At 48.9% G+C, this 115,343-nt stretch carries 50 protein-coding genes and 7 pseudogenes (1 of these 57 cut by a window edge); 25 read left to right on the forward strand and 32 right to left on the reverse strand.

The window, feature by feature from the left end:
- The 7 genes and pseudogenes from Xsze_RS22810 to Xsze_RS14570 form a co-directional block, all read right to left on the reverse strand.
- Positions 1–789 (reverse strand): annotated as a pseudogene (locus Xsze_RS22810) (transposase); the annotation flags it as partial.
- Between the two features lie 132 nt (positions 790–921).
- Positions 922–1,971, reverse strand: coding sequence for a class I fructose-bisphosphate aldolase (fbaB, locus tag Xsze_RS14545; RefSeq protein WP_038240259.1), 1,050 nt, complete (start codon positions 1,969–1,971; stop codon positions 922–924).
- Between the two features lie 611 nt (positions 1,972–2,582).
- Positions 2,583–3,959, reverse strand: coding sequence for a prephenate-dependent tRNA uridine(34) hydroxylase TrhP (trhP, locus tag Xsze_RS14550; protein ID WP_038240261.1), 1,377 nt, complete (start codon positions 3,957–3,959; stop codon positions 2,583–2,585).
- A 268-nt stretch (positions 3,960–4,227) separates the two neighbouring features.
- Positions 4,228–7,332 carry a multidrug efflux RND transporter permease subunit MdtC gene (mdtC, locus tag Xsze_RS14555; protein WP_099138178.1) on the reverse strand — a complete coding sequence of 1,035 codons (3,105 nt, stop codon included), beginning with the start codon at positions 7,330–7,332 and terminating at the stop codon, positions 4,228–4,230.
- On the reverse strand, positions 7,329–10,493 hold the full coding sequence (locus Xsze_RS14560) for an MdtB/MuxB family multidrug efflux RND transporter permease subunit (protein WP_038240262.1): 3,165 nt from the start codon (positions 10,491–10,493) through the stop codon (positions 7,329–7,331). The genes mdtC and Xsze_RS14560 overlap by 4 nt, the downstream gene beginning before the upstream one ends.
- Complete coding sequence (locus tag Xsze_RS14565) at positions 10,493–11,743, reverse strand: MdtA/MuxA family multidrug efflux RND transporter periplasmic adaptor subunit (protein WP_038240263.1); 1,251 nt, start codon at positions 11,741–11,743, stop codon at positions 10,493–10,495. Before Xsze_RS14565 ends, Xsze_RS14560 begins: the two co-directional genes overlap by 1 nt.
- 337 nt (positions 11,744–12,080) lie before the next feature.
- Entirely contained in the window at positions 12,081–13,652 is a 1,572-nt protein-coding gene (locus Xsze_RS14570; RefSeq protein ID WP_051462474.1) for an ImcF-related family protein, read from the reverse strand.
- A gap of 769 nt (positions 13,653–14,421) precedes the next feature.
- On the opposite strand from Xsze_RS14570, the gene Xsze_RS14585 reads away from it, so the two are divergent.
- Complete coding sequence (locus Xsze_RS14585) at positions 14,422–15,339, forward strand: Rpn family recombination-promoting nuclease/putative transposase (protein ID WP_038240266.1); 918 nt, start codon at positions 14,422–14,424, stop codon at positions 15,337–15,339.
- Positions 15,340–15,445: 106 nt separating this feature from the next.
- Here the strand turns inward: Xsze_RS14585 and Xsze_RS23495 are convergent, their stop codons facing one another.
- The 3 genes and pseudogenes from Xsze_RS23495 to Xsze_RS22230 form a co-directional block, all read right to left on the reverse strand.
- Complete coding sequence (locus tag Xsze_RS23495; protein WP_456303179.1) at positions 15,446–16,240, reverse strand: DUF2345 domain-containing protein; 795 nt, start codon at positions 16,238–16,240, stop codon at positions 15,446–15,448.
- Positions 16,174–16,924 (reverse strand): annotated as a pseudogene (locus tag Xsze_RS23500) (contractile injection system protein, VgrG/Pvc8 family); the annotation flags it as partial. The pseudogene Xsze_RS23500 and the gene Xsze_RS23495, both read right to left, overlap by 67 nt.
- Complete coding sequence (locus Xsze_RS22230; RefSeq protein ID WP_038240271.1) at positions 16,914–17,153, reverse strand: hypothetical protein; 240 nt, start codon at positions 17,151–17,153, stop codon at positions 16,914–16,916. The gene Xsze_RS22230 and the pseudogene Xsze_RS23500, both read right to left, overlap by 11 nt.
- A 396-nt stretch (positions 17,154–17,549) precedes the next feature.
- On the opposite strand from Xsze_RS22230, the gene Xsze_RS14595 reads away from it, so the two are divergent.
- Positions 17,550–18,029 carry an Hcp family type VI secretion system effector gene (locus Xsze_RS14595; RefSeq protein ID WP_038240273.1) on the forward strand — a complete coding sequence of 160 codons (480 nt, stop codon included), beginning with the start codon at positions 17,550–17,552 and terminating at the stop codon, positions 18,027–18,029.
- 112 nt (positions 18,030–18,141) lie between these two features.
- Positions 18,142–18,372, forward strand: coding sequence for a hypothetical protein (locus tag Xsze_RS14600; RefSeq protein ID WP_141557204.1), 231 nt, complete (start codon positions 18,142–18,144; stop codon positions 18,370–18,372).
- 182 nt (positions 18,373–18,554) lie between these two features.
- Here the strand turns inward: Xsze_RS14600 and mgtE are convergent, their stop codons facing one another.
- The 6 genes and pseudogenes from mgtE to Xsze_RS14625 all read right to left on the reverse strand — a co-directional run.
- Entirely contained in the window at positions 18,555–20,018 is a 1,464-nt protein-coding gene (gene mgtE / locus Xsze_RS14605; RefSeq protein ID WP_038240275.1) for a magnesium transporter, read from the reverse strand.
- 139 nt (positions 20,019–20,157) lie between these two features.
- Positions 20,158–20,393: pseudogene (locus tag Xsze_RS22815) on the reverse strand (IS1 family transposase); the annotation flags it as partial.
- Between the two features lie 232 nt (positions 20,394–20,625).
- Complete coding sequence (locus Xsze_RS14610; RefSeq protein ID WP_038240278.1) at positions 20,626–22,299, reverse strand: cyclic peptide export ABC transporter; 1,674 nt, start codon at positions 22,297–22,299, stop codon at positions 20,626–20,628.
- Between the two features lie 194 nt (positions 22,300–22,493).
- Positions 22,494–43,691, reverse strand: coding sequence for a non-ribosomal peptide synthetase (locus tag Xsze_RS14615; RefSeq protein WP_099139142.1), 21,198 nt, complete (start codon positions 43,689–43,691; stop codon positions 22,494–22,496).
- Entirely contained in the window at positions 43,691–69,643 is a 25,953-nt protein-coding gene (locus Xsze_RS14620; protein ID WP_099139143.1) for a non-ribosomal peptide synthetase, read from the reverse strand. Before Xsze_RS14620 ends, Xsze_RS14615 begins: the two co-directional genes overlap by 1 nt.
- 389 nt (positions 69,644–70,032) lie before the next feature.
- Positions 70,033–70,188: pseudogene (locus tag Xsze_RS14625) on the reverse strand (IS1 family transposase); the annotation flags it as partial.
- A 341-nt stretch (positions 70,189–70,529) separates the two neighbouring features.
- Here Xsze_RS14625 and Xsze_RS14635 point away from each other — a divergent pair.
- Positions 70,530–71,540 (forward strand): linear amide C-N hydrolase, encoded by a 1,011-nt coding sequence (locus Xsze_RS14635; RefSeq protein ID WP_084616264.1) that lies wholly within the window; start codon positions 70,530–70,532, stop codon positions 71,538–71,540.
- Between the two features lie 514 nt (positions 71,541–72,054).
- On the opposite strand, the gene ppx is transcribed toward Xsze_RS14635, so the two are convergent.
- The 5 genes from ppx to purM form a co-directional block, all read right to left on the reverse strand.
- Positions 72,055–73,587 carry an exopolyphosphatase gene (gene ppx / locus Xsze_RS14645; protein ID WP_038238999.1) on the reverse strand — a complete coding sequence of 511 codons (1,533 nt, stop codon included), beginning with the start codon at positions 73,585–73,587 and terminating at the stop codon, positions 72,055–72,057.
- Between the two features lie 3 nt (positions 73,588–73,590).
- Entirely contained in the window at positions 73,591–75,660 is a 2,070-nt protein-coding gene (gene ppk1, locus Xsze_RS14650) for a polyphosphate kinase 1 (RefSeq protein WP_038238997.1), read from the reverse strand.
- 103 nt (positions 75,661–75,763) lie between these two features.
- On the reverse strand, positions 75,764–76,321 hold the full coding sequence (speG, locus tag Xsze_RS14655) for a spermidine N1-acetyltransferase (protein ID WP_038238996.1): 558 nt from the start codon (positions 76,319–76,321) through the stop codon (positions 75,764–75,766).
- Between the two features lie 606 nt (positions 76,322–76,927).
- Complete coding sequence (purN, locus tag Xsze_RS14660) at positions 76,928–77,566, reverse strand: phosphoribosylglycinamide formyltransferase (RefSeq protein WP_038238993.1); 639 nt, start codon at positions 77,564–77,566, stop codon at positions 76,928–76,930.
- Positions 77,567–77,574: 8 nt separating this feature from the next.
- Positions 77,575–78,615: a phosphoribosylformylglycinamidine cyclo-ligase gene (purM, locus tag Xsze_RS14665; RefSeq protein WP_038238991.1), complete on the reverse strand. Its 1,041-nt coding sequence runs from the start codon at positions 78,613–78,615 to the stop codon at positions 77,575–77,577.
- 227 nt (positions 78,616–78,842) lie between these two features.
- Between purM and upp the strand changes: the two genes are divergently transcribed.
- The 3 genes from upp to hda all read left to right on the forward strand — a co-directional run bounded on the left by upp (position 78,843) and on the right by hda (position 82,186).
- Entirely contained in the window at positions 78,843–79,469 is a 627-nt protein-coding gene (gene upp, locus Xsze_RS14670; protein ID WP_038238989.1) for a uracil phosphoribosyltransferase, read from the forward strand.
- Positions 79,470–79,536: 67 nt separating this feature from the next.
- Positions 79,537–80,850 (forward strand): uracil permease, encoded by a 1,314-nt coding sequence (uraA, locus tag Xsze_RS14675; protein WP_038238987.1) that lies wholly within the window; start codon positions 79,537–79,539, stop codon positions 80,848–80,850.
- A gap of 628 nt (positions 80,851–81,478) precedes the next feature.
- Complete coding sequence (hda, locus tag Xsze_RS14685) at positions 81,479–82,186, forward strand: DnaA inactivator Hda (RefSeq protein ID WP_038238982.1); 708 nt, start codon at positions 81,479–81,481, stop codon at positions 82,184–82,186.
- Between the two features lie 197 nt (positions 82,187–82,383).
- On the opposite strand, the gene arsC is transcribed toward hda, so the two are convergent.
- The gene (gene arsC / locus Xsze_RS14690; RefSeq protein WP_038238977.1) at positions 82,384–82,740 is read right to left on the reverse strand and encodes an arsenate reductase (glutaredoxin); all 357 of its coding nucleotides are present in this window, start codon (positions 82,738–82,740) and stop codon (positions 82,384–82,386) included.
- A gap of 14 nt (positions 82,741–82,754) precedes the next feature.
- Entirely contained in the window at positions 82,755–84,215 is a 1,461-nt protein-coding gene (gene bepA, locus Xsze_RS14695; protein ID WP_038238974.1) for a beta-barrel assembly-enhancing protease, read from the reverse strand.
- A 161-nt stretch (positions 84,216–84,376) separates the two neighbouring features.
- Here bepA and Xsze_RS14700 point away from each other — a divergent pair, with 161 nt between their 5' ends.
- Complete coding sequence (locus tag Xsze_RS14700) at positions 84,377–85,441, forward strand: AI-2E family transporter (RefSeq protein ID WP_038238972.1); 1,065 nt, start codon at positions 84,377–84,379, stop codon at positions 85,439–85,441.
- 98 nt (positions 85,442–85,539) lie between these two features.
- The gene (locus Xsze_RS14705) at positions 85,540–86,586 is read left to right on the forward strand and encodes an AbrB family transcriptional regulator (protein ID WP_038238969.1); all 1,047 of its coding nucleotides are present in this window, start codon (positions 85,540–85,542) and stop codon (positions 86,584–86,586) included.
- A gap of 113 nt (positions 86,587–86,699) precedes the next feature.
- Here Xsze_RS14705 and bcp read toward each other — a convergent pair whose 3' ends face one another.
- On the reverse strand, positions 86,700–87,173 hold the full coding sequence (bcp, locus tag Xsze_RS14710) for a thioredoxin-dependent thiol peroxidase (protein WP_038238966.1): 474 nt from the start codon (positions 87,171–87,173) through the stop codon (positions 86,700–86,702).
- 320 nt (positions 87,174–87,493) lie between these two features.
- On the reverse strand, positions 87,494–88,048 hold the full coding sequence (locus Xsze_RS14715; protein ID WP_038238964.1) for a glycine cleavage system transcriptional repressor: 555 nt from the start codon (positions 88,046–88,048) through the stop codon (positions 87,494–87,496).
- Positions 88,049–88,291: 243 nt separating this feature from the next.
- On the opposite strand from Xsze_RS14715, the gene dapA reads away from it, so the two are divergent.
- The 3 genes from dapA to purC all read left to right on the forward strand — a co-directional run bounded on the left by dapA (position 88,292) and on the right by purC (position 91,057).
- Complete coding sequence (gene dapA, locus Xsze_RS14720) at positions 88,292–89,191, forward strand: 4-hydroxy-tetrahydrodipicolinate synthase (protein ID WP_038238961.1); 900 nt, start codon at positions 88,292–88,294, stop codon at positions 89,189–89,191.
- Positions 89,192–89,207: 16 nt separating this feature from the next.
- A complete protein-coding gene (gene bamC / locus Xsze_RS14725; protein WP_038238959.1) occupies positions 89,208–90,254 on the forward strand; it encodes an outer membrane protein assembly factor BamC in 1,047 nt (348 codons plus the stop codon).
- A gap of 89 nt (positions 90,255–90,343) precedes the next feature.
- Entirely contained in the window at positions 90,344–91,057 is a 714-nt protein-coding gene (purC, locus tag Xsze_RS14730; RefSeq protein WP_038238957.1) for a phosphoribosylaminoimidazolesuccinocarboxamide synthase, read from the forward strand.
- Between the two features lie 79 nt (positions 91,058–91,136).
- Here the strand turns inward: purC and Xsze_RS14735 are convergent, their stop codons facing one another.
- Positions 91,137–91,490 carry a hypothetical protein gene (locus Xsze_RS14735; protein WP_038238956.1) on the reverse strand — a complete coding sequence of 118 codons (354 nt, stop codon included), beginning with the start codon at positions 91,488–91,490 and terminating at the stop codon, positions 91,137–91,139.
- Positions 91,491–91,797: 307 nt separating this feature from the next.
- On the opposite strand from Xsze_RS14735, the gene Xsze_RS14740 reads away from it, so the two are divergent.
- Both Xsze_RS14740 and Xsze_RS14745 read left to right on the forward strand, forming a co-directional pair.
- On the forward strand, positions 91,798–92,250 hold the full coding sequence (locus Xsze_RS14740) for a DUF441 domain-containing protein (protein ID WP_038238954.1): 453 nt from the start codon (positions 91,798–91,800) through the stop codon (positions 92,248–92,250).
- Between the two features lie 11 nt (positions 92,251–92,261).
- Positions 92,262–94,448, forward strand: a complete 2,187-nt coding sequence (locus Xsze_RS14745) for a tRNA(Met) cytidine acetyltransferase TmcA (protein WP_038239014.1) — start codon at positions 92,262–92,264, stop codon at positions 94,446–94,448.
- On the opposite strand, the gene Xsze_RS14750 is transcribed toward Xsze_RS14745, so the two are convergent.
- The 5 genes from Xsze_RS14750 to Xsze_RS14770 all read right to left on the reverse strand — a co-directional run bounded on the left by Xsze_RS14750 (position 94,375) and on the right by Xsze_RS14770 (position 97,719).
- Positions 94,375–94,587, reverse strand: coding sequence for a YpfN family protein (locus tag Xsze_RS14750; protein WP_071991790.1), 213 nt, complete (start codon positions 94,585–94,587; stop codon positions 94,375–94,377). The two genes, Xsze_RS14745 and Xsze_RS14750, sit on opposite strands and share 74 nt — an antisense overlap.
- Before the next feature lie 57 nt (positions 94,588–94,644).
- Positions 94,645–95,316 carry a M15 family metallopeptidase gene (locus tag Xsze_RS14755; protein WP_038238952.1) on the reverse strand — a complete coding sequence of 224 codons (672 nt, stop codon included), beginning with the start codon at positions 95,314–95,316 and terminating at the stop codon, positions 94,645–94,647.
- On the reverse strand, positions 95,313–96,440 hold the full coding sequence (gene dapE / locus Xsze_RS14760) for a succinyl-diaminopimelate desuccinylase (protein WP_038238949.1): 1,128 nt from the start codon (positions 96,438–96,440) through the stop codon (positions 95,313–95,315). Before dapE ends, Xsze_RS14755 begins: the two co-directional genes overlap by 4 nt.
- Positions 96,441–96,453: 13 nt before the next feature.
- Positions 96,454–96,849, reverse strand: coding sequence for an ArsC family reductase (locus Xsze_RS14765; RefSeq protein ID WP_038239012.1), 396 nt, complete (start codon positions 96,847–96,849; stop codon positions 96,454–96,456).
- 234 nt (positions 96,850–97,083) lie between these two features.
- Complete coding sequence (locus tag Xsze_RS14770; protein ID WP_038238947.1) at positions 97,084–97,719, reverse strand: response regulator; 636 nt, start codon at positions 97,717–97,719, stop codon at positions 97,084–97,086.
- A 545-nt stretch (positions 97,720–98,264) separates the two neighbouring features.
- Between Xsze_RS14770 and maeB the strand changes: the two genes are divergently transcribed.
- The 6 genes and pseudogenes from maeB to Xsze_RS14800 form a co-directional block, all read left to right on the forward strand.
- Positions 98,265–100,544, forward strand: a complete 2,280-nt coding sequence (gene maeB / locus Xsze_RS14775; protein WP_038238944.1) for an NADP-dependent oxaloacetate-decarboxylating malate dehydrogenase — start codon at positions 98,265–98,267, stop codon at positions 100,542–100,544.
- A gap of 151 nt (positions 100,545–100,695) precedes the next feature.
- Positions 100,696–101,616 carry a ChaN family lipoprotein gene (locus Xsze_RS14780; protein WP_038238942.1) on the forward strand — a complete coding sequence of 307 codons (921 nt, stop codon included), beginning with the start codon at positions 100,696–100,698 and terminating at the stop codon, positions 101,614–101,616.
- A gap of 113 nt (positions 101,617–101,729) precedes the next feature.
- Positions 101,730–102,533 (forward strand): energy transducer TonB, encoded by an 804-nt coding sequence (locus Xsze_RS14785; protein WP_038238940.1) that lies wholly within the window; start codon positions 101,730–101,732, stop codon positions 102,531–102,533.
- Positions 102,534–102,686: 153 nt separating this feature from the next.
- Positions 102,687–104,756 (forward strand): S9 family peptidase, encoded by a 2,070-nt coding sequence (locus tag Xsze_RS14790; protein ID WP_244431799.1) that lies wholly within the window; start codon positions 102,687–102,689, stop codon positions 104,754–104,756.
- A 120-nt stretch (positions 104,757–104,876) separates the two neighbouring features.
- Positions 104,877–107,147, forward strand: a complete 2,271-nt coding sequence (locus Xsze_RS14795) for a TonB-dependent receptor domain-containing protein (RefSeq protein ID WP_038238938.1) — start codon at positions 104,877–104,879, stop codon at positions 107,145–107,147.
- A 210-nt stretch (positions 107,148–107,357) separates the two neighbouring features.
- A pseudogene (locus tag Xsze_RS14800) lies at positions 107,358–108,008 on the forward strand (DUF1266 domain-containing protein); the annotation flags it as partial.
- Positions 108,009–108,193: 185 nt separating this feature from the next.
- Here Xsze_RS14800 and xseA read toward each other — a convergent pair.
- Complete coding sequence (xseA, locus tag Xsze_RS14805) at positions 108,194–109,555, reverse strand: exodeoxyribonuclease VII large subunit (RefSeq protein WP_038238936.1); 1,362 nt, start codon at positions 109,553–109,555, stop codon at positions 108,194–108,196.
- A gap of 173 nt (positions 109,556–109,728) precedes the next feature.
- Here xseA and guaB point away from each other — a divergent pair, with 173 nt between their 5' ends.
- The 5 genes and pseudogenes from guaB to Xsze_RS23350 all read left to right on the forward strand — a co-directional run.
- Positions 109,729–111,195: an IMP dehydrogenase gene (gene guaB, locus Xsze_RS14810; RefSeq protein ID WP_038239007.1), complete on the forward strand. Its 1,467-nt coding sequence runs from the start codon at positions 109,729–109,731 to the stop codon at positions 111,193–111,195.
- Between the two features lie 78 nt (positions 111,196–111,273).
- Positions 111,274–112,851, forward strand: coding sequence for a glutamine-hydrolyzing GMP synthase (gene guaA / locus Xsze_RS14815; protein ID WP_038238934.1), 1,578 nt, complete (start codon positions 111,274–111,276; stop codon positions 112,849–112,851).
- Positions 112,852–113,301: 450 nt separating this feature from the next.
- Positions 113,302–114,471, forward strand: a pseudogene (locus tag Xsze_RS14820) (IS701 family transposase).
- 162 nt (positions 114,472–114,633) lie between these two features.
- Positions 114,634–115,143, forward strand: a pseudogene (locus Xsze_RS14825) (tyrosine-type recombinase/integrase); the annotation flags it as partial.
- Positions 115,125–115,343: the 5' portion of a tyrosine-type recombinase/integrase gene (locus Xsze_RS23350; protein WP_051462257.1), read on the forward strand. The gene runs 21 nt beyond the window's last position; 219 of the gene's 240 nt are visible here — the first part of the coding sequence; the start codon lies at positions 115,125–115,127; its stop codon lies beyond the right edge, outside the window. The pseudogene Xsze_RS14825 and the gene Xsze_RS23350, both read left to right, overlap by 19 nt.

Genomic DNA, 115,343 nt, shown 5'->3' on the forward strand with positions numbered 1-115,343 from the left:
GGGCCAACTGACGTTTCAGACGCCCAATCAACGGCTGGCTGTCATGGACATTGCCTGCGGTGGCGTAAGTATCCATGATAATATTGGCTTTCCCGTCCACGGTACGGTGGTCGAGATAGAAAAATCCTGTCGGTTTGTTCGTCCGGTGCATAAAACCGCTTTCCGGGTCAGTCGTACTGACTTTTATCTGTTTTTGCCGTTCCTTGTGGGTTGGCGTCAACTTTTTTTTCCGGATTGAGCCCGGTCTTCACTTACGGCCTGTTCCAACTCGTCCAGATAGGCGCCCGGAAGAACAGGACGCTGGAGGCGCTCAGTTTTATGGGGATTGGCACTGGCTTTCAGATGGGTACTGTCCGTATAGAGCACCCGGCCGCCCACCAAACCGCGGCGGATAGCCTGTTCGACAATATTGTCAAAAATGGACTGGAACACCTCGGAGTGGTTGAAGCGACGTCGCCGATTTTGGCTGAGGGTAGAGGCATCAGGGACTTTTTCAGTCAACCCCAGCCGCAAAAACCAGCGGTAGGCCATATTCACCTGGATCTCCTGAACCAACCGGCGTTCACTGGGGATCCCAAATAAATAGCCCAGTAACATCATTTTAATCAGCATCACCGGATCGATAGCCGGACGGCCATTATTTTGGCAATACAACGGGGCGACTAAATCTCGGATAAATTCGAAATCAAGGGCGGCATCGACTTTGCGAACCAGATGGTTTTGGGGGACGAGGTCATCAAGTGAGAGTGTTTCGGGCGGAAACGTCTGGGGAGAGGGAACTCTTAACATGGCGGCAGCTCCGTCGGGTGAACGGAATTTGATTAAAGCAAAGTACCGGATAAAAAACCAGCACTTTGTCAATAATCTGAATAGTGGGGATATTATTATCCCCACTATTAAATATGATGGATTAAAATCTGGTTAGGCAATGGAGATGGTTTTGTCGAGATACACATCCTGAACGGAGCGGATCAATTCAACACCTTCTTTCATGGATTTTTTAAATGCCTTACGGCCAAGAATCAATCCCATTCCACCGGCTCGCTTATTGATGACAGCAGTACGGACTGAATCACTTAAATCATTATCTCCGGAAGCTCCGCCAGAGTTAATTAACCCGGCGCGTCCCATATAACAGTTAGCAAGTTGGTAGCGTACTAAATCAATGGGATGTTCTGTGATCAGGTTGCTATAAACCCGTTTATCGGTATGACCAAATCCGATGGCTGTATAGCCACCATTGGTTTCGGCCATTTTTTGTTTAACAATATCAGCACCAATTGTTACTGCCAGATGATTGGCCTGACCGGTTAAATCGGCACTGGTATGATAATCAATCCCATCCTTTTTGAAGGCTGAATTACGTAAATAAGCCCATAACACAGTCACCATGCCTAACTCATGAGCGCGTTCGAAAGCGGCTGAAATTTCTTCTATTTGCCGGCGTGATTCGGGAGAGCCGTAATAAATAGTGGCACCAACGGCAACAGCACCAAGTTCAAAGGCTTGTTCGACGCTGGCATACAACGTCTGGTCATATTGAGCAGGGTAGGTCAACGTTTCATTATGATTGAGCTTGACAAGAAATGGGATTTTATGGGCATAACGGCGAGAAACAGATGCCAGAACCCCATAGGTTGAAGCAACACAGTTACAACCCGCTTCAATGGCTAATTCAACAATATTCTTGGGATCGAAATAGAGAGGATTAGCCGCAAAAGAAGCGCTGGCTGAATGTTCAACACCTTGATCTACCGGCAAAATTGAAAGATAACCGGTACCTGCCAGACGACCATGATTCAGCAACGTTTGCATGGAGCGCAAGACAGTATTGGGACGATTATTGTCGAGCATGACTCTGTCGACAAAATCCGCTCCCGGGAGATAGAGATTTTCACGTGAGATAGTGTTGCATTGATGTTGCAATAAAAATTCTGCGTCTTTTCCTAACAAATTAGCGATATCGGTCATGATTAACTCCAATTTTCAAAAGGCGCTACTGATTGTTGTTGATATTTGGATGGATCACAAGGTGAGCAGAAAGGGAAGTGGCAGTGGATCGCTTCAGTTCATATCATGTGTATTCAAACGAACCTCATTGCGTAATGAAATGGCGTGACGAAGTCGTAAAGAATTTGTATTTAACATGATGAATAATTAATAACAGATAAATTCTATAATTGAATATATTTGACGTGTTTTAAAAAATTTTCCAACAAAATTGAAAGGTTTTAATTATATTTATTGCGAAATAATTTGCGTATCTCATAACTTGATTAATTTATATGCGGTGCGTATCAAAGAAAAGAAAGGAATTAAATTTGTTTATACTTTATGATTAGCGATGGAATCTTCAATAAATTGAATTTATTGGCTATTTCATTAAGTTGAATAATAAAATGAAGATAAAAGAAAAGGCCAGCCCAAGGGAGATTGAGCTAGCCAAGGAGGTGGTTCCTAGTCTTACAATAAAACTTTTTTAGTTCTTCATTTTTCAGCAAGGATAATACGAGAAATAAAATAATATTGATGTGATCTATTTCTAAAAAAACAGAATAATTTCTTTAAAACCTTACTTTGAATTATTTCACTGGTAATTCTTGTGGGTGAGGTTTTCGGGTATTACCTTCTTTCAAATTTCGGACAAGCAGAGCATATTCCAACTCAATTTCTTCAGGAATAGGAAGATAAACAATATGCCCATCCCCCGCTGCCGTATCTATTGTTTGGCCTTTTTTATTTACCATGGATTCTAACCTGAAGTTAATATTGCCTGATGGTGTCATAAGCTCCAGATGATCCCCAACAAGGAACTTATTTTTGACGGCAACTTCAGCCAGCCCATTCACTCGATTACCTGTTAATTCACCCACAAACTGTTGGGTTTCGGATACAGAATAGCCGTATTCGTAAGTTTGATAGGCATCATGAGTATGGCGGCGTAAAAATCCTTCGGTATAACCTCGGTGTGCCAAGCCTTCCAGCGTGGTCATCAAGGTCGGGTCGAACGGCTTCCCGGCGACGGCATCATCAATGGCACGGCGATATACTTGAGCGGTACGGGCACAATAATAGAAAGATTTTGTCCGACCTTCAATTTTCAGTGAATGAACCCCCATTCCGGTCAATTTTTCTACATGTTCAATGGCCCGCAAATCCTTTGAATTCATGATGTAAGTACCATGTTCATCTTCAAATGCGGACATATATTCACCAGGCCGTTTGGCTTCTTCGATCATGAATACTTTGTCAGTGGGGGCACCTTGGCCTAACGTAGGTTCGACGTTTTTAACCGGAATAGGATCGTGCATATGTACGACATTTCCGACAGCATCTTCTTTGCCTTCCTGCACATTATATTCCCAGCGACATGCATTTGTGCATGTACCCTGATTGGGGTCGCGTTTATTGATGTAACCAGATAACAGGCAACGGCCGGAATAAGCCATGCAAAGCGCGCCATGGACAAAAACTTCAAGTTCCATATCCGGTACTTGCTGGCGAATTTCGGTAATTTCTTCCAGCGAAAGCTCGCGGGAAAGAATGACACGGGTCAATCCCATTTGTTTCCAAAATTTGACAGTAGCCCAGTTAACCGCGTTGGCTTGAACAGAAAGGTGAATGTCTATTTCAGGAAATGCTTCGCGGACCATCATTATCAGGCCCGGATCGGACATAATCAGAGCATCAGGCCCCATTTCGACAACGGGTTTTAAATCACGGATAAATGTTTTCAGCTTTGCGTTATGTGGTGCGATGTTGACAACGACATAAAAACGCTTGCCCAATGAATGTGCTTCTTTTATGCCTTGAGCCAAGGTTTCATGGTTAAATTCATTGTTGCGGACACGCAGGCTATAGCGGGGTTGCCCGGCGTAAATGGCATCTGCGCCGTAAGCGAAAGCGTAACGCATATTTTTCAAGGAGCCGGCAGGGGAAAGTAATTCAGGAGTAAACATATTTTCAGCGTTCTCGGTCTGAGTTCAAGTCAGCCCTTATCCTCTCAGCTTTATCATTACTAAGGGTAAGGTTAAAGGGAGGGGGATTTTAGCGCTTATTTTATCATTAGCACAAATATATTCTTGCTTGCTGATCATGGAGATTGAAGGCGGCAGGGAGAAAACGCGCCAGTTCAAATGATCAAACCTCAGGGACAAACAGCCACCATCTAGTGAGAGGTGGCTGTTTTTTATCACGAAGGTCAAACGATCTATTAACTGGTCTGTATTATCTGAGTGGCGTTGTATGACATTTTGCTGTGCGGCGTTGATACCATTTTTCACGCAGACGATCAAAAAACAGATACACAACCGGTGTTGTATACAATGTTAACAATTGGCTCATAATCAGGCCGCCAACAATCGTAATGCCCAGCGGAAAACGGAGTTCGGCACCATCGCCATTATTCAGAACCAGAGGAACTGCACCGAGTATGGCAGACAGGGTTGTCATCATTATTGGGCGGAATCGTAACAAACAAGCCTGAAAAATGGCATCCTGAGCATTTATGTTACTGTTACGTTGTGCTTTAAGGGCAAAATCGACCATGATGATGGCATTTTTCTTGACAAGACCGATCAGTAGCATAATGCCAATCATCGCAATCAGGCTAAACGGAGTATTGAACAGTTCCAGTGCCAATAATGCACCGACTCCCGCAGAGGGAAGGGTAGACAGGATGGTTAACGGATGCAGGTAGCTTTCATATAGCACGCCAAGAACCAGATAAACTGTCACAATTGCCGCGAGGAGCACAATTAATTGAGAACGCTCACTTTCCTGAAAATCCTGCGCGGAGCCTGTAAAAGAGCTGCGGACTGAGGAAGGAACACTCAGCTCAGTCATTGTTTTTTCTATCGCATTCATGGCATCGGACAACGTATAGCCGGGGGCAACGTCAAAAGCAATCGTGGATGAGGCTGAAAGCCCTTGATGGTAAACCTCCAACGGAGCATTGGCGGGGCGCCATTGTGAAAAATAGGAAAGGGGAATACGTTCTCCCTTGCCATTGATGACAAACATTTTTTCTAATGCGCTGGGATCACGGGTATATTGGGGTTCGACTTCCATGACGACTTTATATTGATTCAAGGGCTGGTAAATGGTGGAAATTTGCCGCTGCCCAAAGGCGTTGTAAAGTAAACTATTTGCATCTGCAACATTAATCCCGAGACGGGCCATCACATCGCGATCATAAGTAATGGCTATTTCAGCGCCTTTGTTTTCTGAATCTGCATCAGAGTTAACATCTACCAATTGAGGCGATTTTTCCAATGCCTTTTTGATAATTGGCCCCCACTTACGCAGTTCACCAAAATCATCAGACAGTAAGCTAAATTGATAACTGCCTTTCCCCTCTCTTCCTCCGCCTCCGCCGGAAGGAAGATCCTGAATGGCGATCAGATAGAGATTGGCGCCAGATGTATTGCCGAGTTCTTTTCTTAAACGCGTAATAACCTGCTGAATATTTTCAGAGCGCTCTTTCCGTGGCTTTAAGGAAATAAACATATAGCTTGTATTGTTGCTGTCACCATCCGTAAACCCGGCAACATTGGCAACAGTCGGATCGCTATCGATTACCTGCATAAAATATTTCATTTTTTCGTGCATAGCCTGAAATGAAATACTTTGGTCAGCAACCACATAGCCCAGCATTGATCCCGTATCTTGCCGTGGGAAAAACGATTTTGGGATACTGGAATAGAGCCAGATATTCAGGGCAATAATGCCGAGTAATGTGAATAACACCCAACGAGTATGGTTGAGGACCCATTTTAGTGAACGGGCATAAATTTGCTGAATCCCTGACAGAACCTTACCAAATCCCCGTCTCTGTTTTTGTGCCCTTGCCGGGGATGATTTGAGCAAATGAGCACACATCATCGGGGTTAAGGTGAGCGACACCAATAATGAGATGCCAATTGCAGTGGCGAGAGTCACCGCAAAATCCTGGAATAATCGGGCAAGCAGTTCATCAATCAGCACGAGAGGAATAAACACCGCCACGAGCGACAGGCTCATGGCAAGTACAGTGAATCCAACTTCTCTGACTCCTTTCAGGGCGGCTTGCATGGGTTTTATTCCCGCATCCAGATGCCGGGAAATATTTTCCAGCACAACGATCGCATCATCGACCACAAAACCGGTCGCGATGGTCAATGCCATTAATGACAGATTATTTAAACTCAGGTCACATAAGTACAGGGCAGTAAAAGTACCAATCAGTGATACGGGAACAGCAACGGCAGGGATAAGGGTTGCCCGCCCTGAACGCAAAAACAGGAACACCACTAAAATGACCAAACCAACAGCGATAGCCAGTGCTTGTTCCACTTCTTGCAGGGAAGCCTTAATCCCCGGCGAGCGATCTTGTGCGATATTCAACTGCACACTGGCTGGCAGTGAGGCTTTCAGATGAGGCAATTCGTCCCGGATGCGCTGAATGGTGGCAATAATATTTGCCCCCGCTTCACGGCGAATAATAATGGCAATGGCTGATTTAGTGCTGGACATGGCAGCGGCCCGAACATCTTCGACGGAATACTTAATATTTGCCACATCCTGTAAGCGAACAGGAGCACCATTGTTATGGCGGATGATAACTGAACGATAACCGTCAACGGTTTTCAGTTCATCATTGGTTTGCAGTTGCCAACTGTGTTGATCAGAATCGACATAACCCATTGGACGCCTGACATTGGCCGCGTTGATTGCACTGCTGACATCATTAAGAGAAATGCCTTGATTGAATAAAGCATTGGGGTTGAGTTCAACGCGTATGGCCGGTAAAGATCCTCCCCTGACATTGACTTGGCTTACCCCTTCAATTTGGGAAAGTTTCTGTTCTAACCGGCTTGACGCGAGATCGTATAACTGACCTTGACTGTAATCGTTTGAAGTCAGGGTCAGCAGCATAATTGGCGCACCCGATAAATTAGCTTTGTAATACCCTGGCTTACTTGGCATCCCGGAAGGCAGCATGTTTTGTGCCGCATTGATAGCAGCCTGAACATCTCGCGCAGCACTATTGGTATCCCGGCTGAGATCAAATTGTAAGGAGATGTAAGAGCTTCCCAGAAGACTGTAGGAACTCATCACCTTTACCCCGGAAATTCTGACCAATGAACGTTCCAGAGGTGTGGTGACAGAAGAAGCCATCGTTTCTGGCGATGCTCCCGGCATAGAGGCAGAGACGGTGATTTGGGGGTAATCGACCTGCGGCAGTGGTGCCACAGGCAGGAAAATAAAACTGAGGGCACCACATAACATGATGCTGAAACTCAGCAAGATGGTGGCAACGGGGCGCTGGATAAATAAGGCGAAAAATTTCACAGCGGCTCCTGATGATTCGTTGGTGACGGATCGAGTTTTATTTCATTCGGAGGATTTTCTTGATCATTTTTGCGGAAACGGTTCGCAATTTTATCAAAAAGCAGATAAATAACAGGCGTTGTAAACAGTGTTAGAACCTGGCTCATGATTAAGCCTCCCACCATACTGACGCCTAGCGGACGTCGCAGTTCTGCACCGATGCCGGTACTGAGCATCAATGGCAATGCTCCCAACAGTGCGGCCATTGTTGTCATCAAAATCGGCCTGAAACGTAACAAGCAGGCCTGATAAATGGCTTCATAGGGAGACAGACCTTTCTCACGTTCTGCCGCCAGCGCAAAATCGATCATCATGATGGCATTTTTCTTCACAATACCAATCAAGAGAATGATCCCAATGATGGCGATAATATCCAGCTCATATCCACCAATCATTAAAGCCAGTAATGCGCCGACGCCGGCGGTAGGTAAAGTTGACAAAATGGTCACAGGATGAATAAAGCTTTCATATAACACCCCGAGCACGATATACATCGCGACAACAGCTGCCAAAATTAGCCAAAGGGTATTGCTGAGCGAACTTTGGAATGCCAGCGTTGCTCCCTGGAATTGCGTAGTAATGTCTTTTGGCATTTGAATCATGCGTTCAGCTTCAGTCACGGCTTTGACGGCTTGCTCAAGGGACGAGCCTTTGGCCACATTGAATGAAAAAGTCGCGGAAGGAAGCTGTTGCAGGTGATGGACAGACAAATTCCCCAACCGTTCTTCAACGGTGGCAATGGTATTAAACGGAACCATTTTCCCGTCGTTTCCCGTCAGATAAAGATTATTAAGCGCTTTCAAGCCTGACGAATTTTTCGTGTCTTGTTCAAGAATGACACGATACTGGTTTGACTGGGTGTAAATAGTTGAAATCAAACGCTGGCCGAAAGCGTTATACAGCGCATTGTCCACGGCAGCCATTGAGATCCCGAACCGGCTGGCCATATCTCGATTGATGTTAAGATACGCGATTAGCCCTTTATCCTGCCAATTGTGGCTGATATCCACCAGTTCCGGCTGTTGCTTCAGGGCATTTTCCAATTTAGGGAGCCAGATACCCAACTCATCAAGTGAGGTGGCTTGCAGTGTAAACTGGTATTGCGTACGGGATACTTGGGTATCTATTGTCAAATCCTGGATGGGTTGCAAATACAATTTAACATCGGGTACCTTGGCCACAAGGGCTTGCAAACGGGGAATAACGGTTTCAATGTTGCTTTCCCGTTGTCCGAACGGTTTCAGCGTAATTTGCATGCGGGCATCATTCAGTGTTGCATTGTTACCGTCGACACCGATAAACGTCGTGACATTGTCGACATCATGATCTTGCAACAACAGTGCCGTGACCTGTCGCTGTTTATCTGCCATGGCCTTGAAAGAGATGGATTGGGGCGCTTCCAGCGAACCCTGGATCAGCCCGTTGTCTTGCAGTGGGAAAAATCCTTTCGGGATCATGACATAGAGTAGGGCAGTCAGAAACATTGTGCCGAATGTAACACCAAGCGTGAGCCAAGGGTGATTCAATACGCGTTTCAGGAAAACCGCATATATCGCAATCAGCCGCTCAAAGAAACGTTCACTGGCTTTTTCAAAGCGGTTATGTTTAACATTCGCCTCGGATTTCAACATCCTCGCGCACATCATCGGTGTCAGGGTTAATGACACAACGGCTGAAATTAAAATCGCAACAGCAAGGGTGATGGCGAATTCCCGGAATAAACGGCCTACGATATCGCCCATAAACAACAGTGGAATCAATACCGCGATTAATGAAAAAGTCAGAGAGATAATGGTAAAACCGATTTCTCCGGCTCCTTTTAATGCTGCCGCCAGCGGTTTTTCTCCCCGCTCGATATAACGGGAAATATTTTCTATAACAACAATGGCATCATCCACCACAAAGCCGGTTGCGATGGTTAATGCCATCAAAGTGAGGTTATTGACAGAAAAACCACAAAAATGCATAACGGCAAATGTTCCCACCAGAGAAAGGGGAACGGCAATACTGGGAATAAATGTTGCTGCGGCATTGCGCAAAAACAGGTAAATCACCATCACGACCAGCGCAATGGCCAGCAACAGTTCAAACTGAACATCTTTGACGGAATGACGGATAGTAATTGTACGGTCAGTCAGTACATCCACTTTGACAGATTTAGGTAAACTGCTGATCAAGTTGGGCAGCATATGACGAATATTGTCTGTCGTTTCAATGACATTTGCGCCGGGCTGACGCTGTACGTTAATGACAATGGCCGGCTTTTTATTGGCCCAGGCGCCTAATTTGTCATTTTCAGCACCTTGTTCGATAGTGGCGACATCCCGCAAGCGAACCGGCGCGCCTTCTTTGTACGCCACAATGAGATTGAGGTAATCATCAATTGATCTCATTTGGTCGTTGGATGAAATGGTAATCGAGCGAGTGGGGCCATCAAAACTCCCTTTCGCTGAATTGACATTTGCTTTCATAATGGCAGAACGGATCAAATCACTGTCCAGCCCTTGAGAAGCAAGGGCTTGAGCATTGAGTTTCACGCGAACGGCAGGACGCTGCCCCCCAGCCAGCGTGACTAAACCCACACCACCAACTTGAGAAATACGCTGAGCGACACGGGTTTCAACCATATCTTGCACTTGAGTCATTGGCATGGCATCAGAAGTGACGGCCAGTGTCAAAATAGGGGGATCGGCCGGATTGACTTTGCTGTAAATTGGCGGATAAGGCAGGTCATCAGGCAATAAATTGCTGGCTGAGTTAATGGCTGCCTGTACATCCTGCTCTGCGACGTCCAGAGGTAATGAAAGCTGAAAGACCAGCGTAATGACAGAAGCCCCGCCAGAGCTCCTGGATGACATCTGTTTCAGGCCGGATATTTTTCCGAATCGCCGTTCCAGGGGAGCTGTAATCGCGGATGTCATGATATCTGGATTGCCGCCGGGATAGAGCGTGATGACCTGAATGGTCGGATAGTCCACCTGTGGCAAGGCTGAAACGGGCAGCATCCGATAACCAATAAGGCCAGCCAGTAATATTGCAATCATAAACAGCGTCGTAGCAACGGGACGCAGAATAAACAGGCGCGATGGTCCACCACTTGTTGTCGGGACATCAGATTGCATTACGGATTCCCCACGTTATCGCCTGACTGACTGTTTGATTGCGATGAGTCTTTCTGAGTATTGTTGTCAACAACGGAGTCAATTGCCATGGGTTTAACAATTTCAACTTTGGCACCTTCGGTCAAGTTATCAAGGCCGTCGGTAACGACACGTTCCCCTGCGGATAGACCGCTTTTAATGACCACCCATTGATTGTCTTGCAATCCCGGGATCACTTTATGTTTGTTGACCTGATTTTCTTTATTGACTTTCCAAACGAAGTTAGACCCGTCTCCCATTTGTAAACCTGCTGCTGGGATCACAACGACATCTTTTAATGTATCAACTTTCATTTGAACATTGATGAATTGATTAGGGAATAAGACACTGTCTTTATTACTGAATTGAGCTTTCATTTTGATTGTGCCGGTGGTGGGATCAATCTGGTTATCAATACTGGTAAGTTTGCCTTGCGCTAATTGTTGTTGATTATTGCGATCCCATGCATGAACAATGATATCGTTATGATTTTTCTGCGCCTTCAATACCGTATTGATATCATTTTCGGGTAGAGAAAATATCACATCAATCGGGTCAACTTGCGTGATGACCACAATAGGTGTTCCACCTGCGGCAGAAATGTAATTACCAATATCAATACGTTTTAATCCGACACGGCCGGAGATAGGTGCAGTAATGCGGCTGTAAATTAATTGTAGTTTTGCATCATCTATGTCGGCCTGATCGCTTTTTAAGCTGGCCTCACTTTGGCGAACCAAAGCAATTTGCTTATCCAGATCTTGTTGAGAAATAAGCTTATTGCGGGCTAATTCCTGATAGCGGATTAAATCTTGTTTGGCATTGGTTAATGTGGCCTGATCTCTGGCAAATTGCCCTTGTGCCCTTGCCAGTTTTACTTGAAGCGGACGGGGATCGATTTCTGCCAGCAAATCCCCTTTTTTGACATATTGCCCTTCATTAAAATGCAACGCCATCAATTCCCCTTGCACGAGGCTGGTAATATTGACGGTATTGGCTGCCTGCACTGTTCCCAGCCCCCCTAAATAATGAGGGACTGATTTTGTCTCAGCGGTTGCCACTTGTACGGGGATGGACATTGGGCTAGAGGCATCATGCTGTGAACCGGGAGCCTTATTTTTATCCGTTGTCACAGAGGGATAGAAGTGTTTCCAGGCAAAGAAAGCGGCCGTAATAATCACGGCCAGCGCCAACGCGAGTCGGAAAAAATAGGAACGGCTTTTATTACTCATTTGCTCGACATTCTCTCAATATTATTGTGGCGGTAATCTTTTCAGCAGGCATCTTAAGCCAAATAGATTTAAGAATATACCTGTCATCTTTCCAAGTGACTGCTTTGTTGACTCAGCTCATGGCTATCTATACTTCAGGAGAAACTAACTTGAAATCCATGGAAATATATCATCAGTGTAGCGGATGATAATGACTCAAAAATGAATAAAATATCTTGGCCTTGTCAAAAAGGTAATATTTGAGTCCGAAATTCTCTAAAGGTTCAGAGAAAGAGGAAATTATTGGATTCTGATTGTTCAGAAACGAAACCCAATTGTTTTTAATGAATTAATTTTTCTATTTATTTAAAAAAATCTGCCCCGGTAAAGAGAAATGACGGAGTTTCAATAATAGCAAAGGCCCGCTTTCCCCTTTTGTCCGTAAAATATAGACTAAACGACGTCCATCCTGTGCCTGCCATTGAACATGATGACTATATTTTTCCTGTGAATGGCGGGTTACTTTAGCCATTTCCAATAATCGGATCAATCCCCAACTCCCTGGTTTGTCGGCATAAATTCTTTCTCCGGTTTGTATATTCACCCAACTTAAGGTTGCGCCTTGTGCAGTGGTGTCATTGGGCCAAATAAATGTTTTCCAGAATGGCATCTGGTTAGCATAATCCAATGTTTGATGGTCTATTGTCAGGGTGGTTTGCATCACGCCTTCAGTTGTTCCTGCCTGCAATTCAAAATTCAGTCTGGCTTCCCCATTGGCAAATACGGTTTCAGACAATAAATTCAGCGTATCCAATGCGTTGAGAAATGCAGGATTAAAAGTTAGCTCTTGAGATTGCGTAGGATTGGGCACCCAACGGCTACCTTCCTTTTGCAATACGCCACTGAGATTGCTTTCAAGAAAGCGGGGAATATGCCCGTCATTGGCACGGATATATTGAGCCAATACAGGCAATGAAGCTTCTTTGACCGCATCTGTAAAAGGATAATGTGCGCTGAATTCCGCATTCCATTTATCGACGATGGCGGTTTTCCATTGTGCATTGACGCTTTGGGCTGTGGGAGTCAGTAATTGCTGCCATGATTGGGACATGGGAGCAACGGACAAGGCTTGCCCCAATCCCCGCCACTGTGAGCCGAGGCCCTCGGCAATGCGCTGCCCATAATCCCGGGTATTTGCCAGATCGAGAGTCCTTCCCTGCATAATCGTTTTTGCCAATAACTGAGAAGCTTCCTGCGGATTGCTGGATTGAGTGACTTGCTGGAGGTTAAGGTGTACCCGTGCTGTACGGGTCATAAAGCCTGATACGCTCAGCAGCGTGCCTTGTTGTGAGCTGGCTTGTGATTCTACCAATGACAGTATCGGGCTAAATGAAGATGCCAGTGGCGCATTTAATTCGGCATCATTGCTCTCCATCGTTAAAAGGCTGTTTTTTTGTTGCCCTGTTTTCCCCTGATAGGAGAGCGTATTCATTAATGTGAAAAGGGGAGATTGGCGGATATCTGCAATCAGGTGAAGCTGATTGACAGTTTCTGTCATATCCGAGGTTGCTTTCCAACGCATCCCATTAAGAAAAGTTCGCCATCCGGCTGCAAAATCAGTGAAGTAGCGTTGTGTCAGACGGATTTTCAGGGTTTCTGGTGAAGCATCGTCATTTGCCGTTTGACGGTGATCACTTAATACCCAATCAATTTGGTGTTTACGTTCATTGACCACTTTTTCAATGGTAGGCTGTACCGTTTCCTCCCACGTCCTGCGGGTAAACACACCCGGGACCGCACCTTCAACGTGCCAGAGCAGTGTTGCATCGGTTTCACCGACCATATCGTGCAATGTCATGTCGGCATAGTGATTCGCGACTTGTGACAAAATAGTCTGATAAGGCTCTGATTCCGTATCCCGACTGCTCATTGATTAACCCCGGTACAAGTTGTTCGATGGGTTCGGATTCACCAATCAACATCAGAATATGAATTTTTCGCTGCCAAAAAGGGCCATAAATCGCTTCAAATAGGGCAAATAATCCCGTTGCAACAATGACCAGCCCAATATAAACAAAAGTACTGGGCTTATGAATATGGACATTTCCACGATAGAACAGGTACAGAAAAAAAGAAGAACACCAGCAATAACCAAGCCAATGACAAATTTTACCCAAATAGGGGATTTGTTATTTTTCATTTAACGAACCAGATTTAATTATTTAATAGTAGTAGATGAAATAAACGTTTTTCACCAAATTTTATCCAGATAAAACTGACGCAGGAGTAATAAGAGTATAAACAGCAGGAGTGTTGATAAAACAGATGGCATGGTTAATTTGAATTTTTTGTTAATCTTTTTATGTATTCCTGCAAGAGGATTTTGTAATTTATAGCGTAAATCAAAACAATTAACTTTTGTTATTATAGAAAAGGCTATTTTGTTATTGATCATTAAAATAAAGGTAATAAAATCATCACTGTCGGAGACTCTGAATGACCATTATTTAAATAATGAACTGGAATTATTATATATTTTGATATGGATGCCTTTGTCCTTAATGTCGTAATATGCTTCATCATTTTCATAATTCGTATATTTTATCTGTAAGCTGATCAAATACTTTATATCATAGTCCTTGATGCCAACCTTTCTTGTACCGTACACTGGGCGCATGGATCATTTTGGATAAGAAAACATGAAGGATAAAAAGGTTATTCCCACCCCTCATGATGCGGCATTCAAGCGGTTTATGGCTCAGATCGAGAATGCCCGTGATTTTTTTGATATTCATTTGCCAGAAAAAATTAAAAAGTTATTTGATTTTAATACTTTAAAGTTAACTAACTCTTCATTTATTGACAACCGGCTCCGTTCAAGATTGTCTGATGTACTTTATTCGGTGAAAACGCAACAGGGCGATGGTTATATTTATGTGCTTGTTGAACACCAATCCACTCCGGATAAAATGATGGCATGGAGAATGATGTACTATGCTTTTATGGCAATGAATCAGCATCTGCAACAAGGAAATAAGGAACTGCCGTTGGTTGTCCCCATTTTATTTTACCACGGTGATACCAGTCCTTATCCTTTCCAGCAGCGCTGGACACAATGCTTTTTATTGCCGGCACTGGCGGAGGAGATATATTTCAATCCCTTTCCACTGGTTGATGTCACCGTGATTGATGATAATGAGTTAGTCAACCACCGCAAAATCGCTGTAATGGAACTGGCGATGAAGCATAAGAATTTGCGGGACAGGGTTGAAGCAGTGACCACATTATTGGCACAGGCACTTAAGTACAATTATAATAGTGACAACGATGTGGTTACTATTCTAAATTACCTGTTTATTACGATGGACTCGCCGCATTTTGAACAGATGCTCCAGCAACTAACCAAACAGGTAGGCAGCCATCAGGAGGAGATCATGAATATTGCACAGCGATTAGAGGAAAAAGGTTGGGCAAAAGGCATTCAACAAGGCATTCAACAAGGTGAAAAACAAGCATCAATCAATATTGCCCGTACGCTTTTAAAAAATGGCGTCAGTATTGAACTGATCATGGAAAGCACTGGCCTTAGTCGTGAAGAAATTCTTTCCTTACAATAAGTTGTTCCTTTCTATTTTTTGTACTCTTACCCCCCCCTTTCTAAGGTAGGTAAGAGTATTTGTTGGTGTCTTTAATTAATCCATGTTGAACAGAAGCACAACTTTGTTAGCTTTTGGGGGTAAGAATAATTTTCAGCCCCTCAATCGTTTCTGATTCAACCAGTGTTGTTTGGCCTTCACTGTTGGTTATGCCCTCAATGATGCGCCCGTCTGGCATATGCAATTCATGACTTTGATTGGCAACCGGTTTTCCCGTGAGTGGATGGTTGATGATAAACCGTTCATTAAAACTCTCTGGTGTAAATGATTGCATGGCGTTTTTCATGCTTTCTGCATCCAGTTTTTGGATGCCTCCGTTTTTCACCAGCAACGCCCCCGGTCCGCCGATTTCTACATTTCCGCCGGTGAGTTTAATAAATGCACCACCACACATTAATGTGAGTTCATCATTCGCTGAAATGACCGTTCTTTTTCCGCTGCTGATGTGAGTATCTTGTGTTGACCAAGTGGCGATGTCTCCGCCTTGTGCCTGAATATTGATATTGCCTTTGGCTGAAAATAGTCTGGCGCCCAAACGGGAGAAAAAGCTCATGATCCCGCCCGTTGCCAGTGTAAATCGTTTGGTTGCGCCAATATCAAGCTGCTTGCTGGCTGTCAGGGTCTGCATCTCTATCAATGCCTCTGCCAGCTGAGATTGGGCAGATCCCATATCCAGAACTTCCCCTTGCGCCGATGGTTGTTTATCAGCGCTGATAAACAGGCCCTTGCCTGCACGGATGGCACCCCAACTGTCACTGCGTAATTCGAAACCTTCTCCCCACTTTTCTTGATCGGGCTGGTAATACGGGCTGTCAGGGTTCTGCTGATCACCGGGCGTGACTTTAGTGGAGGTCGCCAGCACAAGGTTTCGCTGAAAAGAACGGCCGTTATTTTGACTTGTAATGCAGTCGCCCGACAGGCATTGAAACGCAGGTGCGTCAACAAAATGGGAGACTGAAATACATTGGGCAATGTTGAGGGTATTGTTGGATCTACTTGGCCGGTCATCAGCGTTGGATCGGTACTTTGGGCATATAGCAGGGTTTGGCGAGACAAGAAAACGTTCATGATCAAGCCAGGCCCAAAAGTTGGCGGTTTCCGGTTCGGGCTGAAGTTTATCACCTGTCGTTAAGTGGCGGGGTTTATAGTAGGTTACGTCACCATAGGTAATGTCTTCACCATCGCCTCTTGTCATGTCTGCCTGAGCGGAATTGAGAATATGTTGCGCAGTACGGTAGTTATAATCTTTGGTTTGAACTGAGCTTTCGACAACTTGGCGTCGCAGGGTCAGTCCCCAAATAGAATCCTGCCCGTTATCGCTCATGCCTGATGGCGTGTTGAAGGGCAAATTTTTATCAAATTCATAGCAGCGCTGCTTGTCACCAAAGTGAATGACTTCTGTTTGTGTATCGGGTTGTAAGCGGAAAGTATAGAAAATACCCACTTCTGACAATAAGCGTTCAATAAAATCACGGTCACTTTCGTTAGCCTGATTAATTTGTTCCCGTTTCGGGTAGGTATTCTTGAGGTTAAACTCAAATTCCCAGCAGAGTACGCCCAAATGCTCCCCATGAGTCCAGAATCGTATACGCTTCATTTTTGGTCAACAACATAATGTGTTGTTGATTTTGTTGTGACTCGAATTGATATTGAATTGGCCTTTCAATAGGTGTTGATGGGAAATAACAAACTCCTGGCGCATTATTCCATAATGAAAACTTCTCACCATTGGGGTTAAAGTAAGGATCATAATAATGACTATTGCTTCTTTTCATGGAGTTAACTTCCTGTTTTATGAAAAATCAAAGAACAATACCGAAATGAGTATATTTATATCAAAGAGAGTTATTATTGCACAATGAGTGTTACGGCCGTTAATTTTTGTGTGCGAAATAAAAAGAGGAATATCATAATGTACTGCGATGTCTTTGGGTTTTTATAATAAACGGAAATATTTTTATTTTATTTGAAAGTGGGTGAAATATTATTTTGATAAATAAAGAATTGTCAGTATTTTATTTTTAGAAGGAATTGCTGGTTAGTATAGTGAGTTGCCACTGTTGAGAATATGGATTTAAAAAGAAAAATACCTACCCAACTTTCAGCATTTGAAGCTATATTAGTATAGCATTATCATATGTTATGAACCTTAACCAAAACAGGAAGTTATTATGGCAAATATGATCTACTTAACGTTGAAGGGTGATAAGCAAGGGTTGATTTCACAAGGTTGTTCTTCTATTGAATCCATTGGCAATAAATATCAGATTGGTCATGAGAATGAGATATTTATATTAAAGCTGCATCATTCCATTCACAGAGAACAAAATGTCAACCATAGCCCAATTGTTTTTATAAAACCGCAAGATAAATCATCGCCATTATTGATGATGGCAATTTCAGATAATGAAACGCTGAACCTTAAATTTGATTTTTATCGTACTGCCCAATCGGGTTCACAGGAATTATATTATTCCATTGAATGCCGTGAGGCGACAATTATTGAGTTGTCCCCCAATTACCCGCATAGCGTGAACCATGCGGAAGCACAACCAGAAGAAATTGTTTCTATCAAATATAAAGACATTATTTGTCGTCATCATATGGCGGGAACTTCGGGTTATAGCGTTTGGGATGAAAGAGTATACTAAGAATTAAAGAGTTATGATAAGCATGGGAGCCTACTAAGTAGGCTCTTAGATAAATATGTAATAAGTAGTTTAGAAAGTAAGGCAACTTATTTTCTGTTGGGAGTGAGGAGTCGTGCTTGCTATAAGAAATTTAATGAAAATATTCATTACTTTCTTCTTGCTATGCGAGAGTGCATGGGCTTCAGGAGGTCATAATTATTCCATGGATTTGCAGGAATATATCGACAGTGTGGAGTATTGTCAGTATTTTTCAGGTAAATGGGATACTAATCTGTCCGATGAACACAAAAAAGAGATCGAAGATGGTGTTAATGAATATTGCACAAAAGCAATAGAATTATAGAAAATACTCAGTGAAAAATACAAAGGCGACAATAACATATTAAAAATAATGGAGGATGATATTCTTTGAATGGAGAGCATTATAATTGGCTTTCATAAAATAGATGATTTTTTTTCAGATGACTGGCGGTTGTTTAAGGAAAGAGCTTTGAATTTAAATTCTGTCAATCAAACCAAAAATCATTAAACCAAAAACAGGGTCGCCAAGCCCAGAAAAATAAAAAATCCACCGGTATCGGTAATCGCCGTAATCATCACGCTGGAACCAATTGCGGGATCTCTTCCCAGTTTCATCATAATGAATGGGATCAACACGCCCATTAATGCGGCCATCAGCAAGTTCAGGACCATCGCCATTGCCATCACACAGCCCATCGCAAGCTCACCATAAAGCAGATAGGTGATGATACCCATGATGCCACCCCAGATAATACCGTTGATAAATGCAACACCAAGCTCCCTTAATAGCAGATAAGAGAAACTGCCGGTTTGAATTTGATGAAGAGCGAGTGCGCGAACGATCATGGTAATGGTCTGGTTTCCGGTATTACCGCCAATGCCCGCCACGATAGGCATCAGGGTTGCAAGAGCGACAAGTTGGGAAATGGTGTGTTCAAACAACCCAATGACTCTTGATGCCACAAAAGCGGTACACAAATTTATGGCAAGCCATGCCCAACGGGTTTTAACTGTTTGCCCAACGGGGGCAAACACATCTTCTTCACGGCTCAGCCCTCCCATGCGGCGAATATTGGTGTCGGTTTCTTCACTTAAAGTATCGACGATATCTTCAACGGTCAGACGTCCCATCAAACGCCCGTTGCTGTCTACCACCGCAGCCGAGATTAAATCGTAACGTTCAAATGCACTGGCCGCATCTTCACCTTTTTGTTCTGGTGAGAAAGTAACGGTGTCTGTGTTCATGACGTCGGACACTAATTTATCCGGTGCATTGATTAACAAAGTGGTAAGTGAAAGTTCTCCCTGAAGACGATTTTGACGATCAATAACAAAGATCTTATCGGTTGCCTCAGGAATAGAGCCTCGTGAGCGTAAAAAACGTTGAACGGTGCTGAGAGTGACATTTCCCCGTACCGTCACAAACTCAAAATCCATCATCTGGCCGATACTGTCTTTATGGTACTGCAATACTTCACGAATGCGGTTGCGCTGGCTCGGCTCAAGATAAGTCAGTAAACGGCGAGTGGTGTCCTTGGGCAGATGTTCTGCAATGTAGGCCTGTTCATCCACATGTAATGTACCGATAGCGCGTAACAGTTCAACATCAGACATGTTTTTGATCAAGTGATCCCAGACCGGAATGGAGGCTTCGACCAAAACTTCACCGCGTTGATTAATATCAACCAGTTTCCATAACGCGAGACGTTCATCATAGGGCAGGGCTTCTAGAATGTCGGCAATATCCGCAGCATGAAGATTGAGCAAGAGCGCACTGACTTCTTCTATTTTTTCTAATAACGGGTCGTCATTGAGGGCGGATGAACTTTCGATTTGCTCCAATAATGTATCGACAAATAGCTTGTCGTTTATGAAAATCGAGAGCAGGCGTTGACGGGCATACGCCAGTTTTTGGGAATATTGATTGGCCGCCGCCGCATTATCAGGTGTAAAGACCGGTTGTAGCATGATGAACCTTTAAGGCAGAAAATACAGGGCAAAATCGGATAAACGTAATATCAGATAAACACAATATCGAATTAACGCAATAACATAACTGCGACAATATAACCCTAATGAGGTTGCGCATTCAATGCGTTGATTGATTCTAAATATAATATTCTCTTTCGATAAAAGTACCGATAATTTTGTCATGCATTTCTGGTGGTTATTTCTGGCAATTTTGAATAATCGGGTGCTTTACGCTTCAATCGCTTAATCCGATGACGTAGAGTCAGATTTTCACGCTCGATATATTATGTGAAACTTTCCGATAAAATGCATATTCGTCGGTAATGGATTGTAAGAATTGAAATTATCTGCACACCAGAAAGCTGCGTTGAATCAATGACGTCTGGCCGCTGTACAGCAGCGTTTCAATGTACCAATGATCAGTATCGCACGCAGGGTAAAACCATCCGGCTTATGTTCTATACGACCATGATCGCTATCCGTGTTTGCGTTCTGATGTAATAAGCCCCGTAAAATCTTTCGTCGACAAATGGGTGGCGTTTTACAACTATCACAGGCCACAAGTGGCTTGAAAGGTAAAACGCCTGATGAAATCCCTGTAAAGTTATTGGGCCATTACCCCTTGCTCCTTATTGACAAGGAGTCGACCACTTTCCAGCTTGATACAATGATCGGCCAAGTGAAAGAAACGATCGTCATGGGTGATAGCCAGTACGGCTTTACCGCGCGCCGCCAATTCGGGTAATAATTCCTGATAGAATACCGTCTTAAACAGCGGGTCCTGATCAGCGGCCCATTCATCGAACAGATAGAATGGTCTGTCTTCCAGATAGGCAACCACCAGAGCAAGACGTTTTCGTTGTCCCTGTGACAAATCGCGAGTTGAGAAACAGCCATTTTCAATCTTTACCTTATTATCCAAATGCAGTTTAGCGAGTAATGCATTAGCACGTGCATCCAATGTTGAATCGGTATCGCCCAAACCTATCAATGTTTCGAAGAGATGGAAATCGGAGAAAACCGCCGAGAATAGTTGACGATAGTTGGCTCTGTTGTTGTCAGTGATCACTTGTCCATCAACGGTAATTGTGCCGTTTTCTGGTGTATAGAGCCCGACCAGTAACTTGGCGAGAGTCGTTTTGCCACTGCCGTTACCGCCGATCAAAAAAGTAATTTCACCTCGTTTTAGTTTTATATCGATTGGGCCGAGTTGGAATACCTCATCTTCCTGCTCCCGGTAATAACTGTGGGTAAGGCCAGACAGGTGCAATAAAGTCGCTTCACCGAATTCATTGGCAGAAATCTGCTGTGTAAATTGGTCTTGCTCATTCAGTTCTGATAATACATTTCCGATGCGATTCAGTGATACACGTGCCGCATTCAGTGCTGGAATACTGTTTAACAAACCGTCTAAGGGCATCAACATAAACAGAAATATAATCACATAACCAGCGAGTGTCGTGACTTCAAGGCCCGGTATTACTGCCGGGGCGAATATTACCAGCCCCAAAAACACATAGAATAAAAAGAGTATCCAGCCAGCACCAAAAGCATAAACACCGAAAGCGCGGGTGCGATGCTGGCGCACTGAGTCAATTTCATGACACAGGGAGTGAGTGAAGAAAGCCTGAGTACGTGAGAAGTGTAACTTTAATTCTTTTGCGCCAGAGAATAATGCGTTGAAATGGTTGAATAGGCGATCTTGTGCTTTGCCCGCTGCGTTGAATGAGTCAATCGCCTTGGTTCCGCCGAGGCTATAACCGAGTGAACCAATGATGACTATAGCCAGCGCCAAGAAAAATACGGGCCACGACAACCAGGCCAGATAACTCAGGCAGCCCAAGACAATTGAACCCTGCATCACGATATTGGGCAGGGTGAAAAATAACAATGAGACATTGGTGGCATCGTCAGTGATGATGGATTGAGCGCGGGAGGCACCCAGTACCTCAATCTGGCGGAAGGGCGCACGGGCAACACGTTCTGAGATGAGTTCGCGCATCTTTGCCATCGTATTCTGGCTCAGTTTAGCGAAAATCACGCCACTCAGTATGCGGCAGGCAATAGCCAGCACAGCCAGAATACCGAAATACCAAGCAAGCGAGGAATAACTATCGTTAGAGGTTGTCACTGCCTTATTGATTAATGTGATCAAAGAAACGCTGGAAATGCCATTGGCAATGCTGGCAAAAACGGCAATGGCAAGTGCCCAGCGTGAACGGTACAACAGTGAGAATAAAATCTGATGGGCCGATTGTTTAATGTTCGAAGTGTTCATTTATAATCCATAAATGCTGTACGTAATCTGGCGTTAAACATAATGTATTCATCCCTTCTGGCGGGTGGCGCACTAAACCGCATCTAGTCCGGGAAAACAAATTTCCATACCATGACACCTGAAAACCAGATTGATAAAGGGTGAGAAAATGCCAGCCCCGTAAGGCTGGCTTAAGGTAACAAAATTTGGTTACTCTACTTCATAAACCAGCCCCCGAAATTAGTGCTGACATAATCCAATTTTTCCCACAGTAAAGTGGCAAGCTGATTAACTTGTGGGCTAGACAGCATAGTCATGTGATTACCAGGTGCGGTTATTGTACTTAGCTGGGTCACATGCCTGCGCCCCATTTTCTCGTGAGCTTCTGTTTCATCAATATCTCCTTCTTTGGCATTAATCAGATGAACAAGTCCCTTATAACGGGTATGTGGTGTATAACTCGTGTTCAGATTGGCTTGCATAACTTGGACAATCCCTTGCAACAGCGATGTATTCGCATCCCCTGGGAAAATGCCCGCATTCACCAGGGCTTGAAACAGGGTGCGAATTTGTTCGTCCGGTTCCTGATTTTCGAAGTCTTGGCTGGTAAACGGTAATGGCTGAGTCAGCATCATGTTGTAGATATCGATCAACTTCATCAGCGTTTCAATCCGGCCGACAGCTTTAGGAACACTATCCTGCGGATCAGGGGCACTGGTATCAACAAGTATGAGATCGGTGACCTGTTCTCCTTGCGCCTGTAGTTGCAACGCGATCTCAAAGGCTATCCAACCACCGAAGGAATGTCCCAGCAAGTGATAGGGGCCATGAGGCTGTGTCTGACGGATTGCCTGAATATAAGCGTGAGCCGAACTTTCGACGCTAATATAAGGGGGAAGATGCGCATCTATCAGGCCACGAGACTGCAAAGCGTGTACAGGTAACTTCGGTGGAAGGGACAATGCCAATCCGATAAAACCGGAAGCGTTGGCACCTGCTCCAGGAATACAGAAAAGTGGCGGAATAGACTTGTCCCCATTTTGGATGACAATATTCGGGGTGTAGGTTGTGGGCAACAAGTGCTCAGTGATCAAATCAGCCAATTGGCCGAGCAAAGGCTGTTGCATGATGGAGTTATGAGTCCCGCCAATAGAATGAAGTACGGAATTCTCTCCAACAATATTGCGCCAGCCCCGCCAAGAGTCATATTCAGCAGGTAAATTATCTGCTGTATATAGATGGATGGATAAAGATGAAGCGGGAGCAATATATTTTTGACCAAATTGTAAAATGGCTCTCTGAGTATAAATACGAAGGAGGATATCCGCTTTTGTAATACCGGTTGGTAACCATTGGTGTTCTTCACAAAAGGTGAGGAGTTTGTCCATGTCATTGAAGTCATAAAGCTTATCCAAATCATGTTTATCAATAACATCGATATGATCACGCAGATATTCAATAATCGTATTGATATCTTTCTGCGTATCATTTACAGATTTATTGGCATCAATATTATGTCCACTTTCAGTACCAATTTTGAGTCCGCTTAAATTGTAGGAATCGATCATACCAAGGTATTTGACTTCTTCACCGTGGCTAATCAGCTGCAAGGCCATCTCGTAAACAATGACACCCCCAATTGACCAACCTGCGAGATGATAGGGGCCGTGGGGTTGAACCCGACGAATGGCTTGAACATGGTAAGCGGCAAGCTCTTCAATGGAAGTCGGAGGCTTCTCTAGGGTATGGAGGCCTAGTGCCTGTAACCCATAGACAGGACGTTCCGGCGGCAGCAAAGTCGCCAGTAGTGAATAAACCAACGGGTCACCTGTGGTTTCGTGTACCAGGAATAATGGTGATAAGCTGCCTTTAGGGCTTAACGGCACAGGATTTGCGTCAAAAGGTGAACTTGGTTTGTTTGACTTGTCGTTAATCGCCAGCGCCAAATCACATAATGTTGGATGAGAGAATAAAGTAGCCAACGACACTTCCATGCCTTGCTCACTTATGCAGTTCAGCAATTGCACAGCTAACAACGAATGACCACCTGACTCAAAGAAATTGTCATGGCGTCCGACACGTTCCAGCCCCAGCAGCTCCTGCCAGATCTGCGCCAGCATGGTTTCAACCTCACCCTGAGGAGGTACATAGCCCTGTACCACAATGGCTGACTGCTCAGGGGCGGGCAGTGCCTTGCGATCGAGCTTGCCGTTCGGCGTCAGTGGGAAGGCTTCCAGCATCACAAAGGCGCTGGGCAGCATATAATCGGCCAGATGTTGCGCCAGTTGCTGACGCAGTGCAGCCGGCACGAGTTCAGTACCGGGCTGAGGGAGCAGATAAGCTACCAGACGGGTATCGCCCGGGATGTCTTCGCGGGCGATGACAACAGCGTCGCGCACTTCAGAGCACTGGGCAAGGCGTGCCTCAATTTCCCCCAGTTCAATGCGGAAACCGCGCAGCTTGACCTGAAAATCATTGCGGCCCAGATATTCAATATTGCCATCCGGCAGCCAGCGGCCGAGGTCACCGGTTTTATACAGGCGTGAGCCGGGCGTAGTGGAGAAGGGGTCAGGGATAAAACGCGCTGTGGTCAACGCTGGCTGGTTAAGGTAACCGCGGGCCACACCGGCCCCGCCGATATAAAGCTCGCCGGTCACGCCAAGGGGCACCGGCTGGCCGTGGGGATCAAGAAGATAGGCATGCAGGTCAGGCAACGGCTGACCAACCAGGCTGCCCCGTCCCCCGCTGATATCATCCCCGGTGAGTTCCCGATAGGTGGCATGGACGGTGATTTCGGTGATGCCGTACATATTGACCAGCCGGGTCTGGCTGATCGGGTTATTGGCGATCCACGGTGCCAGCGAAGGCAATTCCAGTGCCTCCCCGCCGAAGATAATGCAGCGCAGGGCGTGGGCGGTGTCATCCTGGGCCGGGATAAGCTGGCGGAATGCACTCGGTGTCTGGTTCAGCACTGTCACGCGTTCGTCACACAGCAGGGCATAGAATGCCTGTGGCGAGCGGGCACAGGCTGCGGGGACGATAACCAGCCGGCCACCGTAAGCCAGGGCCCCCCACAGTTCCCATACTGAGAAATCAAAAGCAAAAGAGTGGAACAGGGTCCAGACATCATGATGGCTGAACCGGAAATAATCCTGCGTGGCCGCTAACAGGCGGAGGATGTTGGCATGTTCCACCATCACCCCTTTGGGCTGGCCGGTGGAGCCGGAAGTGTAAATCACGTACGCCAGATGGCGTGAGGTTACTCCCCTTGCCCGGCTGTCAGGGTTGCTGTCCGGCGCTCCGTCAAGGGCGGACGGTGAGCGGGCATCAAGCACCACTGTCGGCAGGTGGCTGTCCAGCGTTTCGGCCAGCACGGACTGGGTGAGCAGGGCCACCGGGGCCGCATCACTGAGCATATAGGCCAGCCGTTCGGCCGGGTAGGCCGGATCGAGCGGCAGGTAGGCGGCTCCGGCTTTCAGAATGCCCAGCAAACCGACCACCATCTCCAGGCTGCGCTCAACGCAAATGGCGACCCGGTCATCCGGCTGTACACCCAAGGTCAGCAGGTGGTGGGCCAGCCGGTTGGCGCGGCGGTTCAGTTCACCATAACTGAGGGACTGACCTGCACACACCACGGCGATGGCATCAGGCGCCAACATGGCCTGTTGCTCAAACAGTTCATGGATCAGGGCTTCCTGCGGGAAGTCGGTTTGGGGAGCGTTGAAATCAACCAATAACTGCTGGCGTTCGGCGGCAGGCAGGATTGGCAGGCTCAAAACAAGTCGCTGGGGGTCGTTAGCCAGAGCTTCAACCAAGCCGCTGATAGCAGTAATCAGGTAGTTAGCCAGCCGGGTGGGATCAATTCCCGAGACGCTCTGAGTGACTAGGCTAAAGTCTTCCCCTAAGTCATCCACTGAGAGGGTCAATGGATAGTTTGTGCGTTCTTCTGCTGTCAGCATACGCATGCCGTTCCAAACTTTAGCATCGGCCGCCCCTGAATGACTATGGCGGTAATTAAGCAGGGCACTGAACAATGGCATGGGGGGTGTCACACCGCTACAGCGAATAGCCAGCGCCAGAGGAGCTTGTTCATGTTCCAGTAGCGCCATTAGGTCCTGGTAAGTGGCCTGTATCACTTCCAGTACACTGATGCCCGCAAGGGATATCCGTACTGGCAGGGTATTGATAAACATTCCCATTACCTGATCAGCACCGGCATAGCCTTGCAACCGGCCGAGCAGCACAGAGCCGAAGACCACGTCATCACGACCGCTGGTCTGCGCCAGCACCTGAGCCCAGGCAACATGGAACAGCACACCCGGGTTGATGCCCAGACGGCGGGCCTGACTTCGGATCGCCCGTGCCAGCGTGGTATCCAGCTTCAAATAGGTTTCGGCCACATCTTTACCATCGCCCTGCACATTAAGCAGGCCAAAAGGTGCCGTTGGTGCATCAATATCGGCGAGCCGGGCACGGAAGTAGTCTTCATGCACGGAAGCTGGCACGTTCAGTGTCTGGGCAATAAAGTTGCGATACGGCAGGGGTACAGGGAGAAGCTCTGCACGTTCTTGCAACAGCAAGTTGATTTCAGAAACGATCAGCTCCAATGTCATATGATCGCTGATCATATGATGGAAACTCAGTGCCAGCAGCCATTCATGATTAGCCGGATCATGGGCGATGTCAGCGGAGAACAACGGCGCCTGATTCAGATTCAAGCGGCGTTGATGCGGGTCAGTGTAAGCCTGCAACTGAGCCAACACGTTCCCTTCCAACACATTGTCCTTTGACGTGGGGACAAAGGTGTTCACCGGTAATGACGCCTGACGCCAAACAACTTGAACAGGCTGAGTCAGTCCCTGCCAGCAAATAGCGGTGCGCAAGATATCGTGGCGGTTGATCACCCGTTGCAAGGCACTGAGGAAAGCATCAAGGCGCTCGCGGGTATCAAAGGCCACTAGGCTGCATAACAGATAAGCATCCCCCTGTTCCTGCAACCGATGGTGGAACAGAATGCCTTCCTGCAGCGGGGCGAGAGGGTAGATATCCTGCACATTGGCCGTGCCGCCGGGAACGGTGCCGACAATGGTATCGATTTCCGCCTGAGACAGCGTCACCAACGGCAGCAGGTCAGGGGTAAGGGTAGTGCAATCTTCGGTAATGCGATTAGGCGGTACAACGAAGGCCGGTTTACCCTGATGGGCTTGTATCATCTGAGCCATCTCGGTGAGTACGGGGGTGGAGAAAACGTTACGTACATCAAGCAACCAGCCAGCATTACGCAATCGTTCAATCAGGCTGACCGCCATCAGTGAATGACCTCCCAGTTCGAAAAAGTGATCATGGCGGCTGACGCTCTCCAGCCCCAGCAAATCTTGCCAGATCAGCGCCAGCGCGGTTTCCAATGTACCTTCTGGCGCTGCATAGACACGTGTTGCTACAGCAGATTGGTCAGGGGCCGGCAGTGCCTGACGATCGAGTTTGCCGTTAGGCGTCAGCGGGAAAGTTTCCAACATCACAAAGGCGCTGGGGATCATGTATTCAGCCAGTTGCTGCGCAAGCTGTTGGCGCAGTTCAGCCGGCACCAGTTCAACGCCGGATTGCGGCTGGAGATAGGCCACCAGACGTTTTTCTCCGGGAATGTCTTCGCGGGCGATAACAACCGCTTCGCGCACTCCGGGGCATTGGGCGAGGCGTGTCTCGATTTCACCGAGCTCAATGCGGAAACCACGCAGCTTGACCTGAAAGTCGTTGCGGCCCAGGTACTCGATATTGCCATCCGGCAGCCAGCGGCCGATATCACCCGTCTTGTACAGCCGGGCATCGGGTTCTGTTGAGAATGGATCAGGTATAAATCGTTCTGCCGTCAGTGCTGGACGATCAAGATAACCGCGGGTAACACCCACCCCGCCGATATGGATTTCACCCGCCACGCCAATCGGCACAGCCTGATCCTGCGCATCCAGAATATAGATCTGAGTATTGGCGATTGGCCGGCCGATAGGGACATTGAACAAGTCGTGGGACATGACCTGATAAACCGAGGCCCATACTGTCGCCTCTGTCGGTCCATACTCGTTATAGAGAGCAATAGGTAACCCTAACTGTTCAATTCGGGTATGAAGCTCAGGCAGGCAACGTTCACCCGCTACAATGAGGGCTCGGAGGGATGCCATATCTTCTTTATTGGCGAGTTGCAACAGACTGAGAGCCAAAGAGGGCACACATAATAGGCAACTGATGGCATTCTGGTGCAGAGCCTGCAAAATGGCGGTAGGGTTGACAGTAATTTCTTGTTCTGGAAGGTATAAACTTCCTCCGCGCGTGAGTGTACCGAAGATACTGGCGAGGGAGCTGTCAAAGGCGATTGAAGACAAGAGTAAAAGCCGTTCGAAATGCGGATACGTCAATTGTCGGGCATAAGTGGATGCAATGATGTTCCTGTGTTCAACCATGACCCCTTTAGGATGTCCCGTCGAACCAGAGGTGTAGATGACATATGCCAAGTGGCGTGAGGTTAATCCCAGTGTATGAGTATCAGGATTACTCTCTGCATAAGCGCCAAAAACTGAGATGTCGAGCAGCACAGCAGGCAGGCTGCTGCCCAGCGTTTCGATCAGGGCTGATTGGGTAAGCAGAGCAACCGGCCCAGCATCGTTGAGTATGTAGGCCAGCCTTTCGGATGGGTAGGCCGGATCCAATGGCACATAAGCTGCACCAGCCTTGAGAATGCCCAGTAAGCCCACCATCATCTCCAGGCTGCGTTCAACGCAGATGGCGACGCGATCATCCGGCTGCACACCCAGGGCAATCAGGTGATGGGCCAGCCGGTTGGCGCGGCGGTTCAGCTCACCGTAGCTGAGTGTACACTCTTTAAACACCACCGCGATGGCATCCGGGGTCCGGGCCGCCTGTTGTTCGAACAGCTCGTGTATCAGGGTGGCCTGCGGGAAATCCGCCCGTGTGGCGTTGAAATCGACCAATATCTGTTGACGTTCAGCAGCAGGCAGAACCGGCAGGCTCAAAATAGATTGCCGGGATTCAGTTGCCAGTGCTTCAGTCAGGCCGCTGATGGCCGTAACCAGATAGTTGGCCACTCGAGAAGGGTCAATCCCTGAAACAGCCTGCGCCACGAGATTGAAACCTTCCCCCAAATCATCCACTGAGAGGGTCAACGGGTAATTAGTCCGCTCCTCTGTCGCCAGCAAGTGCATGCCATCCCAGATTGTATCGTCTGCATCTGGCTGACTATGGCGGTAATTGAGCAGGGCACTGAACAATGGCATCGGCGGCATCACACCACTGCAACGCTGGGCCAGCGTCAGGGGAGCCTGCTCATGTTCCAGCAGTGCCGTGAGGTTACGGTAGGTGGCCTGTACCACTTCCAGCACGCTGTGACCAGCAAGGGATACCCGCAGCGGCAGGGTATTGATAAACATTCCCATTACCTGATCAGCACCGGCATAGCCTTGCAACCGACCGAGCAGCACAGAGCCGAAGACCACATCATCACGACCGCTGGTCTGCGCCAGCACTTGTGCCCAGGCAACATGGAACAGTACACTCGGGCTGATGCCCAGACGGCGGGACTGGCTGCGGATCGCCCGGGCCAGCGTGATATCCAGCGGCAAACGGGCTTCGGCAATATCTTCTTCGTCATTCTGCCTATTCAGCAGGCCAAAAGGTGCTGTAGGCGCATCAATATCAGCAAGCTGAACGCGGAAATAGTCCTCATGCACCGAGTCCGGTACACTCAGGGTTTGGGCGATGAAGTTACGGTACGGCAGGGGATGGGATAATTCCTCTGTACGATCTTCTAACAGCAGGCGGATTTCATCGACGATAAGTGCCAGAGTCATATGATCACCGACCAGATGGTGGAAACTCAGTGCCAGCAACCATTCATGGCTGGTCGGGTCATGGGCGATGTCGGCGGCGAACAGTGGTGCCTGGCTGAGGTCAAGCCGACGCAGGCGTGGGTTGGTGTGGGCCTGCAATTGAGCCAACACGTCCCCCTCTGAAGTGGGGACAAAGGTGTTCACCGGTAATGACGCCTGGCGCCAGACCACCTGCACGGGCTGGTTCAGCCCCTGCCAGCAGATGGCGGTACGCAGGATATCATGGCGGTCGATCACCTGTTGCAGGGCGCCAAGGAAGGCATCAAGACGTGTACGGCTATCAAAGGCCACCAAATTGTTCAACAGATAGGTATCCCCTTGTTCCTGCATTCGATGGTGGAACAGAATACCTTCCTGAAGCGGTGCGAGCGGATAGATATCTTGTACATTAACCGCACCGCCGGCCACTGTCTCAACGATCGAATCGATTTCCGTCTGGGACAGCGTCACCAGCGGCAATAAGTCTGGAGTGAGGACTGTGCTATCTCCAGTAATGGGATTGGGCGGCACGACAAAGGCCGGTTTACCTTGATGTGCCTGTATCGCCTGAGCCATGTCGGTAAGCACGGGTGCGGAGAAAACACTGCGCACATCAAGTGCCTGACCTAGGCCACGTAACCGTTCAATCAGGTTGACGGCCATCAGTGAGTTACCACCGAGTTCAAAGAAGTGATCATGACGTCCGACATGCTCCAAACCCAACAACTCCTGCCAAATCTGCGCCAGCAGGATTTCCGGTTCACTGATGGGGGCCTCATAGTCACGGGCGACTACTGCTGACTGGTCAGGAGCCGGCAGTGCCTTACGGTCAAGCTTGCCATTGGGGGTGAACGGGAAGGATTCCAGTGTCACAAAGGCGCCGGGCAGCATATACTCGGCCAGATGTTGTGCCAGTTGCTGGCGCAGTTCAGCCGGCACCAGTTCAGTACCGGGCTGCGGCCGGACATAGGCCACCAGACGTTTGTCACCGGGGAGATCTTCACGGGCGATAACCACCGCTTCCTGTACTCCCGCACACCGGGCCAGGTGCGCTTCAATTTCCCCCAGTTCAATGCGGAAACCGCGCAGCTTGACCTGAAAATCGTTGCGACCCAGGTATTCGATATTGCCATCCGACAGCCAGCGGCCGATATCACCCGTCTTGTACAGCCGGGCACCGGGTTCTGTTGAGAAAGGATCAGGAATAAAACGCTCTGCCGTCAGTGTCGGGCGGTTGAGGTAACCGCGGGCCACGCCGACCCCGCCGATATGGATCTCACCAGCAACACCGAGCGGCACGGGCTGACCCTGTGTATCCAGAATATAGATTTGGGTATTGGCAATAGGCTGGCCGATAGGCGGTACTTTCCCATCTTGTGGATTGCATAGGTAGAAAGTTGTGCAGACGGTACTTTCCGTTGGGCCATAGGCATTGATCATGCGCCGTCCTGTTGCCCAGCGTTTGATCAGTGTTGGAGAGCAAATCTCGCCGCCCACAACCAAGGTCTGCAATGTCGCAGGTATGGTTTCCAATGCAGCTAATGCCGTCGGTGTCAGGAGCATATGGGTAATGGCATTTTCCTTCAGGGTATGGAACAGCTCAGGGCCCGGCAGGAGTTTTGCACGTTGGGCGAGTTGGAGGCGCGCCCCTGTCAGGAGCGCCATGAAACACTCCTGTATGCAGACATCGAAACTGAAAGAAGCAAACTGCAATAGGCGACTATCGGCTGTAATGTTAAGGGTCTTTATTTGTGCATCAACCAGATTACACAAGCTGCGATGCTCAACCATCACCCCTTTAGGCTGCCCGGTGGAGCCAGAAGTATAAATCACATAGGCCAGATGGCGTGAAGTCAGCCCCAGTGCCTGAGCATTGGGGTTTTCTTCCGATTCTTTGTCAAAGACAGGTAATTCTTGGGCGTCAAGTATGACAGTAGGCAGATTACTGCCCAGCACCCCAATCAGCGCAGACTGGGTGAGTAGCGCTACGAGAGTGGCATCTGCCAGCATATAAGCCAAGCGTTCAGCCGGATAAGCCGGGTCCAGAGGGACATAGGTGCCGCCAGATTTAAGAATAGCCAGCAGCCCCACCACCATCTCCGGACTGCGATCAACGCAGAGGGCGACCCGCTCATCCGGCTGCACGCCCAGAGCCAGCAGATGATGGGCCAATCGGTTTGCGCGGTGGTTCAGTTCGGCATAGCTCAGTGACTGACTTTCAAATGCTACGGCGATGGCATCCGGGGTACGCTTAACCTGTTGCTCAAACAGCTCATGGATCAGGGCCGTCTGTGGGAAGTCCGCTTGTGTGGCATTGAAATCTACCAATAGCTGTTGACGTTCAGCGGCAGGCAGGATCGGCAGGCTCAGAATAGATTGCTCAGGTTCAGTTGCCAGTGCTTCAACCAGTCCGCTAATCGCAGTGATCAAGTAATTTATCAACCGTAAAGGTTCAACACCCGCAACGGCCTGAGCAAGCAGGCTGAAATCTTCTCCCAAATCATCCACTGAGAGGGTGAGCGGATAATTGGTACGTATTTTTTCGTTCAATATGCGCATACCATCCCAGACCTTATTGTCTGTACCCGGCTGGCTATGGCGGTAGTTAAGCAGGGCACTGAACAATGGCATCGGTGGCTTCACGCCACTACAGCCCTGTGCCAGTGTCAGAGGTGCCTGTTCATGTTCCAGTAGCGCCATCAGATCATGGTAGGTAGCGTGCACGACTTCCCGTACACTGCGGTTAGCCAGGGATACCCGCACTGGCAGCGTATTGATAAACATCCCCATCACCTGATCGGCGCCGGCGGAGCCTTGCAGTCGGCCAAGCAGCACCGTCCCGAATACCACATCATCACAGCCGCTGGTTTGCGCCAGCATTTGAGCCCAGGCCACGTGGAACAGTACGCCAGGATTGATACCGAGGCGGCGGGCCTGCATGCGGATCGCCTGCGACAGCGAGGTATCCAGCAGAAAACGGGCTTCGGTCACATCCTCACCGTCACCCTGTATATCAAGCAGGCCGAAAGGTGTTGTCGGGGCATCGACATCAGCGAGCCGGGCGCGGAAATAATCCTCATGCACGGAGGCGGGCACGCTCAGGATTTGGGCGATAAAGTTACGGTAAGGCAGAGGGATCGGGAGAGTTTCTGTCTGTCCCTGTAACAACTGGATAATTTCGGCAATGATAAGCCCTAACGTCATATGATCACAGACGACATGATGGAGGCTCAGGGCCAACAGCCATTCATTGCTGGTTGGATCGTGGGCAATGTCGGCAGCAAACAGCGGTGCCCGGCTAAGATCGATCTGGCGTTGACGTGGATCGGTGTGCGCCTGCAATTGGGCCGGCACATTGTCTGGGCTGGCGGGGACAAATGTTGTCACTGACAGTGGTGCCTGACGCCAGACCACCTGCACGGGCTGTGTCAGTCCCTGCCAGCAAACCGCGGTACGCAGGATATCATGGCGGTTGATGACCGCTTGCAATGCCGCCGTGAAGTCGTCAAGGCGTGCCCGGGTATCGAAGGCGATGAGATGGTGCAACAGATAGGCATCACCTTGCTCCTGCAACCGGTGATGGAACAGGATACCCGCCTGCAATGGCGCCAGCGGGTAGATATCCTGCACATTGGCCGCCCCGCCTGCCACGGTTTCCACAATGGTGTCGATTTCTGCCTGAGACAACGTGACCAGTGGCAGCATTTCAGGGGTGAGCGCCGTGCTGCCGTCAGGAATGCGATTAGGCGGCACAATAAAGGCGGCTTCCCCCTGATTCGCCCGGACAGCCTGCGCCATGTCAGTGAGGACCGGCGCGGAGAAGATGCTGCGCACATCAAGCCGCCAGCCGGCATTGCGCAGTTGTTCAATCAGGCTGACTGCCATCAGTGAGTGGCCGCCGAGTTCGAAGAAGTGGTCGTGCCGGCTGATGCGGGTTCGCCCGAGCAGGTTCTGCCAAATCTGCGCCAGCGTGGTTTCCAATGTACCCTCTGGTGCTTCATAGGCACGCGTTGCCACAGCAGATTGGTCAGGCGCCGGCAGCGCCCGGCGATCCAGCTTGCCGTTCAGGGTCAGCGGGAACGTTTCCAGCATCACAAAGGCGCTGGGCAGCATGTAATCGGCCAGATGCGGCACCAGTTGCTGACGCAGGGCAGCCGGCACCAGTTCAGTACCGGGCTGCGGCCGGAGATAGGCCACCAGACGTTTGTCCCCCGGGCTGTCTTCACGGGCGATAACCACCGCTTCCTGCACCCCTGCACACCGGGTCAGGTGCACTTCAATTTCCCCCAGTTCAATGCGGAAACCGCGCAGCTTGACCTGAAAATCGTTGCGGCCGAGGTAGTCGATACTGCCGTCGGGCAGCCAGCGGCCGAGGTCACCGGTCTTGTACAGCCGGGCCTCCGGGGCGGGGGAGAAGGGGTCGGGGATAAAGCGCTCCGCTGTCAGGGCTGGTCGGTTCAGGTAACCGCGGCCCCCGCCCCCCCCGCCGATATGGATTTCACCGGCTACCCCGAGCGGCACCGGCTGACCCAGTGCATCCAGAATATAAAGTTGGGTATTGGCGATGGGGCGGCCAATCGGGACAAAGTGGCGCTTATCCCCGCGCTGGCAGGTCCAATGGGTGACATCAATCGCGGCTTCGGTCGGGCCATACAGGTTGTGCAGCTCGGCTTCGAAACGTGCGAAGAAGCGCTGTTGCAGCTCATGTGGCAGCGCTTCACCACTGCAAATCACCCGCTTGAGGGAGGCACAGGTGTGCTCCGGCGAAACCCTCTGGACAAACTGCTGCAACATGGACGGCACAAAGTGCAGGGTGGTAATACCGGCAGTCTCAATCAACCGGGCCAGATAACCGGTATCTTTATGCCCTTCGGGACGGGCCATCACCAGACGCGCCCCCCAGAGCAGCGGCCAGAAGAATTCCCAGACGGAAACATCGAAACTGAACGGGGTTTTTTGCAGGACACGGTCAGCGGGGGTCAGGCCATAGGCCGCCTGCATCCAGACCAGGCGGTTGCACAGGGCCCGGTGGCTGTTCATCACCCCTTTGGGCTGGCCGGTGGAGCCGGAGGTGTAAATCACACAGGCCAGGTGGTGTGAAGCCAGCCCCAGCGCCCGGGTGTCCGGGTTGGCGGCCGGGCCGTTATCCCAACCGGATGCGCTCCCGTCATCAAGCACCACCGTCGGCAGGGGACTGTTCAGGGCTTCCAGCAAGGCCGTCTGGGTCAGCAGGGCCACCGGCGCCGCGTCGCTGAGCATATAGGCCAGCCGTTCGGCGGGGTAAGCCGGATCAAGCGGCAGGTAGGCGGCTCCGGCTTTCAGGATACCCAGCAAGCCGACCACCATTTCCGGGCTGCGCTCGGCGCAAATAGCGATCCGGTCATCGGGTTTTACTCCCAGTGCAATCAAGTGATGGGCCAGACAATTAGCACGGTGGTTAAGTTCTTTGTAGCTGAGAGAGTGCTCTTCGAACACGACAGCAATAGTGTCAGGAGTACGTTCAGCCTGTTGTTCGAACAGCTCGTGGATCAGGGCTTCCTGCGGGAAATCCACCTGTGTGGCGTTGAAATCGACCAATATCTGTTGACGTTCAGCAGCAGGCAGAACCGGCAGGCTCAAAATAGATTGCCGGGATTCAGTTGCCAGTGCTTCAGTCAGGCCACTGATGGCCGTAACCAGATAGTTGGCCACTCGAGTGGGGTCAATCCCTGAAATAGCCTGCGCCACAAGATTGAAACCTTCCCCAAAATCATCCACCGAGAGGGTCAACGGGTAATTAGTCCGCTCCTCTGTCACCAGCAAGCGCATGCCATCCCAGGTTGTATCGTCTGCATCTGGCTGACTATGGCGGTAATTGAGCAGGGCACTGAACAATGGCATCGGCGGCATCACACCACTGCAACGCTGGGCCAGCGCCAGAGGAGCCTGCTCATGTTCCAGCAGTGTCGTGAGATTATGGTAGGTGGCCTGCACCACTTCCCGTGCACTGCGACCGGCAAGGGATACCCGCAATGGCAGTGTATTGATAAATAACCCCATTACCCGATCGGCTCCGGCTGAGCCCTGCAAGCGGCCCAGCAGCACAGTGCCGAAGACCACATCGTCACGGCCGCTGGTTTGTGCCAACACCTGTGCCCAGGCAACATGGAACAGTACACTCGGGCTAATCCCCAGGCGGCGGGCCTGATTGCGGATTGCCCGGGCCTGCGTGGTATCCAGAGGGATATTAATTTCTGATACATCCTCACCGTCGCCTTGTACATTCAGCAAACCAAAGGGGGCGGTTGGTTCATCGACATCGGCGAGCTGCGTACGGAAATAATCCTCATGCACAGAAGCCGGCACGCTCAGGGTTTGGGCGATAAAATTGCGGTATGGCAGCGAATCGGACAGTTCTCCCGCACGCCCCTGCAACAACAGGCGGATTTCGGCGATGATAAGTTCCAGTGTCATGTGATCGCCGATCAGGTGGTGGAAACCCAAAGCCAACAACCATTCATGGCTGGTCGGATCATAAGCAATATCGGCGGTAAACAGTGGTGCCTGACTGAGATCGTGCCGGCGCTGACGTGGGTTGGTGTGGGTCTGTAGCTGAGCCAGCACATTCTCTGCGGAAACGGGCACAAAGGTGTTCACTGACAGGGGGGCCTGACGCCAGACCACTTGTACGGGCTGAGTCAGTCCCTGCCAGCAGATGGCGGTACGCAGGATATCGTGGCGATCGATCACCTGTTGCAGTGCGTCAAGGAAGGCATCAAGACGTGTACGGCTGTCAAAAGCCACCAAGCTGTTCAACAGATAGGTATCCCCTTGTTCCTGCAAGCGATGGTGGAACAGAATGCCTTCCTGCAAAGGGGCAAGCGGGTAGATATCCTGCACATTGGCCACACCACCGGGAACGGTGCTGACAATAGTATCGAGTTCAGTCTGGGATAGTTTCACCATCGGTAACAGATCTGGGGTGAGGATAGTGCTATCTCCAGTAATGGGATTGGGCGGCACGACAAAGGCCGGTTTACCCTGATGGGCTTGTATCGCCAGAGCCATCTCGGATAAAATCGGTGTCGAGAAGATGCTGCGGACATCAAGCAGCCAACCAGCGCCGCGCAATCGTTCAATCAAACTGACCGCCATCAGTGAGTGCCCGCCGAGTTCAAAGAAATGATCATGACGGCCAACACGCTCCAAGCCCAACAACTCCTGCCAAATCTGCGCCAGCAGGGTTTCCAGTTCGCCCTCAGGGTCTTCATAACCACGCGTTGCCACAGCAGATTGCTCAGGGTCAGGCAGCGCCTTGCGATCGAGCTTGCCGTTCGGGGTCAGCGGGAAAGTTTCCAGCATCACAAAGGCACCGGGCAGCATATAATCGGCCAGATGCTGGGCCAGTTGCTGGCGCAGCTCAGCCGGCACCAGTTCAACGCCGGGCTGAGGCCGGAGATAGGCTACCAGACGTTTGTCACCCGGGCGGTCTTCGCGGGCGATAACCACCGCTTCCTGCACCCCCGCACACCGGGTCAGGCGCACTTCAATTTCCCCCGGTTCAATGCGGAAACCGCGCAGCTTGACCTGAAAATCGTTGCGGCCAAGGTACTCGATATTGCCATCCGGCAACCAGCGGCCGAGGTCGCCCGTCTTGTACAGCCGGGCACCCGATACACTTGAGAACGGATCGGGAATAAAACGCTCTGCCGTCAGTGCCGGGCGGTTAAGGTAGCCGCGGGTTACACCCGCACCACCAATGTGGATCTCACCGGCCACGCCAAGAGGTACCGGCTGGCCCTGAGCATCCAGGATATAAATCCGGGTGTTGGCAATGGGTTGACCAATGGGAGGCGCTTTTTCATCCCGGGCATCACAAAGATAGAGAGTTGCACAGACGGTACATTCTGTCGGCCCATAAGCATTGATCATCCGTCGCCCCGACGCCCATCGTTTGACCAACGCGGGTGGACAAGCTTCACCGGCCAAAACTAAAGTCATCAGGTCGGGCAAATCGGCATCAGGTGCTAAGGCACTGGCCGCAACAGGGGGAAGAGTCACATGGGTTATTGCTTGAGTTTGCAGAGTGTTGAGCAAAGCCTCACCGGGCAACAAGGCTTCGCGGGATGCCAACACAAGGCAGGCACCTTGACACAATGTAGTGGCAATTTCAGAGATACAGGCATCGAAGCTGAAAGAAGCAAACTGCAACAACCGGCTGTCAGCTGTGATACGGAATGCTTCAATTTGTGAATTAATCAGGTTGCGCAGACCACTATGTTCAACCATCACCCCTTTGGGCTGACCGGTGGAGCCGGAGGTGTAAATCACATATGCCAGATGTTGAGGCGTCAGTCCCCGGGCCTGAGTGTCAGGGTTATTGTCCGCACAGCTATCGCAGGCCGGGGTATCCAGCAGTACGGTAGGCAGGCTGCTGTCCAATCTCTCAGCCAGTGACGTCTGGGTCAGCAGGACCACCGGCGCCGCATCCGCCAGCATATAGGCCAGCCGTTCAGTCGGATAAGTGGGGTCGAGGGGCACATAAGCGCCGCCGGCTTTAATGGCTCCCAGCAGGCCCACCACCATTGCCGGGCTGCGTTCAGTACAGATGGCCACCCGGTCATCGGGCTGTACGCCCAGTGCAATTAAATGATGCGCCAACTGGTTGGCGCGGCGGTTCAGTTCACCATAGCTGAGTGACTGTCCTTCAAAGAGCACAGCCGTAGCATCCGGGGTACGTGCGGCTTGTTGCTCAACCAACTCATGGATCAGGGCCGCCTGCGGGAAATCACGGTCAGTGGCATTGAAGTCCACCAATAGCTGCTGGCGTTCAGCGGCGGGCACCACGTCCACCGACAGGGCCGGTGAATGGGGGGCATCCGCCAATATCGCGACCAGTTGTTCCAGTGCCCTGACCAAATAGGCATTGATCCTGTTCGGATCGACTGTGCTGACGGTCTGGGCGGATAACATAAAATCCCTGCCGTCATCATCAATCGAGATCCCCACGGGATAATTGGTGCGTTCCCGGCCGGCCAGACTGGTTATGCCAAACTGCGACAGATTGAGTGTGCTGCTGTCCTTGTCATTTACATGCCGGCAGTTGAGCAGGGCACTGAACAACGGCATATTGCCGAACCCGCTGTAGCGCTGTACCAGAGACAAGGGGGTCTGTTCATAATGCAGTAAACTGGCGCATGTGTCAGTGACCGCCTTGACAAGGGCTTCAGCACTGATGCCTTTCAGTTTCAGCCTGACCGGCAGGGTATTGATAAACATGCCCAACGCACCCGCACTGCCCGCCATGCCCGACATGCGGCCTGACAAGGTGGTGCCGAATACGATATCGTCACGCCCACTGGTGCGGGCAACGACCAACGCCCACCCTGCATGGAACAACGCCGCAGGGCTGGTGCCCAGCTTGCGGGCTGTTTCACGCAGGGCACACGATAAGCCGGCATTAAGGGATTGTCGGGCTTCTGCCGTATGTTCACTCTCTTCCTGAACGTTAATCAGGCCAAAAGGGGCCGTCACTTCATCAAGATCTGCCAGATAGTCCGGGAAAAAGGTTTCTGCGGCCTGAATATGGCTTTCCTGACGGGCATAAGCCACAAAGTTACGATAGGGCACCGATGGCGGCAAATCGGCACTTTTGCCCAGCAAGTATGCTGCCGTTTCCGCGAGAACCTGCCGCAATGAAAGGTTATCATCAATGATGTGATGGAACTGGAGCAAGACATACAGTTTGGCTGAGTGTGGGTCAGCGGCGGTTTGTAAGCGTATCAGCGGCGCCCGGGATAAATCCATATGCCCGTATGACAACCCCATGCGGGCTTGTAGAGTGGCAGCCACATCATCACCGTCCTTCAGGGACAGGCGATGGACCGGCAAAGGGGTGTGGCGGTGCACAACCTGAACCGGCTGGGACAAGCCGGCCCAGTGGACGGCGGTACGCAGGATATCATGCCGGTCGATGACCGCCTGTAATGCGGCGGTGAAGGCATCAAGGTCTGCCTGACGGTCAACACATAACAGCGACGAGATCACATAGGGATCTTTGGCCGGATTCAGCAAATAGTGGAACAGGATACCTTCCTGCAACGGGGCCAGCGGGTAGATGTCCTGTACATTGGTCACGCCGCCGGAAGTCCGGTTGACGATGGTGTCGATTTCTGCCTGAGATAACGTGACCAGCGGCAGCATTTCAGGGGTGAGCACGGTGCTGCCGTCAGGGATCTGATTGGGCGGCACAATAAAGGCCGGGGCATTCCCCGGGGATGCCTGAATCACCCGGGCCAGATCAGCCAGAACTGGTGTGGTGAATACCGTTCGGACATCCTGTTCCCAGCCCTGCTGACGCAGCCGTTCGATCACACTGACCACCAGCAGCGAGTGGCCGCCGAGTTCGAAGAAATGATCATGGCGTCCGATACGTTCCAGCCCCAGCAGATCCTGCCAGATTTGCGTCAGGGTAGTTTCCACTTCACCAATGGGCGCCTCATAACCGCGTACAGCCACAGCAGATTGCTCAGGGGCGGGCAGCGCCTTGCGATCGAGCTTGCCGTTCGGGGTCAGCGGGAAGGCTTCCAGCATCACAAAGGCGCTGGGCAGCATATAATCGGCCAGATGTTGCGCCAGTTGCTGACGCAGTGCAGCCGGCACGAGTTCAGTACCGGGCTGAGGGAGCAGATAAGCTACCAGACGGGTATCGCCCGGGATGTCTTCGCGGGCGATGACAACAGCGTCGCGCACTCCAGAGCACTGGGCAAGGCGTGCCTCAATTTCCCCCAGTTCAATGCGGAAACCGCGCAGCTTGACCTGAAAATCATTGCGGCCCAGATATTCAATATTGCCATCCGGCAGCCAGCGGCCGAGGTCACCGGTTTTATACAGGCGTGAGCCGGGCGTAGTGGAGAAGGGGTCAGGGATAAATCGTTCTGCCGTCAGGGCCGGCCGGTTAAGGTAACCGCGGGCCACACCCACCCCGCCGATATAAAGCTCGCCGGTTACGCCGAGGGGCACCGGCTGGCCGTGGGGATCAAGAAGATAGGCATGCAGGTCAGGCAACGGCTGACCAACCAGACTGCCCCGTCCCCCGCTGATATCATCCCCGGTGAGTTCCCGATAGGTGGCATGGACGGTGATCTCGGTGATGCCGTACATATTGACCAGCCGGGTCTGGCTGATCGGGTTATTGGCGATCCACGGTGCCAGCAAAGGCAATTCCAGCGCCTCCCCGCCGAAGATAATGCAGCGCAGGGCGTGGGCGGTGTCATCCTGGGCCGGGATAAGCTGGCGGAACGCACTCGGTGTCTGGTTCAGCACTGTCACGCGTTCGTCACACAACAGGGCATAGAATGCCTGTGGCGAGCGGGCACAGGCTGCGGGGACGATAACCAGCCGGCCACCGTAAGCCAGGGCCCCCCACAGTTCCCATACTGAGAAATCAAAAGCAAAAGAGTGGAACAGGGTCCAGACATCATGATGGCTGAACCGGAAATAGTCCTGCGTGGCCGCCAACAGGCGGAGGATGTTGGCATGTTCCACCATCACCCCTTTGGGCTGGCCGGTGGAGCCGGAAGTGTAAATCACGTACGCCAGATGGCGTGAGGTTATTCCCCTTGCCCGGCTGTCAGGGTTGCTGTCCGGCGCTCCGTCAAGGGCGGACGGTGAGCGGGCATCAAGCACCACTGTCGGCAGGTGGCTGTCCAGCGTTTCGGCCAGCACGGACTGGGTGAGCAGGGCCACCGGGGCCGCATCACTGAGCATATAGGCCAGCCGTTCGGCCGGGTAGGCCGGATCGAGCGGCAGGTAGGCGGCTCCGGCTTTCAGAATGCCCAGCAAACCGACCACCATCTCCGGGCTGCGCTCAACGCAAATGGCGACCCGGTCATCCGGCTGTACACCCAAGGTCAGCAGGTGGTGGGCCAGCCGGTTGGCGCGGCGGTTCAGTTCGCCATAACTGAGGGACTGACCTGCACACACCACGGCGATGGCATCAGGCGCCAACATGGCCTGTTGCTCAAACAGTTCATGGATCAGGGCTTCCTGCGGGAAGTCGGTTTGGGGAGCGTTGAAATCAACCAATAGCTGCTGGCGCTCGTCGGCAGACAGCATCGGCAGGGACGGGACAGTTTGGGTGACATCGGTGGCCATCGCCGTCAGGACCTTTTCAAGGTAGCCCGCTATGCGAACCACCGTCGCCTGATCAAACAGGTCGCTTGCATATTCCAGCCTTCCGGCTAAACCAGCGTCGGTTTCCGTCAGCGACAGCGTCAGGTCAAATTGGCTGCTGCGCTGTGGTTGCTCAACGAGGGACAGTGCCAGTCCGGGCAGTGCCAACGTTTGCGCCGGCATGTTGTTCAGCACCAGCATGACCTGAAAAATGGGGCTGTAGCTCAGGCTGCGGACTGGCTGCAAGGCTTCTACCACTTGTTCGAAAGGCAGGTCCTGATGGGCATAGGCCGCCAGTGTGCGTTCGCGAACCTGGGCCAGCAGTTCCGCCACTGTGCGGCACTGGCCGGGTTCAATGCGCAGGGCCAGCGTATTGGCGAAGAAGCCCATCAGATCTTCCAACTCCCTGCGTGTCCGGTTGGCAACAGGGGTGCCGATGACGATATCGTCCTGACCGCTGAGGCGGGCCAGCACCACCGCCCAAGCCGCGAGCAGGGTCATAAACAGGGTCGTGCCCTGACTTTGGCCCACGGCCTTGAGGGCCTTGAGGACTGCCGCACTCAGATGGAAAGATACCCGGCTGCCGGCATAACTTTGTACTGACGGGCGTGGGCGGTCAGTGGGCAATTCCAGCAAGGCGGGCGCCCCCTGTAATTGGGTATGCCAGAAATCACGCAGGGCGGTCAGGCGGTCACCCTGCAACGCGTCGCGCTGCCAGACGGCATAGTCGGCATACTGAACAGGCAGGGGCGGCAAGGCCGCTGCCTGACCCGCCCGTGCAGCCTGATAAAGCGCCGCCAGTTCGCGGACCAGGATACCGACGGACCAGCCGTCGGAAATGATATGGTGCTGGGTAAACAGCAGCATATGTTCTTCATCAGTCAGTTGCAGCAATTGACCACGGACCAGCGGGCCCTGAGTCAAATCAAAAGGTGCAAAAACCTCATATTCAGTCAGTTCAGCCACACGATTGGCCCGGGCCGTTTCGCTCAGGGCACGCAGGTCCCGGCAGGGGAGGGCAAAACCGGTGTCTGCGGGGGCAATTTGCTGGCAGGGCTGGCCGTCTACCAGCGTAAAGTGGGTACGCAGGCTCTCTTGACGGGCGATCAGGTGATTGAGCGCCGTCATGAGGGCCTGAACGTCAAGCTGACCGGAAAGCTGCAATACCATAGGCATATGGTAAGCCTGACTGGCGGCAGGATCGAACTGACTGAGGAACCACAGCCGTTGTTGAGCAAAGGACAACGGCAAAGGCAAATGGCGATCTGCTTTCCTTATAGATAGATGCGAAGCGTGATCACCGCGTTTTTTTAGTTGCTCTTTAAGCTTTTTCTCTAAAACGGCACGCTTTAGCATCTCAATATTTATATTAGCTTTGGTCATTAATTAGTATCTCCATCTAAAATCGCCATTAACTCTTCTATCGACATTGAATCGAGATCACTTTTTACTGATGCAACATCATTTCCCCATGCAGAACTTGCTTGAGTAGAGAGAATTACTTCTGCCAATTCCGATAATTTGGGGAATTGGAAAATTGAGACGATGGGTATATCGATTAAAAATTCAGTTTGTATACGTGTTATCAATTGCACGACCATGAGTGAATGACCACCTATCTCAAAGAAGTGATCATGTCGGCCTACACGCTCCAGCCCCAGCAGGTTTTGCCAGATCTGGGCCAGCGTAGTTTCCGTTTCACCAACAGGCGCTTCATAACCGCGTACAGCCACGGCAGATTGTTCAGGCGCGGGCAGCGCCTTGCGATCAAGTTTGCCGTTCGGGGTCAGCGGGAAGGTTTCCAGCGTCACGAAGGCACTGGGCAACATATACTCGGCCAGATGCGGTGCCAGTTGCTGACGCAGTTCAGCCGGCACGAGTTCGGCATTTGGCTGAGGGAGAATATAGGCCACCAGCCGGGTATCGCCCGGGCTGTCTTCGCGGGCAATGACCACTGCTTCCTGCACTCCCGCACACTGGGTCAGGCGCGCTTCAATTTCCCCCGGTTCGATGCGGAAACCGCGCAGCTTGACCTGAAAGTCGTTGCGGCCCAGATACTCGATGCTGCCATCCGGCAGCCAGCGGCCGAGGTCACCCGTCTTGTACAGCCGGGCATCAGGGATGGTTGAGAATGGATCGGGAATAAAACGTTCTGCTGTCAGTGCCGGGCGGTTAAGGTAGCCGCGGGCCACACCAGCGCCGCCAATGTGGATTTCACCGGCCACCCCGAGCGGCACGGGCTGACCCTGTGTATCCAGAATATAGATTTGGGTATTGGCAATAGGGTGACCAATGTAAGAGGAAGCTCGGGTCAAGCCGTTTAACGCAGACCAGACCGTCGTTTCTGTGGGTCCGTATAAATTCCAGAGAGTAGGGACCTGTTGGAGTAATTGCGTTGCCAGTTTTTCAGGTAATGCTTCCCCACCACACAGTACCTTAAACTTGGCGGGCAGAGAGAAAGTCGGCAGTTGCAGTAACATGCGCCATGTCGAAGGCGTTGCCTGCATGAAGGATACATGATGCTGAGCAATTAAGGCGGCCAATTGCTGTGCATCCGCTGCCTGTCCCTGTGTCGCCAGTATAATTTGAGCCCCCGTTAATAACGGAAGGAATAGCTCTAAAATGGAAATATCGAAAGAGAGAGAGGTAATACCCAGTAAAACATCCTCTTCCGTAATGCCGGGCTCCTTACTCATTGAACACAAGAAATTAACAATATTACTGTGTTCAACCATTACACCCTTCGGTTTCCCTGTTGAACCCGAGGTATAAATCACATAGGCCAGATGGTGTGAAGCCAGCCCCAGCGCCCGGGTATCCAGGTTTTCTGCCGGCCCGTTATCCCAAGCTGATGAACCACGGGTATCAAGCACGATGGTAGGCAGATGACTGTCCAGTGTTTCCAGCAGATCAGTTTGGGTAAGCAACGCCACGGGAGTGGCATCCTCCAGCATATAAGCCAGGCGTTCGGCCGGATAGGCCGGATCAAGTGGCACATAGGCTGCACCCGCTTTGAGGATACCCAATAATCCCACCATCATTTCCAGACTGCGTTCAACGCAGATGGCGACCCGATCGTCCGGGCGTATGCCCAGCGCAAGCAGATGACGGGCCAGCCGGTTGGCGCGACGGTTCAGTTCGCCGTAGCTGAGGGGGCTTTCTTCAAATACCACCGCAATGGCATCTGGAGTGCGTACTACCTGTTGCTCAAACAATTCATGGAGCAAAGTCTCTCTTGGGAAGTCAGCCCCGGTGTTATTGAAGCTCTCCAGTATTTGCTGACGTTCGGTCGCGGGCAGGATCGGCAGGTCCAAAATAGATTGCCGGGATTCAGTTGCCAGTGCCTCAATCAGGCTACTGATGGCCGTAACCAGATAGTTTGTGACCCGGGAGGGGTCAACCCCGGAAACAGCTTGAGCCACGAGATTGAAACCTTCCCCCAAATCATCCACCGAGAGCGTCAGCGGATAGTTATTGCGCTCCTCTGTTGCCAGCAAACGCATGCCGTCCCAGGCTGTATCGTCTGTGTTTGGCTGGCTATGGCGGTAATTGAGCAAGGCACTGAACAATGGCATCGGTGGTGTCACACCGCTGCAACGCTGGGCCAGCGCCAGAGGAGCCTGTTCATGCTCCAGCAGTGTCGTGAGGTTACGGTAGGTGGCCTGTACCACGTCCCGTGCACAGCGACCGGCAAGGGACACCCGCAATGGCAGCGTATTGATAAACATCCCCATTACCCGGTCAGCGCCGGAAGAGCCTTGCAGACGGCCGAGCAGCACGGAGCCGAAGACCACATCGTCATGGCCGCTGGTCTGCGCCAGCACCTGCGCCCAGGCAACATGGAACAGTATACTCGGGCTGACACCCAGATGGCGGGCCTGATTGCGGATCGCCCGGGCCAGCGTGGTATCCAGCAATAAATGGGCTTCGGTTATATCCTCACCATTGCCTTGCACATTCAGCAAGCCAAAGGGGGCGGTTGGAGTATCGATATCGGCGAGCTGGGCGCGGAAGTAGTCCTCATGCCCAGAAACCGGCACGCTCAGGGTTTGGGCGATAAAATTGCGGTATGGCAACGAAGTGGGCAGTTTTTCAGGAACCCCCTGCAACAACAGGCGAATTTCATCGACGATAAGTGCCAGTGTCATATGATCGCCGATCAGATGATGAAAACTCAGCGCCAACAGCCACTCGTGACTGGCTGGATCATGGGCAATGTCAGCGGTGAGCAGTGGTGCCTGACTGAGATTAAGTCGACGCTGCCCTGGGTCAATATGGTCCTGCAGCTGGGCCAGTACATTGTTTTCTGAGGTCGGCACAAAGGTGTTCACCGACAGGGGGGCCTGTCGCCAGACCACCTGCACAGGCTGGGGCAGTCCCTGCCAGCAGATGGCGGTACGCAGGATGTCGTGGCGGTCGATCACGTGTTGCAGGGCACCAAGGAAGGCGTCAAGACGTGTACGGCTGTCAAAGGCCACCAAGTTGTTTAATAGGTAGGTATCTCCTTGTTCCTGCAAGCGATGGTGGAACAGAATGCCTTCCTGCAATGGGGCAAGCGGATAGATGTCCTGCACATTGGCTGCACCGCCGGGAACGGTATCGACGATGGTATCGAGCTCAGTCTGGGACAGTACCACCAGTGGCAACAAATCGGGAGTAAGGACAAGACAGTCTTTGCTAATGCGATTAGGGGGAATGCTGAAAGCAGGCATCTCTTGAAGAGTCTGAATAGCCAGAGCCATCTCGGATAAAATCGGTGTCGAGAAGATGCTGCGGACATCAAGTGCCTGCCCCAAAACGCGCAGTCGTTCAATCAGGCTGACCGCCATCAGTGAGTGCCCGCCGAGTTCGAAGAAATGATCATGGCGGCCAACACGCTCCAAGCCCAGCAATTCCTGCCAAATCTGCGCCAACAGGATTTCCGGTTCCCCCTCAGGGGCTTCATAACCGCGCGTTACTGTTGCAGATTGCTCAGGGGCGGGCAGCGCCTTACGGTCAAGTTTGCCATTGGGGGTCAGCGGGAAGCGTTCCAGCATCACAAAGGCACCGGGCAGCATATAATCGGCCAGATGTTGCGCCAGTTGCTGGCGTAGTTCGGCCGGCACCAGTTCAACACCGGACTGCGGCCGGAGATAGGCCACCAGACGTTTTTCTCCGGGCATGTCTTCGCGGGCGATAACCATTGCTTCCTGCACCCCCGCACACCGGGTCAGGCGCGCTTCAATTTCCCCCGGTTCAATGCGGAAACCGCGCAACTTGACCTGAAAATCGTTGCGGCCAAGGTACTCGATATTGCCATCCGGCAGCCAGCGGCCGAGATCACCTGTCTTGTACAGCCGGGCATCAGGTTCTGCTGAGAAGGGGTCAGGAATAAAACGTTCTGCCGTCAGTGCCGGGCGGTTGAGGTAACCGCGGGCCACACCGGCACCACCAATATAAATCTCACCGGCCACGCCAAGGGGCACCGGCTGGCTTTGTGCATCCAGAATATAAATCCGGGTGTTGGCGATCGGTTGTCCGATAGGAACGTTGTCGGTGATATCGTCCTGATGATGGGTGTCAAAGGTGATGCAACCCACCACCGTTTCGGTCGGGCCATATTCGTTGACAATCCGCGACTCAGGGGACAGTTCACGCCAACGTGCCACGACTGAACGGGTTAGTGCCTCCCCGCCGACGACGAAACAATGTGCAGGACAGATCCGTTTTGCAGCCAACAACTCCTGACCAATTGCGGCAAGGTGAGTAGGTGTTATCTTAACCAGAGTCGCGGACTCCGGGGATGTGGACAACAGTGAGGGCACCAACTCAATAAGTTCCTGGCCTTTACGGATAAGGCGTATTTTGCCCCCGCAGAGCAGAGGCAAGTAAATACTGGTGACCGTTGCATCAAAGGCAAAAGGTGATGAAACGATGCTATCTATCTGCCCGGCAGTAACGTAATGACTGATAGCCCACTGCAAGTAATTTCTGAACCCGCCATGTTCCACCATCACCCCTTTAGGCTGACCGGTGGAACCGGAGGTGTAAATCACATACGCCAAATGGTGTGGCGTCAATGCCCGGACAGTCGGATTATTGTCCGCACAGCTATCGCAGGCCGGGGTATCCAGCAGCACGGTAGGCAGGCCGCTGCCCAATCTCCCAGCCAGTGACGTTTGGGTCAGCAGGACCACCGGCGCCGCATCCGCCAGCATATAGGCCAGCCGTTCCGTCGGGTAAGTGGGGTCGAGGGGTACATAAGCACCGCCGGCTTTCAGGGTCCCCAGCAGGCCCACCACCATCGCCGGGCTGCGTTCAGCACAGATGGCCACCCGGTCATCGGGCTGTACGCCCAGTGCAATTAAATGATGCGCCAACTGGTTGGCGCGGCGGTTCAGTTCACCATAGCTGAGTGACTGTCCTTCAAAAAGCACAGCCGTAGCATCCGGGGTATGTGCGGCCTGTTGTTCAATCAACTCATGGATCAGGGCCGCCTGTGGGAAATCCTGTTCAGTGGCATTGAAGTCCATCAGTAATTGCTGGCGTTCAGCGGCGGGCACCACGTCCACTGACAGGGCCGGTGAATGGGGGGCATCCGCCAATATCGCGACCAGTTGTTCCAGTGCCCTGACCAAATAGGCATTGATCCTGTTCGGATCGACTGTGCTGACAGTTTGGGCGGATAACATAAAATCCCTGCCGTCATCATCAATCGAGATCCCCACGGGATAATTGGTGCGTTCCCGGCCGGCCAGACTGGTTATGCCAAACTGCGACAGGTTGAGTGTGCTGCTGTCCTTGTCATTTACATGCCGGCAGTTGAGCAGGGCACTGAACAACGGCATATTGCCGAACCCGCTGTAACGCTGTACCAGAGACAAAGGGGTCTGTTCATAACGCAGTAAACTGGCGCATGTGTCAGTGACTGCCTTGACAAGGGTTTCAGCACTGATGCCTTTCAGTTTCAGCCTGACCGGCAGGGTATTGATAAACATGCCCAACGCGCCCGCACTGCCTGCCATGCCCGACATGCGGCCTGATAAGGTGGTGCCGAATACGATATCGTCACGCCCACTGGTGTGGGCAACAACCAGCGCCCACCCTGCATGGAACAACGCCGCAGGGCTGGTGCCCAATCTGCGGGCTGTTTCACGCAGGGCACACGATAAGCCGGCATTAAGGGATTGTTGGGCTTCTGCCGTATGTTCGCCCCCTTCCTGAACGTTAATCAGGCCAAAAGGCGCCGTCACTTCATCGAGATCTGCCAGATAGTCCGGGAAAAAGGTTTCTGCGGCCTGAATATGGCTTTCCTGACGGGCATAAGCCACAAAGTTACGATAGGGCACCGATGGCGGCAAATCGGCACTTTTGCCCAGCAAGTATGCTGCCGTTTCCGCGAGAACCTGCCGCAACGAAAGGTTATCATCGATGATGTGATGGAACTGGAGCAAGACATACAGTTTGGTTGAGTGTGGGTCAGCTGCGGTTTCTAGGCGTACCAGTGGCGCCCGGGATAAATCCAGCTGCCCGTGTGACAACTCCATGCGGGTTTGCAGAGTGGCAGCCACATCATCACCGTCCTTCAGGGACAGGCGATGGACCGGCAAAGGGGCGTGGCGGTGCACAACCTGAACCGGCTGGGACAAGCCGGCCCAGTGGACGGCGGTACGCAGGATATCATGCCGGTCGATGACCGCCTGTAATGCGGCGGTGAAGGCATCAAGGTCTGCCTGACGGTCAACACATAACAGCGACGAGATCACGTAGGGATCTCTGTGCGGGTCAAGACGATGGTGGAACAGGATACCCTCCTGCAACGGGGCCAGCGGGTAGATATCCTGCACATTGGCTGCCCCGCCTGCCACGGTTTCCACAATGGTGTCAATTTCTGCCTGAGACAACGTGACCAGCGGCAGCATTTCAGGGGTGAGCACGGTGCTGCCGTCAGGGATCTGGTTGGACGGCACAATAAAGACCGGGTTTTCCTCCGGGGATGCCTGAATCGCCCGGGCCAGATCAGCCAGAACCGGAGCAGTGAATACCGTTCGGACATCCAGTGCCCAGCCCTGCTGACGCAGCCGTTCGATCACACTGACCACCAACAGCGAGTGGCCGCCGAGTTCGAAGAAGTGATCATGGCGCCCGATACGTTCCAGCCCCAACAGATCCTGCCAGATTTGTGTCAGGGTAGTTTCCAATGCACCAATGGGCGCTTCATAACCGCGTACAGCCATGGCAGATTGCTCAGGGGCGGGCAGCGCCTTGCGATCGAGCTTGCCGTTCGGCGTCAGCGGGAACGTTTCCAGCATCACAAAGGCGGCGGGCAGCATGTAGTCGGCCAGATGCGGCACCAGTTGCTGACGCAGTGCAGCCGGCACCAGTTCAGTACCGGGCTGCGGCCGGAGATAGGCCACCAGGCGTTTGTCCCCCGGGCTGTCTTCACGGGCGATAACCACCGCGTCCTGCACCCCTGCACACCGGGTCAGGTGCGCCTCAATTTCCCCCAGTTCAATGCGGAAACCGCGCAGCTTGACCTGAAAATCGTTGCGGCCGAGGTAGTCGATACTGCCGTCGGGCAGCCAGCGGCCAAGGTCACCGGTCTTGTACAGCCGGGCCTCCGGGGCGGGGGAGAAGGGGTCGGGGATAAAGCGCTCCGCTGTCAGGGCCGGCCGGTTCAGGTAACCGCGGGCCACGCCCACCCCGCCGATATGGATTTCACCGGCCACCCCGAGCGGTACGGGTTGACCCAGTGCATCCAGAATATAAAGTTGGGTATTGGCGATGGGGCGGCCAATCGGGACAAAGTGGCGGTTATCCCCGCGCTGGCACGCCCAATGGGTGACATCAATCGCGGCTTCGGTCGGGCCATACAGGTTATGCAGCTCGGCTTCGAAACGTGCGAAGAAGCGCTGTTGCAGTTCGGGCGGCAATGCTTCACCACTGCAAATCACCTGCTTGAGGGAGGCACAGGCATACTCTGGTGACACCCCCCGGACAAACTGCTGCAACATCGACGGCACAAAATGCAGGGTGGTAATTCCCGCGCGTTCAATCAGCCGGGCCAGATAACCCGCATCTTTATGCCCTTCGGGACGGGCCATCACCAGACGCGCCCCCCAGAGCAGCGGCCAGAAGAATTCCCAGACGGAAACATCGAAACTGAACGGGGTTTTTTGCAGGACACGGTCAGCGGGGGTCAGGCCATAGGCCGCCTGCATCCAGACCAGGCGGTTGCACAGGGCCCGGTGGCTGTTCATCACCCCTTTGGGCTGGCCGGTGGAGCCGGAGGTGTAAATCACATAGGCCAGGTGGTGTGAAGCCAGCCCCAGCGCCCGGGTGTCCGGGTTGGCGGCCGGGCCGTTATCCCAACCGGATGCGCCCCCGTCATCAAGCACCACCGTCGGCAGGGGACTGTTCAGGGTATTCAGCAGGGCCGTCTGGGTCAGCAGGGCCACCGGCGCCGCGTCGCTGAGCATATAGGCCAGCCGTTCGGCGGGGTAAGCCGGATCAAGCGGCAGGTAGGCGGCTCCGGCTTTCAGGATACCCAGCAAGCCGACCACCATTTCCGGGCTGCGCTCGGCGCAAATAGCGATCCGGTCATCGGGCTGTACACCCAAGGTCAGCAGATGGTGGGCCAGCCGGTTGGCGCGCTGGTTCAGCTCGCTGTAGCTGAGCGCGCATGCTTCAAACAGCACCGCGATGGCATCCGGGGTCCGGGCCGCCTGTTGTTCGAACAGCTCGTGTATCAGGGCTTCCTGCGGGAAATCCACCTGTGTGGCGTTGAAATCTACCCGCAGTTGCTGTTGCTCGGCGGCAGACAGCATTGGCAGGGACGGGACAGTCTGGGTGACATCGGCGGCCATCGCCGTCAGGACATTTTCAAAGTAGCCCGCCATGCGGACCACGGTCACCTGATCAAACAGGTCGGTCGCATATTCCAGCCCCCCCACCAAACCGGTGTCGGTTTCCGCCAGTGACAGCGTCAGGTCAAATTGGCTGTTGCGCTGCGGTTGCTCAACAGGGGACAGTGCCAGTCCGGGCAGTGCCAATGCTTGCGCCGGGGTGTTGTTCAGTGTCAGCATGACCTGAAAAATGGGGCTGTGGCTCAGGCTGCGGGCCGGCTGCAAGGTGTCTACCACCTGCTCGAAAGGCAGCTCCTGATGGGCATAGGCCGCCAGTGTGCGCTCGCGAACCTGGGCCAGCAGTTCCGCCACCGTGTGGCACTGACCGGGTTCAATGCGCAGGGCCAGCGTATTGACGAAGAAGCCAATTAACGCTTCGGTTTCACTGTGCGGGCGGTTAGCCACGGGGGTGCCAATGACGATATCGTCCTGACCGCTGAGGCGGGCCAGCACCACCGCCCAGGCCGCAAGCAGGGTCATAAACAGGGTCGTGCCCTGATTTTGGCCCAGTGTCTTGAGGGCCGTGAGGACTGCCGCACTCAGGTGGACAGGCACCCGGCTGCCGGCATAACGCTGTACTGACGGGCGTGGGCGGTCAGTGGGCAATTCCAGCAAGGCAGGCGCCCCCTGTAATTGGGTATGCCAGAAATCACGCAGGGCGGTCAGGCGGTCACCCTGCAATGCGTTGCGCTGCCAGACGGCATAGTCAGCATACTGGACAGGCAGGGGGGGCAAGGATGCCGCCTGACCCGACAGGGCAGCCTGATAAAGTGCCGCCAGTTCGCGGACCAGAATACCAGTGGACCAGCCGTCAGAGATGATGTGGTGCTGGGTAAACAGCAGCACATGTTCTTCATCAGTCAGTTGCAGCAATTGACCGCGGATCAGCGGACCCTGAGTCAGGTCGAACGGGGTACTACCCTCATATTCGGTCAGTTCGGCCACGCGACGGGTCCGGGCCGTTTCGCTCAGGGGACGCAGGTCCCGGCAGGGGAGGGCAAAACCGGTGTCTGCGGGGGCGATTTGCTGGCAGGGCTGGCCGTCAACCAGCGTAAAGTGGGTACGCAGGCTCTCTTGACGGGCGACCAGGTGATTGAGCGCCGCAGTGAGGGCCTGAGCGTCAAGCCGACCGGAAAGCTGCAATACCGCGGGAATATGGTAGGCCAGGCTGGCCGCGGGATCGAGCTGGTCGAGGAACCACAATCGCTGCTGGGCAAAAGAGAGCGGCAGGGGCATGCGGCGATCGGCCACAGGGATCACTGCCTGCTCGCTGACAGCGGCCCCGGCGAGTGTCTGGGCGAGATCACGCAGGACCGGCCGGGCAAAGAGCTGGGCCAGCGGCAGCTCCAGTGCCAGCGCCTGGCGTACACGTGTCGTGCATTGCACCGCGAGTAATGAGTGGGCGCCAAGCTTAAAGAAGTGGTCATGACGGCCGACACGCGCCAGCCCCAGCAGGTCTTGCCAGATCCGGGCCAGCGTGGTTTCCAGTTCGCCCACGGGCGCTTCATAAGCCTGCATGGCCACGGCTGACTGGTCAGGGGCGGGCAGCGATTTGCGGTCGAGTTTGCCATTGGGGGTCAGCGGGAAGCGTTCCAGCATCACAAAGGCACCGGGCAGCATATAATCGGCCAGATGTGGTGCCAGTTGCTGGCGTAACTCCGCTGGCACCAGTTCAGCGCCCGGCTGAGGCCGGAGATAGGCCACCAGGCGGGAGTCGCCCGGCAGGTCTTCGCGGACAATAACAACGGCGTCGTTGACCCCCGGGCACTGAGCCAGTTGCGCCTCGATTTCGCCGAGTTCGATGCGGAAGCCGCGCAGCTTGACCTGAAAATCGTTGCGGCCGAGGTAGTCGATATTGCCATCCGGCCGCCAGCGGCCGAGGTCACCGGTTTTATACAGCCGGGCCCCCGGGAGGGCGGAGAATGGGTCAGGAATAAAGCGTTTCGCTGTCAAGGCCGGGCGGTTAAGGTAGCCGCGGGCCACCCCCGCCCCGCCGATATAAATCTCACCGGTAACGCCGCAGGGCACGGGTTCCCCCTGTGCATCCAGAATATAGATTTGGGTGTTGGCAATTGGGCGGCCGATGCTGGGCTGCGACAGTAATAAGTCAACCGGGCAGAGACTGGCATCTACCGTACATTCTGTTGGTCCGTAAACGTTGATGAAGCGGGTGGTTTTTATATGTTGCAATTCGGACCACACCAAAGGAGGAATGTTATCACCACCAATCAATGCCAGCCTGGGTTGATAACCGGGGGTTGTTCCCAAACCTGCCCCCAGTAGCCATTGCAATTGGATCGGTGTGCAGTCAAACATATCCACGGCATGGCGTGCAAAATAGCGCCAAAGCGTCTGGCCATCGGTTCGGAGGGCTTCAGGGACGATGACCAATGTATGACCAGAAAGCAATTGGAGCCAGCTTTTCACCGATGAATCGAATACGATACTGGCATTCATTGCTATGCGGCACGGTTGCCTGAGGGCAAATGCAATCTTTAATCCTGTATAAAGATTGATGACATTCCTGTGTTCCACCATTACACCCTTCGGTTGCCCTGTTGAACCCGAGGTATAAATCACATAGGCCAGATGGCGTGAAGTTAGCCCCAGCGTCTGAATATCAAGATTGTTTTCCTGTTTCTCATCAGGGGCAGATGGCAGCCGGGCATCAAGTAATATGCTGGGGAGGTTGCTGTCCAGCATGTCAACCAGTGTGGATTGAGTGAGCAGGGCCACTGGTGCAGCATCTTCCAGCATATAAGCCAACCGTTCAGCCGGATAAGCCGGGTCCAGTGGGACATAGGCGCCGCCTGCCTTGAGAATAGCCAGCAGTCCCACCATCATCTCAAGGCTGCGCTCAACACAGATGGCCACCCGATCGTCCGGGCGTACACCTATGGCAATCAGATGATGAGCCAGGCGATTGGCACGGCGATTCAGTTCGCTGTAAGTAAGGGATTGCTCTTCGAATACCATTGCGGTAGCGTTAGGAGTGCACGCCACTTGTTGTTCAAACAGTTCATGAATCAGGGCTTCCCTTGGGAAATCAGCTTCGGTGTCATTGAAATCCACCAGTAACTGCTTGCGCTCAGCAGCAGGCAGGATCGATAGGTTCAAAGCCAGCCGCTGGGGGGCATTGGTCAGGGCTTCAACCAGACCATTGATGGCTGTGGCCAGATAACCCGCTACCCGGGCGGGATCAACAGTTGCGACAGTTTTGACTACCAGACTGAAATCCTCCCCAAAGTCATCCACCGAGAGGGTCAGCGGGTAGTTAGTGCGCTCATTTGCCTCCAACAGGCGCATACCGTCCCAAATTGTATCGCCTGTATCCGGCTGGCTATGGCGGTAATTGAGCAGGGCGCTGAATAATGGCATCGGCGACATCACATTGCTGCAACGTTGGGCCAGCGCCAAAGGAGCCTGTTCATGTTCCAGCAATGTCGTCAGGTGATGGTAGGTCGCCTGAACCACTTCCAGCACGCTGCGCCCAGCAAGGGATATCCGCACTGGCAGGGTATTGATGAACATTCCCATCACCCGGTCGGCCCCGGCAGAGCCTTGCAGGCGGCCCAGCAGCACCGTGCCGAACACAACATCGTCACGGCCGCTGGTCTGAGCCAGCACCTGTGCCCAGGCAACATGGAACAGTACACCGGGGGTGATACCCAAACGGCGGGATTGACTGCGGATTGCTTGTGCCAGTGCGTTATCCAGGGGGAGATGCGTTTCGGTTATGTCTTCACCATCACCCTGAACATTAAGCAGGCCGAAGGGGGCGGTTGGTTCATCGACATCGGCGAGCTGCGTACGGAAATAGTCCTCATGCACTGAAAGCGGCACGCTCAAGATCTGGGCGATAAAATTGCGGTAAGGTAACGGAGTTGGCAAGGTTTCTGCCTGACCCTGCAACAACAAACGGATTTCGTCAGTGATAAGCTCCATTGTTATATGGTCGCCTATCAAATGATGGAAATTCAGGGCCAGTAACCACTCATTGCTGACCGGATCAAGGACAATATCGGCACTGAACAGTGGTGCCTGACTCAAGTCAAGCCGATGCAGGTTGGTGTGTGCCTGTAACTGAGCCAATACATTGTCTGGTGAGGCCGGGACAAAGGTAGTGACTGGCAATGGAGCCTGACGCCAGACCACTTGCACTGGCTGCATCAGTCCTTGCCAGCAGACGGCAGTGCGCAAGATATCATGGCGGTTAATCACTTGTTGCAGGGCATCAAGGAAAGCGTCGAGACGCGCACGGGTATCAAAAGCAATCAGGCTGGTCAGCAAGTAGACATCACCTTGTTCCTGTAGCTGATGGTGGAACAGAATGCCTTCCTGCAATGGGGCAAGCGGGTAGATATCCTGCACATTGGTGGCGCCGCCAACCACAGTCGTGACAACCGTGTCGATTTCCGCCTGAGATAATGCAACCAGCGGCAGCATGTCTGGCGTAATGGCGTCACAACCAGTGCTGATGAGGTTGGGGGGGACACTCAGTGCGGTATTTCCAGCGGCTTTTGTTGTCAGGCGGGCAGCCATCGCCGTCAGGGTTGGTGATGCGAAGACAGCGCTGACATCAAGGGTAAGATCACGTTGGCGCAGTTGTTCAATCAGACTGACAACCAGCAACGAATGTCCCCCCAGCTCAAAGAAATTGTCGTGACGGCCAACCTGCTCCAAACCCAGCAACGTTTGCCAGACAGCAGCCAGTTGCTGTTCCATTTCACCCTGAGGTGTCTGATATTCGCGGCTGGCAATGGCGGTCTGGTCAGGAGCCGGTAGTGCTTTGCGATCCAGTTTTCCGTTCGGGGTCAGCGGGAAGGACTCCAGCATCACAAAGGCCCCAGGCAGCATATAATCCGCCAGGCGGGTACTCAGCTGTTCGCGCAGATTGATGGCATCCAGTGTGATGTCAGGCTGTGGCACGAGATAGGCGACTAAATGTTTTTCGCCATTATCTTCTTCACGTGCGATAACCACAGCATCCTTGACACCCGCGCAACCGGCCAATTGAGTCTCTATTTCCCCCAGTTCAATACGGAATCCACGGATCTTGACTTGGAAGTCATTGCGGCCGAGATAGATGATCGTCCCATTTGGCTGCCAGCACCCCAGATCGCCGGTCTTATACATTCTGGCATTCGGTTGAGCACTGAATGGATCGGAGACAAAACATTCAGCGGTAAGCTCAGGACGGTTCAGATAGCCACGGGCAACCCCCGCACCGGCAATATAGATTTCTCCAGTGACACCGAGTGGTACAGGTTTTCCCTGTGTATCGAGAATGTAAATGCGGGTATTGGCAATCGGGCGGCCAATCGATAGTTTTTCTGTTGCGTCCAGTACCTTGCCGCCTTCCAATGCCAGCGAGGCGGTGATGACGGTAGTTTCGGTTGGCCCGTAAGTATCGATCCAGCGGCAGTGCTGAGTTTCAGGCATGGATTGCCAATTGATGAGATGACGGTATCCGGCTTTCTCACCGCCAACCGTGACTGAACGCAGAGAAGGACTGAAATCACAGCGACCGGCTTTCATTTCCTGTACCCACTGGTGCCAAAAGGCAGTCGGTAGATCTAGCACACTGATGGCCTGTTCTTGCAGGAAATGGCTAAAGGCGGTGTCTGGTATCCGAATATGCGCTGGGCGCAGAATCAAGGTGGCACCGACAGTCAGTGTCGGGAAAATTTCAGACACGGCCGTGTCAAAGGCAATTGTGGCAAATTGCAGGATACGATCAGTGGATTTGAGCTCACTGATCCGGCATTGGGCATGCGTAAAGTTCACCACGTTACAGTGCTCGATCATCACGCCTTTAGGCAGCCCGGTGGAGCCGGAAGTATAGATAACATAAGCCAAGTGGTGCGCTTGTAATCCCAATTGTGCCGGATCAGGATTGGCAACAGATTGTTGAGCAACCGTGTTCAGGTGTTTGACACTGTCCAGTAACCAGACAGGGATATCGGCCATCGGTAAATGTGTCTGTAAATGCTGTTGGGTAAGCAGTAATTTGGGGGCACTGTCAGATAAGACATGCATCAGCCGTTCGCTAGGGTATGCAGGATCAAGCGGAACATAACCCGCGCCGGCTTTTAATATGCCCAATATGCCAATCACCATATCCAGACTGCGTTCGACACAAATTGCAACGCGATCATCGGAACATACACCAAACTCAATCAGGGCGTGTGCCAGTTGGTTAGTGCGCTGGTTCAGTTCGGCATAACTCAGTGACCGGCCTTCAAATACCACGGCAATGGCATCCGGGGTACGTTCAGCCTGTTGTTCGAACAGTTCATGGATCAGCGCTTCCCTTGGGAAGTCTGTCTCTGTGACATTGAAATCCACCAAAATTTGCTGACGTTCAGCGGCAGGCAAGATCGGCAGGCTCAGAATAGGCTGTTGTGGCCCGGTTTTCAGCGCTTCAATCAGGCCGCTGATGGCTGTAGCCAAATAATCCACTACCCGGGCGGGATCAACACCTGCAACACCCTGGGTTATCAAATTGAAATCTTCCCCCAGATCATCCACCGAAAGGGTCAACGGATAGTTAGTGCGTTCTTCTGCGGTCAATATGCGCATACCATCCCAGACCTTATCAGCCGTATCCGGCTGGCTATGGCGGTAGTTAAGCAGGGCACTGAAAAGCGGCAACGGTGACTTCACGCCGCTACAGCCCTGCGCCAGCGTCAAGGGAGCTTGTTCATGCTCCAACAACGCAGTCAGATCGCGGTAGGTGGCGCGCACGACTTCCAGCACACTGCGATCCGCGAGGGATACCCGCACTGGCAGCGTATTGATAAACATTCCCATCACCTGATCGGCGCTGGCGGAGCCTTGCAGACGCCCAAGCAGCACCGTCCCGAACACGACATCGTCACGACCGCTGGTTTGTGCCAATACCTGAGCCCAGGCGACATGGAATAAAACACTCGGACTGATACCGAGACGACGGGCCTGCATGCGGATTGCTTGCGCTAGTGGGCTATCCAATAGCAAATGGGCCTCCGTCATATCCTCGCCGTTAACCTGTACATTAAGCAAACCAAAGGGAGCAGTCGGGGTATCGACATCAGCGAGCCGGGCGCGGAAATAGTCCTCATGCACGGAGGCGGGCACACTCAGGATTTGAGCGATAAAGTCACGGTAAGGTAGTGCAGCAGGCAGTGTTTCTGCCTGCCCTTGCAACAGTAAACGGATCTCGGCGACGATAAGCTCCAGCGTCATATGATCGCCAATGAGATGATGGAAGTTCAGGGCCAGCAGCCATTCATTGCTGGCAGGATCTTGAACAATATTGGTGGTCATTAACGGGGCTTGACTCAAATCAATATGACACCGACGAGGATCGGTGTGCGCCTGCAATTGGGCCGGCACATTGTCTGGGCTGGCGGGGACAAACGTTGTCACTGACAGTGGTGCCTGACGCCAGACCACCTGCACGGGCTGCGTCAGTCCCTGCCAGCAAACCGCGGTACGCAGGATATCATGGCGGTTGATGACCGCTTGCAATGCCGCCATGAAGTCGTCAAGGCGTACCCGGGTATCGAAGGCGATGAGATGGTGCAACAGATAGGCATCACCTTGCTCCTGCAACCGGTGATGGAACAGGATACCCGCCTGCAATGGCGCCAGCGGGTAGATATCCTGCACATTGGCCGCCCCGCCTGCCACGGTTTCCACAATGGTGTCGATTTCTGCCTGAGACAACGTGACCAGTGGCAGCATTTCAGGGGTGAGCATGGTGCTGCCGTCAGGAATGCGATTAGGCGGCACAATAAAGGCGGCTTCCCCCTGATTCGCCCGGACAGCCTGCGCCATGTCAGTGAGGACCGGCGCGGAGAAGATGCTGCGCACATCAAGCCGCCAGCCGGCATTGCGCAGTTGTTCAATCAGGCTGACTGCCATCAGTGAGTGGCCGCCGAGTTCGAAGAAGTGGTCGTGCCGGCTGATGCGGGTCTGCCCGAGCAGGTTCTGCCAAATCTGCGCCAGCGTGGTTTCCAATGCACCCTCTGGTGCTTCATAGGCACGCGTTGCTACGGCAGATTGGTCAGGCGCCGGCAGCGCCCGGCGATCGAGCTTGCCGTTCGGCGTCAGCGGGAACGTTTCCAGCATCACAAAGGCGGCGGGCAGCATGTAGTCGGCCAGATGCGGCACCAGTTGCTGACGCAGTGCAGCCGGCACCAGTTCAGTACCGGGCTGCGGCCGGAGATAGGCCACCAGGCGTTTGTCCCCCGGGCTGTCTTCACGGGCGATAACTACCGCTTCCTGCACCCCTGCACACCGGGTCAGGTGCACTTCAATTTCCCCCAGTTCAATGCGGAAACCGCGCAGCTTGACCTGAAAATCGTTGCGGCCGAGGTAGTCGATACTGCCGTCGGGCAGCCAGCGGCCAAGGTCACCGGTCTTGTACAGCCGGGCCTCCGGGGCGGGGGAGAACGGGTCGGGGATAAAGCGCTCCGCTGTCAGGGCTGGTCGGTTCAGGTAACCGCGGGCCCCCCCCCCCCCGCCGATATGGATTTCACCGGCTACCCCGAGCGGCACCGGCTGACCCTGTGCATCCAGAATATAAAGTTGGGTATTGGCGATGGGGCGGCCAATCGGGACAAAGTGGCGGTTATCCCCGCGCTGGCAGGTCCAATGGGTGACATCAATCGCGGCTTCGGTCGGGCCATACAGGTTGTGCAGCTCGGCTTCGAAACGTGCGAAGAAGCGCTGTTGCAGTTCGGGCGGCAATGCTTCACCACTGCAAATCACCCGCTTGAGGGAGGCACAGGCATACTCTGGTGACACCCCCCGGACAAACTGCTGCAACATGGACGGCACAAAGTGCAGGGTGGTAATACCGGCAGTCTCAATCAACCGGGCCAGATAACCGGTATCTTTATGCCCTTCGGGACGGGCCATCACCAGACGCGCGCCCCAGAGCAGCGGCCAGAAGAATTCCCAGACGGAAACATCGAAACTGAACGGGGTTTTTTGCAGGACACGGTCAGCGGGGGTCAGGCTATAGGCCGCCTGCATCCAGACCAGGCGGTTGCACAGGGCCCGGTGGCTGTTCATCACCCCTTTGGGCTGGCCGGTGGAGCCGGAGGTGTAAATCACATAGGCCAGGTGGTGTGAAGCCAGCCCCAGCGCCCGGGTGCCCGGGTTGGCGGCCGGGCCGTTATCCCACCCGGATGCGCCCCCGTCATCAAGCACCACCGTCGGCAGGGGACTGTTCAGGGTTTCCAGCAGGGCCGTCTGGGTCAGCAGGGCCACTGGCGCCGCGTCGCTGAGCATGTAGGCCAGCCGTTCGGCGGGGTAAGCCGGATCAAGCGGCAGGTAGGCGGCTCCGGCCTTCAGGATACCCAGCAAGCCGACCACCATTTCCGGGCTGCGCTCGGCGCAAATAGCAATCCGGTCATCGGGCTGTACACCCAAGGTCAGCAGATGGTGGGCCAGCCGGTTGGCGCGCTGGTTCAGCTCGCTGTAGCTGAGCGCGCATGCTTCAAACAGCACCGCGATGGCATCCGGGGTCCGGGCTGCCTGTTGTTCGAACAGCTCGTGGATCAGGGCTTCCTGCGGGAAATCCACCTGTGTGGCGTTGAAATCTACCCGCAGTTGCTGTTGCTCGGCGGCAGACAGCATTGGCAGGGACGGGACAGTCTGGGTGACATCGGCGGCCATCGCCGTCAGGACATTTTCAAAGTAGCCCGCCATGCGGACCACGGTCGCCTGATCAAACAGGTCGGTCGCATATTCCAGCCTTCCGGCTAAACCGGTGTCGGTTTCCGTCAGTGACAGCGTCAGGTCAAATTGGCTGTTGCGCTGCGGTTGCTCAACAGGGGACAGTGCCAGTCCGGGCAGTGCCAATGCTTGCGCCGGGGTGTTATCCAGCGCCAGCATGACCTGAAAAATGGGGCTGTGGCTCAGGCTGCGGGCCGGCTGCAAGGTGTCTACCACCTGCTCGAAAGGCAGCTCCTGATGGGCATAGGCCGCCAGTGTGCGCTCGCGAATCTGGGCCAGCAGTTCCGCCACCGTGTGGCATCGGCCGGGTTCAATGCGCAGGGCCAGCGTATTGACGAAGAAGCCAATTAACGCTTCGGTTTCACTGTGCGGGCGGTTAGCCACGGGGGTGCCAATGACGATATCGTCCTGACCGCTGAGGCGGGCCAGTACCACCGCCCAGGCCGCAAGCAGGGTCATAAACAGGGTCGTGCCCTGATTTTGGCCCAGTGTCTTGAGGGCCGTGAGGACTGCCGCACTCAGGTGGACAGGCACCCGGCTGCCGGCATAACGCTGTACTGACGGGCGTGGGCGGTCAGTGGGCAATTCCAGCAAGGCAGGCGCCCCCTGTAATTGGGTATGCCAGAAATCACGCAGGGCGGTCAGGCGGTCACCCTGCAATGCGTTGCGCTGCCAGACGGCATAGTCAGCATACTGGACAGGCAGGGGGGGCAAGGATGCCGCCTGACCCGACAGGGCAGCCTGATAAAGTGCCGCCAGTTCGCGGACCAGAATACCAGTGGACCAGCCGTCAGAGATGATGTGGTGCTGGGTAAACAGCAGCACATGTTCTTCATCAGTCAGTTGCAGCAATTGACCGCGGATCAGCGGACCCTGAGTCAGGTCGAACGGGGTACTACCCTCATATTCGGTCAGTTCGGCCACGCGACGGGTCCGGGCCGTTTCGCTCAGGGGACGCAGGTCCCGGCAGGGGAGGGCAAAACCGGTGTCTGCGGGGGCGATTTGCTGGCAGGGCTGGCCGTCAACCAGCGTAAAGTGGGTACGCAGGCTCTCTTGACGGGCGACCAGGTGATTGAGCGCCGCAGTGAGGGCCTGAGCGTCAAGCCGACCGGAAAGCTGCAATACCGCGGGAATATGGTAGGCCAGGCTGGCCGCGGGATCGAGCTGGTCGAGGAACCACAATCGCTGCTGGGCAAAAGAGAGCGGCAGGGGCATGCGGCGATCGGCCACAGGGATCACCACCTGCTCGCTGACAGCGGCCCCGGCGAGTGTCTGAGCGAGATCACGCAAGACCGGCCGGGCAAAGAGCTGGGCCAGCGGCAGCTCCAGTGCCAGCGCCTGGCGTAGGCGTGTCGCGCATTGCACCGCGAGTAATGAGTGGGCGCCAAGCTTAAAGAAGTGGTCATGACGGCCGACACGCGCCAGCCCCAGCAGATCTTGCCAGATCCGGGCCAGCGTGGTTTCCAGTTCGCCCACGGGCGCTTCATAAGCCTGCATGGCCACGGCTGACTGGTCAGGGGCGGGCAGCGATTTGCGGTCGAGTTTGCCATTGGGGGTCAGCGGGAAGCGTTCCAGCATCACAAAGGCACCGGGCAGCATGTAGTCGGCCAGATGTGGTGCCAGTTGCTGGCGCAACTCCGCCGGCACCAGTTCAGCGCCCGGCTGAGGCCGGAGATAGGCCACCAGGCGGGGGTCGCCCGGCAGGTCTTCGCGGACAATAACAACGGCGTCGTCGACCCCCGGGCACTGAGCCAGTTGCGCCTCGATTTCGCCGAGTTCGATGCGGAAGCCGCGCAGCTTGACCTGAAAATCGTTGCGGCCGAGGTAGTCAATATTGCCATCCGGCCGCCAGCGGCCGAGGTCACCGGTTTTATACAGCCGGGCCCCCGGGAGGGCGGAGAACGGGTCAGGAATAAAACGTTCCGCTGTCAAGGCCGGGCGGTTAAGGTAGCCGCGGGCCACCCCCGCCCCGCCGATATAAATCTCACCGGTAACGCCGCAGGGCACGGGTTCCCCCTGTGCATCCAGAATATAGATCTGGGTGTTGGCAATTGGGTGGCCGATGGGAACATTGCCGATGAAACCATTTGGCTCATTGGCGTCAAACGTGATACAGCCAACCACCGTTTCGGTTGGGCCATACTCATTGACAATACGTGATTCAGGAGAAAGCTCACGCCAACATGCTACGGTTGAACTGGAAAGTGACTCCCCTCCCACAATGAAGCAATGTGCGGGACAAGTTTGTTTTGCCGTCAGCAATTCCTGACCAACCGCAGCGAAATGGGTTGGTGTGATCTTGACCAGAGTAGTGTCATCCATAGATAACAGAGTGGGTATCAACTCAATCAATTCTTGTCCGTCACGGAGCAGTTGTATTCTGCCGCCACAAAGCAGGGGCAGATAAATGCTGGTGACAGTCGCATCAAAGGCCACCGGGGATGACACAATACTGTTCAGTCGATTTGCATTGGCATAATGTACAAGCGCCCACTGTAGGTAATTTCTGAATCCGCCGTGTTCAACCATGACGCCTTTGGGTTGCCCGGTGGAGCCGGAGGTATAAATCACGTATGCCAGACTGTGTGAGGTAAGCCCCAGTGCCTGAGCATCGGGGTTTTCTGCCGACGTTTTATCAAAAATAGAGGGGTGTTGGGCATCAAGCACTATGGTAGGCAGATTGCTGCCCAATGTTTCCTTCAGGGCTGCCTGAGTCAGTAGTGCCACTGGCGCCGCATCACTGAGCATATAGGCCAGCCGTTCGGCCGGATAGGCCGGGTCCAATGGCACATAGGCGCCGCCAGCTTTGAGTATGGCCAATAGCCCTACCACCATCTCTGGGCTGCGTTCAACGCAGATGGCCACCCGGTCATCGGGTTTTACCCCCAGCGCAATCAAATGATGGGCCAGCCGGTTGGCGCGCCGGTTCAGTTCACCGTAGCTGAGGGCGCTTTCTTCAAATACCACCGCAATGGCATCTGGAGTGCGTACTACTTGTTGCTCAAACAATTCATGAATCAGGGCTTCCCTTGGGAAGTCAGCTTCGGTGTTATTGAAGCTCACCAGTATTTGCTGGCGTTCGGTCGCGGGCAGGATCGGCAGGCCTAAAATAGATTGCCGGGATTCAGTTGCCAGTGCTTCAGTCAGGCCACTGATGGCCGTAACCAGATAGTTTGTGACCCGATAGGGATCAACCCCGGAAACAGCCTGAACCACGAGATTGAAACCTTCGCCCAAATCATCCACCGAGAGCGTCAGCGGATAGTTATTGCGCTCCTCTGTTGTCAACAAACGCATGCCATCCCAGGCTGTATCGTCTGTGTTTGGCTGGTTATGGCGGTAATTGAGCAGGGCACTGAACAATGGCATTGGTGGCATCACACCACTGCAACGTTGGGCCAGTGCCAGCGGTGCTTGTTCATGTTCTAGCAGTGCCATCAGGTCAGAGTAAGTGGCACGCACGGCTTCCAGCACGCTGCGACCAGCAAGGGATACCCGCACTGGCAGGGTATTGATAAACATTCCCATTACCCGGTCAGCGCCGGCAGAACCTTGCAGACGGCCGAGTAGCACGGAACCGAAAACGACATCATCACGGCCGCTGGTCTGTGCCAGCACTTGTGCCCAGGCAACATGGAACAACACGCCAGAACTGACTCCCAAGCGACGGGCCTGATCGCGGATCGCCCGGGCCAGCGTGGTATCCAGCAATAAACGGGCTTCTGCAATATCTTCGCCATCACTTTGTACATTGAGCAGGCCAAACGGCGCTGTTGGTGCATCAACGTCTGCAAGTCGGTTACGGAAGTAGTCTTCATGTACCGAGGATGGCACGCTCCGGGTTTGGGCAATGAAGTTACGGTACGGCAGCGGATTGGGTAGTTCCTCGGTACGCCCTTGATAAAGCAGGCGGATTTCATCAACGATAAACACCAGTGTCATATGGTCACAGACCAGATGATGGAAACTCAGTGCCAGTAACCACTGATGGTTGTCAGGATCGTGAGCGATATCAGCGGCAAGCAGTGGTGCCTGACTCAGATCGAGCCGGCGTTGACGTGGATCAGCATGGGCTTGCAACTGAGCCTGCACATTATCTTCTGAGGTCGGAACAAACGTCATCACTGACAGTGGCGCCTGACGCCAGACTACTTGTACCGGTTGGGTTACATTTTGCCAGCAGATGGCGGTACGCAAAATATCGTGGCGGTCGATGACTTGTTGCAGGGCGCCAAGGAAAGCATCGAGACACTCACGGTTATCAAAGGCAATCAGACTACTTAACAGATAGGCATCGCCTTGCTCCTGTAGCTGATAATGGAACAATATGCCTTCCTGTAGTGGGGCAAGCGGATAGATATCCTGCACATTGGCCGCGCCGCCAACGACGGTTTTGACAACCGTGTCAATGTCCGCTTGAGACAATGTTGCCAAGGGCAACAAATCGGGAGTAATAACGGCGCAGTTTTCAGGAATACGGTTGGGTGGCACAATAAAAACAGCGTTATCCTGATTTATCCGGATAGCCTGAGCCATGTCAGCAAGCACGGGGGCAGAAAAAACACCGCGGACATCAAGTAACCATCCAGCATTGCGCAGTCGTTCAATCAGACTGACCGCTATCAGCGAATGACCACCGAGCTCAAAGAAATGATCTTGGCGGCCGACACGGGCGAGCCCCAGCAAGTCTTGCCAGATTTCAGCCAGCATTGTTTCCTGTTCGCCGAAGGGGGCTTCATAGTCACGCGTTACCATTGCTGACTGATCAGGGGCGGGCAGCGCCTTATGGTCGAGTTTACCGTTGGGGGTCAGCGGAAAAGCATCCAACACGACAAAAGCACTGGGCAGCATATAGTCGGCCAAATGCTGTGCAAGTTGCTGGCGCAATTTGGATGGCTCTGGTTCAATATCAGGCTGAGTCCGCAAATAGGCAACCAGACGTTTGTCACCGGGAATATCCTCGCGGGCAATAACAACAGCTTCGTCTATTTCCGGGCACTGAATCAGGCGCGCTTCGATTTCGCCCAGCTCAATGCGGAAGCCGCGCAGCTTGATCTGAAAATCATTGCGGCCGAGGTATTCGATATTACCATCGGGTAGCCAGCGTCCGAGGTCACCTGTCTTGTACAGACGGGCGTTTGGCGTTGCTGAGAATGGATCGGGAATAAAGCGCTCTGCCGTCAATTCCGGGCGGTTTAGATAGCCACGGGCCACACCAGCACCGCCGATGTGAATTTCACCTGCCACCCCAAGGGGTACCGGCTGGCCTTGCGTATCCAGAAGATAAATTCGGGTGTTAGCAATTGGGCGGCCTATGGGAGGTAATATGGCCCACTGATTAATATTTTTGCCCAGTGTATACGCTGTAACCACATGGCTTTCCGTCGGGCCATAGTGATTGTGTAGCTGGCATGATCCAGTGCGTTGCAGAAAACGGCGAATGGCTGGCGTGATGCGCAATTGTTCGCCTGCGGTAACGATGTGAGCCAGACAAGCAAAATCGCCTTCAATGCCGCCGGAAGCTTCAGCAAGGTGCTGTAGGGCAATGTAGGGAAGGAAAAGCCTGTCAATTTGTTTTTGCTGAATAAGTTGGAGGAGTTGGTGTGGCTCCCGACGTATGGCTTCATTAATCAAGACCAAACATCCACCTTCACAGAGGGTCGTAAATATTTCCTGGAAGGCAACATCAAACCCCAATGCAGCAAATTGTAGTGTTTTACCGCTTCCGGAGAGATGGGAAGGGTTGTCGCGGTGCCATTGCAACAAATTCGACAATGCCGCCAGAGGCATTTCCACTCCCTTGGGTAATCCGGTGGAGCCTGAGGTATAAATCACATACGCCAGATGACGTGAGGTCAGTCCCTGTAATTGAGCATCAGGATTTTTTTCTGACTCTTTATCAAAAATGGATGGGGCTTGGGTATCAAGTAGCACAGTAGGCAGATGGCTGTTCAACCTTGCAGTGAGTGAAGACTGGGTAAGCAGCGCCACCGGTGCCGCATCATCAAGCATATACATCAGCCGCTCGGTCGGATAAGCCGGATCTAACGGTACATAGGCACCGCCAGCTTTGAGGATAGCCAACAGCCCCACTATCATCTCCAGACTGCGTTCAACACAGATGGCGACCCGGCTGTCGGGTTGCACTCCTAAAGTAAGCAAGTCATGCGCTAAACAATTAGAGCGACGATTGAGCTCATCGTAACTAAGGGAGTGAGTGCCAAACGCGACTGCAATCGCATCCGGAGTGCGTTCAGCCTGTTGTTCGAATAATTGATGTACCAAAATATGTTGTGGAAAGTCAGCATCGGTTGCATTGAAGCCCAGCAGTAGTTGCTGGCGTTCCGCCTCCGGCAATAGCGGTGTTCTTCCTACGGGCATATCCAGAGATGTGATGGCGGTTTCCACTAATAAGGCCAAACGAGATTGAAGGGCAACAACCTCTTCGTGGCTCAGGTAATCAGTATCGTAGTTAAATTCGATTGTGGCAGGTTGATTTGCGTTTTCAAGGTGGGTAAATGTGTATTGGTAGATAGCTATCGTGAGAGGAAACATAGCGCCACGATATGATTGTTTGAGTGTTGTGACAGTACCTTGCATACTTGCATTGACTTCAAACAACTCCAGCGAAAGCATGATATCAAAAAGTTGAGTGCGCCCTGTTTTCTGTTTGACTTGCGTGTGCTGGTTAATCTCAGCGATTGGCAACCGCTGATGCTTATAGCAACGACGCAATTCCGTTGCTGTTTTGCGCATGACATCCAGGAAAGAATCCTCAGCGTGAACAGTCACGCCAATGGGAATGACTGATGAGAACATCCCTATTGTACATTTCTGTTTCGCATTTCTGCGATTGTGCACGGGAATGCCAATAACAATCTCTTCTGTGTCTGCACTGCGTGCGAAGTAGCAAGCCAGAACGGCATACATAAAATGGAGGACGGATAACCCATGGGCAGCCACTGCATCTTCAATTTGCTGGAAAAGTGTTTTATCCAATTGCCAAAGAACGGGTTTTGTTGGCTTATGAGTGACAGATGTGCCTGCATTTGAGGGCGGAATTAGGGCAGGGGGCAGTTTTTCATAGCGCTTCAGCCAAAATTGCAGATCGCGCGCGTGTAATTTAGAGTCAAGATAGGCGCGATCTTCAACAATAAAATCGAGATAGGAAGGGGCAACGTCTGCTAATGTATTTCCCTTGACCAAGCAATTGTAATTATCTGCAAGATCTTTGATAACCAGCCTCAAACTCAGACCATCTGAGATCAAATGATGACAGCAAAATTGCCAGTACCAACGAGTATCACTGACTCGCAGCAGCTCGGAACGCCACAGCTCACCATACAAATGGAACGGACGCACAAAAGTAGCGTGTATTTGCTGTGTGGCTTCGGATTCTGCATCAGCAGATTGTGAAAAATCGTGCACAGCTAAAGATACTGAGAAAGTATCGATGAGTTTCTGGCGAGGCAATCCGTGGGTATCCACAAGCCGCAAGCGCAATGCGTCATGGCGAGAAACAACAGCTTCAAGGGCTTGAGTGAACAATGCTTCATCCAGATCCCCATTGATACAGACCAATGTACTGATGTTGTAATTGGGGGTGTCAGGGTGAAGAATTTGGTCAAGCCAAATGACTTGTTGAGTAGAACTCAGTGATAGTTCATGGGAAGAAGTACGGGGATTTTCTAATGATGGAATGAGGCTATGTGGCGAATTCATTTTATAATTCCAAAGTGTCAGGTTTTGATTCTATTAACTAAACATCGTTCTAATTTCTAATAGGGCACAGCATTTATAACAGACACTAATATAGTGATACGTTTATAAACTTAATTCAGATCAAAGAATGGTATAGAAATATTCGGATTGATATTTGTAACCAAAGATGATAATTAGGTTTGTTATTAAAATAACATGACTAGGCGTCACATGATGTTATTCATATGCGCAATTGAATTTTTCACCAAGATATTAAAAGTAAACTGCGTTATAAAAAATATTACACAATTATTTTATATTTGTATAAATATAAGATTTAACACTCACTATGATAAACCCGGTCGCGTATTCAATGCGTTGCTGGCGCTAAATATAATATTCTCTTTCGATATATAATATACCCTTTCGATAAAAGTACCGATAATTTTGTCATGCATTTCTGGCGATTTTGAATAACCGAGTGTTTTACGGTTCAATCGCTTAATCCGATCAAGTAGAGTAAGGTTTTCATGTTCAATACGGTGTGTGAAAAAATGTCCGGCTATCATGCCACAAATGGAACCTATGGCTGTAGTACTCAGTATATCAAAAAAATATTCCTAACTTACTAAATAAATTAGATTATACCATAGGCTGATATCTCAGCGGTTATATGATTCAATGAAATTGATTTGTCGTTCAGAAAAACCCTTTCATATGGCATATCATCTAAATTTTTATAGGAGGAAGAGATTTTATTAATTTCCATTCAGTTATTTTATGTCATTCTTAAATTGGTGAGCGAATTATATATATATCTCATTAAATTTAAGCATAAAGCGTAGAAAAATAATTTCTATAATCTGAAGAAATCTATCTGTTTTTACTTTTTATCTTAGGAGATGATATGTGTACTCGTATAGTTTATTTAGGTAAATATGGACAAACCATAACAACAAGAACGATGGATTTTAGATACGAAATCGGAACAAATTTATGGATATTTCCACGAGGCATGTACAGGTACGGTATAGCAGGTCCTAATTCTGTTGGATGGGAATCTCAATATGGCAGTGTGATTGCATCTGGCTACGATATTTCAACCACAGATGGTATTAATGAAAAAGGTCTTATGGCTAACTTATTATGGTTAGCTGAATCTAAATATCCACAACCCAATGATAAGCGGCCTGCATTATCGATTTCATTGTGGGCGCAGTTTATGCTGGATAATTATGCGACAGTCGCTGAAGCCGTTGAATCACTGGAAAATGACCCTTTCGTCGTAATGACGGATGAAGTGCCGGGCCAAGGTCGTTTAGCAACATTGCATTTATCATTGTCAGATGCGAGTGGTGATAGTGCGATTATTGAATATATTGACGGTGAACAAGTGATTCATCATAGCCGTAAATATCAGGTGATGACGAATTCACCAACGTATGAAGAGCAATTGGAAATGCAGGAATATTGGGAAAATATTCCGGGCACAGAGGAACTTCCGGGCACCAATCGTTCTCCGGACAGATTTGCTCGCGCTCAATTCTATATTAATGCTATTCCACAAGAAACGACACCCAATAAAGCCGTTGCAAGTGTATTCAGTGTAATTCGTAACGTTTCGGTTCCTTACGGGTTGGCGATAGACGATTCGATAGAAATTTCATCAACACGTTGGCGGACATTGGTTGATCATAAACGCCAGCTCTATTTCTTTGAGTCTGCACTGACACCGAATATTTTCTGGACAGATCTAAAGAAAATCGATTTCTCAGCCAAAACTGGTAAAGTGAAGAAACTGGATTTAGGTGAGGGGCAAAGCAATATTTTCTCAGGTGATGCCACTGAAGATTATGTTGATAGCGAACCTTTTGAGTTTAAGGGGCTGTCTGAGAAAGAACTCGATGGTGAAATTTAATTTATGGGTACCTGTGGGTGCTTGCATTTAAAAATAACCATACCCGCATTTCATTTGGTTATGTTTCCAATGGATAGTTTACTTAGAAAAAGTAATATTTACGCACAACGAAGAGAATGTAATGAACATATTCCAACCACTTAGCCTTTGGCTTTGTGCTGGGATTGAGATATGAGGTGTGGGTCCTTCAGATTTTCGGCCTTCTTATAGTAGTACCCGAAAGCGGGAGCCTGTTGCTCCCTGATGACCGGAGGACCCGTTCATGAAATCGGAGTAGAAAATACCGTAATTTTTGCCATAAATACGGAATAGTCAGGAATAGGGCTTCCGGCAGGCCCCACAGCAACTATTCTATTTGCCTGCTGGTGGGGGATGATATTGTTTGTTGTTGATGATGTTCCAATGCTGCCATAAATGAGTAGATAAAACGTCCAAATAAAAGCAGAAAGCTGATAAGCAATATCAATTTTATAATCTGAACCGTTTTCTTTTTCTTTTTCATAAGGTGGTATCGCTAAGTCGATTCCTCTTCAATATATAAGTTCCAACCAGCCACATCATTCCAATAATCCTGTTCTTTCTCTAAGTCAAGCAGCACAAGGGCGTTTTGGGTTAAATAATTTTTGGGCAAATAAAGTGTCCATTGACCCTGCTCGGTTTCTAGCCTCAGTGTCTGCGGTGTTGTGGTTGACTGGCGTTGGTTATTCAACAAAGTCGCCAATCTCAATATCTTGATCATAGGAAGATATTGTTTTTTCTTAAACAGATAGAAACGAGGGTGTTCATGTACTTTAACGGCCTTACGGTGATAACGCACAAGTGTTGCCAGCAGCAATTGTTGTTCTTGGTTAAATCCGGGAAGGTCAGTATGTTGCAAAATATAGGCAGAATGCCGTTGAAGCCCGCTCAGATTGATGCTTAGGCCAACTTCATGCAGCATGGAAGCCCACAACAGAATCGATTCCAATTGAGGATGTATTCGTTTCGGGTTCTGTGTTGCCCATTGTTCGTAAAGTGTTTTCGCTGTAGTCCAGACGCGTTCGGCCTGTTCCCGATCGATATTATAATGTTCGGCAAGGCTTTTGGCTGTTCGCTGGCGAATATCCTGATGACGAAAGCGATCTTCCATTTCATAAAGTACACCTTCCCGCAGCGCGCCCTGTGACAGGCGTAATTCCTGAATGTGCAAGGCATCAAAAATGCCGCATAAAATGGCAAGGCCGGGTACAAAAGTCTGTTTGCGGTCATAAGATAACCCGGGCAATTCCAGTGACTTGACATTCTTATATTTCAGAATGCGCTTGACCAGCATATTGAGGCGTTCCGGGGTAATCAGGCCATCTTTTTCCCCGAGTTCAACCAATAATTCATGGATGGATTTGATTGTGCCTGATGCACCTAACGCAAAATCCCAGCCTTTAGAACGAAATTGCCACACCAGATTTTCCAGTTTTTGTGCTGCCTGAAGTCGTGCCTTGCGGAAGTTATGTTCATTAATGACCCCCTCCGGAAAGAATTGGCGGGCAAAACTGACACAACCCATGCGGCGGCTTTCAATTAATAAAGGTTCGAAATCTTCACCAATGACCAATTCAGTGGAACCGCCCCCAATGTCAATCACCAATTTGCGGCCTTTTTCCGGTTGGGTATGTTCAACACCCATAAAAATCAGGCGGGCTTCTTCATGACCAGAAATGATTTCAATCGGGTAGGGGATAACTTCTTTTGCCCGTTTCAAAAATTCCTGAGCATTAGCGGCTTCACGCAAACTGTGCGTTCCCACCAGACAAACATTATCTGCTGAAAACCCCTGAAGTCGTTCAGCAAACAGGGAAAGGCAGGTGATGCCGCGATTGATGGATTCTTCACTCAATTCATTTTTGCTGTTTAAACCATCGGCAAGGTAAACTCGTTTTTTCAAACGTCCGATAATCTGCAATGCACCGTTGACAATACGCGCAATTACCATATGAAAGCTATTGGAACCCAGATCAATGGTGGCGATTTCCTGGGGCTTAGGGGTCGGGGTGTCGTGTTTCAACGGCATAAATCAGGCTCTTGGTTCTGGTTGCTCAAGGTTTTTCAGGTAATCATAAACAGCAAGCTGTGCGCGGATTTTACGCTTATTTCCGCGGGGAACATAGCGATTGCTTAATTCCTTATCAATGTAACGCGCTTTGACCGTGTCACTGAACTGTAATTCGAGAATATCCAGAACTTGTTGCTTTAACATAGGATCTAACAGGCAAACGGCAACTTCGATGCGATAATCAATATTGCGGGTCATCCAGTCTGCCGATGAGAGAAACACTTTTTCATCGCCTTTGTTCGTAAAAACATAAACCCGATCATGCTCGAGAAAACGATCAACAATGCTGGTCACCTGAATATTCTCGCTGAATCCGGGTTGGTTTGGGACTAAAGAACACATGCCACGTATCAGAAGGCGAATTTTTACACCTGCTTCTGAGGCATCATACAAGCGCTCTACTAATTCCTTATCTACCAGGTTATTGATTTTCAGGGTAATGCCTGCAATTTCCCCTGCTTTGGCGTTTTCAATTTCCTGATTAATCAATTGATTGAGCATAGCCCGTGAATTTTGGGGAGATACCATCAAATTTTCAAATGTGACCGGGCGATAAGGATTTTCAATAAAGTTAAAGACGCGCCGGACTTCATTGGTCACCTCAGGTTTTGCCGTCAACAGGGAGTAATCGGTATATAAGCGGGCGGTTTTCTCATTGAAATTTCCTGTTCCAATATGGGCATAACGGATAATTTCGTTTCCTTCAAGGCGTGAAATGACAAACAGTTTGGCATGGATTTTCAGGCCGGGAGCGGAGAAAATAACATGAACCCCCGCTTCAGTCAGACGTTTTGCCCAATGGATATTGGCTTCTTCATCAAAACGTGCTTGCAACTCCACCACCACCGTCACTTTTTTGCCGTTGTGGGCAGCATGGATCATCGAATCAATAATCCGGGAATCTTTGGCAACACGGTAGATGTTAATCTTGATGGAAAGCACGCTGGGATCGAAAGAGGCTTGCCGGAGCAATTCCAGCACATGTTCAAATGTGTGGTAAGGGTAATAAAGCAGAACGTCTTTTTCACGAATGGCATCAAAACCATTGCGGAAATGGTCGAACCAAGTATGACGCAACCGGGGTATGGGTTTATTCAGGAGATTGCGGTTTCCTTCATTGGGGAATTTGATGAAATCTTTGAAATTATGGTAGCGGCCACCCGCAATAACGGAATCATCATTGGAAAGCCCCAGTTTAGTGCGCAGCAACCCGACCATTTCATCCGGCATATCACGTTGATAGACGAATCTTACAGGTTCTGCCGTCAGCCTTTGTTTCAGGGTTGAAGACATCAGTTCCAGAAGGCTGGATTCCATTTCGGTTGCCAGATCATATTCAGAGTCACGGGTCATCTTCATGGAATAGACATTCAACGTGTCGTAATCGAAGAAGCCCTTGAAAATTTCATCCAATGTATAACGCAGGATATTATCAAGCAATATCATTGACTTGCGTCTGCGTGGCTGTTCTGGCGGCAGGTTAACGAAACGGGGGGCTTTATCTGATGGAATTTCCAGCAAGGCATATTTTGTTGTTTGCCCCCGGATAATTTCAACCGCTAAATAGGTGTAATCGTCTTTCAAAAATTCAACTAAGTTCGTTTCCGGATTGATGACAATCGGGGTAATGTGCGGGCGTAAATGCTGCCGGAAATATTGCCGCAGCCAGATTTGTTGATTGGGTGATATTTGTCGTTCGTTAATCAAAAAAATCTGATTACGCGCCATTTCCAGCAATAACTCATTGTAAAGTTCATCGAACTCCTGATCGATTTTGGCGACTTTAGCCTCAATTTTTTTCAGCAATTGACGGGCGCCGGTAGCAGATCCCCTTTCTTCACTGATAAGAATGCGTCGTTTGACGTCGGCAAAACGAACTTTATAAAACTCATCCAGGTTATTGGAGTAGATCCCTAAAAACCTCATTCTTTCAATTAGCGGGTTACTTTTGTCCGCCGCTTCCTGAAGGACACGTTCGTTGAAAGAGAGCCAACTGAGTTCTTTTTCGGTATAGAGGCGATCGTGGGACATTACTACTCCATTTGGTTTTCCATTTGTTGAATAGATAGCGTTTAATAGACAGCGACAACATTTAATCAATGGCATTTAACAGCCCATGCATGATGATGCGGATCTAACCGGCAGCTGTCTGAGCCTCGAGCGCTTTTCTGGCAAAATAGTGATGCTGGAACGTACACATCCGAATGGCAGTATGATAAGAGCCATTCACAAAAAATTCATCGATCAATTCGCCTTCGGTATGAAACCCCAATTTATTGTATATATGAATTGCCTTTAAATTTTCTTTATCAACAATGAGGTACAGTTTATAAAGATTCAGGACAGCAAAGGCATATTCCATCGCAAGTTTAACGGCCTGAGTTGCATATCCTTGCCCTTGGTAGGTTGGTGCAATGATAATCTGGAACTCTGAGCGACGATGAACATAATCAATTTCGACTAGCTCCACCAACCCGACTCTGGCCGTCATGCTCTCAATGATAAAACGGCGCTCACTCTGGTCATGGATGTGTTTGTCATAGAGATCACAGAGTTCGACAAACGCTTCATAAGGTTCTTCAAACCAATAACGCATAACACTGGCATTATTATCGAGTTGATGGACAAAAGGGAGGTCTTCCCGTTCAAGGGGACGTAAGTTGATAAGTGGATATTCTGAACCACCGGACATTGGATACCTCAGTGTTTTTATATTCGTTGCCTTTCAAGTTGTCGCGTTGTTGGCTATACCTTGAAACTCAATGGATATAGATGATGAAATGAGCCGTATTCACACTATACCCTTCGTCTTTCAAGTTGCCTCTTTGTTGGCTGCACTCATTCACCCCGGTCACATAGTTATCTATGCTCCCGTGGATTCATTCCCTTGCCGCCGCGATGCAACTTGAAATCCATTGCGTATAAATATATTTGGTATTAAGTAATATTCTAATAATCAATTATTTCAAGGTTAATATTTTCAGATTGATAAATATCCGAAATTTGCGGATAAGGCAATAAGCCAATCCGGCATGACAACTTACAGCAAAGTCTCGTTTTAATATAGCGTCTTGTGAAGAAACACTGACATAAAACAGTAGGTCATACTTTTTGTCTTTCAGGTGATTTTTTTCTTTCAAGTTATTTTTGTCTTGCAAGCCACAGTATGATTGGTCGTGTTCAATTGTTTTCGGTGAGCTTACCCCGGTCGTATAATTTACTTATGCTTCCGGGGAGTTGCCCTTTGCGGATGTGCCGTAATGTGAAATTTATCGGGTCTTGTATTTAACCGACGGACTTATTCTGCGGCGTACCCTTGGGGAGGTAACATGTTACCGTCCATGCATGCTTTATTGCCATCCATCACCAAACGCCCGTTCAGGAACCAATCAATCACCAGAGGGTAAATATTATGCTCTTGGGTTTGAACACGTTTGATGACATCCTCTTCCATATCGTCTTCAAAAATGGGCACTTTAGCCTGTAAAATGACGGGGCCGCCGTCCAGCTCTTCAGTCACAAAATGGACAGAGGTGCCATGCTCTTTATCGCCATTTTCAATGGCTCTCTGATGGGTATGCAGACCCGGATATTTCGGCAATAAAGAGGGGTGAACATTGAGTAACCGGCCATGATAATGTTGGACAAAATCAGGCGATAAAATGCTCATATATCCGGCCAAAACCACCAGATCGGGGGAATACAGGTCAATGGCTTCAGCCAGTGCTAAATCATAATTCTTACGATCCCCATGGGCTTTCGGATTGATGAAATAAGCGGGAATATCCGCTTGTTCTGCACGTTTTAAACCATAGGCATCCGCTTTGTTGCTGAAAACCGCAGAAATATAGCCATGGATCCGATTTTGCTGGCAGGCATCAATAATAGACTGAAGATTACTGCCATTGCCTGAAATTAAAACAACTATCTTTTTCATGCATTGCCTTAGCTGATAATAACGGGTTCTTCATGGGCACTGAGTTCAGAGACAGAGCCAATTTGCCATGCGTTTTCACCCGCTGCATTCAGATATGAAAGCGCTTGTTCTGCCTGAGATTGAGGCAGGGCTATAATCATTCCGACACCACAATTGAAGGTACGGTACATTTCGTATGTAGTGACATCGCCTGCTTGTTGCAACCATTTAAAAACAGCAGGCCATTGCCAACTGCCTGAGTCGATTCTGGCTTGCATATTTTCTGGCAGAACACGAGGGATGTTTTCCCAGAAGCCACCGCCTGTCAGATGTGAAATGGCATGTACTTCAACTTCTTCAATCAATCCAAGAATAGATTTAACATAAATTTGTGTTGGCGCGAGCAGATGATCAGCGAGGGATTTTCCCTCAAGTTGGGTGCTTTCTGGATTTGTCCGGCTGACTTCGAGAATTTTGCGGATCAAAGAGTAGCCGTTGGAATGTGGGCCGCTTGATGCCAGTGCAACCAGTGCATCTCCCACCTGAACCCGGCTGCCGTCAATAATTTCTGATTTTTCGACGACACCGACACAAAAACCTGCAACATCATAATCTTCGCCATGATACATTCCGGGCATTTCAGCGGTTTCACCACCGACCAATGCACAGCCTGCCTGTTGACAACCTTCTGCAATACCGGTAATTACACTGGTTGCGGTATCAACATCCAGTTTGCCCGTGGCGTAGTAATCGAGGAAAAAAAGAGGTTCAGCACCCTGAACGATCAGGTCGTTAACACACATGGCAACCAAATCAATCCCGATAGTGTCATGGCGTTTCAAATCCATGGCTAAGCGCAATTTAGTGCCGACACCATCTGTACCGGAAACCAATACAGGTTCGCGGTATTTTTGCGGAAGGGAACATAATGCACCAAAACCACCCAATCCTCCCATGACTTCCGGGCGTCGGGTCTGTTTTACGACATTTTTGATACGATTGACTAAGGCATTACCGGCATCAATATCGACACCAGCATCTTTATAGCTAAGAGAGGTTTTGTTGGTCACTGCGTAGCTCCCAGGCGGTTGCATTTGAATGAATAAAACAGAACGGGATTGATTCTAACAGTCTGGGCAAACGTTTGCGATAGCTTTGTATAGGTTTTCTGTCAGATAAAAATAAAAGAAAAGGCACTATGGTTGATAAAAATCAACAGATTAATAGTGGCGAGATGCCGAAAAGGAGGTATAATCCCGCGATTTTTTTATCTGCCGGCTATATTAGGAGAACTCCCATGAAAATCGTTGAGGTTAATCACCCACTGGTAAAACATAAACTTGGCCTGATGCGAGATCATGATATAAGCACCAAACGCTTTCGTGAACTGGCCTCAGAGGTGGGTAGTCTTCTGACATATGAAGCAACTGCTGATTTTGAAGTTGAGAAAGTGACCATTGACGGATGGTGTGGTCCGGTAGAAATAGAACAGATTAAAGGGAAGAAAATTACAGTAGTCCCTATTCTGCGTGCCGGATTGGGAATGATGGACGGTGTCCTGGAAAATATCCCGAGTGCACGTATCAGTGTTGTCGGGGTTTACCGTGATGAAGAAACCCTTGAGCCTGTGCCATACTTCCAGAAATTGGTTTCTGATATTGATGAACGCATGGCATTGGTTGTTGATCCTATGCTGGCAACCGGCGGTTCCATGATAGCCACGATTGACTTGCTGAAAAAAGCAGGGTGTTCTGTCATTAAGGTACTGGTTCTGGTTGCGGCACCGGAAGGTATTGCTGCATTGGAAAAAGCACATCCGGATGTTGAATTGTACACGGCTTCTATTGACGAATGCCTTAATGAACATGGTTATATCGTGCCTGGTCTGGGAGATGCCGGCGATAAGCTATTTGGTACTAAATAATATTTTTAGCCGGCGGAAAGCCGGCTTTTTTTGGTTTCTAGCAAGATGATACAAGAGGATATCAAGAATGACCCGTCGGACTATTGGGGTAGATGAGCGCCCGCCTTTGGCACAGACTATTCCATTAAGTTTACAACATCTATTTGCCATGTTTGGGGCAACCGTCTTGGTTCCCGTTTTATTTCAGGTCAATCCCGCCACGATTTTGTTGTTTAATGGTATTGGAACTTTGTTGTATCTGGTGATTTGCAAAGGAAGAATTCCGGCCTATCTGGGATCGAGTTTTGCTTTTATTTCACCTGTACTGATGCTGTTGCCTTTGGGATATGAATTGGCATTGGGTGGATTTATTGTCTGCGGTTTGTTGTTCTGTCTGGTTTCCCTGATTGTTAAATACGCAGGAAGGGGATGGATTAATGTCATGTTCCCCCCCGCAGCGATGGGCGCTATTGTTGCGGTGATTGGTTTGGAGTTGGCTGGCACTGCGGCTGATATGGCGGGTTTACGCCCGGCAGCCGGCACTGCAGTCAACATGACTAACCTGACGATATCGATGGTGACACTGGCGGTAACGATTTTGGGTTCGGTCGTATTTCGTGGTTTTCTGGCGATTATCCCGATTCTGATTGGGGTGTTGGCCGGTTATGCGTTGTCATTATTTCTGGGGGTTGTCAACTTTGCCCCCGTCTATGCCGCGCCGTGGTTTGCATTGCCGACGTTTTATACACCACGTTTTGAGTGGTTTGCCATAATGACTATCTTGCCGGCAGCGCTGGTGGTGATTGCAGAACATGTGGGGCACTTGGTGGTGACTGCCAACATAGTCCAGAAGGATTTGCTGAAAAACCCCGGCCTGCATCGTTCAATGTTTGCAAATGGTCTATCAACGATGTTTTCCGGTTTCTTTGGTTCAACACCCAACACGACTTACGGTGAGAACATTGGCGTTATGGCACTGACCCGGGTGTATAGCACATGGGTTATTGGCGGTGCAGCAATTATTGCAATATTGCTTTCTTGTGTGGGTAAACTGGCTGTGGCCATTCAGATCATTCCAACTCCGGTCATGGGCGGTGTTTCTCTGTTGCTGTACGGCGTGATTGGTGTATCAGGCATTCGCGTTTTGATTGACTCTAAAGTGGATTACAGCAAAGCACAAAATTTGATCCTGACTTCTGTCATTTTGATTATTGGCATCAGTGGGGCAGAAATCAAAATCGGCGCAGCGGAATTAAAAGGTATGGCACTGGCAACGGTCGTCGGTGTGGGTTTGAGCCTGATTTTCAGGTTGATTGATCTCATTCGCCCGGATGAGCCTTATATCCGTACATCGGTGGAATCACTTGATGGTGATAAGAAAATGAATGAAGCCATAAAATAATCTTATATTGGCTTTTTACGAGGAAGAGTTTGCAATGAACTCTTTCTCTTATCATTTATTTAATGACTGGCAATGACTGACCATAATAACCAGTGAGTCCGGTATGTTACACGAGTATAAATTCATTTTGAGTATTGATTAATATACAGTCAGTGAGCGTTTAACATCAATATTAGAAATATTTCTAATTTTAAACAGAATGTGAATTTAATTTTCAGGCAGTTTGTTTTCATCCACATAATCAATGTCGTTGTTCCATAATGTAATTTATTATGACACTCATGATTAAGCTTACTTTGTGCCTTCCTTATCATACAGTGTAATATATTTAATATTAACATTATTATTTTTCATGAAACGAAAATGATTATTTAATCATTGGGTTATCTTATTTTTTGTGTATTTTTGCATAATCGATAAACGATACTGTATTGTGAAAAGAGTAATATGAATAACGTGGATTTTTATCAAGACCCTGAAAAATTCTTCAATATCTAATTGGTTGTAAATCATCCATTTTGAGGCTGTCGGGCCAATAATTCCTCTTTGTTTTAAATAAAGCATTCGTTTCATTTATAGTAACTTTTTGTGGTAGACTTAGTACCGTTCGTTATCCATTCTGTTTGAGGTGCTTCTGAATACACCGTCACAGCTTTCGTTGCCATTATATTTGCCCGATGATGAAACTTTTGCCAGTTTCTTTGCAGGTGAGAATACTTCCTTATTGGCTGCAATAAAATTGGCCATTAGTCAGTCACATGGCAGTTATATCTATTTTTGGTCCCGCGATGGTGGGGGCAAGAGCCATTTGCTTCATGCAGCTTGTACTGAGCTGTCCCAACAAGAAGAAGCGGTGGGATATGTACCGTTGGATAAACGTGCCTATTTTGTTCCTGAAGTTCTTGATGGCATGGAACATTTATCATTGGTGTGCATCGATAACATTGAGTGTATTGCTGGTGATCAGGAGTGGGAAATGGCGATTTTCAACCTCTATAACCGGATTGTCGAAATTGGCCAGACGTGCCTTTTGATCACAGGCGATCGTCCTCCGCGGCAAATTAACCTGACATTGCCGGATCTGGCATCTCGTCTGGATTGGGGGCAGATTTACAAATTACAGCCTTTATCCGATGAGGAAAAAATTCAGGCATTGCAACTGAGAGCAAAATTAAGGGGTTTTGAATTACCCGAAGATGTCGGGCGCTTTGTATTAAAACGGCTTGATAGGGAAATGCAAACACTGTTTAAAACGCTGGATGAGCTTGATAGGGCTTCTATTGTGGCGCAGCGAAAACTGACTATCCCCTTTGTGAAAGATATCCTTGAGCTTTGAACCCAGAAGCTTTGGGTCCAGAAAGTGGGACAGGACGGCTTTATATGACTGGCCTTTCAGCTCCTCACCTTTCACATTGCAGCTTTGTAGATTACACCACATCCTGGCGTCTATGGGTTGGTAACAAAAAAGTGATAGAGGTCATGCAGCCCTATCACTTTTTTTGTTTGATTTTGTCGGTGAGAGGTGATGGATAATTAAGCCAGAATCTCTTTAACTTGCTCAGGAGGGCGGCCTATGCGAGCTTTATCACCAACAACGACAATCGGGCGCTCTATCAATTTAGGATTCTCGGCCATAGCATTGAGCAATGCTTCTTGGGATAGTGAATCATCACCGAGATTTAATTGTGCATACAATTCTTCTTTCGTTCGCATTAATTGACGCGCATCGTGGAAACCGAGTTTTTGCAATAATACTGCGAGCTGTTCCGCTGTCGGCGGTGTTTCAAGATAATGAATGATTTCCGGTGTGATGCCTAGCTCTTCAACCAGTTTGAGCGTTTCACGGCTTTTTGAGCATCGGGGATTGTGATAGAAAGTAACTTGTTGCATGTAAAGATCCCTCATTATTTATATTGGCTGTAATTTTGTTGTAGCTGTCGTAATTGATCTATACGCGCATCATACCGCCTTTGGTCATAGCTACCCAATTTTACTAATTTGCTGGCCTTGCTGAGATAATCTATGGCCATGTCAAACTCACCTTGTAAAGCGACAATTTCTGCATAGGCTGCCCACTCTTCGTGGCGTTTTCCTTGTTTTCCCGCGGCTTCTGTCAATAGTGTCCAGCCATTGAGATCTTCAGGGTGATTGAAGGTATACCGGAACAAGAGTTGTGAGGCTTGCGGATATTGTTTTGACTGAATATAAGCGTTTGCGAGATTGATTTGCAATATAGGGTTATTTTTGAATTTATTGAGTGCATTCTGCAATCGGGAAATCGCATTAGTATACTGTTTTTGCTCGATATCAATATCGGTCATTGCATCAATGAACCAAAGGTTATCCGGATGTTTCTCAAACAATGGAGACAGGATTTTTCTCGCTTCAGCGTATTTTTTATCCTGAAGAAGTAAAATAGTGTGTCCATAGGCGGCAGCGAGTTGTTCTTTCGCGGTTCCTTGGCTGTATTTATCCAATAATTGGTTAATATAAAGGCCCTGTTCGTTCGAAAACATGGTCAGGATACGAACACGGGCGAACAGGAAATCTTGGGACTCCGGAGTGGCCTTGGCCGGGTATTGATTGGCCCTGTTGCGGGCATCCGCTAAACGGCTGTCAGGTAGGGGGTGCGTATAAAGTATTTCAGGCAGCTTCGAACTATAACGATATTGGTCTGCCATAATTTGCATGAAATTCGGCATTCCCTGTGGGTCAAATCCTGCCCGGCTGAGCGTTTGCATACCAATGCGATCAGCTTCTTGTTCATTTGATTGGGTAAAACTGATGAAACCTTGCTTAACGCCTGCAATAGTCCCGCTTAGTGCCGCCATGCCCGCTTGTGGGCTTGCCATCATGAGCAGGATAGATCCCAGTGCCCCAGCCCAGGCCAATGGGCTTTTACGCTGTTGATCTTCCATCAAACGCGCTAGATGCCGCTGTGTCACATGGGAAATTTCATGGGCCATAACAGAGGCCAGTTCACTTTCATTGTGGCTGTAGCGAAAAAGGGCTGAGTGAAGGACAACGTTGCCTCCAAAAAATGCATAAGCATTAATACTCGGATTATTAATCAAATAAAAATGAAAGGGCGTTTTTACGGAATCAGCATGATTGACTAATTTTTGCCCTAATTGATTAATGTATTGTGTTAATAATGGGTCATAGATGAGTGGCGCTTGAGCACGTATCGAACGAAGATATAAGTCACCCATTGCCATTTCTTGATTAATGCTGAGAGTTGCCCCTGCTGTCGTGCCGATATCAGGCAACAAATCTTCAGTCGGCGCGGCAAAAACAGGTGGGTTTCCCAATAATAATAGGCTGGTTAATACTGCTATCAGAGATTTTTGGGCCAGATTTTTCATAAGGCGATTCTCATACAAACAATCCTCGTAAAACAATATGCACCATTTGGCTACCAATTTCATTAATACGTGTATGATAGCAGAGGGTGACTTAAAATTTGTCAATCTTAAAAGTTTTAGTAAAAATAAGCATAGAGTGCCGCGGTCAAGGAGCTGTATTTATGTTGGATATGATTATGCAATGGTATCGCCGCCGTTTCACCGATCCTCAAGTTGTTGCTTTATTGGTTATTTTATTGGTCGGATTTGGGATAATCTATTTTTTCAATGGAATTTTGGCACCTGTTCTTGTGGCGGTTGTGCTGGCCTATTTGCTGGAATGGCCAACGTTTCAATTGGAAAAGTTAGGTTGCAGCCGCACACTTTCAGTTTTGATTGTATTAACTATTTTTATGGGAATTAGTGCATTGATTATCCTGATTGTCGCCCCGACTGTCTGGCAACAGGGATTAAACTTGTTTTCTGATCTCCCCAATATGCTTAATCGTTTTAACGAATATGCCCATACTTTACCTTCCCGTTATCCTGCTCTGGTTGATGCGGGCATCATTGACATGATAGCAGACAATTTACGCAGCAAACTTTCCCTGGCGGGTGAGTCGGTTTTTAAGTTTTCAGTCGCTTCTCTGATTGGTTTACTGACACTCGCGATTTATCTCATTCTTGTCCCTTTGATGGTCTTTTTTCTGTTGAAAGATAAAAAGCAAATGGTCGTGGCGTTACAGCATATATTGCCGCGTAACTACGGATTGGCCGGAAAAGTATGGAGTGAAATGAACCAACAAATTACTAACTATATCCGAGGTAAGGTCACGGAAATGGTTATTTTGACGGTATGTACGTATGCGGTATTTGCTTTATTCGGGCTGCGCTATTCTTTGCTGCTTTCAGTCTTGGTTGGTTTATCCGTGCTCATTCCTTATATCGGTACTGTTCTTGTCACTATTCCCGTCATTACTGTGGCGTTGTTTCAATGGGGAATTGGGGCTGATTTTTGGACATTATTCATCGCATATTTAGTTGTGCAAGGATTGGATGGCAACATCCTTGTGCCGATTTTGTTCTCAGAAGCCGTTAATCTTCATCCGCTTATTATTATCCTCTCAATCATTATTTTTGGCGGACTGTGGGGATTTTGGGGTGTGTTTTTTGCTATTCCACTCGCAACCTTAATTAAGGCGGTCATCCATGTCTGGCCGGAAGAAAACGTTCAGGATGGCGTGTGAATATAACAACTATCAATATAGCAGAGAGATAAAAGAGGAATATTGAAGGTCATTTCATTCTGAAAATAATAAAAAGTCAAAATAGAGGAAGATATAAGATGCGGTCGCTGTTAAGTATTGCACTTTGTATGCTTGTGGGATGGGGAGGATCACTGCTGGGATTGCCGCTGACTTATATGTTCGGGGCAATTGCCGCTATGATTATTGCGCATCGGCTTAAGGTTGATGTCAGCATACCCAAGCATAGCCTTACCATTGTCCAGATTGTGTTGGGCAGTTCAGTGGGGCTAATGGTCAAGGGGCTGCAAGGAGAGGCCGCACAGGATATTTTATTACTTCTTCCTTCATTGTTAATTTGTCTGGGGCTGCAATTCGGAATTGGTTATTTATGGTTTAATCGCAAATTAGGCTGGAGCCGTGAAGAATCGATGCTGGGTGCGGTTCCCGGGGCAATGGCAGCGGTTTTGGCAATCAGTGAACATACACAGACTCCCCCTCAAAAAGTCGTGATATCCCATGCTATCCGCTTGGTGATATTAATCATTATCGCTGGTGTCATAACCGGTTTGAATCCACCTCCGGCGACAGAACATGTGCCATATTCTGATGAGCTGAATGTCCATATATTCAGCTTTGCGACACTGGGTATGGTTGGTTGGTTACTGTTGATTGCCGCTGGTGGATACTTTTCGGGGCGTTTGCTGGAGCGCATGCATGTTCCGGCGCCTTATATGCTGACTTCATTGGTTGTAGCAATATCAATGCATTATCTGACGGACAGGATGTTGACTGTACCGGATTTCCTCAGCTTTTTATCCATGACATTGATTGGCATGCGCATAGGCAGATATTTTACGGCTTTTTCTATTTCTATGCTGATCCAGAATATCTGGGCTTCCGTACAGGCTGTCTTTGTCAGTATGCTGGTAACCGTCTTGGTTGCGTTGGTGACGGCCCACATCATGGGATATCCGGTTGATTTGCTGATTCTGGCCTGGGCGCCCGGCAGCATGGAAGCCATGCTATTTGCGGCAATGGCAATGAAAGTCAACGTGGGAATTATCATGTCAAGTCATATCATACGCATGATACTTCTCCATGCGATTCCGGCTGTCGCTTTATTTTTTCGCCGGCGAAAACAGTGAAATAAAAGGTCACTCCCGTAAGCAAACCGGCTACGGGAGTGAATGGGATTATCTGGCAATGTGTTTATCATTTTGTTCAAACGGTGGTTTGAACGAAATGAGATATCACTGAATCATGATGAATGTTGTTTCAGATAATCCAATACAACCTGATGGTGGTCACTGGTCTTGAATTTATCAAAAACGTGTTCAATATTGCCTTGTGGATTAATTAAGAAGCTGATGCGATGAATACCATCATAAGTTTTACCCATGAATTGCTTTTCCCCCCAAACACCAAACTGCAAAGCAGTCTGATGATCAGCGTCAGAAAGCAGTATAAAATTCAACATCTCTTTTTCTGAAAAACGGGATAATTTTGTGGGTTCATCGATGCTGATACCCAGAACTTCAATATTGAAGTCTTTCAGATCATCCATTGCGTCACGCAATCCACAGGCTTGAATGGTGCAGCCGGGTGTCATTGCCTTGGGATAAAAGTAAACTAAAACACGCTGACCTTTGAAGTCAGATAAATTAATCGTTTCGCCATCTTGGTCAGGAAGGCTGAATTGAGGTGCCTTATCACCGGCTTTCAATGGGCTCATCACGCATTCTCCGTTTAATCGTTTTTAGTTAATGATTCGTTGTTAATACTGCATATTCTTGCATCAAAATATCTGTTGTCTTCCAAGTTGCCGCTTTGTTGGAGCGTGCTGCATTTTGAAAGCCAATGGATAAAGATAAACTGCATTAACAGCGGTGTTATTTTTGAGGCAAGCAATAAATTCTAAGATTAAGATAGTTAAGCGCGTTCGTAAAGAGCCAGCATGATCCACTGATGCTTACCGGAGAAAAGATACCCACCGGCACAGAGTCAATGAGCATTTTCATATGGCGGTAGCCTCCGGCCGGAGGCTGCGTATCCTTATTCTGTTTGCAAATCGCCTTGCACACTGATATTGCCTTGTGCATTAAGTTCTTCACATAAGCGATGGAATGTTTCTTTGAATAGCGTGCCATTATCGTCCAGTGCATGATGGCCTGTGATCTGAATTTTCAGGCGGGCGTGACTGTTTTTTTCGGCAGGGTGTGTTTTTGATACCAGTTCAGCAATATTGAGGTTCTGAGCTGTAAACAGACTGGTAAAACGCTCAACAATCCCCGGAGAATCATCGACATCAACTTTTACGGTAATCGTTGAAGGAAATTTAGTTTGAATGCCACACCGTGTGCGCTTCATGACAATAAGCAGTTCAAGTTCTGCCCCTTTCTGTGGCAGCGTGGATTCGATCAGGGCAATGGCATTCCAACTGCCTGATAACAGCATGATAAAGGTAAATTCTTCGCCGAACATTGCTAAACGGCTGTCTTCAATATTACAGCCACATGTACTGGCAAGGCGGGTAATGGTGTTGACGATGCCGGGACGATCTGTTCCGAGAGCGGTGATCACTAAAAAATGTTGTTCTGATGCTGGCAAAGTGTTTTTCCTTTAATTGTTATGGGTGATTGTTGTTTGTTTGTGGTTAAACATTAAGAAATGTTCAAGAGAAGGTCAATCGCATTGTTTGGGGGACCCGATTATAATTTCTGTTTAATCGGCTACACTTGGTATTAACAAAATTCATTGAAATCGCGTGCTTAAAGAGTTTTCTTCTTTATGACAAGAAAGTACCATGAGTGCCTCATTTGTGGTTTAAGGTTTTACTAAGGGGAAATGGCAATGGTGAGCGAACATTCAGGTTTTACAGGCAGTATAGTTGCATTGATAACACCAATGGATTCGGCAGGTCAGGTTGATAAAGCCAGCCTGAAAAAATTGGTTGATTATCATATCGCCAGTGGTACATCTGCGATTGTGTCTGTCGGAACGACAGGTGAATGCGCGACGCTTAGCCATGATGAGCATATTGATGTCGTACTGACAACACTGGAATTGGCGGACGGGCGCATTCCGGTGATTGCAGGGACAGGGGCAAATGCCACCGCGGAAGCCATTTCACTGACCCATCATTTCGAAAACACAGGCGTTGTTGCTTGCCTGTCAGTGACACCCTATTATAATAGACCGTCTCAGGAAGGTTTATACCAGCACTATAAAGCGATAGCCGAGAATACTGGCTTACCACAAATTCTGTATAATGTACCGTCTCGTACCGGATGTGATTTACTGCCATCCACTGTCGCTCGCTTGGCGAAATTGAAAAATATTGTTGCAATTAAAGAAGCGACAGGGAACTTAAGCCGTGTTAGTCAGATCCAAGAACTGGTTAATGATGAAAATTTCATTCTGCTGAGTGGCGATGATGCAAGTTTTGTCGATTTCATGCAACTGGGTGGTAAAGGGGTTATTTCTGTAACAGCAAACGTTGCCGCCGCAGAAATGGCACAAATGTGTAAGTTGGCTGAGCAGGGCGAATTTTTGAAAGCCCGCAGCCTGAACCACCACCTGATGGAATTGCATCATCAATTATTTGTTGAACCTAGCCCGACGCCAGCCAAGTGGGCTTGCCGTCAACTGGGATTAATTGCCGATGATACACTGCGTTTACCCATGGTCCCGTTAACGCAGGAAGGGCAGATTTCAGTAGGTAATACCTTGAAAGTGGCTGGATTACTGTAAAATTTAGGGAATTTTAATGGCAACATTATTGCAAAAATCGAAGGTCATGAAGGTTGCAGGCCTATCATTGGTAGTTTTTCTGGCAGCCTGTTCCAGCGATCCGCGCTATCAACGTCAGGTAAGCGGGGATGAATCCTATCTTGACACCCCTCCATTGAAAACACTGACTATCCCGGCGGGAATGATATTACCACTGCAAAATGGTGAATATACTATCCAGCAAATGGATTTAGCAGGTGCAGTAGGGAAAGAGTTGGATATTCGTCCGCCATTGCAGGTTCTTGCATTATTGGCTGGCTCCCGTGTTGAAAATAGCGCACAAAGCAGTAAGTTGTTGCTTGAAAATACCTCGGAATACAGCAATCTGTGGTCACAGATCAATATGTTGCTGGAAAAGAAACATCACAAAATCAGTCAGAAAGATGATGCAGCAAAAACATTGACGACAGATTGGATTTCATGGCCCCGGGCAGATGAAAATGTTCCTTATCAGGGGCGTTTTCATATTTCTGTTATACCGCAGGGCTATCAGACTGTTTTGTCTGTTTCTAATGAAGGTTTGAAACATGATGGAAAAGAGATTAAGAATCCATCAGAAATTCAGCGTTATAATGTATTGATGCTTAATGAGCTGGTGAATGGTTTAAGTCAGCAACAGGAAGCAGCGACTCAAAGCAGCACCAAAGATTCAGGTGTACTTCCTGTACAAAGTGGCAGTGATAACACTGGATTGCCACAAATTATTGTACGTGCACCGTATAATGTTGTTTGGAATAGATTGCCTTATGCGTTGGAAAGCGTAGGTATGCAAGTGACAGATCGTACCCGCTCAACAGGGGCAATTTCAGTCAGTTACAAAAGCTTGAGTTCTTCTGGCTGGAAAGCCTTGGGAGTAGAAGAACCTTCTGTTAGCGAAGGAAATTATAAGTTACAGGTTGGTGATTTGGATAACCGAAGCAGCCTGCAATTTATCAGTGAGAAAGGGACTCCGCTGACTCAGTCTGAAAACGATCAGATGGTCGCTGTACTGGAAGCTGCATTCAGCAAATCTACAGATAAATAATAGATAAAGGGGCTTAGGCCCCTTTATTTTTTGGGTGAAATTTTTGTTTAATTTTTATGATTGAAGATATTACATCTCTGGAGTGTAACATGCAGAAAAAAGCTGAATTGTATCGTGGAAAAGCCAAAACAGTGTATGCCACTGATAATGCAGATTTGCTTGTTCTAGAATTCCGCAATGATACATCAGCATTGGATGGTGAACGTATCGAACAGTTTGAGCGCAAGGGGATGGTAAATAACAAATTCAACCATTTTGTGATGAGCAAACTGGAAGAAGCAGGTATCCCGACACAAATGGAACGGTTATTGTCAGACAATGAATCTTTGGTGAAAAAGCTCGACATGGTGCCTGTGGAGTGTGTCATCCGCAATCGTGCAGCGGGCTCTCTCGTGAAGCGTTTGGGGGTGGAAGAAGGAATGTTGCTGGACCCTCCGCTGTTTGATCTATTTTTGAAAGATGATGCCAAACATGATCCGATGGTGAATGAATCCTATTGTGAAACATTCGGTTGGGTGAGCAAGGCGAATTTGGCAGAAATGAAACGTTTGAGTTACAAAGCCAATGAAGTATTGAGCAAGTTATTTGATGATGCCGGTTTGATCCTGGTGGATTTCAAATTGGAATTCGGCTTGTTCAAAGGGCAGGTTGTATTGGGAGATGAATTTTCACCCGATGGCAGTCGCTTATGGGACAAACAGACGATGGATAAAATGGATAAAGACCGCTTCCGCCAAAGCCTTGGTGGCTTGATTGAAGCATATGAAGAAGTGGCACGCCGTATTGGCGTTATTTTGGATTAATGGCGCAAACGATTACTTAGCTTTTTGAGCCGAGAAATACAAAGATGCCCTAGTATTATCAGGGCATCTTTGCGAAGAATTAGAGGAGATATTTAATTTTTTGTTTCCAGCCTTTTTGTTGCATGCAACTGTAGAAATATTGACTTCTTGAATTTTCATTAACGTCCATTACATAGCTTTCTGTCATGGGAATGCTTTGCATGTAATAACCGTTTTTGCCACATTGGACACCATTTACGCAAGGTTGTTGCACGGTCTTGAGAGTTGATCTTTGGGCAACTTCATTTTTTACCGGGTATTGTTCTATCGATTCGCCAGAGCATTCTGTTTGTGCCTGATTAAAGGGAATAGGGTTTGTACTGGCAGGAACCCATTGCGTGGTACAACCACTTGTTAATGTGCCTAATATGGCCAAGAGAATTATTTTTTTCATATTTTCGATACGAACGCATCTGTTTGTCAGATATACCTGCAATCTTTCCGCATTCACCTTAAGTAAAAAAATGTTGTGTATTAGCTTTTAAAATACAAGAAAAATTTGTTTTATGCTGCATTTATTATTATTTGTTTCGTATATGAATGTAATTGCGGATAAGTATTCTTGCGGTGAATATAAAATTTTTGATTAGATACCGGGATTTTAAGTTATTATTCAGTTCAATATCAGAAAGCCGGTTGTTTGCTGTAGAAAACATCAATTTTAAAAAGCATCAAATTTTGTTTGTAGGAAATTAGAATTCATGAGCCATATTGATCCCACTTTACTTATCTTACTTGTGTTGGCCGGGCTTGGTATCATCAGCAATAACGTAACAGTGACTCTGGCTATGTTATTCCTGTTGATTGTGCGTATTACACCATTGAATCAGTTTTTTCCCTGGGTTGAAAAGTATGGTTTAACAATAGGTATCTTAGTGTTGACCGTGGGTGTCATGTCTCCTATTGCAAGTGGGAAAATTTCTGTACAGGAAATTTTTAATTCTTTTTTAAGCTGGAAATCATTATTGGCCATTGTTGTTGGCGTTATTGTGTCATGGTTGGGAAGCCGTGGCGTTGCTTTAATGTCTTCGCAACCTTCTACTGTTGCGGGCTTATTGGTCGGTACAATATTGGGTGTTGCCTTATTCAGGGGTGTGCCGGTAGGGCCATTGATTGCGGCAGGTATTTTGTCACTCATGATCGGTAAGTCATGACGGAGCCAGCCATGATGCCGGATAGCGAATGGATGACATTACAGGCTCAGATGCAGCGGCAAGGGCAGCGACGGTTGGTTGTATTAAGTGGTGAACCGGAATGGAGCGAATCGATAGTTGCCCATCTGAAAAAACAGTTTCAGGGAGATTGGCTAACGGTTTCTCCTGATGGGGTAGATCCGGCTGAGCCGACAAAAATTCAGCCGACAAAAGCAGTGAGTTTGTTGGGGCGTGAATTTCTGCATGGTGTTTTTGATGCGACGGGTGGTTTTAATGCGGAAGCATTGGCGATACTGGCTGGCACATTAAAAGCGGGAAGCTGGCTGGTTATGCGGGTTCCGGTTTGGTCACAATGGCCGGTGCAATCGGATGATGATAGTTTACGCTGGAATGAATCCAACGGCGTTATTCCGACACCTAATTTCATCCGACATCTTCAGCGGCATATCCTTGCATTTCCTGACGTATTGCTGTGGCGACAAGGCACAAAATTTCAGCTTCAGCCTTTGCCTGAAACGGGATCTTGGCAAATGCCGGACGGAAGCCCCACGGAAAGCCAGCAAGCTATTCTGGATGAGTTATCGCGCACCTCACATGGCGTTTGGGTTGTTACTGCGCCGAGAGGCCGGGGGAAATCCGCTCTGGCAGGTATGTTGGTGCGATTTTGTCAAGGCAAATGTTGGTTATGTGCTCCCGCCAAAGTCGCTACAGAAGTTATCCGGCGTTATTCTGGGATCACTGAATGTTCTGGACCGGATAAAGACGGACAAGAAACACCATTCTGGGCAGTTGATCATTTGCTGAAATATTGCCGGCAGAAAAAACATGGGCAGAATGATCATGTTGATTGGCTGTTGATCGATGAAGCAGCGGCTATTCCGACCCCTTTGCTGGCTGAACTGATCCATTACTTTCCACGGGTTTTACTGACCTCAACGGTTCAGGGTTATGAAGGAACAGGGCGGGGTTTTGTATTGAAATTCTGCGCTACATTACCTGAATGCCATATGCGGGAATTGAAAACGCCCATGCGCTGGGCTGAAAATGACCCTTTGGAACGCTGGCTGGATAGTGCTTTATTGTTTGGTGAGCAATGGCAATTGAATAAACCGCGGCTATTTGGCGGGGAATTATCTGGACGTAATTTTGAAGAAGCACTGAGCCTCAATACCATATCTCAGTCAATGTGGTTACAACATCCCACATTATTGCGCCAATTTTATGGATTATTGACAAGTGCGCATTATCGCACATCACCCCTTGATTTACGCAGGTTGCTGGATGGAAATGGAATGACATTTCTTGCAGCGATGTCTCATTCCCCAATGGAAGAACCACAATTGACAGGCGCGCTGTGGATGGTGAATGAAGGTGATTTGACGCCGGCGCTGGCACATGAAATATGGGCGGGGCGTCGCCGGCCGAGAGGGAATCTTGTTGCTCAGTCTTTGGCGGCCCACGGTGGTTTTCCACAGGCTGCCATATTGCGCTCACAAAGAGTCAGTCGAATTGCAGTACAGGCACAATACCGTCGCCGTGGCATTGCACAGTACCTCATCACTCAGCAGGCTCAGGAAGCGTGTAAACGTGGCCTGGATTTTTTGTCTGTCAGTTTTGGTTATACCGATGAACTCTGGGCATTATGGCAAAAATGTGGTTTTCAATTGATCCGGATCGGCACGCACCGGGAAGCAAGTAGCGGTTGCTATGCCGCAATGGCTATTCTGCCATTGAGCGAACAAGGTCAACATCTTGCCCGCTCAGCGCAGTGGCAATTGTCTCGTAATGCTCGTGGATTGGAAACCCTGATGGGCTTTACCCTGCCAGTTTCCCGTCATGATGATGAAAGGTTAGATCGTTGTGATTGGCTGGAGTTGGCGGGCTTTGGATTTGCCCACCGTCCTTTATCTGCATCTTATTTTGCATTGCAGCGGCTGTTGTTAACAAGTGATTTGCCTTTACCTGCATTGAGGAAGCATCTTCAGCAAAATATCGACATCGAACAATGTGTGTCTGATTTATCGTTAAGTGGTCGCAAGGCGTTATTGCAGTGTTGGCGGGATGAAACCGTTCAGGCGTTGGCAAGCATTGATGAAATACTTGCCAATGCGTGGGAAGAATGGGTTATTTCTCCTTGTCCGGTGATTTCTTCTTGTTCTGTTGAGGCCAATCGTCCTCATTATCCCATTGATCGTTGAAATCACGATGTGGGGGAAGTTCTGGTTTGTTATCCAGGAAATATTTTTGGTCGACACGATTTAGTGCTTTTACCGCATTAATGATAATGCCGATGAGTACTAATAGAACGACCCACCAATAGTCTATCAGCCAATGCATTATGTTTTCCTCGGGGGATAAAAAGCCCGATAGCGGCTTTTTATCCAATCCAGCTAATTATCCGGTGATGCCCCTAATATATTTATCAAATACATAGGTTAGATTTGTTTTTAACCAGTTGATGCCGGCGATATCACGATCTTGCCAGGCATTCAGCAATATTTGCTCATTAAATTGATGCTCTGCTTCGTGGGATATAGGCCAATAACTTATGTGCCAGGGTTCATAGGCTACTCCCGCGTCATGGTGAGTGAATGGGCGATAGAAATCATAACGGGACATATTCTCTGTCAGCCAGTGAGTCAATGGCTCAAAATAACCGCCGTTTTCATATTCCCATGGCTCTAATAGCAGCGTTTTATCCCGTGGCAGCAGGAAAGGGTCATAAACATCCAGATCGGTTCCCCAATGATGGCGGCTGGCACCGGGTAAGGCAGACCACCGGAGAATGGCTCCACAAAGCTCACCGTCATCCATTTTCGAAATATCAAGGGGCTGGCTGTTGTCATCCAATACAGGGCGCTGACCACGAAACTTTTCATTCCAGATAGTTTGCTGACGAGTAAAATCACGGAATGAACTGGCAGGTTGCAATTTAAATCCCGCGCTCATGGCATCTTTTTGCATGGCAAGAAATGCCTTGGTTGCATTGAATTGCAAACGATGATTACCGGACAAAGTCACGAGATGCTCTGTAGACAGGCCAGTCAGGACTTCAGGAGTAATCATTTGATTAATAGCCCCATAATACGTTGATAAATCAGGCTCAGCGACTGTAAATCGGAGACGCTGATGCATTCATTCGTTTTATGAATAGTTGCATTGATTGGCCCTAGCTCAACAACCTGACATCCCATTTTGGCAATAAAGCGCCCATCAGATGTTCCTCCGCTGGTTGAAAGCTCAGGTTTAAACCCACAATGTTGTTCAATGGATTCAACGACAGCATCAACGAGAGAGCCTTTTGGTGTCAGGAAAGGCTGACCCGACAGCCACCAACTGATTTCATATTTAAGCTCATGTTTTTTCAGCATGGCTTCAACCAGTTGGCGGATTTCAGTATCTGTCAGCTCAGTGCTGAAACGAAAATTAAACTGAACGATCAGTTTTCCCGGAATAATGTTATTGCTGCCCGTTCCTGCGTTAATGTTGGCGATTTGCATGCTTGTGGCTGGGAAAGATTCGTTACCCTCATCCCATTTGGTATTGACCAATTCCTGCAAGAAAGGCAACGAATGGTGAATTGGGTTATCTGCCAGTTGAGGATAGGCAACATGCCCTTGAATGCCAAAAATAGTCAACGTCGCGGTGAGAGAGCCCCTGCGCCCATTTTTAATGACATCACCAAGGCATTTCTGGCTGGAGGGTTCGCCTACCAGACAGTAATCCAGACGTTCATGGCGGGACATGAGAGTTTCAACGACCTTGGCGGTTCCATTAACGGCACACGCTTCTTCGTCTGAGGTGATCAGGAAAGCCAAACGACCTTTATGATCCGGGTGCTCTGCGACAAAGCGTTCAGCTGCGACAACCATGGCGGCCAAAGAGCCTTTCATATCTGCGGCACCACGGCCATATAGCATCCCATCTCGGATAGCGGGCTCAAAAGGAGGTGATTGCCATTGAGAGATATCACCGGCAGGAACAACGTCAGTATGTCCTGCAAGGGCAAAAGTTTCCCCTGTTCCTCGATAAGCCCAGAAATTCAACGTATCCCCAAAAGGCATCATCTCTATTGTAAAGCCAATTTTTTGTAGGCGTTGAATGAGAATTTCTTGGCAACCTTGGTCATCAGGGCTGACAGAAGGACGTTTGATTAACTGCTGAGCAAGATCAATGACTGGACAAACCATAATGCAGCCCTCTTTAGTCGTGTGAGAAAAATTGTTGATATTGTTCGGCCTTGAAGCCAAGTAAATATTTTTCTGTTACTGAATCTGTTGATTCCGATCTCAAGATTGGGCGTTTTATGATTGAAGGTTGCTCTAACATCAGAGCCTTGGCGGATTCTGCATCATTAATTGTCGTTTTTTGCTCGTCAGACAATTTGCGCCAGGTTGTACCGCGGGTGTTCAGTAAGGCATCCCATCCTATTTGTTCAATAAATAATTGAAGTAATTCAGGGGATAGCCCATCAATGCGGTAATCGTGAAACTGATAGGGGATCTCTTGCTCTTCTAACCAGCGGCGCGCTTTTTTTATGGTATCGCAATTTTTGATACCGTAGAGAATGAAATTTTTGCGAGAAGATGCATCTGACATAATGAGATCCTTGGTCATGTTTTACATATCCGACATAATGCGGGAAATTTGTGATTTTATCCAGAGAGGCATATGTTGTATACGGAAATAATAAATTAAATAAATAGTAAATAATATTATCATTTATTTAATTTATCTTACTATTTATTGACTGTTTTTAGTAACCCACAATTTCCCGCAGAGAGAACTTAGGGAAATTGTGTTGTTATTGAAGAACTGAGACATGGCCCAATGTTAAATGAATTCAGTTTTCCTGTGCTTCAGGTAGATGATTGTGGCTTCAAGACGGGATCGAGACTTAAGTTTTTTCAATAAGTTACGGGTATGAACCTTCACGGTTTCTTCTGAGATAAAAAGGAAATCGGCAATTTCTTTATTAGTCATGCCTTCCGAAATTTCTTTTAAAACATCCAATTCACGTTTGGTTAACTTGGATAAAGGATCGACATAAAGATGACGGGTTGATAAATATTGGTAGACTTTCTCACTGAACACTGCATGACCATCTGCGGCTTTTTTTATGTTACTCAACAAGGGGGTGAGTTCAATATCTTTTAATAAATAGCCATTTGCACCCGCATCAACTGCATCATAAATATCGCCACGATGCTCTGAATCAGAGAGCACCAAAATATAGGAGTCAAGTCCTTTGCGGCGAAGAGACTTAATAGTATCAATTCCTGAAAGGCCGTGGATTTTCAAATCTATCAAAATAATGTCAGGCTTTATCTGGCAGGCGATATTAATAGCATCTTCACCGTTGTTGGTTTCAGCAGTCACAATGAGTTCACGTTCTAATTCTATCAACCCCTTTAAACCGTGACGAATGATAGGATGATCATCTACTATCATGACTGAATGGTTATGCATGTTCTTTCTCCCATATAGAAATGCAGATTTTATGTCTTATAAAACATAGAAGGCAGGATTCTGCTTTATGTTAAATTGCTATGTGATTTTTATGAGGTATATTGAATCATCTCTAATGAGATTCTAAAAATATATCCTGATATAAAAATAAAAATATCGCAAACAAGTTTAAGCACTCAGATGGAATAAATTTCATTTCCATAAGAAAATGTTTTTCCTTAATTGCCAATAATTTTCTAAATAAATTTAAGGGAATATTTTATATATTAATTTTTGATTTTGTAAACTTATTTTAAATGCTGATTTTAAAATACTCATTTAATTAATTTATCAGATGATGAATTGACTATTAAATACCTCTCTATGGGTATCAATAAGATAATAATTATATAATATTGGTTAATGTAAGTGCATTTTTTGTTTGTTTTTGCGTCCTCATTTTAAAGATTATGCATAAAATGCTGTTAACGTCATGATTTAACCTCCCGTAACTATTATACTGGGCAGATTTTCATACTTCGACATGACGCGTAAAGGATCAAATAATGGACGAAAAGTTAAAACAAAGTGCCCTTGATTTTCATGAGTTTCCACAGCCAGGAAAAATAACAGTTACGCCAACAAAGCCCCTGACGACACAACGTGATTTGGCATTGGCCTATTCCCCCGGTGTTGCAGCGCCTTGCCTTGAAATAGCTAAAGATCCTTTAGCAGCCTATAAATACACTGCCCGCGGTAACCTTGTTGCCGTTATCTCTAACGGCAGTGCTGTCTTGGGACTGGGTAATATTGGTGCATTGGCCGGTAAACCTGTTATGGAAGGAAAGGGGGTTTTGTTCAAAAAATTCTCAGGGGTTGATGTTTTTGATATTGAAGTGGATGAAGCTGATCCCGATAAGATAATTGATATCATTGCCGCATTGGAACCCACTTTTGGTGGCATTAACCTGGAAGATATCAAGGCACCGGAATGTTTCTATATTGAACAAAAGCTCCGGGAACGCATGAAAATCCCTGTATTCCATGATGACCAGCATGGCACCGCAATCATCTGCACTGCTGCGGTATTGAATGGATTACGGGTTGTTAATAAAGATATCAGTAAAGTACGCATGGTTGTCTCCGGCGCCGGCGCAGCTTCAATCGCTTGTATGAACCTGCTGGTCGCATTGGGGCTGAAACGGGAAAATATTGCCGTTTGTGACTCAAAGGGGGTTATTTATCGCGGCCGCGAAGAAAATATGGAAAAAACCAAAGCGGACTATGCGATTGAAGACAATGGCAGCCGTACTTTGGCGGATGTGATCCCTGATGCGGATATTTTCCTCGGTTGTTCCGGCCCAGGAGTACTGACTCAGGATATGGTCAAAACCATGGCAAAATCTCCGCTCATTATGGCATTGGCCAACCCAGAGCCAGAAATTTTGCCGCCATTGGCAAAAGCAGTTCGCCCTGATGCCATTATTTGTACTGGTCGTTCCGATTTCCCTAATCAGGTCAATAACGTTCTTTGCTTCCCGTTCATCTTCCGTGGTGCTTTGGATGTTGGTGCGACGACCATCAATGAAGAAATGAAACTTGCCTGTGTACATGCAATTGCAGATTTGACATTGGCAGAACAAAGCCAAGAAGTGGCTTCAGCCTATGGCGATCAGGATTTGTTCTTCGGCCCTGATTATATTATTCCAAAACCGTTTGACCCCCGCCTGATTGTGAAGATTGCGCCGGCAGTAGCAAAAGCGGCGATGGACTCCGGTGTTGCGACACGGCCTATTGCAGATTTTGGTGCATATATTGAGAAGCTCAACGAGTTTGTTTATAAAACCAACTTGTTTATGAAGCCGATTTTTGCTCAAGCCAAAAAAGAGAAAAAACGCATTGTAATGGCTGAAGGGGAAGACATTCGTGTATTGCATGCAACGCAAGAGCTTGTTTCCCTTGGATTGGCATTTCCGATTCTGATTGGTCGCCCGAGTGTCATTGAAATGCGGATTAAAAAACAGGGTCTGCATATTGAAGCCGGCAGAGATTTTGAAGTGGTCAATAATGAAAATGACCCACGCTTCAAAGAATACTGGCAGGAATACTATCAAATGATGAAACGCCGTGGTGTTTCTCCGGAACAGGCCCGCCGTACAGTGATTGGCAACCCGACACTGATTGGTGCAATTATGGTACACCGTGGTGAGGCAGATGGCCTGATTTGCGGCACCGTTGGCGGTTATAGCGAGCATTACCAGGTTGTGAAGGATGTCTTTGGCTTCCGTCATGGCGTACATACCGCGGGTGCAATGAATGCGTTGCTGTTGCCGATGGGGAACACCTTTATTGCGGATACCTATGTCAATGATGATCCAAGCCCGGAAGAGCTGGCGGAAATTACACTGATGGCGGCTGAAACTGTTCGTCGTTTCGGTATAGAACCTAAAGTTGCGTTGCTGTCACGCTCAAGCTTTGGCTCTTCTGATTGCAGCTCTGCGGAGAAAATGCGCAAGACGCTGGAATTGGTTCAGCAAATGGCACCCTCATTGGAAATTGATGGTGAAATGCACGGCGATGCTGCTTTGGTGGAAAGCATCCGGCGTGACATTATGCCGGACAGCCCGTTGAAAGGCTCCGCGAATTTGCTGATCATGCCAAATATGGAAGCAGCACGCATCAGCTATAACCTGTTGCGTGTCACCAGTTCAGATGGGGTCACCGTAGGGCCGGTGTTAATGGGTGTGGCTAAACCTGTTCATATCCTTACCCCGATTGCTTCTGTGCGCCGTATCGTGAATATGGTGGCATTGGCAGCAGTTGAGGCACAAACAACGCCTCTGTAACTGATGTCTGCTGCGTTCCGATGTCAGGTATGAGATCGGAATGCCGTCATATATACCCTGTTGGTGGTATCGTCGACAGGGTATTTTTATTTGTAAATGATTCTCATTATCTATAATATGCGGGAAATTTTTCTTTTGATAATGAATACATATGCAAACATCTACCCGCATAAAATCGACTTTTTTTGCTTGCTCCCTTTTATTGGGCGGCTTTGTATTGAGTGGTTGCGTTGAACCATCAAACAGCATCAAAAATACCTCTCAAAAGGTATATCAATCTCTCCCTGACGAGTTAATGCAATCTGGTGCATTAATCGATATGAAAACAGGTAAAGCAATCACTGCTGATGAATTGCTTGAGCAGCTGAAAAATTACCCTCGCATTATTGTTGGTGAAAAACATGACAATCCTTATCACCATCAGATTGAATTGTGGCTAGTGCAGCAACTGGAGAAGAAACGCCCTCATGGTTCTGTACTGTTGGAAATGATTAATCCTAACCAGCAAGAAAAGGTCAATAAAGTAAAAAGCTGGCTGCAGGGCAATCCGATTGTCAAAAGTGAACGAGTCGAGCAATTACTGGCTTGGCAACAAGGCTGGCCGTGGGGATGGTATGGTGAATTAGTGATGGAGTTAATGAAATCACCTTATCCATTGTTGGCTGCAAATCTAGATCGTAATGAAATTGATCAAGCCTATAAAAATCATAATGCTGGGGACAGAACGTCGTTGGTTTCTGATGAAGTTAAACAACTTATCGATCAAACAATCAAAAATTCCCATGGTGGCAAAGAAATTGACGAATCCCATTTGTCTGCCATGAGCAAAATTCAACAGATGCGCGATCAACGAATGGCTGAACAATTGATTAAAGCGCCATCACCCGCGTTGTTATTTGTGGGGGGATACCATGCCGTAAAAGCAATGGGAATACCTCAACATATAAAAAAAATGGCACCGAATGAAAAACTGGTCGTATTTGTTATTGCGGAACAGGGAGTGGCTTTGAATCACGAATACGCTGATTTTGTCTGGTTTACCCCGAAAGTGGATAAAAAAATAACCAAATAATAGTAGTTATCACAAGGCAGTGCATAACTAATAAATAAAAATAGTTTTCATTTATATATGCAATTGATTATCATTCCCATCCTTTTATTATTGACATAATGTGCTATTAAGAGATGTTGACGTACAACACGTATCAAAATGCTCACAAAGGTCATGTGACAAAATCCTTTATTGCTGCGCTCACAGTTCATGCTCTGGTCGTAGGTTGGCTTGTCTACAAACCAAAACATCTTGATATTGAAGAAGTTATGCCGCCTCCTGCTGTTATGGTAGAGCTGTCATTGCAGACAGAAGCAATAAACAAGGTACAAAATCAGCCGGTTGGCATTGAGCAGCAACTGTCTGTCGCCAACAAGCAACAGGAAAGTAAGGTTGATGAAGTCAACATGCCTAAATTAGCCGTAAATGAAAATGCACTGTTGCTGGTGAAAAAACAAAAGGAAAAGCAAAAAGAACAAGATGCGCCTAAAAAAACACAACCGGTTAAGCGAGTAAAAGCAGAAGAGCAAGAGAGCGAAAAATCTCGCAGTAGTGTTGCACCAACAACCAGTAGTGTAAAGGCGGAGAATATTACTGGCCGCATTGCCGCGTCTTATGAAAGTAATTCTGACGCGGTGGAGAATGCCCGGGCAGTTTGGCAGGCCGAAGTCGCCGGCCACTTGAACCGCTACAAAAAATATCCAGCGGATGCACAGAGAAGAAAACGAACAGGACGTCCTATCGTTAAATTCACTGTTGATCAGTTTGGTGCTGTCATTGACAGTGAATTAACCCGACGCTCAGGGACTAACTCACTAGACAGGGAAGCAAAGATGGTATTGGAAAGGGCGCAACCTTTGCCTGTACCTCCTGAAACTATTTTGACGAATGGCAGGGTATTAGTTGAGCTGCCAATAGATTTTTATTTATCTCAATAAAAATACAGGATTGATGGCATGTCACAGTATAAAACGACCTTCTTGCCAAATAAGATCAGGTCAAATAAAAAAAATATCGTGGGCAGCAAAAGAATGATGCTTGGTTTTTTGCTGGGTGGTAGTTTGTTGAGTACTAATTTTGCCACAATCGCAATGGAGAAAAATATGATACCACCGACGGCGACAAAACAGCCCCATCAAATGGAGATGCACGGGGATACTCGCATCGACAATTATTACTGGCTGCGTGATGACAATCGTCAGGATAAAAAAGTCATCGATTACCTGACAGCTGAAAATCAATATACCAAGCAGATGCTGGAATCGGGTCAGGAATTGCGCGATACCTTGTACAAAGAAATGACTGACAGAATGAGTAAAGAAGATCAGTCAGCTCCTTATACCTATAACGGGTATGTTTATCGTACCGTATACGAAGCAGGAAAAGACTTTCCTATCTACCAGCGCAGACCGGTTGATAATTCCACAGACTGGCAAGTCATGGTGGATGGGAATGAGCGGGCCAAAGGCCATAAGTTTTATCAGATTAGTGGATTTGCGGTTACCCTGGACAACAAGCGGATAGCCGTGGCAGAAGATACTCAGGGTCGTCGCAACTTTCATATTTCATTTAAGAACATTGCGGATAGCGAATGGCAGAACAATGTCATAGAAAATACGTCTGGCAATATTGTGTGGGCCAACGATGGCAATACCCTGTTTTATGTGCGCAGAGATCCACAAACATTGCTGCCTTATCAGTTATTCCGTCATCAATATGGCTCAGATACCCAACAAGATAAAAAAGTTTATCAGGAAGAGGATGATCGCTTTTATCTGTCCATTTCAGAAAGTACCTCACTTGATTACATTTTGATTTCGAGCGAGAGTTATTCAACGTCAGAATATCGGTTGATTGACGCCAATAAACCGCAATCAGAGCCGCAAATTTTCTCAGCCCGTCAGGCGGGCCGCGAATATGATCTCGATCACTTCCGTGGGCAATTTTACATTCGTTCCAACCATGAAAGCCCACTGTTTGGTTTGTACCGCACAGATGCTGTTAATCAACCTTGGGAAACCGTGATTGCGCCTCAGGAAAATACAGATCTGGAAGATTTTGCGTTATTTAACAACTGGCTGGTTGTGCAGGAGCGTTCGAAAGGGTTGTCGTCCATCCGGCAGATTGATTGGAACACCAAGCAGGAAAAACGCGTTCAGTTTGATGATCCGGCATACATGGCATCATTAGACTATAACCCAGAACCGGATACCCATTTCTTGCGCTATAGCTATTCTTCCATGACAACACCCAGTTCCGTATTTCAATGGAATATGCAAACAGCTGAGAGTGAGTTGCTGAAACAGCAGGAAGTGAAGGGTTTCAACAAAGATAACTATGAAAGCCAACGTATCTGGGTAAAAGCCCGTGATGGCGTGGAAGTTCCTGTTTCCTTGGTGTATCGCAAGTCTTTGTTCAAAAAAGGTGAGAACCCGATACTCATTTATGGTTATGGTTCTTACGGTATCAGCATGGACCCGTATTTCAGCTCAGCACTGCTTAGCTTATTGGATCGCGGATTTGTCTATGCATTAGTCCATGTACGTGGCGGTGGTGATTTAGGCAAAAACTGGTATCTGCAAGGTAAACTCGGGAACAAAATGAACAGCTTCCACGATTTTATTGATGCAACCCAAAAATTAATTGCCGATGGTTATGGCAATAGTAAGCGCGTCTATGCGGAAGGAGGAAGCGCAGGGGGGTTGTTGATGGGGACGGTAATTAATCAGGCTCCGGAATTATACCGTGGTGTCATTGCAAAAGTTCCTTTTGTCGATGCGCTGACCACGATGCTTGATCCCTCCATTCCATTAACAACAGGTGAATATGAAGAGTGGGGCAATCCAAATAATAAAGAAGATTATGCCTTAATTAAATCTTATAGCCCTTATGACAATATTAAACATCAGCACTATCCTCATTTATTGGTGACAACAGGTTTGCATGATTCTCAAGTACAATATTGGGAACCTGCAAAATGGGTAGCGAAATTAAGAGAAATGAAACAAGGTAATAGCCTTTTATTATTGGAAACCAACATGGATACCGGCCATGGTGGAAAACAAGGACGCTTTAACCGTATAAATGATATCGCTTTTGATTATAGTTTTTTATTAATGTTGGATGATGCAAAGACTTATTTTCCAGAATTAAAAAATTAATAGAATATTTAATTATTACCCATGATACTGATGATTTTTCATCAGTATCATGGGCATTTATTACATAAACTCATGAAGCTATATGAGCAGCAATAAATATTATTTTTTAGGATAGGGTTAATGAAAATTGTGGCAAAAATAGCTGGAGCCAGCGCTGTATTAATTGGGCTTCAGGGGATCGCTTATGCTGAAAATACAAATGACGATAAAAAAGAGAAAGTCATGCGATTCAGCAGCCTGAAAGTTTCTGGTGCTCAGGATAATAACTCTCCACAGATTGAAGCCATGGAAAAACCCGGGGCTTATAGCTCTGTGGGCGACGATAATAAGTTGCAATCTATTGATAGTGTATTGCGTACCTTGCCGGGAACTTATACCCAAATGGATGCAAGTCAGGGAGTAGGGGCCGTCAGTGTCAATATCCGCGGTTTGAGTGGCTTCGGCCGAGTGAACATGATGGTGGATGGTGTTAGCCAGAGTTTTTATGGTACGTCACCAAGTGAATACTCACATGGAGCACAGCCAAATAATGAATTTGGTGCATTAATTGATTCAAATTTTATTGTCCGCACTGATATTTCCCGTGGACAAGCTGATGATTCTGATTCCGTCAATGCATTAGCTGGAAGTGCCAATTTCCGTACTATTGGTGTAGATGATGTCATATTTGATGGTAATCATTTGGGTGTTCTCTCGAAATGGAGATATGGTAATAACGGTACTGACCGAAATGGCATGGTTGCTGTTGCAGGAAAGATGCGAGCATTCAGTTCAGAAGGTTCTCTGGGGGCCATGTTTGCTCACAGCGGGCATGATGTCAAAGCACATTATAAAAATGCAGAAGGCATCAGCAGTGAAGAATTTGGTACAGATAAAACATTTAAACAAAAACCAAATTCCCAGTTGTTAAAGGTAAACATTAAGCCTAATGATTTCCATGACTTAGAATTAAGTAGCCGCTTTTATCACAATAAATTTAACAAGCGTCATTTTGACAGCTATGATTATTATTTGAAATATCATTATACACCATTTACTGAATTGGTTGATACCAAGATCATGCTTAGTACGAGCAATGGTCAACAACGTTTTGACAATAGAGCAATAGGTGTGCTGGGTAAAAGTGAATCAAAAAATAAATCTGATGCAATTGATATCAAAAATACTAGTCGATTCAATTATGGTGAAACTGACTTTGCTTTCACTTTAGGAAGCAAATTGATGAGTACTAATTATAGCAAAACGATAAGTACAAATGCGAAGGATGCAAAGAAAGATGGGGAAATTAAGGAAAATAATGTCTTTTCCCCAAGTGGAAAACAAGATATTTCCAGTGTTTATAGCAGCATGAAAATAGAGCATGGTATTTATACAGCTAATTTGGGATTCAACTATCTAAATTATAATGTTAAGGGATTAAAGCCTGCTTGTGAGGATAAAATGGAATGTTTCCCACAAGGTGAATCACAGATAAATTTGAAAGAAAGTGGTTTTAACCCAAACCTTTTGTTCTCAGCAGAGATTATTCCTGAATTCCAGCCGTTTGTCAGTTATTCTCATTCAATGAGAGCGCCAAATGTTCAGGAAATATTTTACTCCAATGAAGGAGGGGCTTCTATGAATCCCTTTTTGAAAGGAGAAAAAGCTGATACTTACCAAATTGGCTTTAATAGTTATCGCCCTAATTTAATTGTGGAAGGGGATGAATTTAGATTAAAGGCTGCTTTCTTCCATTCCAAAATAAAAGATTATATCATTAGTGATGCATATTTATTATGTTCATATAAAAACCCTTGTAAATACGATGGCTCATTAGCTGATGCGGATTGGGGGGAAATAGATTCTGATGTTAAAATGTATATCTATACCAATAGCTTGACGCCAGTCAGAATGCGTGGATATGAAGTTTCTGCAACTTATGATGCAGGCGTATTTTTTAGTAATTTATCTTATAGTCAGCAAAAAACGGAACAACCAATCTCAATTGCGATGGTAGATTTTGGTGCGGGTTCACATTCTCAGTTACCAGAGCGGTTAATTTCTGCAGATACCGGAGTTCGCTTTTTAGACGAAAAATTAGCTGTCGGGGCTATTGTAAAATATACTGGCGCTACTTATCGTACATATTCTTATGCGGCGATAAGTGATGAAGAAGGTTATAAGGGTGAAACGGTAAAACAAAGTAAAATACCAACTATTATTGATTTGTACGGTATATATAATATCAATAAGCATATAACGTTAGAATTTTCAGTGCAAAATGTAACAAATAGAAATTATTCTGATGCACTGAATCGTATGAATTCATTGCCAAAGATGGATGAAGTCGAATCTATACCAGGAACAGCCCGTGGCAGAACCTATGTTATAGCTGCAGAAGTCCGTTTCTAATAAAATTTAAATCAAATCCAATAGTGGTAAAGGATTACCGCTATTCTTGCCAACAGACTGTTTAAATTTTGTTGCTACCAAATCCATCGCTTATTACCTCATTAAACATTTAACAAAGAGTTATACTTTTGTAATCCTTATGCCTGTTTTGATGGATGGAGTTGCAATGATTATTCTCAAGAAGAAGATGATGGTGGTTTAGCATCTGCTTGGGGTATTGAAAATCGCGGTGATCTGGTTTACCAGCTATTTACTTTGCTCGTGAGGGGACATGCTGTTGATTATGACAAGATGCGGGATGAGCTGAGTGAATTATCAAAATTAGAATTTGATGAAATGCTGGCAGGTATTCAGCAAAGTGATATGAATGAATCTGATAAACAAGAAACTATTTGGCGTTATACCATGATGTATAACAATGAAAATGATATTCAGAATATTCAATATCTGGCTTGGGATTATGTTCGTTTCAGCATGTTGTGTCTGAATGGATGTAAACTGCAATATATCTCGGAACAGGAAGCGAAAAACTGGACACTGATGCTTGCCCCATTGCTACGGAGGATTTATGGCGGATGGGATAATCTGTGGTATCACTTTGCACTCACGCGCTGGTTTTGGGCATCAACGGATGAGGATTGGGCTGAGTGCCAGATGGAGTATGTCAATATTATCCGTGCATTGCTGAATGACGAAAATAGCCCGGCAAATGCTGTTGATTGGAATAGCGATTTGCCTCCCATCGAAACCCACTCATTTTCTCAGGCACTGACCGAGGTATTGGCCAAACAAAATCCTGAAATTGATTTTAATGAAGTGCATGGAGCCATTAGAGAACAAGTCAGGGCTGATGAATTATAAGTTATACCCTTCGTCTTTCAAGTTGCCTCTTTGTTGGCTGCGCTCATTCACTCCGGTCACATAGTTATCTATGCTCCCGGAGATTCATTCTCTTGCCGCCGCGATGCAACTTGAAATCCATTGGGTATATAAAAAATATGCTCAAGTCTTAAGATTTGAGCATGTTTATATTTATGAGGGATTGATTACCTGAGTTTCTTTCTTGTCTTTTTAACTTGTGTCACCTGACTTTCAACCCAGCCATCCTGTAACCGCGTTTTCAGCGTATCCCCGGCTTGCACCTGTTTAACCTGCTTTAACACCGTTCCATCCGGCGCTTCGCTGATACTGTAACCGCGACTCAACGTTGCCAGCGGGCTAACTGCCTCCAGGCGCGAACAGGAAACCGCAAATTTTTCCCGATAACGTCCTAATTGCCGCTCAATGGCTTGTTTCAACCGAAAATCAATTTGCTGGATAGACTGGCTATAATGCCGGATTTTCCTTTCAGGATGGGTTTGTAACAATCGCTGATTTAATTTCTCGTATGAATTTGAGTGCTGTTTTAAACAGAATAAAAAGCTATCAACCAGCTTTTGCCGTAACTCAGCCAAATGATGTTTCTGGCGCGCCAAGCGTAAATCAGGGCTTTGTTGTTGCAAACGGTGCTGCAACATGCTGAATGTTCGTTGTTTTTGGGCAAAGAAATAATCCATTGCCATTTCGAGCTGTTGTTCCAGTGACTGAACTTGTCTTAATAACTCGATTTGATTGCGGCTGACCAGTTCTGCCGCCGCAGAAGGTGTCGGGGCACGTAAATCAGCGACAAAATCCGCAATGGTGACATCTGTTTCATGGCCGACGGCACTGACAACAGGAATACGGCTCTGAAATATTGCCCGTGCAACCTGTTCGTCATTGAAACACCACAAGTCTTCAAGTGATCCACCACCACGTCCGACAATCAGAACATCACACTCTTGCCGCGCATTTGCCAGTTCAATCGCCCGAATAATCTGTAATGGCGCTTCGGCACCCTGAACCGCAGTAGGGTAAATGATAATGGGCAGGGAGGGGTCACGGCGTTTTAAAATATTGAGAATATCATGCAAGGCCGCACCACTGGCTGAGGTGATAACCCCAAGTCGCTTTGCCGGTGAGGGCAGGGGTTTTTTATGAATTTGATCAAATAAACCTTCAGCAGCGAGTTTTTGCTTCAACACTTCAAATTGTTGCTGTAACAACCCATCACCGGCAGGTTGAATACTTTCCACAATTAACTGATAGTCACCCCGGGGTTCATACAGGGTGATTTGCGCCCGAACCAATACCTGTTGCCCATTTTGTGGGCGAAATGTCGCCTTCAGATTTTGGCCGCGAAACATGGCGGCACGAATTTGTGCTCGTTCATCTTTTAATGTGAAGTACCAATGTCCTGATGATGGCTGAGAAAAATTGGACATTTCGGCAGAAAGCCAAATTCTGCCCATTTCCAGCTCCAATAGCTGGCGAACCGTCTGATTTAGGCGGCTGACAGAAAAAACTCCGGTATTGGTAGGTAGTGACATGTGAGCTAGATCAAATTTTAAAACAAAGACTTAATTAACTGATATTAATCTTCCTGTATGACTAATCAAGAATTTTTTTTAAAAAATGCTGGAGACAACCAGTTTTGGCCTGTATAATGCCGCGGCAATATTTTATCCCTCTTATTGCCCCATTGCTTGGTGAGATATTGCCCATGTTACGTATTAAAAAAGAAGCATTAACTTTTGATGATGTTCTGTTGGTTCCTGCCCATTCTACAGTCCTGCCTAACACAGCGGATTTGTCTACTCACTTAACCTCTACTATTCGCCTGAACGTTCCTATGCTTTCAGCAGCCATGGATACCGTGACGGAATCTTCACTGGCAATCGCACTGGCTCAGGAAGGGGGCATTGGCTTCATCCATAAAAATATGTCAATTGAGCGTCAGGCTGAAGAAGTCAGTCGCGTGAAGAAACATGAAAGCGGTGTTGTGACTGATCCTGTTACTGTAACGCCACAAACAACGCTGCGTGAAGTTCATGAACTGACTGAACGCAATGGTTTTGCAGGTTATCCTGTTGTGACAGAAGCGAATGAACTGGTTGGTATTATTACCGGTCGTGATGTGCGTTTCGTGACTGATTTGGATCAGCCTGTGACGGCGGTAATGACGCCGAAAGAGCGTCTGGTGACAGTAAAAGAAGGCGAATCCCGTGAAGTTGTCTTGCAGAAAATGCACGAACAACGTGTCGAGAAAGCGTTGGTGGTTGATGATGACTTCCACTTGCTTGGCATGATTACGGTGAAAGATTTCCAGAAAGCAGAGCGTAAACCAAACGCGTGTAAAGATGAGCAGGGTCGTCTGCGTGTTGGTGCTGCGGTTGGCGCCGGCGCAGGCAACGAAGAACGTGTCGATGCATTGGTCGCTGCGGGCGTGGATGTACTGCTGATAGACTCTTCCCATGGTCACTCTGAAGGTGTTTTGCAGCGCATTCGTGAAACCCGCGCCAAATATCCTGATCTGCAAATCATTGGTGGTAACGTCGCCACTGGCGAAGGTGCTAAAGCGTTGGTCGCCGCAGGTGTGAACGCAGTAAAAGTGGGTATCGGCCCTGGCTCCATTTGTACAACCCGTATCGTAACGGGTGTGGGTGTTCCTCAAATCACGGCTATCGCAGATGCGGTTGAAGCACTGGAAGGTACTGGCATTCCGGTTATCGCTGACGGCGGTATTCGTTTCTCCGGTGACATCGCCAAAGCGATTGCTGCGGGTGCGGCATGTGTCATGGTCGGTTCAATGCTGGCGGGTACCGAAGAATCTCCGGGAGAAATCGAGCTGTATCAAGGCCGTTCGTTCAAATCTTACCGTGGAATGGGTTCTCTGGGGGCGATGTCCAAAGGCTCTTCTGACCGTTATTTCCAGACTGATAATGCGGCTGACAAACTGGTTCCTGAAGGTATCGAAGGTCGCGTGGCTTATAAAGGCTTGCTGAAAAGCATCGTTCACCAACAAATGGGTGGCCTGCGTTCCTGCATGGGTCTGACCGGTTGTGCAACCATTGACGAACTGAGAACTAAAGCAGAATTTGTTCGCATCAGTGGCGCGGGTATTCAGGAAAGCCACGTTCATGACGTGACGATTACCAAAGAATCACCAAACTACCGTTTAGGTCTGTAATTTATTTAAAGTGGCCCGCAATCGGGCCACTGATTTTTTTATCTTTCAATTGCCACTTGTTTTGGGAATTCACCTCAAATGACAACTAATATCCATAAGCATCGCGTTCTGATCCTTGATTTTGGCTCGCAATATACACAGCTTATTGCCCGCCGCATTCGTGAAATTGGTGTTTATTGTGAACTTTGGACATGGAATGTTACCGAAGAGCAAATCCGCGAATTCAATCCAAGCGGAATCATCCTTTCTGGCGGCCCGGAAAGTACCACGGAACACAACAGCCCCCGCGCTCCAGAATATGTCTTTAGCGCAGGTGTACCTGTGTTGGGGATCTGTTATGGCATGCAAACCATGTCCATGCAATTGGGTGGTCGGGTTTCCAATTCTGACGAACGTGAATTTGGTTATGCTCAGGTTGAGATCAAAAATAACTGTGAGTTATTCCGTGATATTCAAGATGCCCTGAGTGAAGACGGCAAACCTTTGCTGGATGTATGGATGAGTCATGGCGATAAAGTTACCGCTATTCCCGATGATTTCACCACAGTAGCCAGCACCGACACTTGTCCGTTTGCCATTATGGCAAATGACGAAAAACGTTTTTATGGTGTGCAATTCCATCCGGAAGTGACTCATACCCATCAAGGCTTGAATATCCTGAAACGCTTTGTGCTGGATATCTGTCAGTGTGAAGCACTGTGGACACCCGCTTCTATTATTGACGATATCGTAGAACGTCTGCGTGCGCAGATTGGCGATGATCAAGTGATTCTGGCGCTGTCCGGTGGTGTGGATTCCTCTGTTACGGCATTGCTGTTGAATCGTGCGATTGGCAAGCGTCTGACCTGTGTCTTCGTTGACAACGGCTTGTTGCGTTTGAACGAAGCGGATCAGGTCATGGAGATGTTTGCAGGTAAATTTGACCTGAACATTATCCATGTTAAAGCTGAAGATCGCTTCCTGTCTGTGTTGGCTGGCATTGATGAACCAGAAGCCAAGCGTAAAACCATCGGCCACGTCTTTATTGACGTATTTGATGAAGAAGCTTCGAAACAAACTCAGGTCAAGTGGCTGGCACAGGGTACAATTTATCCGGATGTGATCGAATCTGCGGCATCTGCAACAGGTAACGCACATGTCATCAAATCTCACCACAACGTAGGTGGCCTGCCAGAAGATATGAAACTGGGTCTGGTTGAACCGCTGAAAGAGCTGTTCAAAGACGAAGTTCGCCGAATTGGTCTGGAGCTGGGACTGCCTTATGAGATGTTGTACCGCCACCCATTCCCGGGTCCGGGCCTTGGTGTTCGCGTATTGGGCGAAGTGAAGAAAGAGTATTGTGACCTGCTGCGTCGTGCTGATGCTATCTTCATTGAAGAACTGCATAAAGCGGATCTGTACCACAAAGTCAGCCAGGCATTCACCGTATTCCTGCCGGTTCGTTCAGTCGGCGTTATGGGCGATGGCCGTAAATACGACTGGGTTGTTTCCCTGCGTGCGGTAGAAACCATTGACTTTATGACCGCTCATTGGGCGCATCTGCCATATGATTTCCTGGGTCGTGTATCGAACAGGATCATCAATGAAGTTGATGGTATCTCGCGGGTAGTTTATGACATCAGCGGCAAGCCACCAGCAACCATTGAGTGGGAATGACCTAAAACCTTCCCAAGCCTCACCAAATCACCATGATTTTATAGTCAAGGCCCTGATTTCAGGGTCTTTTTATTTCCAAATCTCACCAAGCCTCACCATACCAGCATGACATTTTTGACGGTATCAGATTAATAAAAGGATGCCGTTATGCTGACAGTATTACGCTGGCAGAAGCGAGAAAAATGTTAATTGAAGCAAAAAAATGATTTCTGGTGGCCATTCTCCATCCGCAAAAAAAAGAACTGATAAAAAATTATAAGATAAATCAAACACATTTTCAGTTTATGCCAAGCTTTATTTTGATAGTGCTGAGTTTGCTGACAGTACAAGAAAGATGAAACTGTCGGTATTGGAGAGAGAAATCCTGATGGTATTAGTACTACAGCCGTACGCCCCATTGTGGCATGATAGCCCTGACATTTTTTTCCTGAAAATACGGGGAGGTGTTCAATGCACTCACCGACCAATGCCTGGGAACAGGCACTTCTCTCACTCTATACCCGTCTGGCTCCCTTGTTTCACCATCCCGGCCCACAACAACGCAGCCTCGCTTATCTCCGGGGGCTGCTCAGTGACGTTGAACGTAAAAATGGCTGGCAACTGGCGGAATGGATAGGCGAACGCACGCCTGATGGCGTTCAGCATCTGCTGGAGCGAGCTCATTGGGATGTCGACGTCGCCCGCGATATTCTGCGGGATTATGTGACAGAACATCTGGGCGATGAACAGGGTGTACTTATTGTGGATGAAACGGGTTTTATCAAAAAAGGCACGCATTCTGCCGGGGTTCAGCGTCAATACAGTGGCACCGCCGGGCGCGTCGAAAACAGCCAGATAGGCGTCTTTCTCTGTTATGCCGGTCAGGGCGGTCATGCCTTTATTGACCGGGCGTTATACCTGCCCAAACCCTGAACGGATGACCGGCCTCGCTGTGAAGCCGCGGGTATTCCTGACCCGATCACCTTTGCCACTAAACCGCAACTCGCCCGGCAGATGCTGGAACGCGCATTAGAGGCCGGTGTGCCCTGTCGCTGGGTGACGGCAGATGCCGTTTATGGTCAGGATCGTCGCCTGCGCTGTTGGCTGGAGTCCCGATATCAACCCTTTGTACTGGCGATCCCCAAGAATGAACCGTTGTGGTGGCAAGGGCCGGCCTATCGCAGAGCGGACCACATTGTGGACAGCCTGACGCTTCCACAATGGGAACCACATTCTGCGGGGCGGGGAGCGAAAGGCGAACGTCAGTATGACTGGGTTTTGGTGCCACTCTGGCGCTTACAACGGAGTGAGAAAGACCGGGAATATGGCCATTATTTGCTGGTCCGGCGCCGCCGGGATGAAAAACAGGAACGGGCTTACTAGGTTGTGTATGCGCGCCGAGAACAGGCTGATCTGAAAACCCTGGCTCAGGTGGCAGGCTATCGCTGGAAAATGGAATGTGGTTTTGAAGAAACGAAGGGAGAATGCGGTCTGGATCATTATGAAGTGCGGCAATGGCATAGCGGGTATCGGCACATTACCTTATCGCTACTGGCCCATGCGGTTCTGGCGGTCTTACGGAGACGGGAGAAAAAAAACGCCGACGGGGCTGATAGCCCTCAGTGTGGCGGAACTGCGTAACCTGTTGTCAAAATTGATGGAAAAGGCCGGAGAGACCGTCGAACAGGTTTTACATTGGTCATCTTGGCGACGACGACACCAATACTGTGCACAACAATGTCATTATCGCCGCAGGGATAACCTTATGATTACAGAGCAGTTACGGCTGTAGTACTAGGACGGTATTTAATGACTGAAATAAATACCGTCATGGTCAGGGATTTATGTGAAAAAATAAAAGAGAGAGGAACTAGAGCTATAGCATTGCAGGCAAGAGAGATAATACAGTCGGTTTATAATTTTGCTATAGCGAGAGGGGAAACTTTTCAAAATCCAGCGGCAAATATTCGAGCATCAACAATTGCCACCTTTAAAGAACGAACTCGCACATTGACACAAAAAGAGATAGGCATATTTCTCAACGAATTGGATGAGATAGGAGCAATGCAAAGTGTTAAGGCCGCTGTGTGTTTGGTCTTTTTAACATTGGTTAGAAAAAGTGAGCGAATCGAAGCTAAGTGGGACGAGATTGATTTTTCCGGTGGAATATGGGGAAGAATGAAAGCCAGATGCCCTCATAATGTGTATCTATCACAGCAAGCCCTAGACCTATTTATCGCATTAAAAACATATCAGAGTTTGTTTTGCCACTTCGCTACGAATTGCGGCGTCATATGTCTAATGCAACACTGAATAATGTAATAGACACAACTGTAAAACATATCAATAAAAAAGGGCATGAATTCGAACGCTTCACCGTTCATGACATCAGACGCACAGGTTCAACATTATTGCATGAACTAGGATTTAACACAGATTGGATTGAAAAATGTCTAGCTCATGAACAGAATGGGGTGAGGTCGGTATATAACAAAGCTGAGTATGCGGTACAG

The sequence above is a fragment of the Xenorhabdus szentirmaii DSM 16338 genome, assembly GCF_002632585.1.
Lineage (GTDB): Bacteria > Pseudomonadota > Gammaproteobacteria > Enterobacterales > Enterobacteriaceae > Xenorhabdus > Xenorhabdus szentirmaii.

Coding starts and splice junctions, on each gene's coding strand:
- bepA (WP_038238974.1), bottom strand. CDS start 84,215: ATGAAAAATCTGGCCCAAAAATCTCTGATAGCAGTATTAACCAGCCTA.
- purN (WP_038238993.1), bottom strand. CDS start 77,566: ATGAAAAAGATAGTTGTTTTAATTTCAGGCAATGGCAGTAATCTTCAG.
- Xsze_RS14705 (WP_038238969.1), top strand. CDS start 85,540: ATGCGGTCGCTGTTAAGTATTGCACTTTGTATGCTTGTGGGATGGGGA.
- Xsze_RS14620 (WP_099139143.1), bottom strand. CDS start 69,643: ATGAATTCGCCACATAGCCTCATTCCATCATTAGAAAATCCCCGTACT.
- Xsze_RS14795 (WP_038238938.1), top strand. CDS start 104,877: ATGAAAATTGTGGCAAAAATAGCTGGAGCCAGCGCTGTATTAATTGGG.
- arsC (WP_038238977.1), bottom strand. CDS start 82,740: ATGCAACAAGTTACTTTCTATCACAATCCCCGATGCTCAAAAAGCCGT.
- Xsze_RS14610 (WP_038240278.1), bottom strand. CDS start 22,299: ATGAACACTTCGAACATTAAACAATCGGCCCATCAGATTTTATTCTCA.
- purC (WP_038238957.1), top strand. CDS start 90,344: ATGCAGAAAAAAGCTGAATTGTATCGTGGAAAAGCCAAAACAGTGTAT.
- guaB (WP_038239007.1), top strand. CDS start 109,729: ATGTTACGTATTAAAAAAGAAGCATTAACTTTTGATGATGTTCTGTTG.
- dapA (WP_038238961.1), top strand. CDS start 88,292: ATGGTGAGCGAACATTCAGGTTTTACAGGCAGTATAGTTGCATTGATA.
- bcp (WP_038238966.1), bottom strand. CDS start 87,173: ATGAGCCCATTGAAAGCCGGTGATAAGGCACCTCAATTCAGCCTTCCT.
- Xsze_RS14595 (WP_038240273.1), top strand. CDS start 17,550: ATGGCAAATATGATCTACTTAACGTTGAAGGGTGATAAGCAAGGGTTG.
- Xsze_RS14755 (WP_038238952.1), bottom strand. CDS start 95,316: ATGATTACTCCTGAAGTCCTGACTGGCCTGTCTACAGAGCATCTCGTG.
- Xsze_RS14565 (WP_038240263.1), bottom strand. CDS start 11,743: ATGAGTAATAAAAGCCGTTCCTATTTTTTCCGACTCGCGTTGGCGCTG.
- Xsze_RS14615 (WP_099139142.1), bottom strand. CDS start 43,691: ATGACCAAAGCTAATATAAATATTGAGATGCTAAAGCGTGCCGTTTTA.
- Xsze_RS14740 (WP_038238954.1), top strand. CDS start 91,798: ATGAGCCATATTGATCCCACTTTACTTATCTTACTTGTGTTGGCCGGG.
- speG (WP_038238996.1), bottom strand. CDS start 76,321: ATGTCCGGTGGTTCAGAATATCCACTTATCAACTTACGTCCCCTTGAA.
- Xsze_RS14745 (WP_038239014.1), top strand. CDS start 92,262: ATGATGCCGGATAGCGAATGGATGACATTACAGGCTCAGATGCAGCGG.
- ppx (WP_038238999.1), bottom strand. CDS start 73,587: ATGCCGTTGAAACACGACACCCCGACCCCTAAGCCCCAGGAAATCGCC.
- maeB (WP_038238944.1), top strand. CDS start 98,265: ATGGACGAAAAGTTAAAACAAAGTGCCCTTGATTTTCATGAGTTTCCA.
- xseA (WP_038238936.1), bottom strand. CDS start 109,555: ATGTCACTACCTACCAATACCGGAGTTTTTTCTGTCAGCCGCCTAAAT.
- upp (WP_038238989.1), top strand. CDS start 78,843: ATGAAAATCGTTGAGGTTAATCACCCACTGGTAAAACATAAACTTGGC.
- trhP (WP_038240261.1), bottom strand. CDS start 3,959: ATGTTTACTCCTGAATTACTTTCCCCTGCCGGCTCCTTGAAAAATATG.
- Xsze_RS22230 (WP_038240271.1), bottom strand. CDS start 17,153: ATGAAAAGAAGCAATAGTCATTATTATGATCCTTACTTTAACCCCAAT.
- Xsze_RS14765 (WP_038239012.1), bottom strand. CDS start 96,849: ATGTCAGATGCATCTTCTCGCAAAAATTTCATTCTCTACGGTATCAAA.
- fbaB (WP_038240259.1), bottom strand. CDS start 1,971: ATGACCGATATCGCTAATTTGTTAGGAAAAGACGCAGAATTTTTATTG.
- Xsze_RS14770 (WP_038238947.1), bottom strand. CDS start 97,719: ATGCATAACCATTCAGTCATGATAGTAGATGATCATCCTATCATTCGT.
- mgtE (WP_038240275.1), bottom strand. CDS start 20,018: ATGCTACAACCGGTCTTTACACCTGATAATGCGGCGGCGGCCAATCAA.
- Xsze_RS14785 (WP_038238940.1), top strand. CDS start 101,730: ATGTTGACGTACAACACGTATCAAAATGCTCACAAAGGTCATGTGACA.
- Xsze_RS14700 (WP_038238972.1), top strand. CDS start 84,377: ATGTTGGATATGATTATGCAATGGTATCGCCGCCGTTTCACCGATCCT.
- Xsze_RS14780 (WP_038238942.1), top strand. CDS start 100,696: ATGCAAACATCTACCCGCATAAAATCGACTTTTTTTGCTTGCTCCCTT.
- uraA (WP_038238987.1), top strand. CDS start 79,537: ATGACCCGTCGGACTATTGGGGTAGATGAGCGCCCGCCTTTGGCACAG.
- Xsze_RS14585 (WP_038240266.1), top strand. CDS start 14,422: ATGAAGGATAAAAAGGTTATTCCCACCCCTCATGATGCGGCATTCAAG.
- Xsze_RS14790 (WP_244431799.1), top strand. CDS start 102,687: ATGGAGAAAAATATGATACCACCGACGGCGACAAAACAGCCCCATCAA.
- bamC (WP_038238959.1), top strand. CDS start 89,208: ATGGCAACATTATTGCAAAAATCGAAGGTCATGAAGGTTGCAGGCCTA.
- dapE (WP_038238949.1), bottom strand. CDS start 96,440: ATGGTTTGTCCAGTCATTGATCTTGCTCAGCAGTTAATCAAACGTCCT.
- Xsze_RS14635 (WP_084616264.1), top strand. CDS start 70,530: ATGTGTACTCGTATAGTTTATTTAGGTAAATATGGACAAACCATAACA.
- ppk1 (WP_038238997.1), bottom strand. CDS start 75,660: ATGTCCCACGATCGCCTCTATACCGAAAAAGAACTCAGTTGGCTCTCT.
- guaA (WP_038238934.1), top strand. CDS start 111,274: ATGACAACTAATATCCATAAGCATCGCGTTCTGATCCTTGATTTTGGC.
- Xsze_RS14560 (WP_038240262.1), bottom strand. CDS start 10,493: ATGCAATCTGATGTCCCGACAACAAGTGGTGGACCATCGCGCCTGTTT.
- Xsze_RS14735 (WP_038238956.1), bottom strand. CDS start 91,490: ATGAAAAAAATAATTCTCTTGGCCATATTAGGCACATTAACAAGTGGT.
- Xsze_RS14750 (WP_071991790.1), bottom strand. CDS start 94,587: ATGCATTGGCTGATAGACTATTGGTGGGTCGTTCTATTAGTACTCATC.
- Xsze_RS14570 (WP_051462474.1), bottom strand. CDS start 13,652: ATGAGCAGTCGGGATACGGAATCAGAGCCTTATCAGACTATTTTGTCA.